Annotated in this window: 112 protein-coding genes, 3 tRNA genes and 3 rRNA genes (2 of these 118 running past the window's edge); 70 read left to right on the plus strand and 48 right to left on the minus strand. The window is 71.2% G+C overall.

Features of this window, described 5'->3' with window-relative positions; translation table 11 throughout:
* The 3 genes in view from qcrA to ctaE are tightly spaced (at most 17 nt apart) and all read right to left on the minus strand, a layout consistent with a single transcriptional unit that may run on beyond the window.
* A protein-coding gene (gene qcrA / locus E3N83_RS02345) for a cytochrome bc1 complex Rieske iron-sulfur subunit (protein WP_151081799.1) crosses the window boundary here: on the minus strand, window positions 1–442 show its 5' end (the start). It extends 683 nt beyond the left edge of the window; only the first 442 of its 1,125 coding nucleotides appear in the window; its start codon is at window positions 440–442; its stop codon lies off the left edge, out of view.
* On the minus strand, window positions 439–1,311 hold the full coding sequence (qcrC, locus tag E3N83_RS02350) for a cytochrome bc1 complex diheme cytochrome c subunit (RefSeq protein WP_151081800.1): 873 nt from the start codon (window positions 1,309–1,311) through the stop codon (window positions 439–441). The genes qcrA and qcrC overlap by 4 nt, the downstream gene beginning before the upstream one ends.
* Window positions 1,312–1,328: 17 nt before the next feature.
* Window positions 1,329–1,979 (minus strand): aa3-type cytochrome oxidase subunit III, encoded by a 651-nt coding sequence (gene ctaE / locus E3N83_RS02355; protein ID WP_151081801.1) that lies wholly within the window; start codon window positions 1,977–1,979, stop codon window positions 1,329–1,331.
* A gap of 66 nt (window positions 1,980–2,045) precedes the next feature.
* On the opposite strand from ctaE, the gene E3N83_RS02360 reads away from it, so the two are divergent.
* From E3N83_RS02360 to trpD, 3 genes are all read left to right on the plus strand, one after another.
* Window positions 2,046–3,032 (plus strand): cytochrome c oxidase assembly protein, encoded by a 987-nt coding sequence (locus E3N83_RS02360; protein ID WP_238343031.1) that lies wholly within the window; start codon window positions 2,046–2,048, stop codon window positions 3,030–3,032.
* A 70-nt stretch (window positions 3,033–3,102) separates the two neighbouring features.
* Entirely contained in the window at window positions 3,103–3,465 is a 363-nt protein-coding gene (locus tag E3N83_RS02365; protein ID WP_202879385.1) for an Rv3143 family two-component system response regulator, read from the plus strand.
* Between the two features lie 5 nt (window positions 3,466–3,470).
* Window positions 3,471–4,499, plus strand: a complete 1,029-nt coding sequence (gene trpD, locus E3N83_RS02370) for an anthranilate phosphoribosyltransferase (protein WP_151081802.1) — start codon at window positions 3,471–3,473, stop codon at window positions 4,497–4,499.
* Here trpD and E3N83_RS02375 read toward each other — a convergent pair.
* The 3 genes from E3N83_RS02375 to E3N83_RS02385 form a co-directional block, all read right to left on the minus strand.
* A complete protein-coding gene (locus E3N83_RS02375) occupies window positions 4,488–5,960 on the minus strand; it encodes a hypothetical protein (RefSeq protein WP_151081803.1) in 1,473 nt (490 codons plus the stop codon). The two genes, trpD and E3N83_RS02375, sit on opposite strands and share 12 nt — an antisense overlap.
* Window positions 5,961–5,983: 23 nt before the next feature.
* Window positions 5,984–6,844 carry a DUF3097 domain-containing protein gene (locus tag E3N83_RS02380; protein WP_151081804.1) on the minus strand — a complete coding sequence of 287 codons (861 nt, stop codon included), beginning with the start codon at window positions 6,842–6,844 and terminating at the stop codon, window positions 5,984–5,986.
* 380 nt (window positions 6,845–7,224) lie between these two features.
* A complete protein-coding gene (locus E3N83_RS02385) occupies window positions 7,225–8,076 on the minus strand; it encodes an MBL fold metallo-hydrolase (protein ID WP_191907913.1) in 852 nt (283 codons plus the stop codon).
* Between the two features lie 74 nt (window positions 8,077–8,150).
* Here E3N83_RS02385 and hrcA point away from each other — a divergent pair, with 74 nt between their 5' ends.
* From hrcA to E3N83_RS02400, 3 genes are read left to right on the plus strand one after another with little or no spacing between them, the layout of a single operon-like run.
* On the plus strand, window positions 8,151–9,170 hold the full coding sequence (gene hrcA / locus E3N83_RS02390) for a heat-inducible transcriptional repressor HrcA (RefSeq protein ID WP_151081806.1): 1,020 nt from the start codon (window positions 8,151–8,153) through the stop codon (window positions 9,168–9,170).
* A 4-nt stretch (window positions 9,171–9,174) separates the two neighbouring features.
* Window positions 9,175–10,347, plus strand: coding sequence for a molecular chaperone DnaJ (gene dnaJ / locus E3N83_RS02395; protein WP_151081807.1), 1,173 nt, complete (start codon window positions 9,175–9,177; stop codon window positions 10,345–10,347).
* Window positions 10,348–10,352: 5 nt separating this feature from the next.
* Window positions 10,353–11,093, plus strand: a complete 741-nt coding sequence (locus tag E3N83_RS02400) for a 16S rRNA (uracil(1498)-N(3))-methyltransferase (RefSeq protein WP_151081808.1) — start codon at window positions 10,353–10,355, stop codon at window positions 11,091–11,093.
* 137 nt (window positions 11,094–11,230) lie between these two features.
* On the opposite strand, the gene E3N83_RS02405 is transcribed toward E3N83_RS02400, so the two are convergent.
* Together E3N83_RS02405 and E3N83_RS02410 are read right to left on the minus strand one after the other, a co-directional pair.
* The gene (locus E3N83_RS02405) at window positions 11,231–12,283 is read right to left on the minus strand and encodes a Gmad2 immunoglobulin-like domain-containing protein (RefSeq protein ID WP_151081809.1); all 1,053 of its coding nucleotides are present in this window, start codon (window positions 12,281–12,283) and stop codon (window positions 11,231–11,233) included.
* Window positions 12,280–12,834, minus strand: coding sequence for a SigE family RNA polymerase sigma factor (locus tag E3N83_RS02410; RefSeq protein WP_238343032.1), 555 nt, complete (start codon window positions 12,832–12,834; stop codon window positions 12,280–12,282). The genes E3N83_RS02405 and E3N83_RS02410 overlap by 4 nt, the downstream gene beginning before the upstream one ends.
* 76 nt (window positions 12,835–12,910) lie before the next feature.
* Here E3N83_RS02410 and E3N83_RS02415 point away from each other — a divergent pair, with 76 nt between their 5' ends.
* The 5 genes from E3N83_RS02415 to E3N83_RS02435 all read left to right on the plus strand — a co-directional run bounded on the left by E3N83_RS02415 (window position 12,911) and on the right by E3N83_RS02435 (window position 17,265).
* Complete coding sequence (locus E3N83_RS02415; RefSeq protein ID WP_238343033.1) at window positions 12,911–13,252, plus strand: histidine triad nucleotide-binding protein; 342 nt, start codon at window positions 12,911–12,913, stop codon at window positions 13,250–13,252.
* Window positions 13,237–14,424 carry a hypothetical protein gene (locus E3N83_RS02420; protein WP_202879303.1) on the plus strand — a complete coding sequence of 396 codons (1,188 nt, stop codon included), beginning with the start codon at window positions 13,237–13,239 and terminating at the stop codon, window positions 14,422–14,424. The genes E3N83_RS02415 and E3N83_RS02420 overlap by 16 nt, the downstream gene beginning before the upstream one ends.
* Before the next feature lie 62 nt (window positions 14,425–14,486).
* Window positions 14,487–15,500: a PhoH family protein gene (locus E3N83_RS02425; protein WP_151081811.1), complete on the plus strand. Its 1,014-nt coding sequence runs from the start codon at window positions 14,487–14,489 to the stop codon at window positions 15,498–15,500.
* A gap of 14 nt (window positions 15,501–15,514) precedes the next feature.
* A complete protein-coding gene (gene ybeY / locus E3N83_RS02430) occupies window positions 15,515–15,967 on the plus strand; it encodes an rRNA maturation RNase YbeY (protein WP_151081812.1) in 453 nt (150 codons plus the stop codon).
* Window positions 15,964–17,265: a hemolysin family protein gene (locus tag E3N83_RS02435; RefSeq protein ID WP_238343034.1), complete on the plus strand. Its 1,302-nt coding sequence runs from the start codon at window positions 15,964–15,966 to the stop codon at window positions 17,263–17,265. The genes ybeY and E3N83_RS02435 overlap by 4 nt, the downstream gene beginning before the upstream one ends.
* 37 nt (window positions 17,266–17,302) lie before the next feature.
* Here the strand turns inward: E3N83_RS02435 and E3N83_RS02440 are convergent, their stop codons facing one another.
* From E3N83_RS02440 to E3N83_RS02450, 3 genes are read right to left on the minus strand one after another with little or no spacing between them, the layout of a single operon-like run.
* Window positions 17,303–18,193: an NAD-dependent epimerase/dehydratase family protein gene (locus E3N83_RS02440; protein ID WP_151081813.1), complete on the minus strand. Its 891-nt coding sequence runs from the start codon at window positions 18,191–18,193 to the stop codon at window positions 17,303–17,305.
* 21 nt (window positions 18,194–18,214) lie between these two features.
* A complete protein-coding gene (locus E3N83_RS02445; RefSeq protein ID WP_151081814.1) occupies window positions 18,215–18,640 on the minus strand; it encodes a hypothetical protein in 426 nt (141 codons plus the stop codon).
* Between the two features lie 35 nt (window positions 18,641–18,675).
* The gene (locus tag E3N83_RS02450) at window positions 18,676–18,975 is read right to left on the minus strand and encodes a virulence factor (RefSeq protein ID WP_151081815.1); all 300 of its coding nucleotides are present in this window, start codon (window positions 18,973–18,975) and stop codon (window positions 18,676–18,678) included.
* A 130-nt stretch (window positions 18,976–19,105) separates the two neighbouring features.
* Here E3N83_RS02450 and E3N83_RS02455 point away from each other — a divergent pair, with 130 nt between their 5' ends.
* A complete protein-coding gene (locus E3N83_RS02455; protein WP_151081816.1) occupies window positions 19,106–19,564 on the plus strand; it encodes an SRPBCC family protein in 459 nt (152 codons plus the stop codon).
* Window positions 19,565–19,578: 14 nt separating this feature from the next.
* Here the strand turns inward: E3N83_RS02455 and E3N83_RS02460 are convergent, their stop codons facing one another.
* Entirely contained in the window at window positions 19,579–20,628 is a 1,050-nt protein-coding gene (locus E3N83_RS02460; protein WP_151081817.1) for a threonine aldolase family protein, read from the minus strand.
* A gap of 102 nt (window positions 20,629–20,730) precedes the next feature.
* Here E3N83_RS02460 and E3N83_RS02465 point away from each other — a divergent pair, with 102 nt between their 5' ends.
* From E3N83_RS02465 to E3N83_RS02480, 4 genes are all read left to right on the plus strand, one after another.
* Window positions 20,731–21,039: a hypothetical protein gene (locus E3N83_RS02465; protein WP_151081818.1), complete on the plus strand. Its 309-nt coding sequence runs from the start codon at window positions 20,731–20,733 to the stop codon at window positions 21,037–21,039.
* Window positions 21,040–21,126: 87 nt separating this feature from the next.
* Window positions 21,127–22,161, plus strand: coding sequence for a hypothetical protein (locus E3N83_RS02470; RefSeq protein WP_202879304.1), 1,035 nt, complete (start codon window positions 21,127–21,129; stop codon window positions 22,159–22,161).
* A gap of 9 nt (window positions 22,162–22,170) precedes the next feature.
* Complete coding sequence (locus E3N83_RS02475) at window positions 22,171–22,776, plus strand: GNAT family N-acetyltransferase (protein ID WP_151081820.1); 606 nt, start codon at window positions 22,171–22,173, stop codon at window positions 22,774–22,776.
* A gap of 16 nt (window positions 22,777–22,792) precedes the next feature.
* Window positions 22,793–23,806, plus strand: coding sequence for a hypothetical protein (locus E3N83_RS02480; RefSeq protein ID WP_151081821.1), 1,014 nt, complete (start codon window positions 22,793–22,795; stop codon window positions 23,804–23,806).
* On the opposite strand, the gene E3N83_RS02485 is transcribed toward E3N83_RS02480, so the two are convergent.
* Complete coding sequence (locus E3N83_RS02485) at window positions 23,803–24,264, minus strand: hypothetical protein (RefSeq protein ID WP_151081822.1); 462 nt, start codon at window positions 24,262–24,264, stop codon at window positions 23,803–23,805. The two genes, E3N83_RS02480 and E3N83_RS02485, sit on opposite strands and share 4 nt — an antisense overlap.
* A 133-nt stretch (window positions 24,265–24,397) precedes the next feature.
* Between E3N83_RS02485 and E3N83_RS02490 the strand changes: the two genes are divergently transcribed.
* Window positions 24,398–25,090 (plus strand): CPBP family intramembrane glutamic endopeptidase, encoded by a 693-nt coding sequence (locus E3N83_RS02490; RefSeq protein ID WP_151081823.1) that lies wholly within the window; start codon window positions 24,398–24,400, stop codon window positions 25,088–25,090.
* On the opposite strand, the gene E3N83_RS02495 is transcribed toward E3N83_RS02490, so the two are convergent.
* Window positions 25,075–25,986 (minus strand): alpha/beta fold hydrolase, encoded by a 912-nt coding sequence (locus tag E3N83_RS02495; RefSeq protein WP_151081824.1) that lies wholly within the window; start codon window positions 25,984–25,986, stop codon window positions 25,075–25,077. The two genes, E3N83_RS02490 and E3N83_RS02495, sit on opposite strands and share 16 nt — an antisense overlap.
* Before the next feature lie 34 nt (window positions 25,987–26,020).
* Window positions 26,021–26,431, minus strand: coding sequence for a VOC family protein (locus E3N83_RS02500; RefSeq protein ID WP_151081825.1), 411 nt, complete (start codon window positions 26,429–26,431; stop codon window positions 26,021–26,023).
* A 115-nt stretch (window positions 26,432–26,546) separates the two neighbouring features.
* Here E3N83_RS02500 and E3N83_RS02505 point away from each other — a divergent pair, with 115 nt between their 5' ends.
* The 5 genes from E3N83_RS02505 (at window position 26,547) to E3N83_RS02525 (ending at window position 31,564) form a co-directional block, all read left to right on the plus strand.
* Window positions 26,547–27,902: an HNH endonuclease gene (locus E3N83_RS02505; protein WP_151081826.1), complete on the plus strand. Its 1,356-nt coding sequence runs from the start codon at window positions 26,547–26,549 to the stop codon at window positions 27,900–27,902.
* Between the two features lie 32 nt (window positions 27,903–27,934).
* Window positions 27,935–28,261 carry a cytidine/deoxycytidylate deaminase family protein gene (locus E3N83_RS02510; protein WP_151081827.1) on the plus strand — a complete coding sequence of 109 codons (327 nt, stop codon included), beginning with the start codon at window positions 27,935–27,937 and terminating at the stop codon, window positions 28,259–28,261.
* On the plus strand, window positions 28,258–28,773 hold the full coding sequence (locus tag E3N83_RS02515) for an SGNH/GDSL hydrolase family protein (protein ID WP_151081828.1): 516 nt from the start codon (window positions 28,258–28,260) through the stop codon (window positions 28,771–28,773). The genes E3N83_RS02510 and E3N83_RS02515 overlap by 4 nt, the downstream gene beginning before the upstream one ends.
* Window positions 28,774–28,913: 140 nt before the next feature.
* Window positions 28,914–30,275, plus strand: coding sequence for an FAD-binding oxidoreductase (locus tag E3N83_RS02520; RefSeq protein ID WP_238343035.1), 1,362 nt, complete (start codon window positions 28,914–28,916; stop codon window positions 30,273–30,275).
* Window positions 30,272–31,564, plus strand: coding sequence for a class I SAM-dependent methyltransferase (locus E3N83_RS02525; protein ID WP_151081829.1), 1,293 nt, complete (start codon window positions 30,272–30,274; stop codon window positions 31,562–31,564). The genes E3N83_RS02520 and E3N83_RS02525 overlap by 4 nt, the downstream gene beginning before the upstream one ends.
* Here the strand turns inward: E3N83_RS02525 and E3N83_RS02530 are convergent.
* Complete coding sequence (locus E3N83_RS02530) at window positions 31,561–32,598, minus strand: phosphatase PAP2 family protein (protein ID WP_151081830.1); 1,038 nt, start codon at window positions 32,596–32,598, stop codon at window positions 31,561–31,563. The genes E3N83_RS02525 and E3N83_RS02530 overlap by 4 nt on opposite strands.
* A 44-nt stretch (window positions 32,599–32,642) precedes the next feature.
* On the opposite strand from E3N83_RS02530, the gene E3N83_RS02535 reads away from it, so the two are divergent.
* Together E3N83_RS02535 and era are read left to right on the plus strand one after the other, a co-directional pair.
* The gene (locus E3N83_RS02535; RefSeq protein WP_151081831.1) at window positions 32,643–33,422 is read left to right on the plus strand and encodes a siderophore-interacting protein; all 780 of its coding nucleotides are present in this window, start codon (window positions 32,643–32,645) and stop codon (window positions 33,420–33,422) included.
* Entirely contained in the window at window positions 33,415–34,353 is a 939-nt protein-coding gene (gene era, locus E3N83_RS02540; RefSeq protein ID WP_151081832.1) for a GTPase Era, read from the plus strand. The genes E3N83_RS02535 and era overlap by 8 nt, the downstream gene beginning before the upstream one ends.
* 9 nt (window positions 34,354–34,362) lie before the next feature.
* On the opposite strand, the gene E3N83_RS02545 is transcribed toward era, so the two are convergent.
* On the minus strand, window positions 34,363–35,178 hold the full coding sequence (locus tag E3N83_RS02545) for a septum formation family protein (protein WP_191907914.1): 816 nt from the start codon (window positions 35,176–35,178) through the stop codon (window positions 34,363–34,365).
* Complete coding sequence (locus tag E3N83_RS02550; RefSeq protein WP_151081834.1) at window positions 35,175–35,969, minus strand: septum formation family protein; 795 nt, start codon at window positions 35,967–35,969, stop codon at window positions 35,175–35,177. Before E3N83_RS02550 ends, E3N83_RS02545 begins: the two co-directional genes overlap by 4 nt.
* A 91-nt stretch (window positions 35,970–36,060) precedes the next feature.
* On the opposite strand from E3N83_RS02550, the gene E3N83_RS02555 reads away from it, so the two are divergent.
* Together E3N83_RS02555 and E3N83_RS02560 are read left to right on the plus strand one after the other, a co-directional pair.
* The gene (locus E3N83_RS02555; protein WP_202879305.1) at window positions 36,061–36,627 is read left to right on the plus strand and encodes a GNAT family N-acetyltransferase; all 567 of its coding nucleotides are present in this window, start codon (window positions 36,061–36,063) and stop codon (window positions 36,625–36,627) included.
* Window positions 36,628–36,631: 4 nt separating this feature from the next.
* Entirely contained in the window at window positions 36,632–37,030 is a 399-nt protein-coding gene (locus E3N83_RS02560) for a hypothetical protein (protein WP_151081835.1), read from the plus strand.
* A gap of 9 nt (window positions 37,031–37,039) precedes the next feature.
* Here E3N83_RS02560 and E3N83_RS02565 read toward each other — a convergent pair whose 3' ends face one another.
* The gene (locus tag E3N83_RS02565) at window positions 37,040–37,924 is read right to left on the minus strand and encodes a septum formation family protein (protein WP_151081836.1); all 885 of its coding nucleotides are present in this window, start codon (window positions 37,922–37,924) and stop codon (window positions 37,040–37,042) included.
* Window positions 37,925–38,122: 198 nt separating this feature from the next.
* Between E3N83_RS02565 and E3N83_RS02570 the strand changes: the two genes are divergently transcribed.
* Window positions 38,123–38,902: a helix-turn-helix domain-containing protein gene (locus E3N83_RS02570; RefSeq protein ID WP_151081837.1), complete on the plus strand. Its 780-nt coding sequence runs from the start codon at window positions 38,123–38,125 to the stop codon at window positions 38,900–38,902.
* 5 nt (window positions 38,903–38,907) lie between these two features.
* Here E3N83_RS02570 and E3N83_RS02575 read toward each other — a convergent pair whose 3' ends face one another.
* Complete coding sequence (locus E3N83_RS02575; RefSeq protein ID WP_151081838.1) at window positions 38,908–39,894, minus strand: GlxA family transcriptional regulator; 987 nt, start codon at window positions 39,892–39,894, stop codon at window positions 38,908–38,910.
* A gap of 72 nt (window positions 39,895–39,966) precedes the next feature.
* On the opposite strand from E3N83_RS02575, the gene E3N83_RS02580 reads away from it, so the two are divergent.
* A complete protein-coding gene (locus tag E3N83_RS02580) occupies window positions 39,967–41,325 on the plus strand; it encodes an MFS transporter (protein WP_151081839.1) in 1,359 nt (452 codons plus the stop codon).
* Here E3N83_RS02580 and E3N83_RS02585 read toward each other — a convergent pair.
* Both E3N83_RS02585 and E3N83_RS20175 read right to left on the minus strand, forming a co-directional pair.
* Window positions 41,322–42,302: a GNAT family N-acetyltransferase gene (locus E3N83_RS02585; protein ID WP_151081840.1), complete on the minus strand. Its 981-nt coding sequence runs from the start codon at window positions 42,300–42,302 to the stop codon at window positions 41,322–41,324. The genes E3N83_RS02580 and E3N83_RS02585 overlap by 4 nt on opposite strands.
* Entirely contained in the window at window positions 42,299–43,060 is a 762-nt protein-coding gene (locus E3N83_RS20175) for an SAM-dependent methyltransferase (RefSeq protein ID WP_151081841.1), read from the minus strand. The genes E3N83_RS02585 and E3N83_RS20175 overlap by 4 nt, the downstream gene beginning before the upstream one ends.
* Before the next feature lie 186 nt (window positions 43,061–43,246).
* On the opposite strand from E3N83_RS20175, the gene leuA reads away from it, so the two are divergent.
* Window positions 43,247–45,010, plus strand: coding sequence for a 2-isopropylmalate synthase (gene leuA / locus E3N83_RS02595; protein WP_151081842.1), 1,764 nt, complete (start codon window positions 43,247–43,249; stop codon window positions 45,008–45,010).
* Window positions 45,011–45,014: 4 nt separating this feature from the next.
* On the opposite strand, the gene E3N83_RS02600 is transcribed toward leuA, so the two are convergent.
* The gene (locus E3N83_RS02600; RefSeq protein WP_151081843.1) at window positions 45,015–45,464 is read right to left on the minus strand and encodes a GNAT family N-acetyltransferase; all 450 of its coding nucleotides are present in this window, start codon (window positions 45,462–45,464) and stop codon (window positions 45,015–45,017) included.
* Entirely contained in the window at window positions 45,457–46,209 is a 753-nt protein-coding gene (locus E3N83_RS02605) for a GNAT family N-acetyltransferase (RefSeq protein ID WP_151081844.1), read from the minus strand. Before E3N83_RS02605 ends, E3N83_RS02600 begins: the two co-directional genes overlap by 8 nt.
* 49 nt (window positions 46,210–46,258) lie before the next feature.
* Between E3N83_RS02605 and E3N83_RS02610 the strand changes: the two genes are divergently transcribed.
* Genes E3N83_RS02610 through E3N83_RS02620 form a run of 3 tightly spaced genes read left to right on the plus strand, consistent with a single transcriptional unit; the run spans window position 46,259 to window position 48,638 of the window.
* Window positions 46,259–47,116: an alpha/beta fold hydrolase gene (locus E3N83_RS02610; protein WP_151081845.1), complete on the plus strand. Its 858-nt coding sequence runs from the start codon at window positions 46,259–46,261 to the stop codon at window positions 47,114–47,116.
* Window positions 47,117–47,148: 32 nt separating this feature from the next.
* Window positions 47,149–47,877, plus strand: a complete 729-nt coding sequence (recO, locus tag E3N83_RS02615; RefSeq protein WP_151081846.1) for a DNA repair protein RecO — start codon at window positions 47,149–47,151, stop codon at window positions 47,875–47,877.
* Complete coding sequence (locus E3N83_RS02620; RefSeq protein WP_151081847.1) at window positions 47,874–48,638, plus strand: isoprenyl transferase; 765 nt, start codon at window positions 47,874–47,876, stop codon at window positions 48,636–48,638. The genes recO and E3N83_RS02620 overlap by 4 nt, the downstream gene beginning before the upstream one ends.
* Before the next feature lie 16 nt (window positions 48,639–48,654).
* On the opposite strand, the gene E3N83_RS02625 is transcribed toward E3N83_RS02620, so the two are convergent.
* The 4 genes from E3N83_RS02625 to E3N83_RS02640 are packed head-to-tail and all read right to left on the minus strand — an operon-like array spanning window position 48,655 to window position 51,713.
* Complete coding sequence (locus E3N83_RS02625) at window positions 48,655–49,050, minus strand: Fur family transcriptional regulator (RefSeq protein WP_151081848.1); 396 nt, start codon at window positions 49,048–49,050, stop codon at window positions 48,655–48,657.
* Window positions 49,037–50,044 carry a metal ABC transporter permease gene (locus tag E3N83_RS02630; protein WP_151081849.1) on the minus strand — a complete coding sequence of 336 codons (1,008 nt, stop codon included), beginning with the start codon at window positions 50,042–50,044 and terminating at the stop codon, window positions 49,037–49,039. Before E3N83_RS02630 ends, E3N83_RS02625 begins: the two co-directional genes overlap by 14 nt.
* 2 nt (window positions 50,045–50,046) lie before the next feature.
* On the minus strand, window positions 50,047–50,841 hold the full coding sequence (locus tag E3N83_RS02635; protein ID WP_151081850.1) for a metal ABC transporter ATP-binding protein: 795 nt from the start codon (window positions 50,839–50,841) through the stop codon (window positions 50,047–50,049).
* Entirely contained in the window at window positions 50,829–51,713 is an 885-nt protein-coding gene (locus E3N83_RS02640; protein WP_191907916.1) for a metal ABC transporter substrate-binding protein, read from the minus strand. The genes E3N83_RS02635 and E3N83_RS02640 overlap by 13 nt, the downstream gene beginning before the upstream one ends.
* 126 nt (window positions 51,714–51,839) lie before the next feature.
* Between E3N83_RS02640 and E3N83_RS02645 the strand changes: the two genes are divergently transcribed.
* The 7 genes from E3N83_RS02645 to E3N83_RS02675 all read left to right on the plus strand — a co-directional run bounded on the left by E3N83_RS02645 (window position 51,840) and on the right by E3N83_RS02675 (window position 58,485).
* The gene (locus E3N83_RS02645) at window positions 51,840–52,397 is read left to right on the plus strand and encodes a hypothetical protein (RefSeq protein WP_151081852.1); all 558 of its coding nucleotides are present in this window, start codon (window positions 51,840–51,842) and stop codon (window positions 52,395–52,397) included.
* Window positions 52,398–52,418: 21 nt separating this feature from the next.
* Window positions 52,419–52,739, plus strand: a complete 321-nt coding sequence (locus E3N83_RS02650) for an antibiotic biosynthesis monooxygenase family protein (RefSeq protein WP_151081853.1) — start codon at window positions 52,419–52,421, stop codon at window positions 52,737–52,739.
* Between the two features lie 90 nt (window positions 52,740–52,829).
* On the plus strand, window positions 52,830–54,233 hold the full coding sequence (locus E3N83_RS02655; protein WP_151081854.1) for a glycine--tRNA ligase: 1,404 nt from the start codon (window positions 52,830–52,832) through the stop codon (window positions 54,231–54,233).
* A 13-nt stretch (window positions 54,234–54,246) separates the two neighbouring features.
* Window positions 54,247–54,939 carry a hypothetical protein gene (locus E3N83_RS02660; RefSeq protein WP_151081855.1) on the plus strand — a complete coding sequence of 231 codons (693 nt, stop codon included), beginning with the start codon at window positions 54,247–54,249 and terminating at the stop codon, window positions 54,937–54,939.
* Window positions 54,940–54,984: 45 nt separating this feature from the next.
* On the plus strand, window positions 54,985–56,142 hold the full coding sequence (gene dusB / locus E3N83_RS02665) for a tRNA dihydrouridine synthase DusB (protein WP_151081856.1): 1,158 nt from the start codon (window positions 54,985–54,987) through the stop codon (window positions 56,140–56,142).
* Window positions 56,143–56,291: 149 nt separating this feature from the next.
* On the plus strand, window positions 56,292–57,188 hold the full coding sequence (locus E3N83_RS02670) for a VldE C-terminal domain-containing protein (protein ID WP_238343036.1): 897 nt from the start codon (window positions 56,292–56,294) through the stop codon (window positions 57,186–57,188).
* A 40-nt stretch (window positions 57,189–57,228) separates the two neighbouring features.
* Complete coding sequence (locus E3N83_RS02675; RefSeq protein WP_151081857.1) at window positions 57,229–58,485, plus strand: deoxyguanosinetriphosphate triphosphohydrolase; 1,257 nt, start codon at window positions 57,229–57,231, stop codon at window positions 58,483–58,485.
* 9 nt (window positions 58,486–58,494) lie between these two features.
* Here the strand turns inward: E3N83_RS02675 and E3N83_RS02680 are convergent, their stop codons facing one another.
* From E3N83_RS02680 to E3N83_RS02695, 4 genes are read right to left on the minus strand one after another with little or no spacing between them, the layout of a single operon-like run.
* Window positions 58,495–58,779 carry a hypothetical protein gene (locus E3N83_RS02680; protein WP_151081858.1) on the minus strand — a complete coding sequence of 95 codons (285 nt, stop codon included), beginning with the start codon at window positions 58,777–58,779 and terminating at the stop codon, window positions 58,495–58,497.
* Window positions 58,776–59,942 (minus strand): YihY/virulence factor BrkB family protein, encoded by a 1,167-nt coding sequence (locus E3N83_RS02685; RefSeq protein WP_151081859.1) that lies wholly within the window; start codon window positions 59,940–59,942, stop codon window positions 58,776–58,778. The genes E3N83_RS02680 and E3N83_RS02685 overlap by 4 nt, the downstream gene beginning before the upstream one ends.
* The gene (locus E3N83_RS02690) at window positions 59,939–60,181 is read right to left on the minus strand and encodes a DUF3618 domain-containing protein (protein WP_151081860.1); all 243 of its coding nucleotides are present in this window, start codon (window positions 60,179–60,181) and stop codon (window positions 59,939–59,941) included. The genes E3N83_RS02685 and E3N83_RS02690 overlap by 4 nt, the downstream gene beginning before the upstream one ends.
* Window positions 60,178–60,606, minus strand: coding sequence for a phage holin family protein (locus E3N83_RS02695; RefSeq protein ID WP_151081861.1), 429 nt, complete (start codon window positions 60,604–60,606; stop codon window positions 60,178–60,180). The genes E3N83_RS02690 and E3N83_RS02695 overlap by 4 nt, the downstream gene beginning before the upstream one ends.
* A 74-nt stretch (window positions 60,607–60,680) precedes the next feature.
* Between E3N83_RS02695 and dnaG the strand changes: the two genes are divergently transcribed.
* The 4 genes from dnaG (at window position 60,681) to E3N83_RS02715 (ending at window position 64,751) form a co-directional block, all read left to right on the plus strand.
* The gene (gene dnaG / locus E3N83_RS02700) at window positions 60,681–62,573 is read left to right on the plus strand and encodes a DNA primase (RefSeq protein WP_151081862.1); all 1,893 of its coding nucleotides are present in this window, start codon (window positions 60,681–60,683) and stop codon (window positions 62,571–62,573) included.
* Entirely contained in the window at window positions 62,570–63,070 is a 501-nt protein-coding gene (locus E3N83_RS02705; RefSeq protein ID WP_151081863.1) for a hypothetical protein, read from the plus strand. The genes dnaG and E3N83_RS02705 overlap by 4 nt, the downstream gene beginning before the upstream one ends.
* A gap of 54 nt (window positions 63,071–63,124) precedes the next feature.
* Window positions 63,125–63,197, plus strand: a tRNA-Asn gene (locus E3N83_RS02710).
* 162 nt (window positions 63,198–63,359) lie between these two features.
* On the plus strand, window positions 63,360–64,751 hold the full coding sequence (locus E3N83_RS02715) for a WS/DGAT/MGAT family O-acyltransferase (RefSeq protein WP_151081864.1): 1,392 nt from the start codon (window positions 63,360–63,362) through the stop codon (window positions 64,749–64,751).
* A gap of 7 nt (window positions 64,752–64,758) precedes the next feature.
* On the opposite strand, the gene E3N83_RS02720 is transcribed toward E3N83_RS02715, so the two are convergent.
* Together E3N83_RS02720 and E3N83_RS02725 are read right to left on the minus strand one after the other, a co-directional pair.
* Window positions 64,759–65,358, minus strand: a complete 600-nt coding sequence (locus tag E3N83_RS02720) for a dihydrofolate reductase family protein (protein ID WP_151081865.1) — start codon at window positions 65,356–65,358, stop codon at window positions 64,759–64,761.
* Window positions 65,358–66,101, minus strand: coding sequence for a PIG-L deacetylase family protein (locus E3N83_RS02725; protein WP_151081866.1), 744 nt, complete (start codon window positions 66,099–66,101; stop codon window positions 65,358–65,360). The genes E3N83_RS02720 and E3N83_RS02725 overlap by 1 nt, the downstream gene beginning before the upstream one ends.
* Window positions 66,102–66,194: 93 nt before the next feature.
* Here E3N83_RS02725 and E3N83_RS02730 point away from each other — a divergent pair, with 93 nt between their 5' ends.
* Window positions 66,195–67,211, plus strand: coding sequence for an aminoglycoside phosphotransferase family protein (locus E3N83_RS02730; protein WP_191907918.1), 1,017 nt, complete (start codon window positions 66,195–66,197; stop codon window positions 67,209–67,211).
* Here E3N83_RS02730 and E3N83_RS02735 read toward each other — a convergent pair.
* Entirely contained in the window at window positions 67,202–67,384 is a 183-nt protein-coding gene (locus E3N83_RS02735; protein WP_151081868.1) for a hypothetical protein, read from the minus strand. The genes E3N83_RS02730 and E3N83_RS02735 overlap by 10 nt on opposite strands.
* Before the next feature lie 47 nt (window positions 67,385–67,431).
* Window positions 67,432–68,484, minus strand: coding sequence for a phosphatase PAP2 family protein (locus E3N83_RS02740; RefSeq protein ID WP_191907919.1), 1,053 nt, complete (start codon window positions 68,482–68,484; stop codon window positions 67,432–67,434).
* A 190-nt stretch (window positions 68,485–68,674) separates the two neighbouring features.
* Here E3N83_RS02740 and E3N83_RS02745 point away from each other — a divergent pair, with 190 nt between their 5' ends.
* From E3N83_RS02745 to E3N83_RS02765, 5 genes are all read left to right on the plus strand, one after another.
* Entirely contained in the window at window positions 68,675–70,192 is a 1,518-nt protein-coding gene (locus E3N83_RS02745) for a methylmalonyl-CoA carboxytransferase subunit 5S (protein WP_151081870.1), read from the plus strand.
* A gap of 52 nt (window positions 70,193–70,244) precedes the next feature.
* Window positions 70,245–71,783 (plus strand): acyl-CoA carboxylase subunit beta, encoded by a 1,539-nt coding sequence (locus tag E3N83_RS02750; protein WP_151084827.1) that lies wholly within the window; start codon window positions 70,245–70,247, stop codon window positions 71,781–71,783.
* Window positions 71,780–72,055, plus strand: coding sequence for a hypothetical protein (locus tag E3N83_RS02755; protein WP_151081871.1), 276 nt, complete (start codon window positions 71,780–71,782; stop codon window positions 72,053–72,055). The genes E3N83_RS02750 and E3N83_RS02755 overlap by 4 nt, the downstream gene beginning before the upstream one ends.
* A gap of 5 nt (window positions 72,056–72,060) precedes the next feature.
* Window positions 72,061–72,414, plus strand: a complete 354-nt coding sequence (locus tag E3N83_RS02760; protein ID WP_151081872.1) for an acyl-CoA carboxylase biotin carboxyl carrier protein subunit — start codon at window positions 72,061–72,063, stop codon at window positions 72,412–72,414.
* Between the two features lie 21 nt (window positions 72,415–72,435).
* Window positions 72,436–72,512 (plus strand) — tRNA-Ile (locus E3N83_RS02765).
* 35 nt (window positions 72,513–72,547) lie between these two features.
* On the opposite strand, the gene E3N83_RS02770 is transcribed toward E3N83_RS02765, so the two are convergent.
* Window positions 72,548–73,660 carry a 2-oxo acid dehydrogenase subunit E2 gene (locus tag E3N83_RS02770; protein ID WP_191907920.1) on the minus strand — a complete coding sequence of 371 codons (1,113 nt, stop codon included), beginning with the start codon at window positions 73,658–73,660 and terminating at the stop codon, window positions 72,548–72,550.
* A 458-nt stretch (window positions 73,661–74,118) separates the two neighbouring features.
* On the opposite strand from E3N83_RS02770, the gene E3N83_RS02775 reads away from it, so the two are divergent.
* The 4 genes from E3N83_RS02775 (at window position 74,119) to E3N83_RS02790 (ending at window position 79,121) form a co-directional block, all read left to right on the plus strand.
* Window positions 74,119–74,508, plus strand: coding sequence for a YchJ family protein (locus tag E3N83_RS02775; RefSeq protein WP_151081874.1), 390 nt, complete (start codon window positions 74,119–74,121; stop codon window positions 74,506–74,508).
* Between the two features lie 83 nt (window positions 74,509–74,591).
* The gene (locus E3N83_RS02780) at window positions 74,592–76,025 is read left to right on the plus strand and encodes a wax ester/triacylglycerol synthase domain-containing protein (protein WP_151081875.1); all 1,434 of its coding nucleotides are present in this window, start codon (window positions 74,592–74,594) and stop codon (window positions 76,023–76,025) included.
* Between the two features lie 17 nt (window positions 76,026–76,042).
* Window positions 76,043–78,694, plus strand: coding sequence for a bifunctional acetaldehyde-CoA/alcohol dehydrogenase (gene adhE, locus E3N83_RS02785; protein ID WP_151081876.1), 2,652 nt, complete (start codon window positions 76,043–76,045; stop codon window positions 78,692–78,694).
* Window positions 78,684–79,121 carry an SRPBCC family protein gene (locus E3N83_RS02790; RefSeq protein WP_151081877.1) on the plus strand — a complete coding sequence of 146 codons (438 nt, stop codon included), beginning with the start codon at window positions 78,684–78,686 and terminating at the stop codon, window positions 79,119–79,121. The genes adhE and E3N83_RS02790 overlap by 11 nt, the downstream gene beginning before the upstream one ends.
* A gap of 6 nt (window positions 79,122–79,127) precedes the next feature.
* Here E3N83_RS02790 and E3N83_RS02795 read toward each other — a convergent pair whose 3' ends face one another.
* On the minus strand, window positions 79,128–79,364 hold the full coding sequence (locus tag E3N83_RS02795; RefSeq protein WP_238343037.1) for a hypothetical protein: 237 nt from the start codon (window positions 79,362–79,364) through the stop codon (window positions 79,128–79,130).
* A 6-nt stretch (window positions 79,365–79,370) separates the two neighbouring features.
* The gene (locus E3N83_RS02800) at window positions 79,371–80,819 is read right to left on the minus strand and encodes a serine/threonine-protein kinase (protein ID WP_151081878.1); all 1,449 of its coding nucleotides are present in this window, start codon (window positions 80,817–80,819) and stop codon (window positions 79,371–79,373) included.
* Window positions 80,820–80,899: 80 nt separating this feature from the next.
* Here E3N83_RS02800 and E3N83_RS02805 point away from each other — a divergent pair, with 80 nt between their 5' ends.
* The 8 genes from E3N83_RS02805 (at window position 80,900) to E3N83_RS02840 (ending at window position 91,335) form a co-directional block, all read left to right on the plus strand.
* A complete protein-coding gene (locus E3N83_RS02805; RefSeq protein ID WP_151081879.1) occupies window positions 80,900–81,292 on the plus strand; it encodes a hypothetical protein in 393 nt (130 codons plus the stop codon).
* Between the two features lie 70 nt (window positions 81,293–81,362).
* A complete protein-coding gene (gene tyrS, locus E3N83_RS02810) occupies window positions 81,363–82,634 on the plus strand; it encodes a tyrosine--tRNA ligase (RefSeq protein WP_151081880.1) in 1,272 nt (423 codons plus the stop codon).
* Between the two features lies 1 nt (window position 82,635).
* Window positions 82,636–83,694 carry an alpha-hydroxy-acid oxidizing protein gene (locus E3N83_RS02815; RefSeq protein WP_151081881.1) on the plus strand — a complete coding sequence of 353 codons (1,059 nt, stop codon included), beginning with the start codon at window positions 82,636–82,638 and terminating at the stop codon, window positions 83,692–83,694.
* A gap of 356 nt (window positions 83,695–84,050) precedes the next feature.
* Window positions 84,051–85,588 (plus strand): 16S ribosomal RNA (locus E3N83_RS02820).
* Between the two features lie 576 nt (window positions 85,589–86,164).
* Window positions 86,165–89,312 (plus strand): 23S ribosomal RNA (locus E3N83_RS02825).
* A gap of 149 nt (window positions 89,313–89,461) precedes the next feature.
* Window positions 89,462–89,578: ribosomal RNA gene (gene rrf / locus E3N83_RS02830) — 5S ribosomal RNA — on the plus strand.
* The 16S, 23S and 5S rRNA genes sit together here, the layout of an rRNA operon.
* A gap of 96 nt (window positions 89,579–89,674) precedes the next feature.
* Window positions 89,675–90,655 (plus strand): tetratricopeptide repeat protein, encoded by a 981-nt coding sequence (locus tag E3N83_RS02835; protein WP_151081882.1) that lies wholly within the window; start codon window positions 89,675–89,677, stop codon window positions 90,653–90,655.
* A 155-nt stretch (window positions 90,656–90,810) separates the two neighbouring features.
* A complete protein-coding gene (locus E3N83_RS02840) occupies window positions 90,811–91,335 on the plus strand; it encodes a DUF3145 domain-containing protein (RefSeq protein ID WP_272950285.1) in 525 nt (174 codons plus the stop codon).
* A gap of 18 nt (window positions 91,336–91,353) precedes the next feature.
* On the opposite strand, the gene E3N83_RS02845 is transcribed toward E3N83_RS02840, so the two are convergent.
* The 7 genes from E3N83_RS02845 to E3N83_RS02875 form a co-directional block, all read right to left on the minus strand.
* Complete coding sequence (locus E3N83_RS02845; RefSeq protein WP_151081883.1) at window positions 91,354–91,794, minus strand: hypothetical protein; 441 nt, start codon at window positions 91,792–91,794, stop codon at window positions 91,354–91,356.
* Window positions 91,795–91,879: 85 nt separating this feature from the next.
* The gene (locus tag E3N83_RS02850) at window positions 91,880–93,301 is read right to left on the minus strand and encodes an acyl-CoA carboxylase subunit beta (RefSeq protein ID WP_151081884.1); all 1,422 of its coding nucleotides are present in this window, start codon (window positions 93,299–93,301) and stop codon (window positions 91,880–91,882) included.
* Complete coding sequence (fabF, locus tag E3N83_RS02855; protein ID WP_151081885.1) at window positions 93,301–94,539, minus strand: beta-ketoacyl-ACP synthase II; 1,239 nt, start codon at window positions 94,537–94,539, stop codon at window positions 93,301–93,303. The genes E3N83_RS02850 and fabF overlap by 1 nt, the downstream gene beginning before the upstream one ends.
* Window positions 94,540–94,595: 56 nt before the next feature.
* Complete coding sequence (locus E3N83_RS02860) at window positions 94,596–94,841, minus strand: acyl carrier protein (protein ID WP_151081886.1); 246 nt, start codon at window positions 94,839–94,841, stop codon at window positions 94,596–94,598.
* A 40-nt stretch (window positions 94,842–94,881) separates the two neighbouring features.
* Window positions 94,882–95,883 (minus strand): beta-ketoacyl-ACP synthase III, encoded by a 1,002-nt coding sequence (locus E3N83_RS02865; RefSeq protein ID WP_151081887.1) that lies wholly within the window; start codon window positions 95,881–95,883, stop codon window positions 94,882–94,884.
* Window positions 95,883–97,067 carry an acyltransferase domain-containing protein gene (locus E3N83_RS02870; protein WP_151081888.1) on the minus strand — a complete coding sequence of 395 codons (1,185 nt, stop codon included), beginning with the start codon at window positions 97,065–97,067 and terminating at the stop codon, window positions 95,883–95,885. Before E3N83_RS02870 ends, E3N83_RS02865 begins: the two co-directional genes overlap by 1 nt.
* A 79-nt stretch (window positions 97,068–97,146) precedes the next feature.
* Complete coding sequence (locus E3N83_RS02875) at window positions 97,147–98,388, minus strand: PucR family transcriptional regulator (protein ID WP_151081889.1); 1,242 nt, start codon at window positions 98,386–98,388, stop codon at window positions 97,147–97,149.
* A 147-nt stretch (window positions 98,389–98,535) separates the two neighbouring features.
* On the opposite strand from E3N83_RS02875, the gene E3N83_RS02880 reads away from it, so the two are divergent.
* Entirely contained in the window at window positions 98,536–99,489 is a 954-nt protein-coding gene (locus E3N83_RS02880) for an alpha/beta hydrolase (protein WP_151081890.1), read from the plus strand.
* 83 nt (window positions 99,490–99,572) lie between these two features.
* Here the strand turns inward: E3N83_RS02880 and aceE are convergent, their stop codons facing one another.
* A complete protein-coding gene (gene aceE / locus E3N83_RS02885; protein ID WP_151081891.1) occupies window positions 99,573–102,380 on the minus strand; it encodes a pyruvate dehydrogenase (acetyl-transferring), homodimeric type in 2,808 nt (935 codons plus the stop codon).
* 196 nt (window positions 102,381–102,576) lie between these two features.
* On the opposite strand from aceE, the gene E3N83_RS02890 reads away from it, so the two are divergent.
* The 4 genes from E3N83_RS02890 (at window position 102,577) to E3N83_RS02905 (ending at window position 105,360) form a co-directional block, all read left to right on the plus strand.
* A complete protein-coding gene (locus E3N83_RS02890; protein ID WP_151081892.1) occupies window positions 102,577–102,999 on the plus strand; it encodes a DUF3052 domain-containing protein in 423 nt (140 codons plus the stop codon).
* A complete protein-coding gene (locus E3N83_RS02895) occupies window positions 102,996–104,627 on the plus strand; it encodes an AMP-binding protein (protein ID WP_238343038.1) in 1,632 nt (543 codons plus the stop codon). The genes E3N83_RS02890 and E3N83_RS02895 overlap by 4 nt, the downstream gene beginning before the upstream one ends.
* Window positions 104,605–105,099, plus strand: coding sequence for a peroxiredoxin (locus tag E3N83_RS02900; protein WP_238343039.1), 495 nt, complete (start codon window positions 104,605–104,607; stop codon window positions 105,097–105,099). Before E3N83_RS02895 ends, E3N83_RS02900 begins: the two co-directional genes overlap by 23 nt.
* Before the next feature lie 188 nt (window positions 105,100–105,287).
* Window positions 105,288–105,360, plus strand: a tRNA-Val gene (locus E3N83_RS02905).
* A gap of 19 nt (window positions 105,361–105,379) precedes the next feature.
* On the opposite strand, the gene E3N83_RS02910 is transcribed toward E3N83_RS02905, so the two are convergent.
* Entirely contained in the window at window positions 105,380–106,252 is an 873-nt protein-coding gene (locus E3N83_RS02910; protein ID WP_151081893.1) for a ZIP family metal transporter, read from the minus strand.
* A 238-nt stretch (window positions 106,253–106,490) separates the two neighbouring features.
* Here E3N83_RS02910 and E3N83_RS02915 point away from each other — a divergent pair, with 238 nt between their 5' ends.
* The 4 genes in view from E3N83_RS02915 to E3N83_RS02930 are tightly spaced (at most 52 nt apart) and all read left to right on the plus strand, a layout consistent with a single transcriptional unit that may run on beyond the window.
* Complete coding sequence (locus E3N83_RS02915) at window positions 106,491–108,032, plus strand: AMP-binding protein (protein WP_151081894.1); 1,542 nt, start codon at window positions 106,491–106,493, stop codon at window positions 108,030–108,032.
* Between the two features lie 20 nt (window positions 108,033–108,052).
* A complete protein-coding gene (locus E3N83_RS02920) occupies window positions 108,053–109,168 on the plus strand; it encodes a Nif3-like dinuclear metal center hexameric protein (protein WP_151081895.1) in 1,116 nt (371 codons plus the stop codon).
* Between the two features lie 52 nt (window positions 109,169–109,220).
* Entirely contained in the window at window positions 109,221–109,964 is a 744-nt protein-coding gene (locus E3N83_RS02925) for a zinc ribbon domain-containing protein (protein ID WP_191907921.1), read from the plus strand.
* A gap of 3 nt (window positions 109,965–109,967) precedes the next feature.
* Window positions 109,968–111,051, plus strand: partial view of a bifunctional RNase H/acid phosphatase gene (locus E3N83_RS02930; RefSeq protein WP_238343040.1) — the 5' portion only. The gene runs 137 nt beyond the window's last position; only the first 1,084 of its 1,221 coding nucleotides appear in the window; its start codon is at window positions 109,968–109,970; its stop codon lies beyond the right edge, outside the window.

The raw sequence follows: 111,051 nt of genomic DNA on the forward strand, positions 1-111,051 counted from the left end.
CGGTCTGGAGGATGCCGACGGTGGCCTCGCGGTCCTCCTGCGGGGAGGCGGCCGGGTGGCGCATCTCCACGATCTCGTGGTCGGCCATCAGCTTGCGGGCCCACTGGATGATGCCCGCGCCCATGGCGAGCAGGGTCAGCGACAGGCACAGGCCGAGAGCGAGGTTGGAGGCGCCGAAGTGGCCGATGGTGTCGGGGTTGTCGCCCACCTGGAAGACGACGTACGAGGCGATGAAGAGGACGACGCCGAGGATCGCGAGCAGGAAGAGCCCCGCGACCTGACGCTCCGCGCGCCGCTCGGCCTTGGGGTCGACGTCGGTCGGCCGCCACTGGTGCGGAGCCAGACCGGGGTTGGGCAGCGGCTCCTCGACCCGGGCGGGGGTGTGTCCCTCGTCGGCCGTCGCGTCGCCGTGGTGGGTGACGTCAGGAAGCGTGTCGCTCATGCCTGGACCTTCGCCTTCGTCCTCGACGTGCGGGCGGTGTGGGCCGCGATCCAGGTGGCGACGCCGACGAGACCGCCGATGCCCACCAGCCACGCGGCCAGGCCCTCACTGACCGGCCCGATGCCACCGAGGCCGAATCCTCCGTAGTCGGGGCTGTCCTTGAGGGACTGGAGGTAGGCGATGATGTCGCGCTTCTCGGCCGGCGAGAGGTTGCCGTTGGAGAAGTTGTCCATCGCCTGGGGACCGGTCAGCATCGCCTCGTAGATGTACTTGGGCTCGACGCCGAGGATCTTGGGGGCGTAGCCGCCCTGCGGCATCGCACCGCCTGCGCCCTCGAAGTTGTGACAGGCCGTGCAGTTGGTCCGGAAGATTAGCCCGCCCTGGACGATCATCTCCTGGCGCGCGGCGGGCGACAGCCCGTCGAGGCTGTAGTCCTGGGTGGTGGGGATCTCCGGGCCGGGGCCGAGGGAGGCGACGTACGCCGCCATGTCCGCGATCTCCTGCGGCGTGTAGGCGACTTCCTTCTGCGGGATCTGGGCGCCGGGCTGCGCGACCGGCATCCGGCCGGTGCCGACCTGGAAGTCGACCGCGGCGGCGCCGACCCCGACCAGCGAGGGGCCGAGCTGGTTGCCGTCGAGGGTCTTCACGCCCTGGCCGCTCTGGCCGTGGCAGAAGGAGCAGCCGACCAGGAAGAGCTTGCGGCCCGAGGCGATCTGCGCCGCGCTGTTGTCGGTCTGCGCCGAGGCGGGGGAGAAGGCGGAGTAGAGGCCGCCGGTCAGCAGGAGCCCCAGCAGCAGGACGAGCAGACCCGCGACGGGGCCGCGACGGTGCCGGGAGAGTCGTCCGAGGGAGCGATCCAGGAGGCGCACAGTCTGTCCTTGAGGGGTCACTTGATGAGGTAGATGGTCGCGAACAGTCCGATCCACACCACGTCGACGAAGTGCCAGTAGTACGACACGACGATGGCGGTGACCGCCTGCTCGTGGGTGAACCGCTTGGCCAGGAAGGTGCGCCCGAGCACGAAGAGGAACGCGATCAGGCCGCCGGTGACGTGGAGGCCGTGGAAGCCGGTGGTGAGGTAGAACATCGACCCGTAGCCGGAGCTCGGGATCGTGATGCCCTCCTTGACCAGCGAGGCGTACTCGGTGGCCTGGCCACCGATGAACACCGCGCCCATGATGTAGGTCAGCACGAACCACTCGCGCAGGCCCCAGCCTTTGACCTGGAAGACCGATCCGGTGCGGCCGACCTGGCCGCGCTCGGCCGCGAAGACACCGAGCTGGCAGGTCGCCGAGGACAGCACCAGGATCGTGGTGTTGACCGAGGCGAACGGCACGTTCAGGTGCGAGGTGCTCTGCGCCCACAGGTCGGGGCTCACCGAGCGGATGGTGAAGTACGACGCGAAGAGGGCAGCAAAGAACATCAGCTCACTGGAGAGCCAGATGATCGTCCCGACGCTGACCATGCTCGGGCGGTCGTGGTGTCCGTGGAGCCGTGAGGCCGGGATCGTCGTCGAAGCTGTCGCCACGGTCGCCATTATGTCCCGAGCCTCCTCGGGTGGGCACCCCGACCCCCTCGGGGTGGACGACATATTCTCGACGTCGTGATCCCCGCCGTTCTGCTGCACGTCTCGGAGGGCCAGGACGCGCTCGCGCGCTTCACCCCGAGCCGAGTCTTCACGACGTGGGATCCGCTGTCACCGGCCGCGCTGCTGGTCGTGCTGACGGCCGCGCTCTACCTCTGGGGCGTCGTCGTGCTGCGACGACGTGGCGACTCCTGGCCCCTGGGCCGGACCATCTCGTTCGTGGTCGTCGGCATGGGCAGCGCCGCGGTGGCCACGGTGTCCGGCCTGGCGGCGTACGACGACACCCTGCTCAGCGTGCACATGGTCCAGCACATGATCCTGACCATGCTGGTGCCGCTGGCGATGGCGCTGGGAGCCCCGGTCACGCTCGCGCTGCGCACCCTGCCGAAGCGGCCGCGCCGCTGGCTGCTCGCCGTCCTGCACTCACGGGTGGCCCGGGTGCTGTCCTTCCCGCCGCTGACCTTCACCCTCTACGTGATCACGCCGTGGGCGCTCTACTTCAGCGGCTGGTACGCCGCCACCCTGCACAACGACTACCTGCACGAGATGAGCCACCTGCACCTGGTGCTCGTCGGCTCCCTGTTCTTCTGGCCGCTGATGGGTATCGACCCGCTGCCGGGCCGGATCACCTACCCCGCCCGGATGATGCTGGTCGTTCTCACCCTGCCGTTCCATGCCTTCCTCGGCATCACGATCATGACCCAGGAGCGACTGCTCGGGGGCTCGTGGTACCCGGCCCTGCACCACGGTCCGATGGCCGCCTGGCTGCCCGACCCGCACACCGACCAGCAGCTGGCCGGCGGCATCCTGTGGAGCTCGGGCGACGCGATCGGGCTGGTCTTCTTCGGAGTGCTCTTCGTGCAGTGGGTGCGGTCCTCCATGCGCGAGGCGGTCCGTGAGGACCGCCGCCTCGACCTGCTCGAGGCGCGGGAGGCGAAGCAGGTGCAGGAGCGCGCTGCCGCAGCGGGCGTGGGCCGTCCGGTCGCCGGCGATCCCGACCGGTAGCCTGCTGCTCGTGAACGACTCCCACGCGGCCGGGCCCCGCACGTTGCGGGTCCTCGTCTACAGCGACGACATGGACGTCCGCCAGCAGGTCATCCTCGCCCTGGGTCGCCGGCCGCATCCCGACCTGCCCGAGCTGACCTACGTCGAGGTCGCGACCGAGCCCGTCGTGATCGCGAACATGGACGCCGGCGGCATCGACCTGGCGATCCTCGACGGCGAGGCCGTGCCCGCCGGCGGCATGGGAATCGCCAAGCAGCTCAAGGACGAGATCTACCGCTGCCCTCCGGTCCTCGTGCTCACCGGTCGCCCCCAGGACGCCTGGCTGGCGACGTGGTCACGGGCCGAGGCGGCCGTGCCGCACCCGATCGACCCGGTCCAGCTGGCCGAGGCCGTGATCGGCCTGCTGCGCTCGCGCGTGCCCGCCACCTCCTGACCACGATGAGCCCCACCTGGCCGGAGGTCCTCGGCGCACTCGTGCAGGGTCGTGACCTCTCCACCGACCAGACCGCTTGGGCGATGGGGGAGGTCCTCGCCGGCGCCGCGACGCCGGCCCAGATCGCCGGGCTGGCGGTCTCCCTGCGCGCCAAGGGCGAGACCATCGACGAGGTCACCGGCTTCCTCGACGCGATGTACGACGTGGCGACGCCTATCGCGATCCCCGGCCGGGCACTGGACGTCGTGGGCTCCGGTGGCGACCGCTCGATGAGCGTGAACATCTCCACGATGGCCGCGATCGTGGCCGCGGGTGCGGGGGCCCGCGTGGTCAAGCACGGCAACCGGTCGGCCTCCAGCCAGGCCGGCTCGGCCGACGTGCTCGAGGCCCTCGGCATCCGGCTCGACCTGCCTCCCGACCGCGTCGCCCGGATGGCAGAGGAGGTCGGCATCACGTTCTGCTTCGCGGCGGCGTTCCACCCGGCCCTGCGCCACGCCGCCGTACCCCGGCGCGAGCTGGGCATCGCCACGACGTTCAACATCCTCGGGCCGCTGGCCAACCCGGTGAAGCCGGCCGCGCAGGCCATCGGCTGCGCCGACGCGCGGATGGCGCCGGTGATGGCCGGTGTGCTGGCGCGCCGGGGCGTCGACGCCTGGGTGTTCCGTGGGGACGACGGCCTCGACGAGCTGACCACGACCACCACGTCCCGGGCCTGGCTCGTGCACGACGGCATCGTGACGCCGTCGGTGGTCGACCCGGCGGCGCTCGGCATCGCGCCGGCCCGTCCGGAGGACCTGCGCGGTGGCGACGTCCACCACAACGCCGACGTCGTACGACGCACCATGGCCGGGGAGTCGGGGCCGGTCCGCGACGCCGTCCTGCTCAACGCCGCGGCCGCGCTGGCCGTCTACGACCACCCGGCGCTGTCGGTGGAGGAGGCCCTGCCCGAGGCCTTCCAGCGGGCCACGGCTGCGGTCGACTCCGGCGCCGCGGCGGCGCTGCTCGACCGCTGGGTCGCCGCCTCAGCCGGCTGAGGAGAAGCCCGGCGCCACCGGGCTCTCCGTGGTCACCCACGTGCGCGGCGCGCGCAGCATCACCACGGTGGGCGAGCTGTGCACCACCCGCCAGTGCTCCTGGTCGGTGAGGGCATAGGCCAGCCGCGAGTAGGTGCGGATCACCGCGACCCGGGCGCCGGTCCCGCGCAGGGACTGGTCCCAGCCGGGGTCGAGGACGAGCAGGCCGTTGTTGCGGGTGAGCTCGGCGGTGGTGAACGTGTCGCCGTACCCGTGCATCAGCAGGTCGAGCTGCGGGTATCGCCACATGTAGTAGCCACCCCAGCTCCAGTCGTCGAGCACCTTGGTGCCCGCGGGCAGCCCGCTCAGCGCCGGGTCGAGCCAGCGTGGCTCGGCGGGCAGGTCGTCGGCGGTGTGGGGGACGACGACCGCCAGCACGGCCAGGGCGAGCAGCGAGGCTGCGGCCACCGTGAGCCGCTCACCCCTCCCGGCCGGCGTACGACGTGCCAGCAGGTCCTGCACCGGCCCGGCTGCGAGGGGCACGACCATCGCGGCCGCGACCGGGACGGTCCGCAGCGAGTAGACCGCGAAGCCGCCCGCCAGCACGACGAGGAGGATCTCGGTCCAGGAGTTGTGCGACCGCTTCCACATCGCGGCCGCGGTCGATGCCAGGAGCAGCCCGACGGTCAGCGTGGAGCTGGTCGTGAAGTCGGGCGGGTCCCACTCCTCGAAGAACGAGGATCGTGAGCCGACCGCGAGCACAGCGGTGTAGAGCGCCGGGCCGACCGGGGTCAGGGCGGCGGCGACCGCCGAGGCGAGCGGGACCGCCAGCGCCTTGAGCACCAGAGGTCGCGGCGCGCGGTCGAGGGCCAGGCCGGCGACGGCGACGACGCCGATCACCAGGGCGACCGGCCACATCCCGTGCAGCATCCCCCAGAGCCAGGTGACCGCCACCAGCCACCACCGCGGGCGCCCGTCGTGACAGGTCCGGAGCCAGGCCGCGGTGACCACGACGACCAGCAGGTAGCTGAGCACCTGCGGCCGCATCGACAGGCCGGTCTGCATGCCGAAGAGCGCCAGCCCGGTCAGGGAGACGGCGACGAACGGGTTCGCCCGGCGACGTGCGGCGACGTACAGGGTCACGAAGAGGGCGATCTCCATCAACCCGGACAGCCACGCCAGCCCGGGCAGGCCGAACCACTGCTCGGTGCGTGCCATCACGATCTCGGGCAGCCACTGCGTGGGCACCCACGGGCGGGTGGCGAAGGTGCTCACGCTGCCCGGATGGCGCAGCGACCAGCCGTCGAGGAACTCCTGGCCGAAGCGGAGGTGGAAGTAGGTGTCGGTGTTGGTCAGCGGCTGTGCGCAGTTGACCACCAGTGAGACCAGCACGATGAGGAGGACCAGCACGGAGCCGACCGTCGGCGCGGCCGCCCGGGCCCGGCCGCGCAGGCCAGGGCTCGTCGCGGGCAGGGCTGGCATGAGTGGAGCCTAGGTGCAGCCGGTCACGGCTCCGTGACGAAGTCGATCAGCTCCTCGACCCGCCCGAGCAGGGCCGGCTCGCAGTCGGCGTACGACGTCACCCGCGACAGGATGTGCTGCCAGGCCCGGGCGATGTCCGCCTGGTCGCGGTGCGGCCAGCCAAGGCGCTGGCAGACGCCCTTCTTCCACTCCTCGGAGCGCGGCACCTGCGGCCAGGCCTCGAGACCGAGCCGGGCCGGCTTGACCGCGGCCCAGACGTCGACGAAGGGGTGCCCCACGATGAGCACGTCGCGGCCGGCCGGCGAGCGGCGGATCGAGTCGGCGATCCGGCTCTCCTTCGAGCCGCGGACGAGATGGTCGACCAGCACCCCGATCCGGCGCCCGGGTCCGGGGCGGAACTCCCGCAGGTGGTCGGCGAGGTCGTCGACACCCCCGAGGAACTCCACGACGACGCCCTCGACCCGCAGGTCGTCGCCCCACACCTTCTCGACCAGCTCGGCGTCGTGCCGGCCCTCGACGAAGATCCGGCTCTCGCGTGCCACCCGGGCCCGCTGCCCGGTCACCGCGACCGATCCCGAAGCGGTCCGACGCGGCCCGGGCGACTGTCCGACGGGGGCAGGTAGGGTCACCGGCGCGGTCAGGACGACGGGGCGGCCCTCCAGGAGGAAGCCGGGGCCGAGCGGGAAGGTCTTGCGGCGTTCGCGGCGGTCGGCCAGCGTGAGCACGCCGAGGTCGCGGTCGACCGACACGATCTCGCCGCACCAGCCGGTGATGACCTCCTCGACCACGAGTCCCACCGTGGCCTCCGCCGGCACCGCGCGACCGCGAGCGGGGGCGCGCCAGTCGGTGCCGAGGACGTCGTTCCCGTAGCGGTCGTTGCTCACCGCGCCACGGTAGGCGGCCGGTCGGCCCGAGCAGATCCGGACGCGCCGGGTCAGTCGGACCGCTCGGAGGACGCCTCCGACGACGACGTGTCCGAGACGTCGCCGTTCCCCGATTCCGAGGCGTCCCCCGAGGTGCCCCCCGAACCCGCGGGCCCGAAGCCCTGCGTGACGAGATCGTCAGGGACGTCCTCGTCAGCCGGCTGGGCCAAAGGGTTGTCTTCCGTCGGCTGTAGGTCCTCGGGAAGCTGCTCGTCCGGGATGCTGACGACGTCACCCTCCGCGGATGACGACGTCGGCTGGTCGGACGAACCTTGGCTCACCCGATCGTTTCTAACGGGCAGTGAGGGGGCTGTCACCACCCCCATGGGTGTGATGGCGGGTCAGGCCAGGGGCAGGGAGCGGCCGCTGGGCGGCAGCTCCGCGTAGCCACGGGTCACCGCGTTGGCGATCCGCTCGTCGCGCTCCCAGGGCCACTCGCCCTCCGCCACCGCCCGGTCCGCGGGGACGCCGCTGCCGGCCAGCATCCGCACCGTCTCGGCGATGGCGACGAGCTCGTCGCGCTGGGTGTCGACGAACTCGCGGTCGACGGGTACGCCGTGCCCGGGCACGACCACGGTGGTCGCCGTGGTCATCGCCACCACCAGGTCGAGCGAGCCGGGCCAGTCGAAGACGTAGGAGTCCAGGCCGATCCAGGGTTTGGCCGACTCCTCGACCAGGTCGCCGGCCAGCATCACGTCGACGTCGGGGACCCGGACCACGAGGTCGCCCGAGGTGTGGCCTCGTCCGGGGAACACCAGCTCGACGCTCCGGTCGCCCAGGTCGAGCACCCGGGTCGAGGAGAACGTGTGGTCGGGGATCACCAGCTCGGTGGCGACCACGTCGTCGCGATGCGGGTCGTCGGACTCGGCGAAGCGCGACTGCATGGAGGCGCCCTTGTCGGCGAGCAACGCGGCGGCGTCCTCGTGGGCGTGGATCGGCACGTCGGGCGTCTCCTCGCGGAAGGCCGCGTTCCCGAAGCTGTGGTCCCAGTGCCAGTGGGTGTTCACGACGGCCGTCACGGGTCCGGCCCCCAGCCTGCGTAGGTCGTGGAGCACGGCCCGACCCGCTGCGGTCGACCCGTGGGTGTCGACGACGACGAGGCCGCGGTCGCTGCCGATCGCGGTGACGTTGGCGTCCGCCCACTCGTAGCGCGCCACCCAGACCCGATGGGCGACCTCCTGGAAGTCCGGCACGACCGCGATCCTAGTAGTCTTGGCACTCCCGGGTGGTGAGTGCCAGCCCGGGTCTGATGGCCGCGGAGGTGACGATGCAGGACGAACGACGGCTGGCGGTGCTCCGCGCGATCGTCGAGGACTACGTCGCCACCCAGGAGCCCGTCGGCTCCAAGGCACTCGTGGAGCGGCACGGGCTCGGCGTCTCCCCGGCGACGGTCCGCAACGACATGGCCGCGCTCGAGGAGGAGGGGCTGATCACCCAGCCCCACACGAGCGCCGGCCGGGTGCCCACCGACAAGGGGTACCGCCTCTTCGTCGACCGCCTGACCACGATCAAGCCGATGAGTGCGGCCGAGAAGCGTGCGATCGCCACGATCCTGGACGGTGCGGTCGACGTGGACGACGTCGTACGCCGTTCGGTGCGGCTCCTCGCCCAGCTCACCCATCAGGTCGCGCTCGTGCAGTACCCCACGCTCTCCCGCTCGACGGTGCGCCACATCGACCTGGTCTCGCTGAGCCAGACCCGGGTGCTGGTGGTGGCGATCCTGAGCAGCGGGCGCGTGGAGCAGCGCCTCGTGGAGCTCGACCGGCCGCTGGACGACGACACGGTCGCCGACATCCGCGGCCGGGTCGCCGCCGTGGTCACCGGCCGGATCATCGCCGACGCCACCACGGCTCTGGGGGACCTGGTCCCCCCGCCCGGTGACGAAGCGGTGGCGCAGGGCCTGGTCGTCGACGCGCTGCTCGACGCCATGTCGGACCACCGCTCCTCGGAACGGGTCGCCGTCGGTGGCACCGCCAACCTGGCCCGCTTCGGCGACAGCTTCGAGGTCTCCGTCCGCCCGCTCCTCGAGGCCCTCGAGGAGCACGTCGTCCTGCTCAAGCTCCTGGGCGAGGCCCGGACCGGTGGCGCGGTGACCGTGCGGATCGGCCACGAGGGTCCTTACCAGGAGTTCGCGACCACGAGCGTCGTCGCCACCGGCTACGGGCCGGGCGAGGAGGCCGTGGGCAACCTCGGCGTGGTCGGCCCCACCCGCATGGACTACCCCGGAACGATGGCGTCGGTCCGGGCGGTCGCCCGTTACGTCTCCCGCATCCTCGACGAAGCCTGAGAACATGACTCCCGATCCAGACCTGTACGCCCTGCTCGACGTCGCCCGCGACGCCGACCCGGACACCATCAAGAAGGCCTACCGCCGGCTGGCCCGGCAGCTGCATCCCGACGTCAACCCCGACCCGGCGACGCAGGAGAAGTTCAAGGAGATCTCGCGCGCCTACGAGATCCTCAGCGACCCGCAGAAGCGGGCCGTCTACGACCGGGGCGGCGACGCCTTCGCCGGGGCCGGCGGCTTCGGCGCAGGCTTCTCCTTCACCGACATCATGGACGCCTTCTTCGGCGGCCAGGGCGGGGTCGGCGGTCAGGGCCGCGGCCCGCGCCCGCGGGTCCACCGCGGCCAGGACGCGCTGATCCGGATGGAGGTCACGCTGGCCGAGGCCGCGTTCGGGGTGTCGCGTGAGCTCAAGGTGGACACCGCGGTGGTCTGTACGACGTGCCAGGGCGAGGGCACGGCGCCGGGCACCCACCCGATCCCCTGCGAGACCTGCCGTGGCTCCGGCGAGGTGGCCCACGTCCAGCGGTCGTTCCTGGGCGAGATCCGCACGTTACGACCGTGCTCGGCCTGCCGCGGCTTCGGCACGCTGATCCCCGACCCCTGCCGGGAGTGCTCCGGCGAGGGCCGGGTCCGGGCCCGCCGTTCGCTGACCGTGAAGATCCCGGCGGGTGTCGACAACGGCACCCGCGTGCAGCTCGCCGGGCAGGGCGAGGTCGGTGCCGGCGGTGGCCCTCCCGGCGACCTCTACGTCGAGGTGGTCGTCGCGCAGCACCCGGTGTTCACCCGCGAGGGCACCACCCTGCGCTGCGAGGTGAGCGTCCCGATGACCGCCGCGGCGCTCGGCACCACGCTGACCCTGCCGACGCTCGAGGCCGACACCGAGTCCGGCGCCGGCTCGGGCGTCGAGACCACCTTTCCGCTGGAGATCCGGGCCGGCACCCAGTCCGGCAGCGAGCACACGCTGCGCGGCCGCGGGGTCCCGGGCCTGCGCGGCGGCCGGGGCGATCTCGTGGTCACGGTGGTCGTGGACACGCCGACCCGGCTGGACGGCCGTCAGGAGGAGCTGCTCCGCGAGCTGGCCGCGATCCGCGGCGAGGAGAAGCCCGACGGCAACCTCTCGCCCGGCGGTCGGCCTTCGGTCTTCGGCCGGATCCGCGACGCCTTCAAGGAACACTGACCGCGATGTCCTTACCGGTGCACTGGGTCGCGTCGCTGGACGGCGTCCGGCCCGGTGGCACGGTCCGGGTCGAGGGCGACGAGGCACATCACGCGGTGGCCGTACGCCGGCTCCGGGCAGGTGAGGGCGTCCTCCTGACCGACGGTGCGGGCCACCTGGTCAGCGGCACCGTGGTCGCGACCGGCAAGCGCGAGCTCATCGTCGAGGTGACGGACGTGACGGCCGTCCGGGCACCCGAGCCATCGCTGACGGTGGTCCAGGGCTTGCCCAAGGGCGACCGCGGCGAGCTCGCGGTCGAGGTGCTGACCGAGGTCGGGGTCTCGACGATCGTGCCGTGGGCGGCGAGCCGCTCCGTGGCGGTCTGGAAGGGGGAGCGGGCGGAGAAGTCGCTGGCGCGCTGGCGGAGCACCGCGCGCGAGGCCGCCAAGCAGTCCCGGCGGGCGTGGTTCCCCGAGGTGCGCTCCCTCGCCGGCACCGCCGAGGTGCTGGACGTCCTCGCGGCGGCCGACCTGGCCGTCGTACTCCACGAGCAGGCGACCGGTTCGCTCCCCGCGCTCGACCTGCCGACGACCGGCTCCCTCGTCGTGGTGGTCGGCCCCGAAGGTGGGCTCACCGACGAGGAGGTGGCGGCGTTCAGCGCCGCCGGCGCGCTCTCGGTGCGGCTCGGTGCCGAGGTGCTGCGCACCTCCACCGCCGGCGTGGCAGCCTGCGCCGCGCTGCTCTCGCGGACCGACCGCTGGGCCTGACCCGCGCCCGGCGGTGGGTGAGGACTGGTTCGGTGGTCCGAAACCGGTCCTGGCTCACCGCCCCTGGCTGACCCACGCCCGGCGGTGGGTGAGGACTGGTTCGGTGGCCCGAAACCGGTCCTGGGTCACCGCTCGGGCTACTTGACCTCGAGCGTGCGGGTGTCCTGGGCGGGGTTCCCCTGTCCGGACGGGTCGTCGTTCTGGGCGACGAGGGTGTACTCGCCGGGTGTGACCTTGGTCAGGTCGAGCGTGGTCTTCCAGGGGTAGAGCTGGTCCGGGCCGAAGCCGCCGATCACCGGGGTGGTGAGGTACTTCTTTCCGTTGCGCTCCAGGTAGATGACCGACGTGCCCTCGAAGGCGTTGTTCACGCCGGTCACGGTCAGCTGCCCCGACACCTGGAGGCCGTCGTTGGGGGAGGAGATGTTGACCAGCGAGCACACCTTCACGGGGTTGCCCTGGCTGAGCGGCTCGGCGGTCGGCACGCCCAGGACCTGGTCGATCGGGTTGCCGTCGAGGGTGAACTGCACGGGAAGACGCTTCTGGAAGGCCGCCTGCACGGTGTAGATCACCTGCTGGATCGCGGCCCTCGCGTCGGCGGCGGTCATCCCCGCCGGCCGGTCGTGGACGGCGGCGCTGCCCAGGGCCACGTCGATCACCCCGGAGCCCACCGTGGCGCTGCTGAGGTCACCGGCGTGCCAGGGGGTGCGGTAGTCGGGGTCGAGCGGCAGCGCGGAGAGGTCGGCGACGGCGAGGTCGGCATCACTCGAGGCGATGGCCCCGCTGTGGAACTCGCGGAACAGCACCGGCTTGCCGGTCGGGTCGTCCCCGAGGTAGTAGACGGCGTACGCCTTGGTCCCGGCCGGTGTGGAGCCCGAGGTGGTCGGCGTGGACGGCGTCGACGAGGTCGGGGGAGTCACCGACGTACTGGAGTGGTGGTTCGGACCGGGGCCGCCCAGCCCGGGGTCGTCGGCGTTGTTGCCCGAGAGGGCACCGGCAGCGAAGGCGACGCCGCCGATCACGGCCACCGCGGCGGCCACTCCGGCAACGGCGATCCAGGAGCGGGGACGAGACATGGGGACCACCTTCGGGTCGGAGCGGACGGAGTCCCGGATCTGGGCGATCCGGTCCTGGGGCTCGATGTCGGACACGGCGTCGGAGAGGAGATGCCGCAGCTGGTCGTCGTCGGTCATCGGTTCTCCTCGAGTGTGGTGCCGAGATCGGTCCGGAGCGCGGCGGCGCCCCGGGAGGCGTGGCTCTTGACCGCGCCGCGGCTGATGCCGAGGGCCTCGGCGATCTCGGTCTCGGACAGGTCCAGGTAGTAGCGCAGGGCCAGCACCTCGCGCTGCCGTGTGGGCAGCCGGCGCAGCGCGTCGAGGACGCTCGCGCGCCGGGCCGCGTCGTACGCCGGCTCGTCGGCACCGGAGGCGGCCGGCAGGGCGCCCTCGCGCTCCACGTGCCGGCGTACGACGGACAGATGCCGCAGGTGCGAGCGCGAGCGGTTGACCACGCTCTGCCGCAGGTAGGCCAGCGCCTTGTCGGGGTCGCGCAGGCGACCCCAGCGGTCGTGCACGGCCACGAAGGAGTCCTGCACGATCTCCTCGGCGGCTCCCTGGTCGCGCAGCAGCAGGACGGCGAGACGCACCAGCTGACGCCAGTGCGCGGCGTACAGCTGCTCCAGCGCCTCGTCGGCGCTCCAACCCACCCGGGCCGGGGGCATCAGCCGGGCCTCCGCATGTGCCATCACGCTAGTAGCACGCGGTGCCCACCCCCGGGGTTTACCCGCGTGGGTCCCGACTTTTCGTGACAGCATGGCCGGTATGGCCGACGACTGCGTGTTCTGCGAGATCGTCGCCGGCCGGATCCCCGCCGACGTGGTGCACGAGACCGCCACGGTCGTGGCGTTCCGCGACCTGTCGCCGCAGGCGCCGTTGCACGTGCTCGTCGTGCCCCGTGAGCACGCCGTCGACGCCGCCGAGCTGGCCGACCACCATCCCGACCGGCTGGCCGAGCTGGTCAAGGTGGCGCGGGACGTGGCCGCCGAGTCGGGGCACGAGAGCTACCGCCTCGTCTTCAACACCGGCGCGGAGGCGGGGCAGAGCGTGTTCCACACCCACCTGCACGTGCTCGCCGGACGGGTCCTGACGTGGCCACCAGGCTGAGCCTGCGCGCCGCGCTCGGCGCCACCTGTCTGCTCCTGGTGACCTCCTGCGGCAGCACGGCGCCGACGGCGGCTCCCGCGCCGTCCCCGAGCCCTCCGGCGTCGTCCGCCCCGAGCCAGCCGGTCCTGGCCGACCCGGTGGCGGCGGTCAAGCCGAAGCCCCTGCGCCCGGGGGAGACCCGGCTGGCGCTGCACATCCCGAAGGCGTTCACGCCGCACGCACCCCCCGGTGGCGGCACCGACGAGTACCGCTGCTTCCTGCTCGACCCGCACCTGACCCGCGACACCTACCTGACCGGCACCTTCGTGCGCCCCGACAACCGCAGCGTCGTGCACCACGTGATCCTCTACCGCGCCGACCCGGCCCAGGTGCCGGCCGCCCACCGGCTCGACGCCGCCGACCCCGGCGAGGGCTGGACCTGCTTCGGCGACAGCGGTCTGCCCGGGGGGTCGATCCTCGACAACGCGCCGTGGCTGGGTGCCTGGGCTCCCGGCGCCAAGGAGTCGGTCGACGCGCCGGGGTACGGCGTACCCCTCGCCAAGGGCACCCAGATCGTGATGCAGGTCCACTACAACCTGCTCGGCGGCCCCGGCCCCGACCGGTCCGCGACCCTTCTGCGGCTGGCACCTGCCGGCGCCCATCTGACCCCCCTCGAGACGATGCTGCTGCCGGCGCCGGTCGAGCTCCCCTGTCGGCCCGCCCACTCCGACAGCCCGTTGTGCAACCGCGATCTGGCGATCGCCGACGTGACCCACCGCTTCGGGCCGGTCGGCAACACCAACAACCTGCTCTACCTGGTCTGCGGTGGCACCCCGAAGCCCGCGCAGGTCACCTCCTGCACCCGCACGATCACCCAGCCGACGACGATCCGTGCCGTGGCCGGGCACATGCACCTGCTCGGCCGCTCGATCAAGGTGACCGTCAACCCGGGCACGCCGCGCGCCGAGGACGTGCTCGACATCCCGGTCTGGAACTTCGACAACCAGGGCTCCAAGCCGATCAAGCCGGTGCCCCTCGCCGTCGGCGACACCGTCAAGGTCACCTGCAGGCACGTCCAGTGGCTGCGCGACCAGCTGCCGGCCTTTGCCGGCCAGCCCGACCGCTACGTGGTCTGGGGTGAGGGCACCATGGACGAGATGTGCCTCGGGATCCTGATCGTCACGCACCCCTGAGGGTGGGCCGCTGGTCAATCGGTTGGTACGTCGTACCCGCCCGCCCGTAGCATGGTCGTCTGATGACAGAGACTCAACCCGCACAGGGCACACGGCACACCGTCGTCGTGCCCGGCAGCATCGACATGGTCAGCCTCCTCGGGCCCGGCGACGACCACCTCTCGCTGATCGAGCGCTCCTTCGACCTGACCGTCCACGTGCGCGGCAACCGGGTCACCCTCACCGGCGACCACGGCGAGGTCGCGCTGGCCGAGCGGCTGCTGGACGAGCTGGTGACCCTGATCCGCACCGGACAGGGGATCAGCACCGAGACCGTCGAACGCGTGCTCGCGATGCTCCGGACCGAGACCAGCGAGCGGCCTGCCGAGGTCCTGTCGCTGAACATCCTGTCCAACCGCGGGCGGTCGATCCGGCCCAAGACGCTGAACCAGAAGCGCTACGTCGACTCCATCGACAAGCACACGATCACCTTCGGGATCGGCCCGGCCGGCACCGGCAAGACCTACCTGGCCATGGCCAAGGCGGTGCAGGCGCTCCAGGCCAAGCAGGTCAACCGGATCATCCTGACCCGTCCGGCCGTCGAGGCCGGCGAGCGGCTCGGCTTCCTGCCGGGCACCCTCAGCGAGAAGATCGACCCCTACCTGCGGCCGCTGTACGACGCGCTGCACGACATGGTGGACCCCGACTCGATCCCCAAGCTGCTCGCGGCCGGGACCATCGAGGTGGCGCCGTTGGCGTTCATGCGCGGCCGGTCGCTCAACGACTCGTTCATCATCCTCGACGAGGCGCAGAACACCTCGCCGGAGCAGATGAAGATGTTCCTGACCCGGCTCGGCTTCGGCTCCAAGATCGTGGTCACCGGCGATGTCACCCAGGTCGACCTACCCGGCGGCACGAAGTCCGGTCTGCGGGTGGTCGAGGGGATCCTCGGCGAGATCGACGACGTGTCGTTCCAGCGCCTGACCGCCCACGACGTGGTCCGCCACAAGCTGGTCGGCCAGATCGTGGCGGCCTACGAGGAGTTCGACGCCAACGGGCCGCTCCCGGGACGGTCCACCGGCGACGACGCCCGGTGACGGACCCGAACCCGATGAGCATCGAGGTCCTCGACGAGTCCGGTTACGACCTGGACGTCAACCGGCTGGCCGCACTGAGCCGCTTCGTGATGGACCGGATGCGGGTGCACCCGCTGGCCGAGCTGTGCATCAAGGCCGTCGACGAGCAGACCATCGCCTCGCTCAACGAGCAGTGGATGGAGAAGGAGGGCCCCACCGACGTGCTCGCCTTCCCGATGGACGAGCTGCGGCCGGGGCTGGTCAACGACGAGCCCGAGGAGGGCGTGCTGGGCGACCTCGTGCTCTGCCCGTCGGTCGCCGAGCGGCAGGGTGAGGCGGCCGGGCACGGCACCGAGGCCGAGATCGAGCTGCTGACCGTGCACGGCATCCTGCACCTGCTCGGCTACGACCACGCCGAGCCCGAGGAGCACGCCGAGATGTTCGGCCTGCAGGACGAGCTGCTCGCCGCCTGGCGAGCCGATCGGTGAGCGGCCCGATCGCGGGCCCAGCGGGGCTGCTGACCGCAGCCGCCCTGATCGTCGCCGCCGGGGTCTTCTCGGCCGCCGACGCCGCTCTGGCGTCGTACTCCCGCGCTCGTGCCGAGGAGCTGGTCGGTGAGGGCGTGGCCGGCGCGCGCCGGCTGACCCACCTGCTCGACGACCGGGCGCGCTACCTCAACACCGCGCTGCTGCTGCGCCTGCTCTGCGAGACCAGCGCGGTCGTGATCGTGACCCTCGAGATCCGGCAGTGGTACGGCGGCGCCCGCTGGCCGACGATCCTGACCGCCGTCGGCGCGATGCTGGTGGTCTCGTTCGTGGTGATCGGTGTCGCGCCCCGCACGGTGGGCCGTCAGCACGCCGACCGGATCGCGCCGTACGCCGCCGGGCTGCTGACCGCCGCCAACTCCGTGCTCGGACCGATCCCGCAGCTGCTGATCCTGGTCGGCAACGCGATCACCCCGGGGCGCGGCTTCCGCAGCGGCCCGTTCTCCACCGAGACCGAGCTCCGCGAGCTGGTCGACCTGGCAGAGGCGTCGGCGGTGATCGAGTCGGGCGAGCGGGCGATGATCCACTCGGTCTTCGAGTTCGGCGACACGATCGCCCGCGAGGTGATGGTGCCGCGTGGCGACGTGGTCTACATCGAGCGCTACAAGAACCTCCGCCAGACCCTGTCCCTCTTCCTGCGCAGCGGCTTCTCGCGGGTGCCGGTGATCGACGAGAACCTCGACGACATCGTCGGATTCGCCTACCTCAAGGACGTCGTACGCCGTGACTTCGAGGCGCCCGACGTGGAGTTCACCCAGCGCGTCGACGAGGTGATGAGACCGGCGCTCTACGTGCCCGAGTCCAAGCAGGTCGACGCCCTCCTCTCCGAGATGCAGGCGACCCGGCAGCACATCGCGGTCGTCGTCGACGAGTACGGCGGCACCGCCGGCCTGGTCACCATCGAGGACCTCCTGGAGGAGATCGTCGGGGAGATCACCGACGAGTACGACGCCGAGCAGGCCGACGCGACCACGCTCGACGACGGCTCGATCCGGGTCGCCTCCCGGTACCCGATCGACGACCTCGACGAGCTGGTCGGCTTCGACGTCGAGGAGGAGGACGTCGACAGCGTCGGCGGGCTGATGGCCAAGCACCTCGGCCGGGTCCCGATCCCCGGCTCGCACGTCGAGGCGCACGGCCTCCGCTTCGTCGCCGAGGCCGCGGCCGGCCGACGCAACAAGATCGAGAGCGTGCTGATCACCCGGCTCTCCGGCGCCGAGATCGACCCCGACACGGGCTGACCGCCGCGGTCGGCGCTGCTCGCCACGCCGACGATGCTCAGGGCTGCGGCAGCACGTCGCGCCAGGAGTGCTCGGGCGCGAAGCCGAGGAGCTCACGGGCCTTGTCGATGGCGTAGAACGTCTCGTCGCGGCCCAGCTCACGGCGTACCTCCACGCCCTCGTAGAAGCGCTCGCGGAGCTCGGTCGTCGTCGCGGCGACGGACAGGTCGGCGTTCGCGACGTTGAAGACCTGGTAGCCCAGCCCGTCGGTCTCCAGGCAGCGCTGCACCATCTGACCGAGGTCCCGGGCGTCGATGTAGGCGAAGATGTTGCGCCGCCGCAGCGCGGGGTCGGCCAGGAAGGCGGGGAACAGCTCGGCGTACTCGTGCGGCTCGATCACGTTGTTGATCCGCAGCCCGTAGACGTCCGTCCCGGTGCGGGCCTGGAACGAACGCGCCGTCGCCTCGCCGGCGACCTTCGACATCGCGTAGGCGTCCTCCGGGACCGTCGGGTGGTCCTCGTCGACCGGCAGGTAGAGCGGGCGACGCTCGCCTTGCGCGAAGCAGATGCCGTAGGTCGTCTCGGAAGAGGCGAACACGATCTTGGGCACTCCCAGCCGGGTCGCGGCCTCGAGCACGTGGTAGGTGCTCAGGACGTTGGTCGCGTACGTCGCCGAGTCGGACCTGAGCAGGATCCGCGGCACCGCCGCGAAGTGCACGACGGCGTCGTACGACGGCTGCCCGGGCAGGTCCAGCTCGTCGAACGTCGCGAGCCCGGCCAGGGCCGACCAGGTCTCGCCCGCGTCGGTCAGGTCGACCCGCAGGTCGGCCACCGCGGGATGGTCCAGCGCGACCAGGTCGGCGTTGGTGACCTGGTGCCCCTGCGCGGCGAGGTACGGCGCGACGTGGCGGCCGGCCTTGCCGCTACCGCCGGTGAAGAAGATGCGCATGCCCCTCCGTACCCCCGCAGCTCAGCGGGAGTCCGGGCCGCGCCGGGCGAGCTGCCAGACCCCCGGGGTGGACCTGGTCATCAGGCCCTCGTCGATCAGGGCCACCCGCGCGCGCCGTGCGGCGTACCGCCAGCGCAGCTCGCCCTCGGGCGTCGTCTCGGTGTCGGCCGGCAGCAGCCGGTCCTCGGCCAGGATCTCCAGCTCCAGGAAGAGCTCGTCGTTCTCCAGCTCGCCCCCGGCCCGCTCGAGCACCGTGAGGATGAGCGGCTTCAGCGCCTCGGGGGGCGTCCATCGCCGCGTCACCCGGCGCTCCGGCGTCGCCGGCCGGGCGCGCGGCTTGGGCGGTGCCTTGACGACCGGCTTCGGGGGCGGCGGCGGTGGCTGACCGTGCGGACACTGGGACCTCGGCAGGTCGCACAGCTCGCAGTAGTCGTCCGATGAGTTCATCGACCCCAACCTAACCGGCCGGGGTCGGCGGGTTGCTAGGGGCGGGGGCCCAGCTCGTCCAGGTAGTGGCCCAGCCGCTCCGCCGACCACTGCTCCTCGAGCTCGGCGACCACCCGGTCACACACCTCGGCAGGGCTGCCCGGGGCAGGGGCCCAGTCGCCCCGAGTCCACCCCGCCAGGTAGTCGTCGCCGCTGGTCTCGCCGAGCCGCATCGCTGCCTCGTCGATCGCCTCCTGGAACCGCGCTGCCAGCTGGCTCTTGGTCACGTCGTCGCCGTCGCGGGCCACCACGAGGGATGGCAGCTCACGCCAGTAGGTCACCTGATACTCCGTCACCCAGCGGAGGCTAGTCGGTCGGGACGTCCAGGGGGATCCAGAGGCCGCCCCGGCAGTAGAGTGAGTCGGCTCGGACGGCCCGGTCGTCCGGGCGACAGTCGCCTCGGGGCAGGGCGGGAGTGGGGACTCCATGGCTGAGAGCATCGTGCGTTTCGAGTCGCAGGTCGTGATCCGGCGGTCGGTCGCCGACACCTTCGAACGGCTGGCCGACCTGTCGGCGTACCGCGGCTGGATGCATCGCAACGGGCTCTTCCGGCGGTGCCGGCTGACCTCCGACGGCCCGGTCCGAGCCGGCACGACGTACGTCGACGCCACCTGGATGGGCACGTTCGAGGGCGAGGTGACCGAGTTCGAGCCGTCGGAGCGGCTGGCGTTCCGGGAGACCCTGCGCCTGTTCGGCCGGCCGCTGATGCAGGCCCGACCCGCATACTCGTTCGAGGGCGACGAGACCTCCACGACCGTGCACCACGTCGCGGCCGGAAGCCTGTACGGCGCGATGCGGCTGATGAAGCCGGTCGCGGCCTGGATGGCGAAGGGGGAACGGACCCGGACCTTGAGGTCGTTGCAGCGCTCGCTCGAGTCCGGGTAGCGAGGACCGGTCGCTCAGCGCGTCGCGGCCGAGACCGCCTCGCGGAGCACCGCTGCCGCCACGACGACGTCCTCGGGCGTCGTCTGCCAGCTGGTGACCAGACGGACACTGGTCGGGCTCATCCGGTAGCAGAGCAGCCCGGCCTCGAGCGCGGCTTCGATCGCCCGCTCCGGAAGCTCGACGAAGGCCAGGTTGACGTCGACCCGCTCCTGCAGCCGCACGCCGTACGACGCCAGTGGCTGGAGCCCGGCGACCAGCTCGGCCATCCGCATGTTGGCGTGGGCGGCCAGGCGGAGCCACAGCCCGTCGGTGAGGTAGGCCGCGACCTGGGCCGACTGGAAGCGCATCTTGCTGGTGACGTGACCGGCGCGCTTGGTGCGGTAGACCAGCTCGTCGGCGATCCGGTCGTCGAACGCGACGATCGCCTCGGCGCTGAGGGCGCCGTTCTTGGTCGCGCCCAGGGAGAGCACGTCGACGCCGGCCCGCCAGGTCAGGTCCGCGGGCGAGCATCCGAGAGCGGCGACGGCGTTGGCGACCCGGGCGCCGTCGACGTGCGTGCGCAGACCGAACTCCCGGGCGGTCGCGGAAAGCTCGGCGACCTGGTCCGGCCGGTACGCCGTGCCGAGGTCGCTGGGCAGGGTCAGCGACAGCACGCTCGGCTGGCTCTCGTGGGGGTCGCCCCACCGGACCGACTCGAGCGCGGCGCGCAGGAGCTCTGGCTCGATCAGTGCGTGGGCACCGTCGACGCCCTGCATCACCGCACCGCCGCCGAACAGCGACGTCGCCCCTCCCTCGGCGGTGATGATGTGCGCCGAGCGGTGGCACAGCACCGCGCCCCACGGGGGCGTGGCGGCCGACAGGGCGAGCGCGTTCGCCGCCGTCCCGCTGGTGACCGGGAAGACCCGCGCGGTCGGGTGCTCGAAGACGGTCCGGACGACCTCCTGGAGACGAGCGGTGAGGTCGTCACCGCCGTAGGCAAGCGCCGAGCCGGCGTTGGCCGCCTGCACGGCCGCCAGGATCTCCGGGGCGACGCCGGCGGTGTTGTCGCTGCGTAGCTCGATCATGCCCCCACTGTGCCGGTCCGTGACCGCCCGCGTGGCACCGCCCACGCTTGTCGACCGGTGACCAGCCCAAGGAGCCGGCCACCTCGTGGGTACGGTCGAGCGGTGACCTCATCCTCGACGATCGACCCTGTCTTGGCTCGCCCGGGCCGCGCTTCCCGTTGGTTCCGGTCGTCCGACGGGCGGCTGACGCTGTGGCAGCTGCCCAACCCGGCCCTCTGGGTCTGGCTGGCCGCGCTGGTGCTGGGTCGGCTCGACCTGTCCGCCGCCCACGCGACGGCCGTCGACGGCGTACGCCACGGGGCCCTGATCGTGTGGGCGCTGGACGAGGTCGTGCGGGGCTCCAGCCCGTTCCGGCGGGTGCTCGGCGCGGTGGTCCTCGTCGCCCAGGTCGCCTCGCTCGTCACCGCCTGACCCGGCGCCGACCCCCGGGTCGGTCGGCAATCGGGTGGCCGGATCGGGCGATCCGGGCGAGCATGGGCCGATGGGATCGAGCCGCAGGTGAGTCTGCCGTTGCAGGGCGGCCTGGCCCCGGCAGAGGGGCTGGTCGGCGACCTCGTGGAGATCGCCTGCGACGAGTCGGGCTTCTCCGGCACCAACCTGCTGGACGCCGCGAGCCCGATGATCACGCACGCGAGCGTCGACCTGTGCGCCGAGGAGGCGGCCGAGATCATCGCCTCGCTGAGGTCCGGCTCGCGGTACTCCCTGCACGAGTTCAAGGCGGGCCAGCTCCTCCGCGACCACGACGCGGAAGGTGCCCGGGCCCGGTTCCTGACGGCGCTGGACGGCCGCGCGCACGTGCACCTGGTGGACAAGGAGTACTTCCTGGTCACCCGGATCGTCGACCTGTTCCTGGCCGAGCCGTCCTATGCGGCCGGCACCCGTCTGACCCAGGAGCAGCGAGCGGCCGCGCTCGTGCTCCACCGGGCCGGACGCCTGGCCGGTCCGGACTGGCGGGCGTTCCTCACGGCGTTCGTCGACCTGGTCCGGACCAACCGGCGCCGCGATCCGGGCCGAGGCTCGGTGGACGGGTTCTTCCACGCCCGCGACGCGTTGGCGGCACACGGGCTCGGCACGGCGGCCGAGGGAGTGCTCGATGCGCTCGACCGCGAGCAGGTGCGGGGCGTCCTCGGCAGGCTCTCCGTGGACGACCGCACCATCCCGCCGCCCCTGGAGCCGATGCTGCCGGCCCTGGCCGAGACGGTGCTGTTCTGGAGTCGTGGCCGACGGCAGGTGCTGGTGATCCACGACGAGCAGAGCGCCCTCACGGCCGACCGGCTGCGGCGCCTCCAGGGCGTGCTGCGCGACGACGCCGAGTCGTCGCCGGCCGGTGTGTCCCCGCTGGCGGGGCTGGTCGCGGTCGACTCCCGTGACGACCCGCGGGTCCAGGTCGCCGATCTGTTGGCGGGCCTGGCCCGGCGGTCCGCGGAGAGCGGGTACGACGGGCCGTTCCAGCCGTTCCTGTCCCCGACGTCGCTGCGCGACCCCGAGCAGCCTCTCGAGTTCCGGACGCACATCGTCCGGAACCCGATCTAACGTGTCCGTATGGATGCCACGACCACGACCGACTCCCTCACTATCCGGCCCCTGTCCACCGAGACCTGGCCCGCGTTCGCCGAGCTGGTCGCGCGGCACAACGGCGTGTTCGGCGGCTGCTGGTGCACGTGGTTCCACACCGAGGAGAAGGACAAGGAGCGCACCTACGAGAGCAACCGCGATCTCAAGTGCGGGCTGGTCGAGTCGGGGCGGGCCCATGCCGCCCTGGTCTTCGACGGTGACGAGGCCGTGGGTTGGGCGGAGTACGGCCCGCCCGAGGAGCTCCCGAACCTCCACCACCGCAAGGAGTACGACGCGACGCAGGTGTCACCTCCGGACTTCCGGATCACCTGCATCTTCGTGGACCGTCGCTACCGGCGGCGGGGGGTCGCGGCCCTCGCGCTGGACGGTGCCCTGGACCTGATCGCCCGAGCCGGCGGGGGAGTCGTCGAGGGTTACCCGCACGACATGTCCAAGCAGCCGGAGGGCAAGAAGATGTCGGCATCCTTCCTCTACAACGGCACCCGTCGGATGTACGAGGAGGCGGGTTTCACCTTCGACCGGCCCAAGGGACTGAAGAACTGCGTGATGACCCGCACCGTCAGCCCCGCCTGACGCCTACGATCGGCCGGTGACGGCTCCGGTTCCCAGCCCGACGTACGTGTACGTCGCCGAGGCTGACCTGGCGGACCGGCTCCGCCGCGAGGCTTCGGCGCGTCTGCGGCGGCCGCTTCCGGTGGGCATCCTGCTGGTGTTCGGCCTGGTCCTGGGGATCGTCTCCTCGCTGATCACCAACGCGGCGTCCCTTCCGACCTACCGCGGCCGGGTGCTGCTGATCGGCGTGGTCTGGGGGCTGGTGTGGGCGGCGGCTGTCGTCGTGCTCACCGCCGTTCTCGTGGTGCCGGTCTCCCGGTGGCTGATCGGGCGTCGGGTCGCCCGCGACTATCCCGAGGGCTCGGTGACCGAGGTCGAGCTGGGTGCCGAGGCCCTGGTCGTGACCCGGCCCACGGGGACCCGGACCTTCCCCTACCGCGAGATCACGCGAGTCCGGCCGATCGGGTCCTGGCTGGCGATCGTGCGCCGCGGGCGGCTCGTCGCGGACCTCCTGCCTCAGGGGGTACTACCGGAGCCCGCGGTCGATCTGATCCGTGCGCGAGCCCGTGGCGTGGCACCGACAGCGGTCGACCGGTGGGACGGCGAGCCGACCCGTCAGATGGTCGTGCCGCCCGGCTGGGCGGCCCATCTCGCGGCGGTCCACACCCGTACCTCGCTGACCAGCCGGCGGTTCCTGGTCCGGACCGCGATCGCGTCGCTGGTCTCCCTGCTCCCCGCGCTGGTGCTGGCTCCGGCATGGCTCGTCGCCGGTCCCGTGCTCGCCCTGCTCAACGCGGGCGTCACCTACGTGCAGACCCGGAGCTCCCTGTCGACGGCCCTGCCGAGCGGCTCCGTCGCTTCCACCGAGGTCCTGGCGGATCGACTCGTCTCGCGCAACGCCGGTGGGACCCGCGAGATCCCCTTCGACCAGGTGCGGTCGGCCGAGGTGCACGGCGACGTGGTGTTCCTGATGCTGGAGGGGGTCCGGGGCAGGCTGCTGATCGCCCGCGACCTGCTCCCCGATGACCTGCTGGATCGGCTGCCTCGCTAGGCCGGCATCCCTCGCCCGTCGCGCTCGACCTCGGGCCACGGCGTACTCCGCGCCCAGGCCAGCCCGGCCTCGACGGCGGCCCCGATCTCGGAAGCGGCCGCCTCGATCTCACGGTCGCCGAGGCCGTGGAGGTACGCCGTGAGCCAGCCCACCGGGTCGGCCGGCAGGTCGGCATCGAAGGTGCGGTCGCCAGGCTCGCCGTCGTGCATGTCGGGGTGCCAGTGCATCCGGTCAGCGGCGCCGGGCGCGGACTCCAGGAGGTCGATGCGGCAGATCGCGGGGTGCAGGTCGACGGCCGGCGAGACGTAGATGCTGCCATCGGCGCGCGAGGTCGCACGGCGTACCTCGATCCTCACGCCTCGCTCACGCGCGTCCGGCTGGTCGGCGACCGCCGGGTCGAGGAAGTCGATCCGGGCCACCGAGACGGCCAGCTGGTCGCTCACCCACACGGATTCCATGCCGAGACCCTGTCACGCCGGCCTCAGGGGCTCAACGGTCGGGACGTCGGCCCTGGTCTGAGCCGTCGTTGGGCCCTGGGCCGCCGCCTCGACCTGCGATGTGCTGGTGACGGACCCCAGGAGGCTGCCGACCATGCTCGCCACCCCGCGCATCACCCGGGCCTCGGACGGGCGAGCCGCGGCGCCGCGCTGGTGGACCTGGCTCGCGGCGGTCGAGGTGGCCCTCGCCGTGGCCGCCGTGGTGCTGGACGTCCTGATCCCGTCCCTCGTGCTCGTGCTGCTGGCTGTGGTCTCGCTCGGGGTCCGCCACCAGGGGCCCGGCACCCTGGGCCTGCGCAGGTCCCGCTCACCGGGCCTGGTCCCCAAGATGTTCGGGATCGCCGCCGGCTGGTCACTCGTCCAGCTCGGGCTGACCATGCCTGTGGCCAACCACCTCTCCGGGCACCGGCAGGATCTCAGCCAGTTCGCAGACGTGCACGGCGACCTCGTGCTGCTCTCGGTCTACCTGCTGCTGAGCTGGACCCTGGCCGCCTTCGTCGAGGAGCTTGCGTTCCGTGGCTTCCTCCTGAGCCGGATCCGCGAGGTCCTCGGCTCCTCCAGGGCTTCGCTGGTCACCGCCGTCCTGCTCACGTCGGTCCTGTTCGGAGTGCTGCACAGCGAGCAGGGCGTGATCGGCGTCGTCCTGGTCAGCCTGGACGCGATCGTGCTCGCCGTGGTCCGGATCCACTTCGACACCCTGTGGGCGGCGGTGCTCGTCCACGGCTTCGACAACACGCTGGGCTTCGTGACCTTCTTCCTCGTCGGGCCGGTCTACGGCTTGTGGTGAGCGGCCGTCTCGTCGTCTCGGAGGGTCCCGGCCGTGTGCCGGAGCAGCGCCGGGACGACGAGGTCCCACGTCGACGGCGGCGGCACCTCGTGGCCGACGCCGTCGAGCACGAGCAGGGTGGCAGCCGGGATGGCCGCGGCGAGGGCGCGTCCGTGGGGGAGCGGGAACAGCGGGTCCTCTGACCCGTGGAGCACCAGGGTCGGGGTGGTGATCCGGCGGACGTCGAGGGGCTCGTCCGCGTCGTCCGCATCGTCGTCTGCGCCGACGACGAGCCAGTGGTTGCCGGCGGCGGCCGGGTCGGAGCTGCGCGCGTGCACGGTCGTGGCCACAGCCCGGACGCGCGGCTCGTCGAAGGGAAGGGTGCCGGTGAAGGCCCGGCTGCCGGCCACCACCCAGTCGGCGTAGGACTCGGGGTCGGACCAGTCGGGCTCGGGGGGCGGAGTCTCGAAGGAGGCGCTCGCCCGGGCGGTCGGGCCGGGAAGCGACCGCGAGTCGACGCCGGCCGTGGCACTGGTGGAGACCAGGGTCAAGCTGGCCAGGAGCTCCGGGTGCCGTAGCGCGATCAGCTGGCCGATGCCGCCGCCCAGGGAGATCCCGACGAGGTGCACCGGGCCCCTTCCGAGTGCCTCGATCAGCGCTGCGCAGTCGCGGCCCAGCTGCCAGCCGTCGTACGACGGGTGGCCGGGCGTCCCGGTCGTCGACCTCCCCGTGTCGCGGTGGTCGTAGCGGACGACGTACCGCCCACCGCCGGCCAGCCGCTCGCAGAGCTCGGTGTCCCACCAGTCCATCGACGCCGCGGCACCCGAGACCAGGAGGAGCGTGGGTCGGTCGGGGTCTCCGAAGGTCTCGACGCAGAGCTCCACGTCGCCGACCTCCACGAGCTGCTGTGCGTTCATGGCGGCACCGTGCCAGGGGTCACCGACACTCGCCCTACTCGTCGCCCCCGAGTGGCTCGAGCTCCTCGAACAACGTCAGCTGGAGGCCGGCAGGACCGTCGAGTCGGGCGTTGAGGGATCGCCACGGCGTCTCGGTGGGCGGGGCGATCACGGTCGCCCCGGTGTCGGCGAGGACGGTGGTCTCGCGGACGACGTCGTCCACCTCGAACGCGATCCGGATGTGCGGGCTGACGTCGCGACCCACCTCGACGTCGTCGATCATCCGCACCTGCTCGGCGTTCGCGATCTCGAGGGTGGCCCGGCCGGCATCGAGGATGGTCACCTCGGCACCGCCGGCCCCGGTGAAGGCGGCTTGCTCGGGCAGACCGAGGGCGTCGCGGTAGAACGCGACGGCCTGCTCGTAGTCCTCGGCTCGTACGACGACCCGCAGCTGTCGAACGGTCATGGTGGTGCTCCTCGTGACGTGTTCTCTCCGGTTTCCAGCGTCGCGCTCGTGCGGCCTGTGGACAGGTCGCTGATCGGCGGCCGGACTGTCGGTGGTCGTGTCTAGCGTGCAGGACATGAGGAAGGACTCGGGGGTCCCAGCGGCCGGAGGGCGCGCCGCCGGCCGCGCGTCGTCCGGGTCCGGGGTCGGCTCGTGGGTCGACGTCCTGTCCGAGCTGGAGGCCGGGGCGCTGGACGAGCCGTCCGCGCTCGACCTGATCACGACGCTGGAGCGGCTGAAGCGCGCCGCCTCGGCCGCGCAGGCGAGGCTGGGTGTCCGGGTCGAGCAGCTGGCGAGGCGGCGGCAGCGTGCGGAGGGTCTCCCGGCAGATCGACTGGGCGCGGGCGTCGCGACGCAGGTCGCGCTCGCGCGTCGGGAGAGCCCGCACCGCGGCAGCCGTCACCTCGGCCTGGGCAGGGCACTGGTGTTCGAGCTGCCGCGGACGCTCGAGGCGATGTGTCGTGGCGACGTGAGCGAGTGGCAGGCGACACTGGTGGCCCGCGAGACCGCTGGCCTCGATCCGGACACACGCCGGGCTGTCGACGAACGCATCGCCGATCGGCTCCCGGGCTGGGGAGACGCCCAGACCGCCCGCGAGGTCCGCCGACTGTCCTACGCCGCCGACCCCGGGGCTGCGGCCGCCGGCCGGGCGAAGGCGGCCTCCGAGCGCCGGGTCACGTTGCGGCCCGCTCCCGACAGCATGTGCCTCCTGACCGCCCTGATCCCGGCGGTGCAGGGAGTCGCGACCTATGCCGCCCTGGTCCGCGAGTCCGACCGGGCCCGGGCAGGCGGGGACGACCGCGGCAAGGGCCAGGTGATGGCCGACACCCTCGTCACCCGGGTCACCGGCCAGTCCGCCGCGCCCGACGTCCCGGTCGAGGTCGAGCTGGTGATGCCGGCCGACACCCTGCTCGGCGACGGACACACACCCGCCCATCTCGTGGGCTACGGACCGCTGCCCGCCGCCCACGCCAGGGGACTGCTCCGCGACTCCCGGGCGGAGGCGTGGGTGCGGCGGCTGTTCGTGCGGCCGGAAGGCGGCCAGCTCGTGGCGATGGACAGCCGCCGTCGCCGCTTCTCCGGTCAGCTACGGCATCTCGTCGTCCTGCGTGACCAGTTCTGCCGGATGCCGTGGTGCGACGCGCCGATCCGGCACGCTGACCATCCCGTGCCGCGTCGGTCGCACGGGCCGACCCGGAGCGACAACGCGCAGGGCCTGTGCGAGGCGTGCAACTACACCAAGGAGGCGCCGGGTTGGCGCTCCGAGGTGGCCGCGACCGAGCCCCGGCACCTCGTAGCGGTCACGACCCCGACCGGCCACCGCTACACGAGCGCGGCGCCCGATCCGCCGGGCCAGGGGCCGGTGGTTCCACCGCCGGTGTGGCGGCTCGAGCAGCCCGGCGTCTGGTCGATTCTCGCCCGGGCGGGTTGATGGCCGCCGGCACTCACCTAGGCTCGGTCGACATGAGCTCCCTGTCCGCCGAGGACCAGAAGCTGGTGACCCTGGCCCGGGCCACCATGGCCCGCACCCGGGCCGCCGAGGGCGCGGCGGTGCGCGACCTCGACGGGCGTACCTACGCCGGCGCGTCGGTCGACCTGCCGTCGCTGACCCTCACGGCCCTCGAGGTCTGCGTCGCCATGGCCGTGTCGTCGGGGGCCCAGGGGCTGGAGGCGGCGGTCCGGCTGGGCGACGACACCGAGCCGGACCTGCGAGCGGTCCGCGAGCTCGGCGGAGACGGCGTCGTCGTCCACCTCGGTGATGCTCGCGGCCAGGTCACGGGCACCGCGTGACGACGTACCTCCTCGGCGACAGCCACCTCGCCCACCTCGGTCCGACCGCACCGGCTCTGGGAGCCGGCGTCGTCAACCTCGCCGTTGGCGGTGCTGTCGCCCAGGACCTCGGCTGCCAGGTCCACGCCGTCTCGCTGCCCGACGACGCGACCGTCGTCGTCTCCGTCGGCACCAACGACGCCGATCCGGCGCGCGGGCTGCCCCTGGACGCCTTCGGTGCGGTGGTCGACGCGTTCCTCGCGGCCCGGCCCGGGCGCCGCTGGGTGTACGTCGCCTCACCGGGCTGCGCGGGCGACATCGACGAGTCGTGGACAGCGACGGGGATGGCGCGCTACTCCGCCCGCGCGGCCGCTGCCTTCGACGCGGCCGGGGGAGTCGTGATCGACACCCCGACCCTCCTGAGCCCTCTGGGCCGGCACGCGTTCGACGAGGACCGGCTGCACCTCTCGCCGCAGGGTTACGACGCCCTGCTCGCGGCCCTGGCGTCCAGCCTGGGCACGACTCGCCCCTGACCCGGCTGGGTCATTGCGCAGCTCTCGGGATCTCCGATACGCATGATGCGGGGATCTAACCGGACCCCGGCTCCGTTCCCGCGCGAAGCAGAGTAAGTTGGTGTCCCGTGTTGACCGGTGAGCGGCTCCATGAGGAGGCGGTGGCCCGCCTCCGAGCGTCGTACGACGCCATTCCCGCGGGTCAGCCCGTCCGGCTGGCCAAGCAGACCTCCAACCTGTTCCGGCCCCGCAGCGCGACCGGCGTGCCCGGGCTGGACGTCTCCGGGCTCGGCGGCGTGATCTCGATCGACGCCGACGCGCGGACCGCGGACGTGCAGGGGATGTGCACCTACGAGCACCTCGTCGACGAGACGCTCCTGCACGGCCTGATCCCCTACGTCGTGCCCCAGCTGCGCACGATCACGCTCGGTGGGGCGGTGAGTGGCCTGGGCATCGAGTCGACCAGCTTCCGCAACGGCCTGCCCCACGAGTCGGTCGTCGAGATGGACATCTTCACCGGCGCCGGTGACGTGGTCACGACGCGCCCGGGCGAGGAGCTGTTCGAGACGTTCCCCAACTCCTACGGCTCGCTCGGCTACGCCACCAGGCTGCGGATCAAGCTCGAGCAGGTGCCGCCGTACGTCGCGCTGCGGCACGTCCGGTTGGACGACGCGAGCCTGCTCGCCAAGACGATCAGCGACATCGTCGAGCACCGTGAGTACGCCGGTCGGCGCGTCGACGGCCTCGACGGCACGGCGTTCGCCCCGGGGGAGTACTACCTGACGCTCGCCGAGTGGACGCAGACTCCTGGTCTCGACTCCGCTCGACCAACGGGAAGCTCCGCTCGACCCGCGACGCCCTCCGACTACGCCGGGCAGCAGATCTACTACCGCTCGATCCAGGAGCGGGAGACCGACCTCCTGACCATCCACGACTACCTCTGGCGCTGGGACACCGACTGGTTCTGGTGCTCGCGGGCCTTCGGAGCCCAGCATCCGCTGCTGCGTCGGGTCTGGCCGCGGAAGTACAAGCGCTCCGACGTCTACTACCGCATGGTCGGGCTCGACCACCGCCTGCACATCGGCGCCTGGCTCGACCGGCGCAAGGGCAACCCCGAGGGCGAGCGGGTCGTGCAGGACGTGGAGATCCCGGTCGAGCGGCTGCCGGAGTTCCTCGACTGGTTCGACGCCGAGGTGGGCATGCGACCGGTCTGGCTGTGCCCGCTGATCGCGAGCCAGAAGTGGCCGACCTACCCCCTGGCGCCCGGCGAGATCTACGTCAACGTCGGGTTCTGGGGCAACGTTCCGGTCGGCCCGGACGCACCCGACGCACCGCGCAACCGCGCGATCGAGGCCAAGGTCCACGAGCTCGGCGGCCACAAGTCGCTCTACTCCGAGGCCTTCTACGACCGCGAGACCTTCGACGAGCTGTACGACGGTCCGCACCTGGCCCGGGTGAAGGCCACGTACGACCCGCAGCAGCGGTTGACCACCCTCTACGACAAGGCGGTGAAGAGACGATGACCACCATCCCGATCGCGGAAGCGTTCGACCAGCTCCTCAAGGAGCCCCTGCCCCTACGGATCACGGCGTACGACGGCAGCGCGAGCGGGCCCGAAGACGCGCCGTACTCCTTCCACGTGCGCAACGAGCGCGGTCTGGCCTACCTGATGACCGCACCCGGCGACCTCGGCCTCGGGCGTGCCTACGTCACCGGTGACCTCGAGGTCACCGGCGTCCACCCGGGCGACCCCTACGACGCGCTGGTGATGCTGCAGAAGGGTCTGAAGTTCCGCCGGCCCTCGGCCCCGGAGCTGGTCAGGCTGCTGACCGGTCTCGGCCTGTCGCACCTCAAGCCCCCGCCGCCGCCGAAGGAGGAGCACCTGCCCCGCTGGCGCCGGGTGCTCGAGGGGATGCGGCACTCCCGCACCCGCGACTCCGAGGCGATCCACCACCACTACGACGTCTCGAACGCCTTCTACGAGCTGGTCCTGGGCCCGTCGATGACCTACACCTGCGCCGTCTACCCGAACGACGACGCGAGCCTCGAGCAGGCGCAGGAGTACAAGTACGACCTGATCGCCCGCAAGCTCGACCTCAAGCCGGGCATGCGCCTGCTCGACGTGGGCTGCGGCTGGGGCGGGATGGTCCGCCACGCCGCGCAGCACTACGGCGTGAAGGTGCTGGGGGTGACGCTGTCGCGCGAGCAGGCCACCTGGGCGCAGGAGAAGATCAAGGAGATGGGTCTCGACCATCTCGCCGAGGTCCGGCACAGCGACTACCGCGACGTCACCGAGACCGGCTTCGACGCGGTCAGCTCGATCGGGCTGACCGAGCACATCGGGGTGAAGAACTACCCGTCCTACTTCGGGTTCCTGCACGACCGCCTCCGTGACGAGGGCCGGCTGCTCAACCACTGCATCACCCGCCCGCACAACCGCAAGGAGGAGACCGGCGCCTTCATCGACCGCTACGTCTTCCCCGACGGCGAGCTGACCGGCTCAGGCCGGATCATCACCGACGTGCAGAACGCGGGCCTCGAGGTCATGCACGAGGAGAACTTCCGCCGCCACTACGCCAAGACGCTGGCCGGCTGGTGCAAGAACCTCGCGGACAACTGGGACGCGTGCGTCGCCGAGGTCGGCGAGGGCACGGCCCGGGTGTGGGGTCTCTACATGGCCGGGTCGCGGCTGGCCTTCGAGCGCAACGAGATCCAGCTCCACCACGTGCTGGCCACGAAGACGACGGCGGACGGTCGCGACGGCTTCCCGCTGCGACCGAGCTTCGAGCACGACGCCGGCAACCGCGGCTAGCCGGGCTGGATCGAGACCCGGAGCCGTCGGCGTCGGAGCAGGCGCCAGGCGGCGATGATCACCAGGGCGTAGGCGGCACCGGCGAGCTCGTCGACGACGTAGTGCTCGCCGCCGTACAGCAGCGCGAAGCCCATGGCCAGGGGATAGCAGGCGAGGAGGGCCTTCTGCCACCACGTCCGGCCCCACCAGAAGAAGCCCGCGGCGAGGGTGGCGTAGGCGGTGTGCAGCGAGGGCATGGCGGCGACCGGGTTCACGAGGTACTGGCCCTGGCTGACCATCCCGCCGACCATGTGCAGCCCGATCAGGTCGAAGCCCTCGGTGGTGTAGCGCCCGACGAAGCCGCCGGGGAACACGCCGCCGTCCTGGGCCAGCCACGGCGGGGCCATCGGGTAGAGGAAGTACGTCGTCACCCCGGCCACCGCCAGTGCGATCACCATCCGCATCCAGATCAGGAAACGCGCCCGGTTGCGGATCCAGAGCACCACCGCGACCGTCGGCATCACCAGGAAGTGGCTGACGTAGACCAGGCTGACCAGCAGGCCGTACCACGGCACGGCGGTGCCCGGGTGGAAGTGCTCCTGCACCCAGGTGGTCGGCATCGTCCCGCCACCGAGCCACTGGTCGAACCGGATCGGGAACATCACGTGCAGTGGCAGGCCGAGCTTGTTCGAGACGTCATGGATCGGGTAGGCCCGGTGGGCGATCTGCTGCGCCGTGTACGGCGCGGCGTACCCGCGGCTGTAGTCGTAGGCCAGCAGCACCGCCTCGAACGGCAGCCAGTCGACCATCATCTGCCACCAGGCGGACCACCCGCGACCGAGCACCGCGATGGTCAGGAAGGCCAGCACGCCGCCGTAGATGCCGAGCCGGTCGGTCGGCACTCCCTGGAAGACGACGAAGAGCAGCAGGCCCACGGCGTACGCCGCGAAGGCCGCCCAGCGCACGTGGCGCCAGCGCCAGCCGGTCGAGCGCATCCGCTCCGGCCCACGGACGCGCTCCAGCGAGGTCTCGCTGGGGACATCGGTGAGCGCCACCCGGCGATGCTAACCGGCTCTGCCTCGAGCACTAGCCTTGACGCGTGAGCACCAGGGCGCAGCGGTACGACGCGACGGTGCTGCACCGCGAGCAGATCTCCCCGCACCTGGTCCGGCTGACCCTGTCCGCACCCGGCCTGGAGAGCACCGGGGTGCCCGACGAGTGGGTCGGTCTGGTGGTGCCCGGCCAGTTCCAGGTGCGCTACTACACCGCCCGGGCCCTGACCGGCGACGTGATCGTGCTCGACGTCGTGGTCCACGACCACGGCCTGGTGACGAGCTGGGCCAGTGGTGACTGCCTGGGCGACCGGGTGGTGCTGACCGGCGCCCAGACCTCGTTCGCACTGCCCGACGACGCGGAGTGGCTGCTGCTGGTAGGTGACCTGACCGCGATGCCGGCGATGGCCCGGATCGCCGAGGCGGTCCCGCAGTGGTCGACCGGGGTCGAGAGCATCCGGATCTGGGCCGAGGTCCCCGACGACCTCGCCGGCTACCTGCCCGCCGATGCAGACGTCACCTGGCTGTCGCCACCCGCGCCTGGGCAGTCGCGCCTGGCCGAGGTGGTCGAGTCGATCGAGTGGCCCGAGGGTCAGGGCTACTTCTGGATGGCCGGCGAGTCGGCCCAGATGCGGGCGATCCGCAAGCACCTGATGCGCGAGCGGCGCCTGCCCAGCTCGGCGTACGACGTGATGGGCTACTGGCGAGCGGTCAGCGCGCGGCAGCCGCGTGCGGTCGACCCGGAGCCGATCTGGCGGGCGGGCAAGGCCGCGGGGCACAGCGACGAGCAGATCTGGGCGGCGTACGACGAGGCCCGCGGTGGCTGACTACAGCGAGCACGGCGCGGGCTTCCGCAGCGGCTTCGCGTCGTTCGTGGGCCGGCCGAACGCGGGCAAGTCGACCCTGACCAACGCGATGGTGGGCACCAAGATCGTGATCACCTCCGACAAGCCGCAGACCACCCGGACGGTCGTGCGCGGCATCGTCAACCGCGAGGACGCCCAGCTGATCCTGGTCGACACCCCCGGACTGCACCGGCCGCGCACCCTGCTCGGCGAGCGGCTCAACGACCTCGTGCACGCGACCTGGGCCGAGGTCGACGTGGTCGCGGTCTGCTTCCCCGCCGACGAGAAGATCGGCCCGGGCGACCGGTTCCTGGTCAGCGAGCTGGCCAAGGTACGCAACACCACCCGGATCGCGGTCGCCACCAAGACCGACCTGGCCGACGGCGAGCGGATCGGCCAGCACCTGCTCGACATCGCCGAGCTCGGCCACGAGACCGGCACCGAGTGGGCCGAGATCGTGCCGGTCTCGGCCGTGTCGGGCGATCAGGTGGGCCTGCTCGCCGACCTGCTGGTGGGGCTGCTGCCCGAGGGCCCGCAGCTCTACCCGGACGGCGACCTCACCGACGCCCCCGAAGAGGTCCTCGTCGCCGAGCTGATCCGCGAGGCGGCCCTGGACGGCGTGCGCGACGAGCTCCCGCACTCGATCGCGGTCGTGGTCGAGGAGATGGGCCTGCGCGAGGGTCGCTCGGAGGACCGGCCGCTGCTCGACATCCACGCCAACCTCTTCGTGGAGCGGTCGTCGCAGAAGGGGATCGTGATCGGCCACCAGGGTGCTCGGCTCAAGCACGTCGGCACCGTGGCCCGCAAGCAGATCGAGGCCCTGCTCGGCACCCCGGTCTACCTCGACCTGCACGTCAAGATCGCCAAGGACTGGCAGCGCGACCCCAAGCAGCTGCGACGCCTCGGCTTCTGACCCGTCGGGTCAGCTCGGCGCCCAGCACACGCCGTAGGTCTGCCCCGAGCGCCACTGCTGAGGGGTCGGCCATTGGTAGGACCAGCGGAAGTTGAGGGGATCGGCGGCCACCGCGTGGGCGGCGTCCTGGCAGGGCGTCTGGCCGGCGGCCTTCACCTGGTCGGTGCCGGGGTAGGAGCCGGCCGCGAAGTCCACGGTGCGCAGCGCTCGCCAGGTGTGGGGCGAGGAGCAGATCCGCTGCTGGAAGCCGGCCGTGCCGGGCTCCGCGGTGCCGCAGAGTGCGAAGCGCTGACGCGTCGTGTCGCTGTCGAGCGCGCCGGCGATCGGACCGGTGAGCGGCGCGAGGTCCTGGTCGCCGCGGATCGCGATCGCCTCGCAGCGGAACCAGCGGGCGCCCGCCTGCGCCTGCTCGAGGGTGGGGGTGAACCACACGGTGCGGAGCAGGCTGAGCCGGCGGTCGTCCACGCTGCCGCCCACGAACGACGCGAAGCGGCGCGGGCAGGCGGTCGAGACGAGGTGGTGGACCGCGGGCCCGTCGACCGGCTGGTCCGGGGGGAGCCTGCCGACGAAGAAGGTCACCGCGGTGTGCGGCCCGGTGCAGGGCGCCGGCTTGAGGTCGCTGGTCGGTGCCAGCGCGTCGGTGTAGCCCAGCCGGTAGCAGGCGTGCGCCGGCGGGGGCGGCGGAGGAGGAGCGGGGCTGACCACGGTCGCCGACGACGTGGGCGACTGCAGGGGTGTGGCCGCGACCTGGGGTGTCGACGAGCCGGAGGAGGACGAGCAGCCGGCCAGCACGAGGCCGGCCAGCACCCCCGCGAGGAGCCTCACGACGTCATCCTCGCCCAGCACACCGAGCGCCGGTTGCCGGACTGCCACTCCGCCTCGTGGAACCACGAGTAGCCGAAGTCGTAGTCCACCGGGTAGTCGAGGAACGCGCCCACGGACTTCGAGCAGAAGTCGCGGGTCCGGCTCTGGACCACCCGGTCGCCGGGATAGGAGTCGCCCGGCTGGCCGACCACGATCGTGGTCACCGCGCGCCAGTCGTGCTGGTCGCTGCACGGCACCTTGACCGAGCCGCTGACCGTGGCGCCCTGCGCGCAGACCATCCACGCGTCGGCGGGGCGGCCCAGGAGCAGGCCCTTGGCCTGGGTCGGCAGGTCGACGTACGCACGGGTCTGGTCGCCGCCTCCGATCACGTCGCAGCGGTACCACCGGGCTCCGGCGTCCCACGCCTGCTGGCTCGGCCGGAACCACGCCCAGCTGAGGATGGTGCGCATCGCCAGGCTCACGTCGGCACCGGTGAACCGGATGAACTGGTCGGAACAGGTGCGGTAGGCCCAGGCGGCGAGCCCCGGGTCGTCGTACGCCGTCGCCGCGAAGCGACCCGGCAGCGCGCCGGCGGCGAAGGTCTCGGCGGTGTGCTTGTCGCTGCACGGGACGGCGGCGGTGGCGTTGCTGGGCTGGGCGACCTCGGTCGGGGTGAGCAGCCGGCAGACGCCGACGTCCGGCGCGACCGTGGAGTCGGCCTTCGGGTCGCGGCCGCCGGACCCGCCGAAGCAGCCGGTCAGGAGCAGCGCAGCGCTCAGCAGGGGGATGGCCAGGCGCGGGGCGTGCAGCACTGAGAACCCCCTGACGGTCGGCGACACGATGGCCGCGATGCTACCGACTGTCGCGAGGTGGCCGAGGCGGAGCGTGGCCTAGCATCGGCGCGTGCTGGAGGTGCGGGCGGCGACGCGCGAGGACCGGGACGACGTCGTCCGGGTGATGGCGTCGGCCTTCGACGACGACCCGGTGACCCGGTGGCTGGTCCCGGAGGGTCGTTCGCTCGTCCCGCTCTTCCGGGCCCACCTCGGGACCGCGAACGCCCACGCGCAGAGCGTCGACGTGGCCGTGGCCGACGGGGTGGCGGTGGGTGCGGCGATCTGGCAGGAGCCCGGCTACCGGGTCAGCACGTGGCGCCAGCTGGCCGCGATCCCGGCCTACGCGCGTGCCCTGGGCCGGCACCTGGGGCGCGGCGCGACCGTGGAGTCGGTGATGCACCGGGCCCGGCCGCACGAGGAGTTCTGGTACCTCGCCGGCGTCGGTGCGGTGCGACGTGGCGAGGGCATCGGCTCCGCGATGCTGCGGCACCGGCTCGACCGGGTTGCGGGGCCGGCGTACCTCGAGAGCAGCAAACAGGAGAACATCTCCCTCTACGAACGCTTCGGGTTCGAGCAGCGCGACCCGATCCGGGTGCCCGGTGGACCCGAGCTCTGGCCGATGTGGCGGAAGGGATGACGGGGTGAAGAGCGTCGACTGGGAGACGCTGCGGCTCTTCCTGCACGTGCTGGCCGCGACCGTGTGGGTGGGCGGTCAGCTGGTGCTGGCCGCCCTGGTCCCCGCGCTGCGGAGCGCCGGCCAGGGCGTGACCGCCACCGCCGCCCGGGCGTTCAACCGGGTGGCCTGGCCGGCCTTCGGCGTCCTCGTCGTGACCGGCGTGTGGAACGTGGTCGCGGTGGACGACACCTCGGACGCCTTCCAGCACACCCTGATGCTCAAGTACGTGCTGGTACTGGCCTCCGGTGTCACCGCGCTGGTCCACCAGCGCGCCTCGTCACGCGCGACGATGGCGGTCTTCGGCGCCCTCACCGGGCTGTGCGCCCTGGGTGCGCTGTTCGTCGGGGTGCTGCTCGCGCAGTAGCTGCCGCCGTCAGCCGACGACGGGTGGGAGATCCTTGCCGTCCGTCCTCCAGAACCAGCACGCGCCCTGGAGCTCCGGGGGCTTCTGCTGGTTCGCCCAGTCGGCCCGGGTCGGCCAGTGGCTGTGCACGGTGAGCGCGTGAGCATCGGGCCGCTGCGCCACCGCGTGCCGGCACGCCGCGTCTCCTCGCCGGTTGTGGTCCGTGCCCCCGCTGGGGTACCGGTCGCCGATCAGGTGCAGGGTCACGACGTGGAAGGCGGCTTCGACCGGATGCGGCTTCGTGCAGTCGACCAGGGCGAACGACGGCGCCAGGTGGTTCGTGCACAGGTGCCAGCTCGCGAGCCGGTTGCCGACGGCCTGGCTCCGCAACGACGTGCTGGTCACGGCGTACGGCCCGTGGTCGTAGGGGGTGCCGAGACCGGTGAGCACGACGAGGTCACAGAGGACGATGGGCTTCCCGGCGCTGCTGCGGGCCGGGACCGGCACGAGGGTGATCCGGCTCATCGGTCGCTGGGTCAGGTGCAGGTAGTTGCCCACGTCCGGGCCGCACTCGCCGTAGTAGGCCTGCAGGGTGGCCTGGTCGGGGACCCCCGCGCTGCCGTAGATCGGTCGCACCGACGCCGTCTCGGCGTTGTGCCTCCGCGAGCAGGGCACGCTCGTCGACGTGTCGAACGCCGTGCCCGCGAGCGCCTTCCTGGACACCAGGCGGCACTGCCCGGTGTGCGGGCCCGACCGTCCGCTCCCGACGCGGGTTCGCGTCGAGGTCGTCGGGGGCGTCGGGAGCCTTCCCTGCGAGGCGGAGGACGTGCTGCCCCCGCAGGCCGATGCCGAGCCGAGCACCAGCACCGCTACCCCCACGGCGGGTAGGACCCGGAACCCCGTGTGTCTTCTCATCGCGACCCCGCTCCCCGTTCAGCGGGCGCGGACGGACGCGCCCGCTCGAAGTCTGCCTGCGCGCCCGGGCGGCCCGCCATACGCGCAGGTGCGTATTGCCGCCGGCCGACGAGGTGTCGGGCCAGCCCCTCACGAGGTAACTTCTCGACTCGACGAGCTCGTCGGACGTGGCCGACGGGCAGTCGAGAGGCGATGCGCATGCGAGACCGGGACTCCCTCGACGCCCTTCGAGCGGCCCAGGTGCTGGGCCGGCAGCCGACCGTCGGCCGGTTCATCGACGCGACCATGGAGTTGCTGCAGAGCGAGCTCGGCGACGGACTGGTGACCTTCAACGAGCTGAACCTCGCGGAGGGGACCGCGACCGTCTCCCTGCGGCCGTACCTCGAGCACCACAAGGGTGCGGTCGCCGAGCTCAAGGACAACCTGGCCGAGCACCCGATGCTCAGCTGGTACACCAGCCAGCCGGACTGGTCACCGGTGCGGATCAGCGACCTGATCGACCCGCAGAGCCTGCGGGCGTCCCGGATCTATGAGGAGGTCCTGGTCCCGGTGGGGGGACAGCACGCGGTGCTGATATCGGTGACCGAGCCGCTGTCGGACACGTGGCTGTACTTCATGGCGAACCGCGCCGAGCGTGACTTCGACGACGACGAGCTGGAGTTCGCCCGACGGCTCCAGCCGGTGCTGGTCGCGCTGTACACGAGTCTGGCCGGCGACCAGTCGTCCGCGGGCAGAGCGCAGGTGCCGGTGACCCGGCGCGAGCTCACCGTGCTTCGCCTGGTGGCGGCCGGGCACACCGCGGACCGGATCTCGCACGAGCTCTCGATCAGCCGGGCCACGGTGCGCAAGCACCTGGAGAACCTCTACCGCAAGCTCGGTACGACCGACCGGCTCGGAGCCGTCATCCAGGCCCGCGACCTGGGGCTGCTGCGGGAGGACGAGGTCTCCCGGGCCTTCCACTGGGACGTGTGGGCCTGAGGTCGTCAGGCGGTCGACCGGTCCGGCAGGCCCCGGAAGGTCCGCCGGTAGGCGCTGGGCGAGACGCCGGCGTGGGTGCGCAGGTGGGCCCGCAGGGAGGCTGCGGTGCCGAGCCCGGCCTGGTCGGCGACATCGTCGATCGGCAGGTCCGTGGCCTCGAGCAGGCGCTGGGCGTGCCGCACCCGCTGCTGGATCAGCCACGCGCCCGGCGAGACCCCGGTCTCCTCACGGAAGCGGCGCGCGAAGGTGCGCAGGCTCATCCCGGCCTGCCGGGCCAGCGCGGGCACGTCGGCGTCGAGGCGTTCCAGGGCCCAGGCACGGGCACCCGCGGTGGACTCGCCGGCGGGGGAGGGGACGTGGCGCTCGATGTACTGCGCCTGCCCGCCGTCGCGCCAGGGGGGTACGACGCAGTGCCGGGCCACGCGGTTGGCCACTTCGCTCCCGTGGTCGGCGCGCAGCAGGTGCAGGCAGAGGTCGACGCCGGCGCTCAGCCCGGCGCTGGTCAGCACGTCGCCGTCGTCGGTGAACAGCACGTCGGCGTCGACCTGGACCTCGGGATACAGCGCGGCCAGGTGGTCGGCGTACTCCCAGTGCGTGGTCGCCCGGCGGCCGTCGAGCAGCCCGGCGGACGCCAGCACGAACGCGCCGGTGCAGATCGAGACCAGCCGCGTGCCGGGCCGGATCGTGGCCAGCGCGGTCGCCAGATAAGCCGGGATCGTCCCGTCGGTGCGCGGCCCCGGGATCTGCGTGCCGGGAACGACGACGGTGTCGGCCGTGCGCAGGGCGGACGCGTCGTGCTGGGGGGTGATCGCGTAGCCGGACGAGGTGACCACCGGCGCGCCGTCGAGGCTGGCCATGGTCACGTCGTAGAGGAGGCGTCCGTCGGCGTCCTTCGCCTCGCCGAGGAGCTGGGCCGGGATCACCGCGTCGTAGCCGATCAGCGGCGCGAGGAGCAGGACGACGACACGGTGCGGGCGGCGGGCTGACGACATGGCATGATTCTTGCAGATATTGGCAATTCTGCCACTGGCTGAGCGCGCCGGATCTCGGTCAGGATGGTCGGCATGACACGTGGTCTCGACTCCGCTCGACCACCGGAGGGCTCCGCTCGACCACCGGAAGGCTCCGCTCGACCACCGGAGGGCTCCGGCCTGCACTGGGCCTGGGTGGTCGCACCGGTCACCTTCGTCACGCTGGTCGGCTCGGCGGCGTTCCGCTCGGTGCCGGGCGTGCTGATGGACCCGCTGCACATGGAGTTCGGCTGGTCGCACGCCACCATCGGGCTCGCGGTCTCGGTGAACATGATGCTGTTCGGCCTGATCTCGCCCTTCGCGGCGGCGCTGATGGACCGGTTCGGGATCCGGCCGGTGGTCACCTTCGCGCTGGTGATGGTGGCGCTGGGCAGCGGGCTGACGGTGTTCATGACCGCCGCGTGGCAGCTGGTGCTCTGCTGGGGCGTGCTGGTCGGCGTGGGAGCCGGCTCGATGTCCATGGCCTTCATCGCCACCGTGGTGAACCGCTGGTTCGTCGCCCGACGCGGTCTCGTGGCCGGCGTCCTCACCGCCGGCAACGCCACCGGGCAGCTGGTCTTCCTGCCGCTGGTCGCCTGGCTGGCGACCCACCACGGCTGGCGGTCAGCCGCGCTGACGACCGCGGCGGCCGCGCTCGCCGTCGTACCGCTGATCGTCCTGCTGATGCGCAACCATCCGGCCGACCTCGGCCTGCGGGCGTACGGCGCCACCGACGCCGACCCCGGGCCGCCCCCGCACCAGCCGGTCGGGTCGTCCGCCGGGCGGGCTCTCCAGGTGCTCGGCACGGCGGCGCGCCAGCCGACCTTCTGGCTGCTGGCCGGTGGCTTCGCGATCTGCGGGGCCACCACGAACGGGCTGATCGCCACCCACTTCATCCCCGCCGCGATGGACCACGGGATGCCACCGACCACCGCCGCGAGCCTGCTCGCCGTGGTCGGGATCTTCGACGTCGCCGGGACCATCGCGTCGGGCTGGTTCACCGACCGGATCGACCCGCGGATGCTGCTGCTGGCCTACTACGTGCTCCGCGGCGTCGGGCTGCTCGCGCTGCCGTCGCTGCTCTCGCCGCACACCACGCCGTCGACCTGGGTGTTCATCATCTTCTACGGCCTGGACTGGGTGGCGACCGTGCCGCCGACGGTGATGCTGTGCCGTGACCGGTTCGGGGCCGCCGACGGTTCCATCGTCTTCGCGTGGGTCTTCGCCTCGCACCAGGTCGGCGCCGCCTTCGCGGCCTACGGCGCCGGGGTGATCCGCGACCGCACCGGCTCCTACGACCTGGCGTTCTACCTCGCCGCCGGGCTGTGCGTCGTCGCCGCGTTCCTGTCGGTCAGCATCAGACGGGTGCCGTCGCCCACCATCGCCGACGAGCCAGCGCTGGCTCCGGTCTAGGCGGACGCGGAGCGGTCCTTGCGGAACGCGATCGTCTCGGCGACCACCCAGCAGCCCAGGGCGTCGTTGATGGCGATCATCGGGGCGTTGCCGGCGGCGTTCCAGGTGTCGACGAACTCCACCTCCGGGCGCTCGTCTCGCAGCCACGCGAGCATCGCCAGCTTCATCCGCAGGCCGAGCCGGTGGCCGCGGTGCGCGGGGAGGACCGACGTGTCCTCCTGCGCCGCGATCGCGGGGCGGAGGTCATGGGTGCAGGTGATGGTCAGGCCGGCCGCCTCACCGGTCGCCCGGTGCCGGGCCACGATGGTGTACGGCGTCTGCCTCTGGCCGGCCAGCCAGCGCTCGACGCTGCGGATCCGCTCAGGCGGGTAGGCCTCGAACTCGCCACCTTCCGGCGCGTCGTTGATGGCCTCCCGGAGGACCTGCATCTCGGGGAGCAGGTGGTCGGGGCACCCGCCGACGATCCGCTCCAGGTCGTAGGCCGCGGCGGAGCGCTCGGCCTCGGCCACCAGGGCGGCGGACGGGGCCTCCCGCAGGGAGAGACGTCGTACCTCGTGGGAGCCCTGGCGCGTGTAGCCCAGCCGGGGCACCGCCTGCTCACCCGCGGTCCCGGACCAGGCGGGCGCCCGCAGCCTCGGCCGGTCGGTGCCCGCCTCGGCGGCCTCCATCAGTGCCCGCCCGGTCCCCCGCCGCTGGTGGTCGGGGTGGACCGCGCCGAGGATCTTGGCTCCGTCGCGGTTCTCGTAGAGGTTGAGGGTCAGCCCGGCGTAGCCGACCACGCGTCCGTCGAGCCGGGCCAGCCAGATCCCCTCCAGCGGGCCCTCGGTGCCGTAGTCGCGACACTCGTAGAGGAAGGTCTCGGCGGTGTGCCGGCGCCGGACGGTCTGCTCGAGGGCGGCGTTGTCGATCTCGGCGAGCTCCCCGGCCAGGGCCAGGTCCAGGCCGTCGACACCGATCCGGTCGAGCTCGACGGTCACAGGGCCACGAGCCGGAGGTAGGCCAGGCCGAGGACGCCGCGGTAGCCCTGGAAGTACGCCGCGCGCTGGCGTGCCGCGAGGCCGCGGACCTCGTCGGCGTCCGGGTGGTCATCGGGGTGGTCGAGCAGCCACCGGGCGTAGCCGGCGGTGAAGCCGCCCTCGAACTCGTCCCACTCGTCCAGCGTGGCCTCGCCGGCCCCGAGGACCGCGAAGCCGTGGTCGGTGGCCAGCCGGGTGAGAGTGCCCAGGTCGACGTACTCGTCGTGGCGTCCGGCCAGGGGTGCCGTCGCGGCCGCCGTCGGCGGGCGCGACCAGATGCCCTCGCCGTAGACCAGCCGGCCGCCTCGGGGCAGCAGGCTCCGCAGCGCGGTGAGTGCGGCGACGTAGTCGAGCGGTCCGGCGGTCTCGACCGGGTCACCCCAGACCTGCGACGCGCCGATGCAGATCACCGCGTCGGCCGGCTCGGTCATGGCCCGGATGTCCGCGGACTCGAAGCCCACCCGGTCCGCCAGCCCCCGGGCCGACGCGAGCTCCCGGCCGTGGGCCAGTGCGGACTCGTCCTGGTCCACGCCCCGGCCCCGCGTGCTCGGCACACGGTCGACCACCCGCAGCAGCAGCTCGCCCCACCCGCAGCCGAGGTCGAGCACCGTCGAGGGCGCACCGGCGGCCAGGAAGTCGACCAGCACCCCGGCCCGCTGCTCGGAGAGGGGAGCCAGGAAGGCGAGGTCGTCGTGCACCGGCGGCAGGTCGAGGCTCATCGGCCCCAGTCTCGTCGTACGACGTGGGGCGGCGCGACCCCTTTCCCGGCTGCTACCGTTGAGGCGTCATGAAGCGCAGCCTGCTCCTCCTTCGCTGCCGCAGCGGGGCCTGAACAGCCGGTCCTCCTCGCTGCGGAGTGTGTGCTGCGCGCCGGTGCCCGCCCCGCTCCTACGCATCGAGGAACCATGACCCTGCAACACGACGGCTTCGTCAACACGCAGCAGCCGAGCCCCATGCCCTACCAGCGCTACCGCGCGTTCGAGCCGATCGACCTGCCCGACCGCACGTGGCCGAGCCGCCAGATCACGCAGGCACCGCGCTGGCTCTCCACCGACCTCCGCGACGGCAACCAGGCGCTGATCGACCCGATGAGCCCGGCCCGCAAGCTGCGGATGTTCGAGCTGCTGGTCTCCATGGGCTACAAGGAGATCGAGGTCGGCTTCCCGAGCGCCAGTGAGACCGACTTCGCGTTCGTCCGGCAGCTGATCGAGCAGGACCGGGTGCCGCAGGACGTCACCATCTCGGTGCTCACCCAGGCTCGTGAGGACCTGATCGAGCGGACCGTGCACTCGCTGGTCGGCGTCCACCACGCCAACATCCACCTCTACAACGCGCTCGCCCCCCTGTTCCGCCGCGTCGTGTTCCGGGCCAGCACCGACGAGATCAAGGACATCGCGGTGCGGGGCACCGAGCTGGTGATGAAGCACTCCGAGAGCATCCTGGGCCAGACCGTCATCGGCTACGAGTACAGCCCGGAGATCTTCACCGGGACCGAGCTGCCCTTCAGCGTCGAGGTCTGTGAGGCGGTCAGCGACGTCTGGCAGCCGGACGACGGCCGCGAGATCATCCTCAACCTGCCGGCCACGGTCGAGATGGCGACGCCCAACGTGTACGCCGACCAGATCGAGTGGTTCTCCCGCCAGCTGACCCGGCGCGAGTTCACCACGATCAGCCTGCACCCCCACAACGACCGGGGCACGGCGGTCGCGGCGACCGAGCTGGCCGTGATGGCCGGCGCCGACCGGGTCGAGGGCTGCCTGTTCGGCCACGGTGAGCGCACCGGCAACGTCTGCCTGGTCACCCTCGGCATGAACCTGTTCAGTCAGGGCGTCGACCCTCAGATCGACTTCGCGGTGGGCGGGAGCATCGACGAGATCCGCCGCACCGTGGAGTGGTGCACCCAGCTGCCCGTGCACCCGCGCCACCCCTACGCCGGCGACCTGGTCTACACGGCGTTCTCCGGCTCACACCAGGACGCGATCAAGAAGGGCCTCGAGGACCTCGACCGCCAGGCGAGCGAGACGGGCCGTCCGGTCGGCGAGCTGCCCTGGGAGGCGCCGTACCTCCCGATCGACCCGAAGGACGTCGGCCGCAGCTACGAGGCGGTCATCCGGGTCAACAGCCAGTCCGGCAAGGGCGGTGTCGCCTACGTGCTCAAGGCCGAGCACAAGCTGGACCTGCCGCGGCGCGCCCAGATCGAGTTCAGCCGCGTGATCCAGGAGCGCACCGACACCGAGGGCGGCGAGATCAGCCCGGCCGAGATCTGGGACGTGTTCCGGGCCGAGTACCTCACCCGCGAGGCCCCGCTGAGGCTCAACGCCGTGCACACGTCGTCGGCCGCCGGCGAGAAGGACCAGCTCAACGTCAACGTGTACGTCGACGGCGCGCTGCAGGAGCTCTCCGGCGAGGGGAACGGGCCGATCGCGGCGTTCGTCGACGCGATCAACGGGCTCGCCGTCCCGGGCCGCGAGAACGGCTTCGACGTGCGGGTGCTCGACTACGCCGAGCACGCTCTCAGCTCCGGCGGCGACGCCATCGCCGCGGCGTACGTCGAGTGCGCGGTGACCGACGCGACCGGCGAGACCGAGGTGCTGTGGGGCGTCGGGCTCGACGCCAACATCGTCACGGCATCGCTGAAGGCCGTGATCAGCGCGGTCAACCGCGCCTGACGGGTCAGGGGCGCCGCACCATCCGCTCCATCTGCTGGGCCGAGCCGGCGCGCAGCGGCTCGAGGTCGCCGGTGCCGACGAAGCCGTAGCGCTCGTAGACCCTGCGCGCGCCTCGGTTGGTGGTGTTGACGTGCAGCTCGGCGGTGACGTCGGGCGCGATCAGCGCGTCGAGGATCCGGCGCGCGTGTCCCCGGCCGCGGTGGCCGGGCTCGGTCCACATGCCCCAGACGTGGTGCTCCCCGTGCCCGTCGAACAGCCCCCCGACGGCGACCGGGTCGGGATCGGTCACGACGTACACCGGGCCGGCCAGACGCTGCCGCCAGTCGGCCTCGCCGAACCCCTGCTCGCGCTCGAGGGTGGAGCCGAACGCGTCGGGCGAGTCGGCCAGCGCCCTCAGCCGGATCTCCCGGAACAGCTCCCAGTCGTCGGGGCCGACCCGGCGCACCTCACTCATCGTCGACGCCCAGGATGCAGGCGGTGCCGACGTCGACGAAGCCGATCCGGCGGTAGATGCTCGCCGCCGCGTCGTTGTAGGCGCTGAGGAAGACGGTGCGGACACCGGCCTCCCGACAGGCCCGCACCAGCGCCCGGGTGATCGCGGTGCCGACGCCGGCGGTGCGATGAGCCGGGGGGACGCCGATCCCCATCAGCTCGGCGGTCTCGCCGCGAGGTGCGGCGGAGCCGCCGCCGACCAGCGTGCCGTCGGCGTCGTACGCCGCGACCTCGATCAGGCGGCCGTCCGCGATCAGCTCACGTCGTTTGCCCACGGGCTGCTCGGCCACGTCGTCCTCACCAGCGAACGCGGCGTGCACCGCACCCACGGCCAGGCCCAGGTCTGCGTCGTCGAACGGGAGCACCCGGGTCCGCTCGGGTGCGGTGACCTCCGCGTCGCGGGGGAGGGCCAGCAGCGGGTAGGACCCGGTCTGGTGGCCGGCCGCCCGCACCGCCGGCAGGAGGGAGGGAGTGACCTGGTCGACCCACTCGATGGCCCGCTGCCGCCCCAGCTCGACCTGACGGGCCAGCACCCGTCGGACGTCCTCGGAGGTGAACTCGTGCTCGCTGCCGCGGCGCGGCCGGGCGTAGAAGTCCCACCCGGTGCCCTCCTCGGCGAGGAACAGCGTGAACGGCCCGACCTCCTCGGTGGTGGCCGCGGCGCGCGGAACGGTGTCGTAGTAGGCCTCGATCTCGTCCAGTCTCACCGTGCCAGCGTCCCAAGGCGGGCCCGACGTTGCGACTAGATTTCACCGCATGTTGGTCTCCGAGCGGGTCGGACAGCTCTTCTTCGACAGCGGTGCCGGCCAGGAACGCCTCGAGTACACCGAGTACGGCGCCGGCCCGCACTGGGTGGTGCTGCTGCACGGGCAGCTGATGCCGCGCCGGATGCATCAGCCGCTGGCCCGGGCGCTGGCCGCCGAGGGGCTGCACGTGGTGACCCTCGACCTGCTCGGGCACGGCCGTTCCGACCGGCCCGCCGACCCGCTGGTCTACTCGATGACGGCGTTCGCCGAGCAGGTCGTGGCGCTGCTCGACCACCTCGGCGCCGAACGCGCCGTGATCGGTGGTACGTCGTTGGGCGCCAACGTCTCCCTCGAGGTCGCCGCCACCACGCCGGACCGGGTCCAGGGCCTGATCATCGAGATGCCGGTGCTCGACAACGCCCTCGAGGCGGGGATCGTGGCGTTCGTGCCGGTGATGTTCGCCGCCCGCTTCGCGCCGTTCACGGTGAACGGCCTGCGGATGCTGACCCGGCCCGTGCCGCGCGGGCTGGTGCCGTTCTGGGCCGGGATCGCGCTCGACACCCTGGACCAGCGGGCAGACTCCGTGGCCGCGATCCTGCACGGGATCATCTTCGGGCGGATCGCCCCGTCGTCTCGGCAGCGGCGCCGGATCACCGCCCCGGCGCTGATCGTGGGCCACACCGCCGACCCGATCCATCCCTTCGCCGACTCGCGGATGCTGGCGCGCGAGCTGGCCGGCGCGGAGTTCGTCCAGGCCCGCAGCATCCTGGAGTGGCGGCTCCGGCCGGAGCGGCTCGACGCGACGGCCGCGGAGTTCGCCCTCCGCTGCTGGCAGACACCCGGCCGCAATCGCCGGACCGGGTCCTAGGGCGTTCGCCTCCGGCCCGGCAGAATGGCGAGGTGCCTCTCTATCGCGACGAGGCGATCGTGCTGCGCACCCACAAGCTGGGCGAGGCCGACCGCATCATCACCCTGCTGACCCGTCAGCACGGGCGGGTGCGTGCCGTGGCCAAGGGGGTGCGGAAGACGACCTCCCGCTGGGGCTCTCGGCTCGAGCCGTTCACCCACGTCGACCTCCAGCTCGCCGAGGGCCGCAACCTCGACATCATCACCCAGGCGGACACCCTCGACGCGTTCCCGGCCCGGCTGGGTGACCACTACGACCGCTACACCGCCGGGACGGTGATGCTCGAGACCGCCGAGCGGCTGGTCTCGGAGGAGAAGCAGCCGTCGCTGCAGCAGTTCCTGCTGCTCGTCGGCGGGCTGCGCGCGATGACCGGCGGCGAGCGAACGCCGGCCCAGGTGCTCGACTCCTACCTGCTCCGCTCGCTGGCGGTGGCCGGCTACGCCCCGTCGTTCACCCACTGCGCCCGCTGCGGCGACCCCGGCCCGCACCGCTGGTTCTCGCCGTCCGCGGGAGGTGCGCTGTGCCCCGACTGCCGGGTGCCGGGAGCCGCGTCGCCGTCCGCGGGGACCCTCGAGGTGATGGGTGCGCTGCTGGCCGGCGACTGGCCCGCCGTGGCCGTGGCCGACACCCGGCACCTGCGTGAGGCGTCCGGGCTGGTCCGGGCGTTCCTGCACTGGCACCTCGAGCGCGGGCTCCGGTCGCTGGAGTACGTCGAGCGATGAGGCGCGCCGTACGCCCGCCGGACCCGCACCCGTCCGGCGCCCGGCCTCCGCAGATCCCGCAGGTGCTGGTGCCGCGGCACGTCGCGATCACCATGGACGGCAACGGCCGCTGGGCCAAGGCGCGCGGGCTGCCGCGGACCCAGGGCCACGAGCGGGGCGAGGCGGCGCTGTTCGACGTCGTCGAGGGGGCCATCGAGATCGGCGTGAAGGCGATCAGCGCCTATGCCTTCTCCACCGAGAACTGGAAGCGGTCGCCCGAGGAGGTGCGCTTCCTGATGGGCTTCAACCGCGACGTGATCCGGCGGCGCCGCGACGAGATGCACGAGCTCGGGGTGCGGGTCCGCTGGTCCGGTCGGGCACCGCGGCTCTGGAAGTCGGTGATCCGCGAGCTCCAGGTCGCCGAGGAGCTGACCGCAGGGAACGACGTGCTGACCCTCAACATGTGCGTGAACTACGGCGGCCGGGCCGAGCTGGCCGACACCGCCCGGTCGATCGCCCGCGAGGTCGCGGCCGGGCGTCTTGACCCCGACAAGGTCGACGAGAAGACGTTCGCGCGGCACCTCTACGTTCCCGAGCTGGGAGACGCCGACATGCTGTGGCGGACGTCGGGGGAGAACCGGCTCTCCAACTACATGCTGTGGCAGGCGGCGTACGCCGAGCTGGTGTTCACCGACATCCTCTGGCCCGACGTCGACCGGCTGGCGCTCTGGGACGCGATCGAGATCTACGCGCGGCGCGACCGCCGCTTCGGCAGCGCCTGACGGCTGGCCCCTCCGATCACCCCGCGCACGCCGCGCAGGTGCCGACGATCTCGAGGGTGTGGGCGAGGTCGGAGAAACCGTGCTCGCTGGCGATGGCCGACGTCCAGCGCTCGACGGCCGGCCCCTCGACCTCGACCGTGGCGCCGCAGGAGCGGCAGACGAGGTGATGGTGGTGGGTCTCCGAGCAGCGCCGGTAGATCGCCTCGCCGTCCTCGCGCCGCAGCGTGTCGACCAGGCCGTGCTCGGCGTACAGCGCCAGGGTGCGGTAGACCGTGGCCAGCCCGACCCCGGACCCGGCCGTGGCGAGGATCTCGTGCACCTGCTGGGCGGAGCGGAAGTCGTCGACGGCGCCGAGCGCTTCCAGCACGGCCTGTCGCTGCGGGGTGCTGCGCGGGGGCTCAGTGCTCGTCATAGTGCGGGCCCTCTCCGGTGACGTGTACGGCGTGCCGGTGGCCGTCGTGGACGTAGTCGACGTGGTCGTCGTGCTCGACCGCCACGTGGCCGCAGTCGGGGCCGTGCTCGTGGGGGTGGAGGTCGGGGGTCCGGTGCTCCTCGGGCACGCCGGCCGCGAACGGCGCCGTCAGCCGTGCCCGCCGCCGCAGCCACACGCCCAGCGGCCAGGTGACGGCGAAGCCGAACAGCGAGAGCAGCACGATGGTCGGGCCGGGGGAGACCGAGGCCTGCGACGGCGCGAACGCTGCGATCACCAGGCCGCCCAGGGCGGCTCCCATGCCGAGCAGCATCCCCGCTGCGAGCGTGGTCCGGAACGACCGGGTGACCTGCTGCGCGGTCGCGACCGGCACCACCATCAGCGCCGAGACCAGGAGCAGGCCGACCGTCCGCATCGCGACGGTCACGCTGACCGCCGCGAGCACCGCGACCAGGATGTTGTAGACGCGCACGTTGAGCCCGGCGACCCGCGCGAAGTCCTGGTCCTGGGAGACCGCGAACAGCTGCGGAGCCAGCCCCAGGCAGACCCCGACGACGACCAGGGCCAGCGCGATCGTGATCCAGACGTCGCCGGTGGAGATCGTGGTGATCGAGCCGAAGAGGTACTGCTGGAGCGTGGCCGCGCTCTGGCCGGCGAGCCCCGTGAGCAGCACCCCTCCGGCGAGGCCGCCGTAGAACATCAGGGCCAGCGCCACGTCGCCGTTGGCGTGTCCGCGTTCGCGGATGATCTCGATCAGCACCGCGCCGACCGTGCACACCCCGATCGCGGTCCAGGTGGGCGAGGCGCCGGTGAGCAGCCCGAGCGCGACGCCGGTCACGGCGACGTGGCCGATCCCGTCGCCCATCAGGGCCAGGCGTCGTTGCACGAGATAGGTGCCGACGGCGGGCGCGGCGAGTCCGGTGAAGAGGGCGGCGACCAGGGCCCGCTGCATGAAGGCCAGGGTGAAGATGTCCATGGTCAGGAGCTCCTGTCCAGCGGCGCGGAGACGTGGGGCACGTGGTCGTGCCGGTCGGTGGCCGGGTGGTGGTGCGAGTGCGACTCCCCGAACTGCGCGGAGTGCACCTCGTGGTCGCCCAGCGGCGCGCCGTCGTGGGCGATCCGACCGTCGCGCATCACCACGGCCCGCTCGACCAGCGGCGCCATCGGCCCGAGCTCGTGGGCGACCAGCACGATCGTCGCTCCGTTGCCCGACAGCACCTCGAGGGCATCCGCGAGCGCCTGCTGGTTGGGCAGGTCCACCCCGGCGGTCGGCTCGTCGAGGAAGAACAGGTCGGGCTCCCCGGCCAGGGCCCGCGCGATCAGCGCCCGCTGCTGCTGGCCGCCGGAGAGGCTGGAGATCCGGTCGCGCGCCTTCTCCTCGAGCCCGACCACCTCGATCGCCCGGTCGACGGCGGCCCGGTCGGCCCGTGACAGCGGCCGGAGCAGGCGTCGGTGGGTGAGCCGGCCGGAGGCCACGACCTCCCACACCGAGGCCGGCACGCCGCTCTCGGCACTCGCGCGCTGGGGGACGAAGCCGACCCGCGACCACGCGTCGTACTCCGCGATGGGGGTGCCGAAGAGCCGGAGCCGGCCGCCGCTCAGCGGCAGCAGACCGACCAGCGCCCGCACCAGCGTGGACTTCCCGGAGCCGTTGGCGCCCATCAGGGCCACGAACTGGCCCGGCTCGACGGTCAGGTCGATGCCGCGCAGGATCGGGCGGCCGCCGATCGTGACCGAGCCGTTGCCGAGCTCGATCGGGTTCACGTCGTACATCCGTTCGCCTCCTCCAGGGCCGCGAGGTTGCGGCGCATCAGGGTCAGGTAGGTCTGTCCGGCGGTGGCGTCGCTGAGGCCCTCGATCGGGTCGAGCACCTCGCTGCGCACGTCCATGTCGTGGGCGAGGGCGTCGGCCGCCGCCGGGCTCGCGAGCGTCTCGGAGAACACGGTGGTGATCCCGTCGTCGCGGATCAGCTGCTGGAGGCGGGCGAGGTCGGCCGGGGCGGGCTCGGCGCCGGGGGCGAGCCCCGTGATCGCGGCCACGGAGATGCCGTAGCGCGAGAGGTAGCCGAACGCGTCGTGGCTGGTCACCACCGTGTGCCGGGCGCAGTGCGCCAACCCGGTCCGGTAGTCGCGGTCCAGGGCGGCCAGCCGTCGCTGCAGGGCCGCCGCCCTCGCGTCGTACGACGTGGCGCGGGCTGGGTCGATCCGGTCGAGGGCGCGCGCGACGGCGCCGGCGACGGCCGACAGCTTCAGCGGGTCCTGCCAGAAGTGCGGGTCGACCTGCCCGGGGTCGGAGACGAAGTCCTGGAGCCCGGCCACCGGTCCGACGTCGAGCGTCGTGCCCTCGGCGTCGTTGTCGACGCCCTGGTCGACCGCCGGCTGGAAGCCGCGTTCGTAGACGACCAGGTCGGCCCGGGCCAGGTCGACGGTCTGCGCGAAGGTCAGCTCGACGTCGTGGGGCTCCATGCCCGGGTGGGTGAGGTCGGTGAGGTCGGCGCCCGGTGCGATCTGGGAGACGACCCAGGCCAAGGGGTAGAAGCTGGCCGCCACGCTGACCCGGCCGTCCGCGTCGTGACCGGCCGGGCCGCAGCCGCTCGCCACCCCCGCGACCAGTGCGGAAACCAGGAGGACGCGAAGCCGGAGCATGAGAATGATTCTCATTCAGGTGAGAATGATTGTCAATCCACTCCACTGCGAGACCGACCCTGCGATATCGCTCCGCCCGGCGGCCGATGGTGGGAGCATCCTGGCTGGGGGAGAAGGAGAGACGAGATGTCCCAGTCCCCCCAGCCCCGGCTGGCTGCCGACGAGTCCATCAGCGCGACGTTCATGCGGGCCATGCTCGCCCCGGTGGTCCCCCTGGGCCTCCTCGTGACCGGCGTCGTTGCCGGGGTGGCCCCCTGGATCTTCTTCCTGCTGATCGTGCTGCTGCTCGCCGTGGCCGGCCTGGCGATGATGACCGCGCTCTCGCCCGGTCTCGCCGTCTTCGGCAACCGGCTCGAGGTGACCGGCGAGCCCGACGTGCACCACGGCCTGGGCGGCGTGGTCAACCTCGCGGCCCTCAACAACGTGAAGTCCGTGTCCTCGCTCGGCGGCCGGGTGTCGACCACCGGGCCGTCGGTCTTCCGCTCCCGGATCCTGCTCGAGGACGCCTACGGCGGACGGGCCCTGTTCCCGGCCTGGGGATGGTCTCCGAAGAAGTCACTGCAGACCGTGCTCCGCGAGGCGGCCCTCGACACCGGCGCCGACATCGACGAGATGTCCTACTGGCGCCTGGGGTTCCGCAACAACGAGTACGTCAAGGTCAGCCCACTGCGCCGCTTCCTCTGAACGCCGCCTACCCTCGGCAGGGTGATCGTGGTGAACCGCTTCCGGGTGCCCGAGGCGGAGGCCGAGACCTTCCGTGGGGAGCTCGCCGCCGCCCTCGACCCGCTGGCCCGGCAGCGCGGCCACGTCTCCGGCCGGATCGGCCACAACGTCGACGACCCCGAGCTGTGGGTGCTGGTGACCGAGTGGGACAGCGTCGGCTCCTACCGCCGAGCCCTCTCGTCGTACGACGTGAAGCTGGGCGCGGTGCCGACCCTGAGCCGCGCCATCGACGAGCCGGGCGCCTACGAGAGCGCCGAGCCGGGCACCGAGTTGAACCGCACCGCGACCAGGTCGTTAGGCTGACCCTTCACCGAAACCGACCGGCAGCCAGCCGGTTCGAGACGGTCGCCGCTGTGCCTGCGACCTCCTCACTGTGCGAGAAATGGAGCATTCGTGGCCAAGCCGCCTCCGTCCGTGATCGACCAGGTCGTCTCCCTGTGCAAGCGGCGGGGCTTCGTCTACCCGTGCGGGGAGATCTACGGCGGCACGAAGAGCGCCTGGGACTACGGCCCGCTCGGGGTCGAGCTCAAGGAGAACATCAAGCGCCAGTGGTGGCGCTCCATGGTGATCACCCGTGACGACGTCGTGGGTCTGGACTCCAGCATCATCCTGCCGACGAAGACCTGGGAGGCCAGCGGCCACCTCAAGACGTTCACCGACCCGCTGGTCGAGTGCCAGGCCTGCCACAAGCGCTTCCGGGAGGACCACCTCCAGGAGGACTACGCCGCCCGTAAGGACATCTCCGATCCCGACACGGTCGACATCAACGCCTCGGTGGCCTGCCCCAACTGCGGCACTCGCAACGCCTGGACCGAGCCGCGTCACTTCAACATGATGCTCAAGACCTATCTCGGCGTGATCGAGGACGAGTCGGGGCTGCACTACCTGCGGCCGGAGACGGCCCAGGGCATCTTCCTGAACTTCGCGAACATCGTGACCAGCAGCCGGATGAAGCCGCCGTTCGGCATCGCCCAGATGGGCAAGAGCTTCCGCAACGAGATCACGCCGGGCAACTTCATCTTCCGGACCCGCGAGTTCGAGCAGATGGAGATGGAGTTCTTCGTCAAGCCGGGCGAGGACGAGGAGTGGCACCAGTACTGGATCGACCACCGCACCCGGTGGTTCACCGACCTCGGGATCAACCCCGACAACCTGCGGCACTTCGAGCACCCGCAGGAGAAGCTCAGCCACTACGCCAAGCGGACCGTCGACATCGAGTACCGCTTCGGCTTCTCCGGGCGTGAGTTCGAGGAGCTCGAGGGCATCGCCAACCGCACCGACTACGACCTGACCCAGCACTCCGAGGCCTCGGGCCAGGACCTCTCCTACTTCGACCAGGGTGCCAACGAGCGCTACATGCCCTACGTCATCGAGCCCGCGCTCGGCCCCAACCGCGCGATGATGGCGTTCCTGATCGACGGCTACACCGAGGACGAGGCGCCCAACACCAAGGGTGGTGTCGACAAGCGGGTCGTGCTGAAGCTCGACCCGAGGCTCGCCCCGGTCAAGGTCGCCGTGCTGCCGCTGAGCCGCAACCCCGACCTTTCCCCCAAGGCCCGCGACCTGGCCGCCGAGCTCCGCGGGCACGGCTGGAACGTCGACTTCGACGACTCCGGGGCCATCGGGCGGCGGTATCGCCGCCAGGACGAGATCGGTACGCCGTACTGCGTCACCGTCGACTTCGACACGCTGGACGACCACGCGGTGACGGTGCGCGAGCGCGACAGCATGTCGCAGGAGCGGATCTCGCTCGACCAGGTCAGCGGCTGGTTCGCCCAGCGCCTGCTGGGTTGCTGACACAATGTCCCGCGTGACCGGCCGACTCCTTCCAAGGCCCGCGGCGGCCCTCCTCGCCTGTGTCGCCCTCCTGCTCACCGGCTGCTCGGGGTCCGGCTCGTCGAGCCCCCAGACGGGGCCCGGCAGCAGCGGCGGCAGCCCGGCGTCGAGCCAGACGGGCGGCGGCCCGACCGGCACCGGCTCCTCGCTCCCGGCTCCGAAGGGGATCACCGTGACGCCCCCGGGCACCTCGCTGAAGGTCGGGCAGGCCGCCACGGTGGCCTGGCAGCCGAACCAGAAGACGGTCGGGGCGATCAAGATGGCCGTGACCTCGCAGGAGCAGGTCCCGATCAGCACTTTCCGCGACTTCCGGCTCGACCGCGCCACCCGCCGCTCGACGGCGTACTTCGTCCACGTCTCGGTGAAGAACCTCGGCCGCAGCGACCTGAGCCACGTGCCGGTCCCGCTCTACCTGCTCGACCACCAGCACACGCTGCTCCAGGCCTCGACGTTCCAGGCGAAGTTCCCCGCCTGCCCCAGCCGGCCGCTGCCGGCGAAGTTCAAGCGCGGCAGCCACACCACGGTCTGCCTGGTCTACTTCGTGCCGAAGCACGGGAAGCTCGTGGCAATGAGCTTCCGTCCCTCGGAGAGCTACGACGCGATCACCTGGCACGGAGCGGTCCACCGGCCGAAGTCCCACCACCAGCACCAGGTCGGCAAGGGCTGAGCCCACCGGTTTGGCCGGCGCCTCCCGGCGCCGGACAATCGAGCCATGTCTCCGCTCGTCCTCGGCTCGGTCACGGTGCCCACACCGGTCGTGCTCGCGCCGATGGCCGGCATCACCAACGCCGCCTACCGCCGGCTCTGCCTGGAGCAGATGGCGTCGCAGGGGACCTCCGGCCTGTTCGTGTGCGAGATGATCACCTCCCGCGGCCTCGTGGAGCGGGACTCGACGACGCTGAAGATGCTGGTCTTCGACGAGCTCGAGACCACCCGCTCGGTCCAGCTCTACGGCACCGACCCGTCGTACGTCGGCAAGGCCACCGAGATCCTCTGCGCGGAGTACGGCGTGGCGCACGTCGACCTCAACTTCGGATGTCCGGTCCCCAAGGTGACCCGCAAGGGGGGCGGGGGAGCCCTGCCCTGGAAGCGCGGGCTGCTGGCCGACATCCTGACCGCAGCGGTGGCGGCCGCGGCGCCGTACGACGTGCCGGTCACCATGAAGACCCGCAAGGGCCTCGACGACGACCACCTGACCTACCTCGACGCGGGCCGGATCGCCGAGGACTCCGGCATCGCTGCGATCGCGCTGCACGGCCGCACGGTGGCCCAGTCCTACAGCGGTGAGGCCGACTGGGACGCGATCGCCCGCCTCGTCGGCCAGGTCGGCATCCCGGTCCTCGGCAACGGCGACATCTGGGAGGCCGGGGACGCGCTGCAGATGGTGGAGCAGACCGGAGCCGCGGGCGTCGTGGTCGGCCGCGGCTGCCTGGGCCGGCCCTGGCTGTTCCGTGACCTGGCCGCCGCTTTCGCCGATCCCGGTGGCCGCGCCGAGGCGAGGCCCACCCTGCCCACCCTCGGGGAGGTGCGGACCGTGATGCGCCGCCACGCCGAGCTGCTCAGCGAGCACCTCGGCGAGGAGCGGGGCTGCAAGGAGTTCCGCAAGCACGTGTCGTGGTACCTCAAGGGGTTCCGCGCCGGCGGCCCGCTGCGGCACTCGCTGGCCCTGGTCGACTCGCTGGCCGGGCTCGACGCGCTGCTGGCCGAGCTGGATCCCGACGAGGCCTTCCCGGTCGCCGAGCTCGGCACGCCGCGCGGGCGGCAAGGCTCGCCGCGCAGCCGGGTCGTGCTGCCGGAGGGCTGGCTCGACGACACCGACGGGTCCACCCTGCGGCTCACCGAGGACGCGAACGAGACCACCGGAGGGTGACCACCCCCACCCCACCGGGAGGTGCCCCGGATTGAGACGGCCCGCTCGGGGTGTGCTTGACTCGGGCGTCGTGTCCGAATCGTGACCTCCTCTCGGGCGGGGGTCATCCGGGCCGAGACCCCCGTCAGCAACAGCAAAGGATCAGCGCTGTGGCCACCTCACGCCACAAGCGGGAGCCCAATGCCCGCAGGTTCGCTGCCCTCACCGGCAAGCGCGCCATCCACCTCGCCGTAGGGGCGGCCGTCGTGGCCACGGTTCCCGCGGTCGGCCTCGGCATCCTCGCCAGTGACCCCGCAGCCAAGGCGCTGGTCGCCCACGGCGCGACCCCCCTGTCCCTGTCGTCCTCCGAGCAGACCGTGCGCGAGGCACCGATCTCCCGCACCCTCGACCGCGCCGGCCTGCGCCGGCCGACCACCGCCGTCGGAGCCGCGGCGGGCCGCAAGGCCACCGCCCGGGCCGTGGCCGGCGCCCACACGCAGCAGTGGACCACCACCGACCTCAACCTCTGGTCCGCAGCGGCCGCAGGCGCGCAGCAGGTCGGCGAGATCGGCACCGGGCACCGCGTGCTGGTCACCGGCCGCACGGCGGCCGGGCGCGTCGAGGTGGTCGTCGACGGCAGGTCGCGCTGGGTGACCGCCGGCTACCTGTCCGACAGCAAGCCGGCTCCGGGCATCGCCGCGGCCGCCGGCCTGTCGATGGCACCGTGCCCGAACTCCGCGGTCGAGTACCGCCTCACCCCGGGGGCGGTCTACGTCTACCGGTCGGTCTGCCACGCCTTCCCCCAGATCACGACGTACGGCGGCTGGGCGGCGCGCGGCGAGCACGCCAGCGGCAAGGCGATCGACATCATGACCAGCGACAAGGCGCTGGGGGACGCGATCGCCGCATTCCTGCAGGCGCACGCCTCGGAGCTGAACCTCTACGACGTCATCTGGTGGGACCGGATCTGGACGCCGGTGCGGGCCTCGGAAGGCTGGCGCTTCTACGGCGACCACGGCTCCCCGACGGCCAACCACATGGACCACGTGCACGTCTCGGTCAACTAGCGCGACACCGGCCGGCCCGGCCTCGCTAGGGTCGCCCCCGATGCCTGAGTACGACGATGCCGCCACCGAACGCTGGGTCGACGAGCCGCCCAAGCGGGTTCCCGCGCCCGAGCGCACCCCGTTCGAGCGCGACCGGGCCCGAGTGGTGCACGCCGCGGCCAGCCGGCGGCTCGCCGCGAAGACGCAGGTGGTCGGACCTCAGTCCGACGACTTCGTTCGCAACCGGCTGACCCACAGCCTCGAGGTCGCGCAGGTGGCGCGTGACCTCGCCCGGGCGCTGGGCTGCGAGCCCGATCTGGTCGAGACCGCCGCCCTGGCCCACGACCTCGGCCACCCGCCGTTCGGGCACAACGGCGAGCGGGTGCTGGCCGAGGCGGCCGCGGAGTGCGGCGGCTTCGAGGGGAACGCCCAGACGCTGCGCCTGCTGACCCGGCTCGAGGCCAAGACGTTCTCCGTGGACGGCCGCTCCGTCGGGCTGAACCTGACCCGGGCCACGCTCGACGCGTGCACCAAGTACCCCTGGCTGATCGCCGACGCCGAGCTGCCGACCGGGGTGCACGCGGACGGCTCGCCGCGGGTGGTCCGCAAGTTCGGGGTCTACGACGACGACTGGCCGGTCTTCGACTGGATGCGGTCGGGGGTCGAGGGACGCCGCCAGTGCGTCGAGGCCCAGGTCATGGATCTCGCCGACGACGTCGCCTACTCGGTGCACGACGTCGAGGACGGCATCGTCGCCGGCCGGATCGACCTCACCACCCTCGACGTCGCCGCCGTCGAGGAGGCGGTGCGCGGCTGGTACCTCCCCGACGCCTCGGCCGACGCGCTGGCGGTCGGGCTGGCCGGGCTCCGCTCGGTCGGCTCGTGGCCGGTCCGGCCGTACGACGGGAGCCGGCGTGGGCTGGCCGCGCTGAAGAACCTCACCAGCGACCTGATCGGGCGCTTCTGTGCCTCCGCGCAGGCGGCGACGTTCGCGTCGTACCCCGGTCCGCTGCTGCGGCACCGGGCCGACCTGGTCGTCCCCGAGGAGTCACTGGTCGAGATGGCGATCCTGAAGGGGATCGCAGCGCACTACGTGATGCAGGCCGACGACCGGGTCCGGGCGATGGCCCGCCAGCGCGAGCTCCTTGCCGAGCTCGTCGAGGCGCTCGTGGCCGCCGGCCCGTCGGTGCTCGAGCGGCCGTTCGCCGACGACTGGGCGACCGCCACGGACGACGCGAGCCGCCGACGGGTGCTGATCGACCAGGTGGCCGCGCTGACCGATGCCAGCGCGGCCGCCTGGCACGACCGCCTCGTCTAGTGCCTCAGGTCAGGGCAGGTCGCCCTGGGGGCCGGCCATGTAGCTCGGCTCGGGCGAGCTGTCCGAGCCGGTGACCTTGTCCTTCGCCGCGCCGGCCGCGCTGGACACCTTGTCCGCGACTACCGGCGCCTGCTGGCGGGCGGTGTCGACGGCCTGCTGGGCCTTCTCCTGGACCCGAGGGTCGTTCTTCACCTTGTTCGCCGTACCGACGATCTGGTCGTAGCGCTCACGGCCCGCCCGGGCCCCGAGCACGTAGCCCACTCCCGCAGCGGCCAGCAACAACAGCTTCCTCATGACGTCTTCTCCTTGGTGGTGGTGGTGGTGGTGGTGTCGCGGTGCCGGCCGTCGGTTGCGTCGATCACCGTCTCGTCCTGGTCGTTCTCGACCGGGTCGTTCGACCCGTCGGCTGCCCGCTCCCGGATCAGGCGGCCACGCTCGATGTCCTTGGCTTCCTTCTTCTGCGCCTTGCGGATGCCCCGGGTGTCGCGCGGCGGGAGCTGGAGGTCCTTCTCGGCCGGCATCCCGGCCTGGAGCTGGCGACCCCGCTCGAGCTCGGAGTCGATCTCGGCCCCGAGCAGGAGGGCGAGGTTGGTGATCCAGATCCAGAGCAGCCCGACGACCACGCCGGCGAGGGAGCCGTAGGTCCGGTTGTAGCTGCCGAACGTCGCCACGTAGAACGCGAACGCCACGGACGCCAGCACCCAGATCACGATCGCGACGCTCGCGCCGATCGAGAGCCAGCGGAACTTCGGCTGCTTCACGTTGGGGGTCGCGTAGTAGAGCATCGCGACGACGAGCATGACGACGACGACGATGACCGGCCACTTCGCGATGTTCCAGACCAGCAGCGCCTGCGAGCCGAGGCCGATCTGGTTGCCGATCGAGGTGGCCAGGGGGCCGGAGACGATCAGCATCACCAGCACGACGGCCACCAGCAGGATCGCCAGCAGGGTGACCAGCAGCATCACCGGGCGCAGCTTCCAGAACGGCCGACCCTCGTCGATCTCGTAGATCCGATTCATCGCCCGGCCGAACGCGCTGACGTAGCCGGACGCCGACCAGAGCGCCCCGAGGATCCCGAGGACCAGCGCCAGGCCGGCGCCCTGGGAACGGGCGATCTGCTCCAGCGACGGCTGGATCGTGTCGAGCGTGCTGGAGGAGACCAGGGGCTGGAGCACCTGGAGCACGGTGTCGACGCTGCTCTGGGCCTGGCCGACCACCCCCAGCAGCGACACCAGGGCGATGGCAGCGGGGAACAGCGCGAGAACGGAGTAGTAGGTCAGCGCGGCGGCGAGGTCCGTGCACTGGTCGTCGCCGAACTCGCGTCGCGTCTTGCGCAGCACGTAGAACCACGACCGCCGGTGCAGGTCACCGGGGGAGTCGGGCTTGCGGGGGTCGTCGGGGTCGGGAGCCTGCTCCCGGGCGTCGACGTTCTGCTGGGCTCGGGTCTCGGTCATCGACGTCGCCACCAGACGATCCCGGCGACCAGGGCCACCACGGCGACGGCTCCGGCGACGATCTCGGGCCGCGGCTTGCCGCTGCTGGTCGTGACCCGGTCCTGGACGCGGGCCGCCCGCTCGCGGGCCTGCGCCTTGACGTCGAGCTTGTGGCTCAGCTGGTCCACGGTGTCGGCCAGGTGGTCGCGCTGGCGCTGGATGTCGGCCTCGATCTCGGCCGTCGTACGCGTGTCGCTCATGAACGTGCTCCCTTCACCACGGCGATGTCCTCCTTGACGCCCTCGATCGCCTGCTCGGGGGCAGGAGGCGTCGCCTGCTGCACCTCGCGCTTGCCCACCAGAGCGATCGCCCCGGCCGCCACGAACAGCACGGCGCCCACGACCAGCGCGGAGAGCCAGTCGGGCAGGGCGTGGGCCAGCGCGAGAACGGCGGTGGCGACCACGCAGGCCAGACCGAAGAGGGCCAGCAGCCCCGCCGCACTGAACATCCCGATGCCGATCCCGGCACGCTTGCCCTTCTCGGTCATCTCGGCCTGGGCCAGGCGCAGCTCGGAGCGGATCAGCTCGGGCACCTGCTGGGTGAGGTCGTGCACGAGGGCGCCCAGGGTCGGGTCGCCGGAGGGTCCTGAGGGGGAACCGGAGGCTCCCGAGGTCGTGGTGCTCATCCACGGCCCGTACCCATCGTCCGTCGGGGATAACCACCCCGGAGGGTGTCGGGGTCTCGCCGTACACTCCGACCGTGGCCGGACGAATTCGCGAGGAAGACATCGCGGAGGTGCGGGAGAAGGCCAAGCTCGAGGAGGTCGTCTCCGACTACGTCACGCTCCGCCCCGCCGGGGGAGGCTCGCTCAAGGGGCTGTGCCCCTTCCACGACGAGAAGTCCCCGTCGTTCAACGTGCGGCCCGACCGGGGCTGGCACTGCTTCGGTTGCGGCGAGGGGGGAGACGTCATCTCCTTCCTGATGAAGATCGACGGGCTGGCGTTCGGCGAGGTGGTCGAGCGCCTCGCCGACAAGTACGGCGTGACCCTGCGCCGCGAGGACGGCGACGGTCGCGACGACCGGCCGCGCGGGCCGCAGCGGCAGCGTCTGGTCCTGGCCAACAAGCTCGCGCAGGAGTTCTACGCCGACGCTCTCGGCACCCCCGACGCCGTGGTGGCGCGCACCTTCCTGACCGAGCGCGGCTTCGACCAGGCGGCCGCGGAGCACTTCGGGGTCGGCTTCGCCCCGCGGGACGGTGAGGCGCTGCTGCGGCACCTGCGACAGAAGGGGTTCACCGACGAGGAGTCGGTCGCGGCCGGCCTGGTCGCGATCGGCCGCTCGTCGTACGACCGGTTCCGGGGCCGCCTGCTGTGGCCGATCCGCGACTCCAGCGGCGACACCATCGGCTTCGGCGCACGCCGGATCTTCGACGACGACCGGATCGAGGCGAAGTACCTCAACACCCCCGAGACCGCCCTCTACAAGAAGAGCCAGGTCCTGTACGGCATCGACCTGGCCCGTCGCGAGATGGCCCGCACCTCCCAGGCGGTCGTGGTGGAGGGCTACACCGACGTGATGGCCTGCCACCTGTCGGGGGTCGGCACGGCCGTCGCCACCTGCGGTACGGCGTTCGGCGACGACCACGCGCGGGTGCTGCGCCGCTTCCTCAACGACCACTCGGAGTTCCCCGGCGAGGTGATCTTCACCTTCGACGGCGACGCCGCCGGGCAGAAGGCCGCGCTGCGCGCCTTCGGGGGCGACCAGAACTTCGTCTCCCAGACCTATGTCGCCGTCGAGCCGTCGGGGCTCGACCCCTGCGACCTGCGGATCCAGCAGGGGGACGCCGCGGTCCGCGAGCTCGTGGCCCGTCGCCAGCCGCTGTATCGCTTCGTGCTCGGCAACGTCGTGAAGAAGTACGACCTCGACCGGGCCGAGGGCCGGGTGGGGGCCGTGCGCGAGGCGGCGGCACTGGTGCACAGCAGCCGCGACACCGCCGTCGTCGCGAGCTCGTTCGCGCGCGAGATCGCCTCGCTGACGGGCATGGACCCCGCCGACGTCCAGGTCGAGGTCCGCCGGGCCGCGGCCCGACCCTCGTCCGCGCCGTCGGCACCCACGCGGGCACCCGGAGCCGCGCCGCCACCCGCGGCCGGGCCCCAGCAGCCCCGACAGCCGCTGCCCGACCTCCGCGACCCGCGGTTCGCCCTCGAGCGCGAGACCCTCAAGCTCGTGGTGCAGGAGCCGGTCGCGGTCGGCCGCACCGCCCGCGACGTCGGCGCCAACGACTTCACCCACCCGACCTACCGCGCGGTCTGGGAGCTGGTCGAGCAGGCAGGTGGCCCGGCCACGGCGCAGGCCGGCTGGGCGGCCCGGCTGCGCGACCTAACCACGGACCCGGCGGTGGCCGCCGCGGTCTCCGCGCTCGCGGTCGAGCCGCTGCTGAGCCGGACCGGGGCCGATGACGCGTTCGTGGCCGCCAACGTCTACCGCCTCCAGGAGCTCACCGCCCAGCGCCGGATCACCGAGCTCAAGTCGCGGCTGCAGCGGACCAACCCGGTCGAGCAGGCCACCGACTACAACAAGATGTTCGGCGAGCTGGTCGCCCTGGAGCAGCACCGTCGCCAGCTGCGCGACCTCGCCGTGGGCGCCACGTGAGGTCCCTGCGCCGCCAGCGCCCACCCCTCGTCGTTCCACCGGGGGAGCGAGCCCTGGCCTGGGCTCCGGTCGAGGGTGGGTCGTGGGTGCTGGGCACCCGGGACGCGCTCTACCTGGACTCCACCCGCTTGCCCTGGGAGCAGGTCGAGGCCGCCACCTGGGACGTCGACCGCTCGCTCCTGCGGGTCAGCGAGGTCGGCAGCTGGGGTGAGCCCCGCGTCGAGCACGCGCTGACCCTGCTGGAGTCCGGACGAGACGCCGACCGCCTGCTCCAGCTGGTCCGCGAGCGGGTGACCGCAAGCGTGGTGATCTCACGTCACGTGCCGATCGACGGGCGTCGGGGTGTGCGGGTGGTGGCCCGCCGGGCACCCTCCGGCCGCTCGCCCGTGCACTGGGTCTACGAGTACGACGCGGGCGTCGACCCCGACGACCCGTTCGTCCAGACGGCCGCGGCCCAGGCCCTCGACGCCGCGCGTGACGACCTGGGACTCGCCTGAGTCCCGATTCGCGGGCCGGTGGGCTCCTTGCTAATCTGTGCGGGCTCCGAACGATCCCCTGTAGCTCAACTGGCAGAGCATTCGGCTGTTAACCGGAGGGTTGTTGGTTCGAGTCCAACCGGGGGAGCGACAAGACCGGGTCGGCCGTCAGGCCGCCCGGTTTTCGCTTGTCCGGGCGTCGCCGGTCATCGCCTTGGTCCCGCCTCCGGGTGACCTCCGACCCGGGCCGGGTGCGACCCGCAGGCGCCAGAGTGGGCAGCAGGGCACCGTGCCGGCCAGGAGGTGTGGGATGGAGCGACTGACCCCGTTGGCTGCGGCCTTCCTCGAGGCCGAGGACGCCGACGGCGCGGCCTCGCTGGCGATCGGCTCGTTCGCGATCTTCGAAGGACCGGCTCCCGACTTCGACGCCTTCGTGTCGGCGATCGCCGGGCGGCTGCCGCTGATCCCGAGGTACCGCCAGAAGCTGCGCCGGGTCCCGCTGGACCTGGCCGCACCCGCGTGGGTCGACGACCCCGACTTCGACCTGCGCTGGCACGTGCGCAACACCGCGCTGCCCGCCCCCGGCGGTCCACCGGAGATCGGCCGGCTGATGAGCAGGGTGATGACCCGGCGGATGGACCGGAGCCGCCCGCTCTGGGAGTACTGGTTCTGCGAGGGCCTCGAGGGCGGCCGCTGGGCCCTGCTGTCCAAGATCCACCACTGCATGGTCGACGGGGTCTCCGGCACCGACCTCTACCGCCTCGTCCTGGACGCCACGCCCGAGCCCGGCACGGCCGTCGCCGACGACTGGCGGCCCGAGCGCCCTCGGCACACCCTGGTCTTCACCGCGCAGGCGGCCCGGCACCTCGCCGGTGCGCCGCTCGACGCCGGTCGTGCCGTGGCGCACGCCCTGGCGACGCCTCGGCAGCTGGTCCGCACCACCCGGCAGACGGCTCGTGGTGCCCTCGCCCTGACCGGCGCGGTCCTTCCCGTCCACCGCACCACGCTGACCGGGCCGCTCTCCGGCAGCCGTCGCTACGCGTGGACCGACGTCTCGCTGGACGACGTCCGCACCGTCCGCAAGGCTTACGGCGTCACCGTGAACGACGTCGCGCTGGCCGCCGTGACCGGCGGCTTCCGGCGGCTCCTCCTGGCGCGGGGCGAGACCCCGGACGCCCATGCCCTGCGCTCACTGGTGCCGGTCTCGACCCGGGAGGTGGGCACCGAGTCCATCCCCGACAACCGGGTCTCCCTGATGCTGCCCTACCTGCCGGTCGACCTCGACGCCCCGGCGGACCGGCTCGCCGCGGTGCGCCGCCGGGTGGGCACCCTGCGCCACCTCCACGAGCCCGAGGCCGGCACCAGCTTCACCACGGCCGCGGAGTACGGCGCCTTCCCGTCGGTCTCCCTGGCGATGCGCACCGTCTTCCACCTGCCCCAGCGCCAGATCGCGACAGTCACCACCAACGTGCCGGGTCCACGCCGGACGCTCTACGCCCTCGGCCGCCCAGCCGTCGCGATGCTGCCCTACGTCCCGATCGCCGACCGGGTGCGGATCGGGGTCGCGATGTTCTCCTACCGCGACACCCTCAGCTTCGGGATCACCGGGGACTACGACACCGTGCCCGACCTCCAGGTCCTCGCCGACGGCATCGGCGAGTCGATGGCCGAGCTGCTCCGTGAGGCCGCCCGGGCGGGTTGAGGGCCGCTCAGCGTCCCTGCCGCCGCAGGGTCATGTGGGTGACCAGTGGGGTCGCCCGGCTCGACACCACGGTCAGCTCGAGCCCGTCCAGGCCGCGGAACGGTGCCTCGCCGCGGCCGAGCACGACCGGGGCGACGTGGAGGCGGAGCTCGTCGATGTGACCGGCCGCAAGGTACTGGTTGATCGTCGAGGCGCCGCCGCAGACCGAGACGTGGCGGTCTCCGGCCGCCTCCTGCGCGAGCCGCAGGGCCTCCTCGATGCCGTCGGTCACGAAGTGGAACGTCGTGCCGCCCTCCATCTCGAGCGGCGCACGCGGGTAGTGGGTCAGCACGAAGACCGGCGCGTGGTACGGCGGGTCCTCGCCCCACCAGCCGCGCCAGTCGAGGTCCCACTCGCCCCGCACCGGGCCGAACATGTTGCGCCCCATCACGTAGGCGCCCGCCGAGACCATCGCCTCGGCCTCGGCCGCGTTGTCCTTCTCGGCCTCGCCGAAGTGCCAGCGGTGCAGGGCCTCGCCACCGACACCGAGCGGGTGCTCGACGTCCTGGTCGGGGCCGGCCATGAAGCCGTCCAGCGAGATCGCCGGGTCGGTGGTCACCTTCCCCATCAGCCGCCCCAGCCCATCGGGAAGACCTCGAACGACGCGCCGAAGGCCACTCCGAGCCGCTGCCCGGTCTGACGCCCGAAGCCCTCGAGGAACTCGCGCGGGTCCCAGTTCTCCCAGCCCAGGCCGTCGATGTAGGCCGCGTGCGCCGTCAGCGAGGCCACGCCGGCGTCGAAGGTGTCGGTGGTGTCGACGCCGTGCTCGGCCAGCGGCGAGCCGCCGGCCCAGACGGCGGTCACGCCGCCCCAGGGCTCCAGGCCGTCCACGAGCTGCTCGGGGAAGACCCACCGGTTGCCGGCGTCGCGCACCGCGTCGAGCACGGCCCGTCCGGTGGCGATGTGGTCGGCCTGGTTGAGGTTGCGGCCGCCGAAGGTCTCGTGGAAGTTGCCGGTCAGCACGATCTCGGGCCGGTGCCGGCGGACGACGTGGGCGAGCTCGCGCCGCAACGGCACGCCGTACTCCAGGATGCCGTCGGGCTGGTGCAGGAACTCCACGACGTCGACGCCGACCACCCGGGCGGACTCGACCTGCTCGGCCTCGCGGACCCGTCGGCACTCGTCGGGCGCCAGGGAGTCGATCCCGGCCTCCCCGGAGGTGACCATGCAGTAGACGACCTCCTTGCCCTGGCCGGTCCAGCGGGCCACGGCGGCGGCGGAGCCGAACTCCATGTCGTCGGGATGCGCGACGATCGCGAGCGCGCGGGTCCAGTCCTCGGGCAACGGCTCCAGTGGCGGTGGCAGGTCCATGGGATGAGCATGCCCCAATTCGGTTGGCCGCACAGGTGCGGACCGGGTTGGGTGAGGGCATGCCCGCGATCTCCCGGCTCGACCCGCCTGCCGATGCCTGAGTGGTACGACGTCCTCCCGCCGCGCGACGTCTCGCTGTCGTCGCGCTGGACGACCGCCGAGTTCCGCGACGAGCTCCGGGCCTGGTGCGAGCGGCACGTGGGGCCGGTGACCGCGATGGAGCAGCACAAGCTGCGTGGCTGGGCGACGGTCTGGCGGGTGACCACTGGTTCCGGCTCGTGGTTCGCCAAGCAGAACTGTCCCAGCCAGCTCTTCGAGCAGCCGCTGATGGCGCTGCTCGCGCGCCTCGCCCCGGACCGCGTGGTGCCGGTGCAGGCGGAGGGAGACGGCTTCCTGCTGACGCCCGACCAGGGTCCGGTGTTCCACGACACCGCCGGCGACGACCTGGCGAGCTGGGAGCGGCTGGCCCGCGACGCCGCGCTGCTCCAGCGCGAGCTGGTTCCCCACCTCGACGAGCTGGCCGCGGCCGGGGTCACGACGTTGTCACCCCGTGAGGGACCTGAGTACGTCGCGGCCCGGGTCGAGCAGTACGCGCAGCTCCCCGAGGGCGACCCGCGGCGGCTCGCGCCCGACGTGGCCGAGCGGCTCCGCGACCACCTTCCCGTCGTACGACGCTGGGCCGAGCGGGTGGCCGGGCTCGGGTTGCCGCTGACCCTCAACCACAACGACCTGCACGGGAACAACGTGTTCGACGTCGACGGCCGGCTGCTCTTCTTCGACTTCGGCGACGCGCTGGTCACCGAGCCGCTCGGGATCCTCCTGATCCCGCTGAACATCCTCGCCGAGCGGCTCCGGGCCGACGGTGACGACGACCGGCTGTGGCGCGTGGCGGACGCGGCGCTCGAGGTCTGGACGGACCTGCGGCCCGCCGCCGAGCTACGGGCCGCACTGCCCGCCGCGCTCCAGCTCGGCCGACTGGGCCGGGTGGAGTCGTGGGTCAGGTGCCAGCCGTCCCTGTCCGAGGACGAGCTGGACGAGTGGGGCCCGGTCGCGGCCGCCTGGCTCGGCACCCTGGTGGAGCAGCCACCGGTCGGAAGCGTTCAGCAGTAGGCCGAGGGCTTCAGCCCGGCGTAGTAGAGCGGCCCGCCCACCACCGTCAGGGCGGCCGTGCCGACGTGGCTGCAGGTGCGGGTGTAGCCGCTGTCGAAGAAGCCGCGATCGTCTGCTGCGCTCGCCCCGAACAGGAACCAGATGATCACGAAGAACATGGCGAAGTTCTTCATTTCCAACCTCCGCGAGTGACGCGCGTACCGCCCGAACTACACGGATTCTAGGGGCCCGCGGTGTCCGTCGGGACGGTTCTGAAGGATCCGAACACGGTGACCTTCCCGAGCTGGACCGCGACCCAGGCGATCGCGAGCCCGGCGACGTCGTCGACCGCGAAGTGCCAGCCCAGGTAGACGGTCGCCAGCAGCGTCCCGGCCAGGAACAGCCCGGCCACCCAGGAGACCAGCCGCAGGCCGTAGTAGCGCGCCATCAGGAAGATCAGGCAGGTCAGCGCGCAGTGCAGGCTGGCGAACGCCGAGATCTGGGCGAACGCGTCGGACGCGTGCGGGTGGGCGAGCAGGTGGTCGCGCTGGGCGACGTAGGACTCCTGCGTCGACTGGATGGAGGTCCGGGTGAGACCGGCGAACTCGGCAGGTGCGGCGTGGAACGGCCCGAGCGACGGGATCAGGTAGTAGGAGCCGAGCCCCAGGATCCAGGCCCACATGGCCGCGGTGAGGAACACGAACGCCTGTCGCACGGTCGGGGTGAAGGCGAGTGCCGCGACGAGCGCGATCGTGACCAGCCACGAGAACGACTCGTAGAGGTCGGTGAGCAGACGGGCGGCGAGGTCCTGTCCGAGCAGGTCGTGGAGCAGCACGGCCGGGCTGTGCCCGAGGAAGAGGTCCCGGTCCCAGCCCAGCAGCATCGCGTCGCGCGGGGTGTTGAAGACGTCCCAGCTCTTCAGGTTGCGGTAGCAGAGGTAGACCACGAAGTAGGCGACCAGGCCGGCCAGGATCATCACGACGCGGTACGGCGTCCACCGGTGGCGCAGGGTCGACCACAGGCCGACGCCGTCCCGGCGTCGGCGCAGCCAGCGCACCACGACGTCGATCACGACGGCCGCCAGCAGCAGCTCGGCGGTGTCGAGGAGCTTGCCCCGGAAGAGCTTGCCGTGCGGGTCCTTGAACGGGATGTCGACCTGGCGTGAGCGGGCCCAGGCGATGATCGCGAAGACCGCGACGAGGGCCAGGACCCGCAGCATCCAGGCCCACCTCGAGCCCGGCTCGGTGCGCCGAGCTGGGAGCTCGGTGCGGTCGTCCGCCGTCGTCGTTCCCATGGATCCTTCCCGAAGCCCGTGGTCGGGCGATCTCCCGGAGCGAGCGGAGTCGAGATCCCGCCCGACGGACATTCAACCCCGTGGCCGGTGATCGGGCGAAGTCGAGGGACCGTCGACTCCGGACGACCGCCACGGGCATCCGGGACCTCTGTCCCTCCGATTTGCATCGTGCATACGACATGGTGGACCCATGACGGGGACAACTGCCGGGACGGCCACGCGCGAGATCGGGGTCACCGAGCTGGTGCTGCGGGACGCCCACCAGAGCCTGATGGCCACCCGGATGGCGCTGGAGGACATGGTCGAGGCCTGCGCCGACATCGACGCCGCGGGCTACTGGTCGGTGGAGTGCTGGGGCGGGGCGACCTACGACGCCTGCATCCGCTTCCTCAACGAAGACCCCTGGGAGCGGCTGCGCACCTTTCGTGAGCTGATGCCGAACAGCAGGCTCCAGATGCTGCTGCGCGGGCAGAACCTGCTGGGCTACCGGCACTACGAGGACGGCGTCGTCAACCGCTTCGTGGAGAAGTCGGCCGAGAACGGCATGGACGTCTACCGGGTCTTCGACGCCCTGAACGACGTCCGCAACGTGCGCCAGGCCATCGCCGCCGTACGACGCGTGGACAAGCACGCGCAGGGCACCATCTGCTACACCGAGAGCCCGCTGCACACCGTCGAGGGCTACGTGCAGATGGCCCGCGACCTGATGGACCTCGGCTGCGACTCCCTGTGCATCAAGGACATGGCGGCGCTGCTCAAGCCGCAGCCCGCCTACGACATCGTCAAGGCGATCAAGGACGACCTCGGGCCCGAGACCCGGATCCATCTGCACTGCCACTCCACGACCGGGGTGACCCTGGTCAGCCTGATGAAGGCGATCGAGGCGGGCGCGGACGTCGTGGACACGTCGATCTCCTCGCTCTCGCTGGGCCCGGGCCACAACCCCACCGAGTCGCTGGTGGAGATGCTGCGCGGCACGCCGTACAGCACCAACCTCGACGACGACCGGCTGCTCAGCATCAAGGACCACTTCGCGACGGTCCGGCCGAAGTACACCCAGTTCATGTCGGCCATCACCGGGGTGGAGACCGAGATCTTCAAGAGCCAGATCCCCGGCGGGATGATCTCGAACATGGAGAGCCAGCTGCGCCAGCAGGGTGCGGGTGACCGACTCCGCGAGGTGCTGCTGGAGGTGCCGCGGGTGCGTGCGGTCGCCGGCTACCCGCCGCTGGTGACGCCGTCCAGCCAGATCGTCGGCACCCAGGCCGTGTTCAACGTGCTGATGGGTCCCTACAAGGTGCTCACCGCGGAGTTCGCCGACCTGATGCTCGGCTACTACGGCGCCACCCTGGGCGAGCGCGACGCCACGATCGTCGAAGCCTCGCGGGTCCAGACCGGCAAGGAGGCGATCGACGTCCGACCCGCCGACCTGATCCCGCCCGAGTGGGACCGGCTGGTCTCCGAGGCCACCGCCCTCGAGGGCTGCGACGGGACCGACGAGGACGTGCTCACCTACGCGATGTTCCCCGGTGTCGCCCCGAAGTTCTTCACCGAACGCCCCGACGGGCCGAAGAACGTCGGCAAGGACCCCGCCGAGGTCGCCGCGGACAAGCTGGCCACGTCGTCGGGCGGCCCCGTCAAGGGCCCGATCCGCTACTCGGTGAACCTCGGTGGCCGCGCCCATGCAGTGACCGTCGAAAGAGCGTGAGGACGTCGTGAGCAAGACCCCCGGCAAGGCCAAGGACAAGCACGGCCCCACGATGGAGGCGCGCACCGCCGAGATGCTCGAACGGCGCGCCGAGATCGAGAAGGGCGGTGGTGAGGCCCGGCTGGAGAAGCAGCACGCCCAGGGCAAGCTGACCGCCCGCGAGCGGATCACCGCGCTGCTCGACCCCGGCACCTTCGAGGAGACCGGGATGTTCGCCCGGCACCAGTCGACCTACTTCGGTCTCGACACCGCCGACTACCCCGCCGACGGCGTGGTCACCGGTGAGGGCGCGGTCCTCGGCCGCCCCGTCCACGTGGCGAGCCAGGACTTCACGGTCGCCGGCGGGAGCGCGGGGGAGATCCACTCGAACAAGGTGGCGGCGACGATGCGGGCCAGCCTCGGGACCGGTACGCCGTTCGTCTTCATCAACGACTCCGGGGGGGCCCGCGTCCAGGAGGGCATCGGCTCGCTCGCGGGCTACGGGCGGGTCTTCTACAACAACGTGCTGCTCTCCGGCGTCGTCCCCCAGATCTCGATCATCGCCGGACCCTGCGCGGGGGGCGCGGCGTACTCCCCGGCGCTGACCGACTTCGTGATCCAGACCCGCCTGGCCCACATGTTCATCACCGGGCCCGGCGTGATCGCGCAGGTGACCGGCGAGCAGGTCACCTCCGACGAGCTCGGTGGTGCCGACGCCCACATGGCGATGTCCGGGGTCAACCACTTCGTGGCCGACGACGACGAGCAGGCGATCCTGATCGCCAAGAAGCTGCTCACCTTCCTGCCCCAGAACAACTCCGAGGACCCGCCGATCGTCGACCCCGACTACATCGTCGAGCCCGACCCCGAGCTGGCGGCGGTCATCCCGGCGTCCGACAAGAAGGGGTACGACGTCCGCGAGGTCATCCTGCTCCTGGTCGACCACCAGGACTTCCTGGAGGTGCAGGCGGGGTACGCCGGCAACATCGTCGTGGGCTTCGGCCGGATCACCGGCCGGACGGTCGGTGTCGTCGCCAACCAGCCGATGGTGCTCTCCGGGGTGCTCGACATCAACTCCTCCGACAAGGGGTCGTCGTTCGTGCGCTTCTGCAACGCGTTCAACATCCCGCTGCTGACGCTGGTCGACGTACCAGGCTTCCTGCCCGGCGTCGAGCAGGAGCACAACGGGATCATCCGGCACGGCGCGAAGCTGCTCTACGCCTACTCCGCAGCGACCGTCCCGAAGATCACCGTCGTGCTCCGCAAGGCCTACGGCGGCGCCTACGTCGCCATGTGCTCGAAGGACCTCGGCGCTGACAAGGTGCTCGCCTGGCCGACGGCCGAGATCGCGGTGATGGGCGCCGAGGGTGCGGCCGAGATCGTCTTCCGCCGTGAGATCGCGGCCGCGGAGGATCCAGAGCTGCGCCGCAAGGAGCTCGTCGAGGAGTACCGCTCGACGTTCTCCACGCCGTACGTCGCCGCGGCGCGCGGGCTGGTCGACGACATCATCGACCCGGCCCGCACCCGTGAGCACGTGTCCCGGGCGCTCGAGCTGCTGGTCACCAAGCGCACGATCCGGCCGGCCAAGAAGCACGGGCTGGGCCCGACATGAGCCCGGAACCACCGGTCGAGCAGACGGTCGCCGAGCTGCTCGAGACGGTCCGGGCGCTCACCGACCGGGTCGCCCACCTGGAGTCCGCGCTCTCGGAGCAGAAGGCGGCCGGGGTCCCCGAGGAGGTCGTGATCGCGATCTCGGCCGCTGTGGCGGCGTACCTCGGGCACCGGGCGAAGATCAAGCAGATGCACTACCGCACCGGCGCCTCCTGGGCGCAGCAGGGACGTGCGGTTGTCCAGGGACGCCACGACACACAGCCCTCGAGGTAGAGACGATGCAGCTCAGAGTCACAGTCAACGGCGTCGAGTACGAGGTCGAGGTCGAGGTCGAGGAGGAGCCGAAGCCCACCCTCGGCGCGATCTTCATGACCGGCGGCAGCTTCACACCCACCCACGTCCAGACCGTCGGTCCGTCGACCAACGGGGTCCAGGCACCGCTGTCCGGCACCGTCGCCCGGGTGCTGGTCGAGGAGGGCCAGAGCATCGAGTCCGGTGATGTCGTCGTCGTGCTCGAGGCGATGAAGATGGAGACCGAGATCACCGCCCCCCGCAGCGGCTGCGTGGCGGCCGTCCTGGTCACCGCCGGCACCGCCGTCACCGGCGGACAGGTGCTCATCGAGCTGGACTGACCCGGCGGCTAGGCTCCGGCCGGGGCGGTAGCTCAGTCGGTCAGAGCAGAGGACTCATAATCCTTGGGTCGTGGGTTCGAGCCCCACCCGCCCCACCAGCCGCGGGGCTCGTGATCGGCCGACCTTCCCGGACCTATGTCAGGAACTGGAGAGGTTGCTCGAGCAGCCGGGAGAGCTCGGCGAACCAGCGGGCGGCCGTCGCGAGATCGACTTGGCCCGCGTCACAGGTCAGCGTCGCCGCCAGCACCTGCGCCGGGACCAGGACGTCGCCCTCGACGACGGCCCGGCGATGCACGTCGCCGAGCACCAGGACGGCGGGATGTGCCTCGGTCGCATCCAGAGCGCCCTCGGCGACGCCGTCGTCGGCCAGGTCGATCACCAGGACGGCCGCCGTCTCGGATCCGTCCGTGACTCCGCGCCCGTGGGCGAGGCGGCCGTCGAGGTCGGCGATGGTCGAGGTCACCGACGATGCGGTCATCAGGTTGGCGACGTGCACGACGGGTGCGACGGTGCCGGACGGTGTCCGCCGCTGCAGGGCGACCTCGGCGATCGTCGAGGTCTCGGGGCGCAGCGGCACCCGTCGGCAGGTGACAGCCACGGCCTTGACGATCAGTCCGATCAGCGAGACCCCGTCGACGGCCTCGACCACGGACAGCAGCGGCTCGGCGCGGACCACCATGCGCAGCCGAGCCTGGGAGACGCCGGCAGGCGCGGCGGCCGCGGCGGGATGCTCGGGCCGCACCCCGGTCACCAGCGCATCCGCGAGGACGTCCACCCAGCCCGCGAGCGAGGTGACGGCGGCGGCGTCCTCGACCGGTCGCGCGGAGTCGGGCGCGACCGAGTCGGACGCCGCGTGGCCTCCTCGCGGCGCCTCGTCCGCCGGCCAGGCGGTCGTGGTCAACGGGTCGGTGGCGGCGATGGCGCGCAGGTGCGCTCCGGCGGCCTGCGCCTGGGGCGCGACCGCCAGGCCCAGGCGCAGCATCAACTGCTCGACGTCCTCGATCACCTCACCCGGTTCAGCGAGCAGGGCCAGGGCGCTGCCCGCAGCCACGTGCTGACCCGGAGTGACCAGGGACCTGACCAGGACCCCGGGCTGGTTGACCTCGATGTTCACGAAGGACGTGTCGGTCTCCACCGTCGCGATGCTCTGGTCGCCGGCGAAGTCGCCGGACTCGTCGACCAGCCAGGCGACCAGCCTCGCCGAGCCGGGGTCCGACACGTCGGGCATCCGCAACACGCGCGCCATGGCGTCCCCCATTGCTCTCCGGTATGGCGTCGGTCCGGCTGCCCCCCAAGGCCCCCGCTCGTGTCGCCGATCGCACCGTAGCCCAGCAGCGAGCACCCCGTCATGCACCAAAATGACCACGTGGCGGCGTTTCTTCCGGGCCGGTGATCGGCCGGAGATCCGCGACGCGTCGGCGCGAGCCCCACCCGCCCCACCAGCCCCGGCGACGGGGCGACACCGCTGCGGACACAGCGATGCCCGCCGGAGTCTCGGGTCTCCGGCGGGCATCGGTTGCGCCGCGCTTCCAGAGACCGCAAGCGATCCCTTACCACGACGCAGGGGGAACTGTATGCGACGGATCCCGCTGACGCCAGCCATTCTGCGTGTCGATTTCGACGTCTGGGTCACACCAACGCAACGGATCCCGTTCACAGCAGTCCGTTCCGCCTCCGGGCCCGCGTGATGGCACAGTGCTGGACATGTGGAGCGACCAGCGCCCGTCGCTGTGCCCGTGCGGCAGCGGCACGTCGTACGACGCCTGCTGCGGCCGCCTGCACCGCGGCGCGCCAGCCACGACCGCCGAGGAGCTGATGCGCTCCCGTTACGCGGCGTTCGCGGTCGGCGACGCCGACCATCTGTTCCGCACCTGGCATCCCCGGACCAGACCCCACGATGTGACCCTCCCCTCCGACCGCACCTGGACAGGTCTGGTCGTCCTGGCCACCGAGGCCGGCGGGCCCGACGACGACTCCGGTGTCGTGGAGTTCGAGGCCCACTACGTCACGGCGGGGCGGCCCGGCGTCCAGCACGAGGTCAGCCGGTTCGAGCGTCGTCGCCGGCTGTGGGTCTACGTCGGAGGTGCGACCTAGGGCACCCCCTCCGGGGGACCTTCGACTCCACCGCCCCGGCGTCCCGCGCTCCTAGCGTGAGGGCGAGTGGAGGGCTGCTTCCGATGACCGAGTACATGCGCAACACCGACGCGTTCGCCCTGGGGATGGAGGATGACGCCCGACTGCGCTCGACCGTCGTCACCATCCTGACGCTGGACCGCTCCCCGGACTGGGACGTCCTGGTCGACCGGCTCGAGCGGGTGGCCCGGCTGATGCCGATGTTCCGCCAGCGCGTCGTCCCGTCGACGCCGCCGGCGCCTCCGCGCTGGGTCTACGACCCGGACTTCGACCTCCGCTTCCACCTCCGCCGCGTCGTCGCTCCCGAGCCGGGGACCTTCGAGACCGTGCTCGAGATGGCCCGCAACGCCGAGATGGGGGAGTTCGACCACTCCCGGCCGATGTGGACCGCGACCCTGGTCGAGGGCCTGGCCGACGGCGGTGCCGCGATCGTGGTGAAGATGCACCACTCGCTCGCCGACGGCATCGGCGGGATGCAGATCGCGTCGCTGGTCTTCGACTTCCAGGCGGAGCCCGCCGATCTCGGCCCGCTGCCGCCGGTGCCCAGCGCCACGGCCGCGCTGCCGCTCGACGGCGTACGCCGCTCCCTGGAGTACGACGTGGGGCTGACCCGCAAGCTGGTCCGCACCGCCACGCTGGGGAGCACGAAGCTCGTCGTGGGCGGGGTCCGGCACCCGCGGGCCACCCTGGCCTCGGTGTGGTCCACGGCCACCTCGGTCTACCGCACCGTCCGACCGATCAACCACACCGCGTCGCCGATCATGCAGGACCGCCGGCTGATCCGTGAGCTCGGCGTCCACGAGGTGCCGCTCAGCGCGCTGAAGCTGGCCGGCCGCAACGCGGGCGGCAGCCTGAACGACGCGTTCCTGGCCGCGGTGACCGGTGGGCTGCGGCGCTACCACGAGCGGCACGGCGCCGCGGTGGACGAGCTCATGGTCACCATGCCGATCAGCATCCGGATGCCCGGCGACGCCGAGGGCGGGAACCGGATCACCCTGATGAGGATCGCGCTGCCCGTCGGGGTGAGCGACCCCCGCAAGCGGATCGCCGAGATCCACGAGCGCGCACTCTCGGCCCGCAACGAGCCGTCCCTCAAGCTCACCCAGGACATCGCGGCCGGCCTCAACCTGCTGCCGCGGTGGTACATCGGGGCGATCCTCCGTCACGTCGACTTCCTGGCCAGCAACGTGCCCGGTGCACCGGTGCCGGTCTGGGTCGGTGGCGCCGCCGTCACCATGCAGTACGCGTTCGGCCCGACGATCGGAGCCGGCATCAACGTCACGCTGATCACCTACCAGGACACCTGCGCGCTCGGCATCAACGCCGACAGCGGCGCCGTCCCGGACCTGGCGGTCTTCCAGGAGTGCCTCGTCGAGGGCTTCGAGGAGGTCCTCGCCCTCGGTCTGGAGCCCGCTCCCGCACCTCCGGCGCCGCCGCGCAAGAAGCGGCCGGTCCGGACCCCCACGCCCATCGCCTGACCGACCGGAGCACCGCCATGACCGACACCCGGACGGCTCCCGCCGTCGTCACCCCCACGGAGCCGACCGCCGCGCCCGACGTCGTCGTGCCCGCCCTCACCGACGAACGGTTGCACGACATCGACGGCCTGGTCGAGCGTGCGCACCGAGCCGTCGAGGCCTTCCGGGCCCTCGACCAGCAGCAGGTCGACGCCATCGTCTCCGCCATGGTCCGCGCCGGGATCCGGGCGGCCGGCGAGCTCGCCGGGCTCGCCATCGAGGAGACCGGCTTCGGGGTCTTCGAGGACAAGGTGGTGAAGAACTACGTCGCCACCGAGTTCCTCTCCGACTACCTGCACGACAAGCGCTCGGTCGGTGTGATCGAGGAGGACGTCGAGCACGACATCGTCCGTGTCGCCGAGCCGATCGGCGTGGTGCTCGCGATCACGCCGGTCACCAACCCCACGTCCACCGTGCTCTACAAGGCGATCGTCGCCGCGAAGACCCGCAACGCGGTGATCTTCCGGCCCTCGCCGTACGCCGTACGCTCCTGCGCGCGCAGCGTCGAGATCCTCCGCGAGGCGGCCGAGGCCGCCGGGATGCCGGCCGGTGCGCTCCAGGTGATCCCCGACCTCGAGCACGAGGTGACCCACTACCTCTTCAAGCACCCGCAGGTCGACTTCATCTGGGTCACCGGGGGCCCGAAGATCGTCGCCCTCGCCAACGCCGCCGGCAAGCCCGGTCTCAGTGTCGGCCCGGGGAACGCCCCGATCTACGTCCACCGCACCGCCGACCTGAAGGGCGCTGTCGTCGACATCCTGATCTCCAAGACCTTCGACGCCTCCGTGATCTGCCCGGCCGAGCAGACCTGCATCGTCGACGATCAGGTGTACGACGAGCTGCTCGCCGAGTTCGAACGGATGGGCGCCCACGTGCTCACCACCGACCAGGTCGACGCCCTGGTCGAGTTCGCGTTCGGCTGCGGCGACCGGGTCAACATGGCGGCGCTCGGCCAGCAGGCCCCCGAGCTGGCCAGCCGTGCGGGCTTCACGGTGGCGCCGGAGACCAAGATCCTGCTGGCGCCCCTGCCGTCGGACCTCGAGGAGCTGGGGCGGCACCCGCTGGTCCAGGAGAAGCTGATGCCCGTGCTCGGGCTGGTCCGCTCCGGCAGCGTCGAGCACGGCGTGGCGGCCGCGGTGCTGGTCACCGAGCACGGCGGCCTCGGTCACACCTCGGCCGTCTACGCCAACGACCAGGCCGTCGTCGACGCCTACGCCGCGGCGGTCCGCACCGGGCGGATCCTGGTCAACGCACCCACCGCGGTCGGTGCCCTGGGCGGGATCTACAACAGCCTGACCCCGACGTTCTCCCTCGGCTGCGGCACCTGGGGCGGCTCGACCACGACCGAGAACGTCAACTACCAGCAGCTGCTCAACATCAAGACGGTCTCGCACCGACGGACCCCGTCGCAGTGGTTCCGGGTGCCGTCCACGACGTTCTTCAACGCCGGCGCCCTCGACAACCTGCGCGACCTCGACTGCGAGGTGGTGGTCGTGGTCACCGACGCGCTCACCGACGCCCGCGGCGTGGTCGACCAGGTCCGGGCCAAGCTCCCCACCCGCCACGTCCACGTCTTCGCCGAGGTGGAGCCGGAGCCCGACGAGGCGGTGATCCTGCGTGGCGTGGCCCTGCTCGACCGGACCCGTCCCGACACGGTGATCGCGGTCGGCGGTGGCTCGGTGCTCGACGCGGCCAAGGCGATGAGGCTCTTCCACGAGCATCCCGAGCGCACCCTCGACGAGCTGACGCTGCCCTTCCTCGACCCGCGCAAGCGGATGGCCGACTTCCCACAGACCCCGCACACGGTGCGCCTCGTGGCGGTCCCGACCACGTCCGGCACCGGCTCGGAAGTGTCCCCGGCCGCCGTGGTGACCGTGGGGGAGCGCAAGCAGACCCTGGTCGACTACTCCCTGGTGCCCGACATGGCGATCGTCGACCCGGTGCTGACCCTGTCGATGCCGAGGTCGCTCACGGTCGACAGCGGCATCGACGCCCTGACCCACGCGCTGGAGGCCGTGGTGTCGATCTTCGCCTCGCCGTACACCGACGCGTTCTGCGTGCAGGCGGCCCGGCTGATCTTCGAGGCCCTCCCGAAGGTGTACGACGACCCCGACGACCTCGCGGCCCGGACCGACATGGCCAACGCGGCCACCCTGGCCGGGCTGGCCTTCTCCAACGCGTTCGTCGGCACCAACCATGCGCTCGCCCACGCCACGGGCGCCCGCTTCGGCATCGCGCACGGGCGGGCCAACGGGATCTTCCTGCCGCACCTGCTGCGCTACAACGCGGGACTGCCCAGCAAGTTCATGCCGGCCCCCGGTTACTCGGCGTACGTCGCCCCCGACAAGTACGCGACGCTCGGCCGGGTGGTCTTCGGCGGTCGCAGCGCCGAGGAGAGCCGCCGTCGGCTGTTCAGCGGGGTCGAGGACCTGCTCGACCGGCTGGGGATGCCTCGGACCCTCCGGGCCGCCGGTGTCGACGAGGACGAGTTCCTGGCCGCCCTGCCGGCTCTGGCGATGACGGCGTTCGAGGACCTCAGCAACCGCACCAACCCGCGGATGCCACTGGTCCGCGAGATCACCGACCTGCTCTCGGTCGGCTACTACGGAGGGAGTCCCGATGCCCACTGACAACGCGGTCCAGACGATCGAGGTGAAGGCGCCGTTCGCCGAGGTGCTGGCGACCATCCGGGACATCGAGAGCCAGGTCGAGTGGATCCCCGAGATCCTGGAGGCCGAGGTGCTCGAGGTCTACGAGGACGACGACCTGGCGGCCACCGCGCGGTTCAAGGCGTCGGCGACGGTCGGCACCGACCAGTACACGCTGTCCTACGAGCACGCCGACGACGGCCTGAGCTGGACGATGGTCTCGGGCCGGATGCAGACCGGCCAGGAGGGGGTCTACCGCCTGGTCGAGCTGGCGCCGGACGTCACCGAGGTCACCTACGACCTCACCATCCATCACAACCTGCCGCTGCCGGGCTTCCTGCGGAACCGCGTGATCAAGGGGCTCGTCGAGAGCACCCTCAGCGGGCTCAAGGAGCGGCTCGAGGCGTGACCGGCCCTACTTCGAGGGCTGAGGGGTGTGACAGGTGATCTTGGGGTTGGCGCCGACGTAGTTCAGCGGGCCGGCGACGATGGTGAGCGCCGTGTCGCCGAAGCTCTTGCAGCTGACGTCCTTGTTGCTGCCGAAGTAGCCGCGCTGGGCGGCGGCAGCAACGCCGATCACGAGCCAGACCACGATGACGATGCCGATCAGGTTGCGCATGTCGGTCGACGTACCCCGCCGCGGCAGGATCATGCCCCGTCAGGACTCCCCGTCGATGAGGTACGACGACCCGCTCTTCACCAGGTGCAGGGTGGGGTGGTCGGTGCTGTGCGTGCCGTTCGTCTTCACGTAGGCGATGTCGTAGGACACCGTCATCGAGGCGGGGTCCGCCACGATGTTGCTCGGCGTGGCCGACGAGATCGTCCTCCAGAACCCGTGGTACCCACCGTAGTGGCCACTCTGCGCCTGGAAGGCCGGCGTCAGCATCGCGTACGTCGCGTGGTCGTCCGAGGTCACGGTCGCGAAGTAGTGGGTGATGAAGGCGGTCATCGCAGCGGCCGACGCGGCGTTGCCCGAGGACGAACTCGACGGGTTGGTCGGACTCGACGCCGTCGAGCCGCCACCGGCGCCCGGGTGCTTCCCGCCGTTCCCGGAGTTCGAGGTCAGGGCAGCGACGGCGATCACCACAACAGCGACCAGCGCCACGACGGCGGCGACCCACGGCCACACCGGCCCGCGCCGCCGATCGCGACCGGCGGGCGGTGGAGCCCGGGTCGGGGCGGGTGCAGCCGGACCCACGACGAGGGCCGGGTCGGCGACGATCGGCGGCACGGCCATCGGCTGCTCGGGAGTCGCGTCCAGGACCCTCGTGGAGTCGAGGTCTGCCACGTCCAGCGGGGCGGGGTGGACCGCCACGTCGCGGCCCTGCGCCAGGAAGTCCCGCACCTGCGCCATGCTCCAGCGATCGGCCGGCTCGCGGGTCATGGTGTGCTCGAGCACCGGCGCCAGCCACCCGGCCTCGGCCAGCCGCGGCGGTTCCTCGTGCACGATCCGGTAGAGCGCGCCCATCAGGTTCTCGCGCGTGTCGTACGGCGGGTGGCCGGCCAGGGCGTGGAAGAGCGAGGCGCCGAGCGACCACACGTCGGAGGCCTCCGTGGCGGTCGCTCCGGACGCGACCTCGGGGGCCAGGTAGGCGGGGGACCCGGTGACCAGCCCGGTCTGGGTCAGCGAGGCGTCCGCCTCGGCCCGGGCGATCCCGAAGTCGGAGAGCTTCACGTCGCCGCCCGGGGTGACCAGCATGTTGGACGGCTTCACGTCGCGGTGCACGATCCCGACCGCGTGGGCGGCGGCCAGGGCGTCGGCGGCCTGCCGCACCAGCACGGCGGCCTCGTCCGGCGCCAGTGCGCCGTCCCGGCTGATCAACGCCGCGAGGGTGACCCCCTCGACGTACTCCATGACCAGCCAGTGGTCGTCGCCGTCGTCGACGAGGTCGTAGACCGCGACCACGTGGGGGTGGTTCAGCCGCGCCGCCAGCCGGGCCTCACGCTCGGCGCGCTCGAGGTCGGGCGAGCTCGCACCGGGGACCATCCCGATCCGCTTGAGTGCGACGTCGCGGCCGAGGACGTCGTCACGTCCGAGCCACACGGCGCCCATCCCGCCGCGGCCGATCTCCCGGCCGCGGGAGTACCTCCCAGCGATCAAGTCCACGTCCTCCTCGGTGCGCCAGCCTAGGCGAAGTACCCTGGCCGCCCTTCAAGATGCGGGGCCCGTGACGACGAGGAGGGCTCGTGGCCACCTGGCGCGACGTCGAGGACCTGGTCGCGTCGATGCCGGACGCCACGCTCGGCGAGGCCCACGAGGGGTCGCCGGCGTGGTACGCCGGCCGGCACCAGTTCGCGCGGCGCCGCGACGTCGACGGCCACGCGGTGGTGCAGCTCTGGAGCGGTGACCTGGACCTGGGCCGACAGCTCGCGCCGCGCTCCGGCACCTTCGTCCGGCTCGACACCTTCGAGTTCCGGGTCAGCGTCTGGGTGCGTCTGGACCGGATCGGGCGGCGGGAGCTCGCCGAGCTCCTCCTGGACTCCTACCGCGTCCGTGGGGGAGCACGCCGCGCGGCGCGGGTCGACCAGGCGCGCTACTTCGGCGGACCAGGACCGGCCGACGACGCGGCCGGGCCGTGAACCCGGTGGAGGGCACCCCGACGGATGCGGCAGGCTGGACCCGACACCTCCCGAGACGGAAAGGTCCGGCGTGACTCGCCAAGCCCCAGATCCGACCCTGCTGGACGACCTCGAGTGGCGCGGCCTGATCGCCCACTCGACCGACCTCGACGCTCTGCGCGAGGCACTCACGGCCGGCAGCGTGCGCTTCTACGTGGGCTTCGACCCGACCGCACCGAGCCTGCACATGGGCAACCTGCTGCAGCTGACCACCGCACGCCGGCTCCAGGACGCCGGCCACACGCCGTACCTCCTGGTGGGCGGCGCCACCGGTATGATCGGTGACCCCAAGGAGTCCGGCGAGCGCACCCTGAACTCCCTCGACACCGTCAAGGACTGGAGCGAGCGGGTACGCCGTCAGGTGACGCCGTTCGTCAGCTTCGAGGGGACCAACGCGGCGACGGTGGTCAACAACTACGACTGGACCGCCAGCCTGTCGACCATCGACTTCCTGCGCGACATCGGCAAGCACTTCCCGGTGAACCGGATGCTCGGGCGCGACACCGTGAAGCGGCGCCTCGAGTCGGGCATCAGCTACACCGAGTTCAGCTACGTGCTGCTCCAGTCCATGGACTTCCTCAGCCTCTACCGCGAGCACGGCGTGACGCTCCAGCACGGCGGTGAGGACCAGTGGGGCAACATCACCGGCGGCGTGGAGCTGATCCGGCGCGCCGACGCGGGCAAGGCGCACGCGTTCGTGACGCCGCTGGTGACCAAGCCCGACGGGACCAAGTACGGCAAGACCGAGGGTGACGCCCTGTGGCTCGACCCGCAGATGATGTCGCCGTACACCTTCCACCAGTGGTGGCTCAACGTCGACGACTCCCAGGTCAGCCAGATGCTGCGACTGTTCACCTTCCTCTCGCGGGCCGAGATCGAGGGGATCGAGGCCGAGATGACGGAGAAGCCCTGGCTGCGATCGGGGCAGCGGACGCTGGCCGACGAGGTCACCACGCTCGTGCACGGACAGGCCGAGACCGACAGCGCGAAGGCGGCGGCCGCCGCCCTGTTCGGTGGTGGAGACCTCCACGCGCTCAGCCCGGCCACGCTCGCGGCGGCGCTGCGCGGCGCGGGCGCCACCGCCGTGCCGGCGCTGGTCCCGGTGGTCGACCTGCTCGTGGAGACCGGGCTCGCCAAGAGCCGCGGTGAGGCCAGACGCACGATCACCGAGGGCGGCGCCTACCTCAACAACGTCCGCGTCGAGGACCCCGAGGCGGAGCCACGTCCCGACGACCTGATCGGCGGGACCTGGCTGGTGCTGCGGCGGGGCAAGAAGAGCTTCGCGGGCGTCGAGGTCGGCTGAGATGGAGCTCGAGCCGTCGCAGCCGACCTCGGCCCGCTGGCTCGACTCCCTGCCCGAGCAGGCCCGGCGACACCTGCCTCCGGCCGTCTGGGCCTACGTCCACGCCGGTGCCCGTGAGGGGACGAGCACGGCGGAGGCCACCGCGGCGTGGCGCGACGTCCGGTTCCGCACCCGCGTCCTGCGTGACGGGGGTGAGCCCGACCTGGGCACCCGGATCCTGGGCCACGGGTTCACCTCTCCACTGGGGGTCGCGCCGACCGCGATGCAGCCGGTGGTCCACGCCCAGGGCGAGCGCGGCATGGCCCGTGGCGCGGAGGCCGCGGGCTGCCTGCACGTCGTCTCCTCGAACGCCGGTACGCCGTTCGCCGACCTGGGGGCCCGGCACTGGTGGCTCCAGGCCTACCTGCCACCGGACCGGGAGGACTTCCTGCCGGTCGCCGTGGCCGCAGCCGCGGCCGGGGCCACCGCCCTCGTGCTCACCGTCGACACGCCGTACCCGGGGACCAAGTACGCCGCCGACGAGGCGGACTGGACGGGCATCGACCTCAGCTGGTGGCGCGTCAACTACCCCCGCCGCGACCCCGAGGGCGCGCTCTGGAAGGCGGTCACGGCCGACGACGTGGGCTGGCTGGGGGAGAGCACCGGACTGCCGGTGGTCGTCAAGGGCGTGCTCCGTGGCGACGACGCGCTGCGCGCCGTCGAGGCCGGCGCGGCCGCGGTCTACGTGTCGAACCACGGCGGCCGCCAGCTCGACCGCAGCGTCAGCACGGCGCGGGCTCTCCCCGAGGTGATCGAGGCGGTGGGGGACCGCACCGAGGTCTACGTCGACGGCGGGGTCCGGAGCGGGCTCGACGCCCTGGCCGCGCTGGCCCTCGGCGCCCGGGCGGTGTTCCTGGGACGCCCCGCGCTCCAGGCCCTGGCGGTGGACGGCGCCCGCGGGGTCGAGCGGCTGCTGTCCGAGCTGTCCGCCGAGCTCGCCGACGCCCTCGCCCTGGCCGGCTGCCGACGACCCGAGGAGGCCCCCGACCTGTTGCCGGCGGCGGGAACCGCAGGCCGCTGACCTGCGACGATGCGGCTGTGGTCCGGGTCACGCGGAGCCGATTTGCACGGTTGCACCGCAGCCCATACTGTTCTCTCCGTCGCCAGGGAGCGGCGGGAGGCAAGACCAGTCGGTCGGGCTTCCGGCCCCGAGGTGACACCCAGCCCTCAGTCGAAGCCCTTCATCGGGTGGAGTTGCTGTGCGTCTGATTTTTGAGAACTCAACAGTGTGTTTGTCGATGAATTGGTTTGTATGAATTCTCCGTTGCCATGGCTCTTTGGGGTTGTGGTGGAGGTTCTTTTTGAGTTGACGAACGATGATTCTTGGCGATTGTTTGCTAGTTGATCGTTTTTTGGCTTGGACAAGTTTTCTGTTTTTCTATGGAGAGTTTGATCCTGGCTCAGGACGAACGCTGGCGGCGTGCTTAACACATGCAAGTCGAGCGGAAAGGCCCTTTTGGGGGTACTCGAGCGGCGAACGGGTGAGTAACACGTGAGTAATCTGCCCCTCACTCTGGGATAACTGCCTGAAAGGGTGGCTAATACCGGATATTCTCCTTGCACCGCATGGTGTGGGGTGGGAAGATTTTTTGGTGGGGGATGTGCTCGCGGCCTATCAGCTTGTTGGTGGGGTAATGGCCTACCAAGGCTTTGACGGGTAGCCGGCCTGAGAGGGTGACCGGCCACACTGGGACTGAGACACGGCCCAGACTCCTACGGGAGGCAGCAGTGGGGAATATTGGACAATGGGCGGAAGCCTGATCCAGCAACGCCGCGTGAGGGATGACGGCCTTCGGGTTGTAAACCTCTTTCAGCACAGACGAAGCGCCCTGTCGGGTGGTGACGGTATGTGCAGAAGAAGCACCGGCCAACTACGTGCCAGCAGCCGCGGTAATACGTAGGGTGCGAGCGTTGTCCGGAATTATTGGGCGTAAAGGGCTCGTAGGCGGTTTGTCGCGTCGGGAGTGAAATCCATTGGCTTAACTGGTGGCTTGCTTTCGATACGGGCAGACTGGAGGTATGCAGGGGAGAACGGAATTCCTGGTGTAGCGGTGAAATGCGCAGATATCAGGAGGAACACCGGTGGCGAAGGCGGTTCTCTGGGCATGTCCTGACGCTGAGGAGCGAAAGTGTGGGGAGCGAACAGGATTAGATACCCTGGTAGTCCACACCGTAAACGTTGGGCGCTAGGTGTGGGATCCATTCCACGGGTTCCGTGCCGCAGCTAACGCATTAAGCGCCCCGCCTGGGGAGTACGGCCGCAAGGCTAAAACTCAAAGGAATTGACGGGGGCCCGCACAAGCGGCGGAGCATGCGGATTAATTCGATGCAACGCGAAGAACCTTACCTGGGTTTGACATACGCCGGAAAGCTCCAGAGATGGAGCCCCTTTTAGTCGGTGTACAGGTGGTGCATGGCTGTCGTCAGCTCGTGTCGTGAGATGTTGGGTTAAGTCCCGCAACGAGCGCAACCCTCGTTCTATGTTGCCAGCATGCCCTTCGGGGTGATGGGGACTCATAGGAGACTGCCGGGGTCAACTCGGAGGAAGGTGGGGATGACGTCAAGTCATCATGCCCCTTATGTCCAGGGCTTCACGCATGCTACAATGGCCGGTACAAAGGGCTGCGATCCCGTGAGGGGGAGCGAATCCCAAAAAGCCGGTCTCAGTTCGGATTGGGGTCTGCAACTCGACCCCATGAAGTCGGAGTCGCTAGTAATCGCAGATCAGCAACGCTGCGGTGAATACGTTCCCGGGCCTTGTACACACCGCCCGTCACGTCACGAAAGTCGGCAACACCCGAAGCCCATGGCCCAACCACCTTGTGTGGGGGGAGTGGTCGAAGGTGGGGCTGGCGATTGGGACGAAGTCGTAACAAGGTAGCCGTACCGGAAGGTGCGGCTGGATCACCTCCTTTCTAAGGAGCACGCACCCAGCACGGCATCCGTGCCTCCCGCGTCCGCGGGGGTCTGGTGGTGTCGGCGACATGGTGGTGTTCACTAGTGGAATCATCGACATCTCCCCGCCCGGTATGCCGGGTCCGGGCCTGCTGCTCCTAGGTGAGCAGTGTGGTTCTGGTCTGGTGGGTGGGGGCACACTGTTGGGGTTCTGAGGAATCAGACCCGGATCCGTCCCGGCCGTGCCGGCGTCCAGCTCCTGCCTGTGGTGGGGGGTGGGGGTCGTCGGTGGGGGTGGTGGGGTGTGGTTGCTTGGTTCCCGGCCTGCGCGGGCTCCTCCGGTACGGGGGGGTGGTGTGTGGGTGTGGGGTTGTTGTTTGAGATCTGGATAGTGGACGCGAGCATCAAATTCTTTTGTAGTTGTGTCGAGTGTGCATCACCAGCCTGGTGTGCCCGCTGCTGATCTGTTGTTTCCATGTGGTGCCGTCGTGGTCTGGTTGCTGTGCCCTGTAGGTGGGGGTGTGGTGGTCGGGGTGGGGCGGTTTTTGTGCGTGGTGGGGCGGGTTGGTGTGGGTGGGTTGGGTTGGTGGTGTGTGTGACAAGCTGTGAAGGGCACATGGTGGATGCCTTGGCATCAAGAGCCGATGAAGGACGTAGGAGCCTGCGATAAGCCCTGGGGAGTTGGCAACCGAGCGTTGATCCGGGGGTGTCCGAATGGGGAAACCCAGCTGGAGTCATGTCCAGTTACCCGCGCCTGAATGAAATAGGGCGTGTGGAGGGAACGTGGGGAAGTGAAACATCTCAGTACCCACAGGAAGAGAAAACAATAGTGATTCCGTGAGTAGTGGCGAGCGAAAGCGGATCAGGCTAAACCGTTTCAGTGTGATACCTGGCAGGGGTTGCTGGAGCGGGGTTGTGGGGCGTGTTTGTTACCGGGCTGCTGGCCGGTTGCGAAGTGATCAAGGTGTGGTGAAGTTGAAGTCCATTGGAAAGTGGCACCGTAGAGGGTGATAGTCCCGTAGGTGTAAGCCGCACTCTTCGTGAGCACGTACCCAAGTAACACGGAACTCGTGAAATTCCGTGTGAATCTGGCGGGACCACCCGTCAAGCCTAAATACTTCTTGATGACCGATAGCGGACAAGTACCGTGAGGGAAAGGTGAAAAGTACCCCTGGCGGGGAGTGAAATAGTACCTGAAACCGTGTGCCTACAATCCGTCAGAGCCTGGCATCCCTTCGGGGGTGGGTGGGTGATGGCGTGCCTTTTGAAGAATGAGCCTGCGAGTTTGTGTTGTGTTGCGAGGTTAACCCGTGTGGGGGAGCCGTAGCGAAAGCGAGTCCGAAGAGGGCGGTTCAGTAGCACGATCAAGACCCGAAGCGAAGTGATCTATCCATGGGCAGGTTGAAGCGTCGGTAAGACGACGTGGAGGACCGAACCCACTTCAGTTGAAAATGGAGGGGATGACCTGTGGATAGGGGTGAAAGGCCAATCAAACTTCGTGATAGCTGGTTCTCCCCGAAATGCATTTAGGTGCAGCGTTGCGTGTTTCTTGCCGGAGGTAGAGCACTGGATAGCCGATGGGCCCGACCAGGTTACTGACGTTAGCCAAACTCCGAATGCCGGTAAGTCAGAGCGCAGCAGTGAGACTGCGGGGGATAAGCTCCGTAGTCGAGAGGGAAACAGCCCAGACCATCAGCTAAGGCCCCTAAGCGGTGACTAAGTGGAAAAGGATGTGGAGTCGCAGTGACAACCAGGAGGTTGGCTTGGAAGCAGCCACCCTTGAAAGAGTGCGTAATAGCTCACTGGTCAAGTGATTCCGCGCCGACAATGTAGCGGGGCTCAAGTCATCCGCCGAAGCTATGGCATTCACGCGTTGACCAAGCCGCCGGCTTGTCCGGTTGGTTCAGGTGTGTGGATGGGTAGGGGAGCGTCGTGCCGCCAGTGAAGTCCCGGAGTGATCCAGGGGTGGAGGCGGCACGAGTGAGAATGCAGGCATGAGTAGCGAATGAGGAGTGAGAAACTCCTCCGCCGAATGATCAAGGGTTCCAGGGTCAAGCTAATCTGCCCTGGGTAAGTCGGGACCTAAGGCGAGGCCGACAGGCGTAGTCGATGGACAACGGGTTGATATTCCCGTACCGGCAACATGGCGCCCCTGACGAACCCGGTGATGCTAACCATCCGAAACTTCGCTGACCAGACCCTTCGGGGCGCGGCGGCGGAGCAGAGCGTGGGACCCGAACCGGTAGTAGTCAAGCGATGGGGTGACGCAGGAAGGTAGCCCAACCGTGGCGATGGTAGACCACGGGCAAGGACGTAGCACGGGCGGTAGGCAAATCCGCCGCCCTCACTTCAATGTGACGTGTGAGATCTGACGCGGAGCCATCAGTGGTGAAGTGGGTGATCCTATGCTGCCAAGAAAAACCTCTAGCGAGCCATGCGCCGCCCGTACCCCAAACCGACTCAGGTGATCAGGTAGAGAATACCAAGGCGATCGAGCAAACCATGGTTAAGGAACTCGGCAAAATGCCCCCGTAACTTCGGGAGAAGGGGGACCCGGAGCGTCAACCCACTAGCTGGGGGAAGCGTGAAGGGTCGCAGAGACCAGGCCCAAGCGACTGTTTACTAAAAACACAGGTCCGTGCGAAGTCGCAAGACGATGTATACGGACTGACTCCTGCCCGGTGCTGGAAGGTTAAGGGGACGGGTCAACCACTTCGGTGGTGAAGCCTCGAACTTAAGCCCCAGTAAACGGCGGTGGTAACTATAACCATCCTAAGGTAGCGAAATTCCTTGTCGGGTAAGTTCCGACCTGCACGAATGGAGTAACGACTTGGGCGCTGTCTCAACCATGGACTCGGCGAAATTGCACTACGAGTAAAGATGCTCGTTACGCGCGGCAGGACGGAAAGACCCCGGGACCTTTACTATAGTTTGGTATTGGTGTTTGGTACGGCTTGTGTAGGATAGGTGGGAGACTGTGAAACCCCCACGCCAGTGGGAGTGGAGTCAACGTTGAAATACCACTCTGGTCGTATTAGATGTCTAACCTAGGCCCATGATCTGGGCCAGGGACAGTGCCTGATGGGTAGTTTAACTGGGGCGGTTGCCTCCTAAAATGTAACGGAGGCGCTCAAAGGTTCCCTCAGCCTGGTTGGCAATCAGGTGACGAGTGTAAGTGCACAAGGGAGCTTGACTGTGAGACAGACATGTCGAGCAGGGACGAAAGTCGGAACTAGTGATCCGGCACCACCATGTGGATGGGGTGTCGCTCAACGGATAAAAGGTACCCCGGGGATAACAGGCTGATCTTCCCCAAGAGTCCATATCGACGGGATGGTTTGGCACCTCGATGTCGGCTCGTCGCATCCTGGGGCTGGAGTAGGTCCCAAGGGTTGGGCTGTTCGCCCATTAAAGCGGCACGCGAGCTGGGTTTAGAACGTCGTGAGACAGTTCGGTCCCTATCCGCCGCGCGCGCAGGAAACTTGAGAAAAGCTGTCCCTAGTACGAGAGGACCGGGATGGACGAACCTCTGGTGTGCCAGTTGTCCCGCCAGGGGCACCGCTGGTTAGCTACGTCCGGACGTGATAACCGCTGAACGCATCTAAGCGGGAAGCACATTTCAAGATAAGGTTTCCCACCCACAAGATGGGGTAAGGCCACCCGCAGAACACGGGATTGATAGGCCGGAGGTGTACAGCAGCAATGCCCAGCCGACCGGTACTAATAGGCCGAGGGCTTGTCACCCACACCCCCAACACACCAAAGAACTTGTGCCCGCGTCCACTACCAGAATCTGAACCAACAAACCCAACCCCCAAACACCCACACCAACACGTGTGTGAAACCCCGGGGGACAGGGACATGGGAAAACAACACCATAAGGTTCACCACGTTACGGCGGCCATAGCGACAGGGAAACACCCGGACCCATCCCGAACCCGGAAGTTAAGCCAGCCAGCGCCAATGGTACTGCAACCGACAGGCTGTGGGAGAGTAGGACGCCGCCGAACAATCTTCGCCGATGGGGGCCATCTTCGGATGGCCCCCATCGCTATCGTGGGGCAGGTTCGGTGCCCCGCCACCGGTCAACAACCCGAGGAGTAGCCGTGGCAGACGGTCGTCGTGACAGCAACGACGGCAACGCCCGTGGGAGGTCCGGTTCTTCGGGCCGACCCGCTCCGCGTTCGTCGGAGGGCCGTCCCAGTCGCGGCCGACCCTCGTCGGAGCGCGGCTCCGGGCGTTCGTCCGGTCGTCCGGACCGGACCGACCGCAACGGCCGCCCCGACCGTGCCGGCACCGACGGGCGGCGTACCTCGTCGTCGTCCGCTCGCCCGGCGCGCAAGGGCGACTGGTCCCGGCCCGCGGCCGACCAGGGCGACCGGACCGAGCAGCAGGAGCGGTACGACGGACCGCCGCTGCCCGAGGAGATCACCGGGCGCGAGCTGGACCGCTCGATCAGCGGCCAGCTCAAGGGTCTTCCGGACAAGCTGGCCCTGCGGGTGGCCCGCCACCTGGCGGCGGCCGGCCTGCTGATCGACTCCGACCCGGAGACCGCCTACCAGCACACCCTGGCCGCCCGGGCCCGGGCCTCGCGGCTCGCCGTGGTGCGCGAAGCGGTGGGCGAGGCGGCCTACGCCTCGGGGCACTACACCGAGGCGCTCGCGGAGCTGCGCGCAGCCAAGCGGATGAACGGTGCGACCGACTACCTGCCGATCATGGCGGACTGCCACCGTGCCCTGGGGCAGCCCGAGCAGGCCCTGAAGCTGGCCAAGAGCCCGTCGGTGGCCCGCTTCCGTCCGGAGGCCAAGGCGGAGATGACCCTGGTCGAGGCGGGCGCCCGTCGCGACATGGGCCAGCTCGACGCGGCGCTGCGCACGCTGGAGCTCGCACCGCTGCAGTCCAAGAGCCGCGAGCCGTGGGTCGTCCGCCTGCGCTACGCCTACGCGGACACCCTCGAGGCGGCCGGCCGCGACACCGACGCACTGGCGTGGTTCCACCGGACCCACGCGATCGACGCCCACGACCTCACCGATGCCGCGGACCGTGCCGACGCGATCGAGAAGCGCCAGGACGCACCGAACGACTGAGCGTGACCCGGCACCGGCCGCGCCACTGGCGTTTGGCGGTCTCATCGGTCACAATGACTCCACAACTACACACCTGTCACACCAGGTAGATCTTTCATCGCGCAGAGCCCGCTGGGGAAGGCGTCGCTCCGATGCCGCTGATGAAGGAGAACCCGGTGACCGCACACATCACCAGCCGCCCCGCTGCGACGACGCGGGGCGTGTTGTTCGTGCACTCCTCGCCCTCGGCGCTGTGCCCGCATCTCGAGTGGGCGGTTGCCGGGGTGCTGGGTGCCGCCGTCGACCTCGAGTGGGCACCGCAGCCCGCCCAGGCGGGCACCTACCGGGCCGAGCTCTCCTTCGCCGGTGAGCCCGGGACCGCCGCTGCGATCGCGTCGGCGCTGCGAGGGTGGAACCACCTGCGCTTCGAGATCACCGAGGACCCGACGGCGCAGTCCGAGGGAGCACGCTTCTCCTACACCCCGGACCTCGGCGTCTTCCACGCCGTCACCGGCCTGCACGGCGACATCATGATCCCCGAGGACCGGCTCAAGGCCGCGGTGGTCAAGGCCGCCGTCGGCGAGACCACGCTGCTCGGCGAGATCGACAAGCTCCTCGGCAAGCCCTGGGACGACGAGCTGGAGACCTTCCGGCACGCCGGCGAGGGAGCCCCGGTGCGCTGGCTGCACCACGTGGTCTGAGCGCGGCGACGGCCGCGGTCAGCGACGCGACAGCCTGAAGTGGGCCGGCTCGAACCACCGGGTGTGCTGGACGGGAGGGTCGGTGGGGAGCTGGCCCGGCGTGTACCACCGCAGCCGGGCCGTGATCGTGAACCGGCCGGGGACCACCGTGGGGCGGCACACGGCGAACGCGGCGCGACCCGACGCGGGGTCCGCGTCGGCGTAGAGGTCGCCCGCCCCCCGCGGCCTGCCCCGCGGGTCGTAGAGCCACGTCTCGAGGGTCCAGTCCGGGGAGCCCGGCTTCACGACGTAGTGGTAGTGATGCGGGTGGCAGCCGGGGCGTAGGACGCCGTCGCGGGACCGGAGGTGGCCGTAGGCCGTCGTCCAGGCCGCTGCGGCCCCGGAGCCCATCAGGAGTAGCGCGAGCGCGAGCACGACGAGGCCCGACATCCTGCGGCCGGGGGCGTTCGTCCGGTCCACCTGTCGCGGTCACCTCCTCGCGAGTACGAGAGGACCAACGACCGCGCCCGGTGTGGGTTACGTCACCGGGCGCGCCCGCGCCGCGTCAGAGCGGGATGTTGCCGTGCTGACCGCGGCGCACGCCGACGGCCTGCACCGCGTCGTAGATCGCGCGGGCCAGGGCGGTGCGGGTCTGCGCCGGCTCGACGATCTCGTCGACCACGCCGATCTCCACGGCCTTCTCCACCCCACCGGCCTGCCGCTCGTGCTCGGCAGCGAGCTCGGCCTCGACCTGGGGACGGATCTCGGGTGAGACCTCGGCCAGCTTGCGCCGGTGCAGCACCCTGATCGCCGCCACGGCCCCCATCACCGCCACCTCGGCGCCCGGCCACGCGAACACCTTGGTCGCTCCCAGGGAGCGGGCGTTCATCGCGATGTAGGCGCCGCCGTAGGTCTTCCGCGTCACCAGGGTCACCCTGGGTACGACGCACTCGCCGAAGGCGTGCAGGAGCTTGGCGCCACGGCGTACGACGCCGTCCCACTCCTGCCCGACGCCCGGCAGGTAGCCGGGCACGTCCACGAGCACGATCAGCGGGACGCCGAGGGCGTCGCACAGCCGGACGAAGCGCGAGGCCTTCTCCGCCGACAGGGAGTCCAGGCAGCCGCCCAGCCGCAGCGGGTTGTTGGCCACCACGCCGACGGTGCGGCCGCCGAGGCGCCCGAGGGCGGTGACGATGTTGGGCGCCCAGCGCTCGTGGAGCTCCTGCATGGTGTCGTCGTCGAGGACCGCTGCGACCAGCGGGTGCACGTCGTAGGCACGCTTCTTGGACTCCGGCAGCATCCGAGAGAGGTCGCGGTCCTCGACCAGGTCGAGGTCCAGCTGGCCCTGCGAGCCGAACAACGAGGCGACCGTGCGGGCGCGCTCGAGTGCCTCGGCCTCGCTGTCGGTGAGGATGTGGACCACGCCGGAGCGTCGCCCGTGCGGCTCGGGTCCGCCGAGGCGCAGCATGTCGACGTCCTCACCGGTCACTGAGCGGACCACGTCGGGCCCGGTCACGAAGATCCGGCCCTCGGGTCCGAGGATCACCACGTCGGTCAGGGCCGGGCCGTACGCCGCGCCACCGGCGGCCGGGCCGAGCACGACCGAGATCTGCGGGATCTTGCCCGAGGCCTGGGTCATCGCCTGGAAGATCCGGCCGACCGCGTGCAGCGACAGCACGCCCTCGGCGAGCCGGGCGCCCCCGGAGTGCCACAGGCCGATGATCGGGGTGCCCTCGGTCATCGCCCGGTGGTAGGCGTCGACGACCACTCGGCAGCCGACGTCGCCCATCGCGCCGCCCATGACCGTGGCGTCGGAGCAGAACGCGACGACGCGCCGGCCCTTGACCCGGCCGACCGCGGCGAGCATCCCGGAGTCGTCCTCGGGAGTGATCAGCCGCAGGGTGCCTTCGTCCAGCAGCGCGGTGAGCCGGTGCAGCGGGTGGCGGGGGTCCTCGGTGCGCGGTGGCTTGGTCGCGGTGGCGGTCATCAGACCGACCCGAAGGCGACGGCGACGTTGGCCCCGCCGAACCCGAAGGAGTTGTTCAGGGCGGCGATGTCGCCCGACGGCAGGTCGCGGGCGGTGGTCGGGATGTCGAGCTCCACCTGAGGGTCCTTGTCGTCCAGGTTGATCGTGGGAGGACTGACCCGGTGGTGCAGGGCCAGCACGGTCGCGATCGCCTCGAGGGCGCCGGCGCCACCGAGCAGGTGGCCGGTCATCGACTTGGTGCTGGTGACCACGACCTGGTCGGCGTGCGAGCCGAGGGTCGCGTGGATCATCAGGCCCTCGGCGATGTCGCCCTGCGGGGTCGACGTCGCGTGCGCGTTGATGTGGGCGATGTCCGAGGCGGAGATCCCGGCCTCGTGCAGCGCCCGCACGATCGCCCGGGCCCCACCGCGTCCGGCCGGATCGGGCTGGGCGATGTCGTGGGAGTCGGCGGTGATGCCGGCGCCGAGCACGGTGGCGTAGATCCTGGCGCCGCGCGCCAGAGCATGCTCCTCCGACTCCAGCACCAGGACGCCGGCTCCCTCGCCGAGCACGAACCCGTCGCGGGCGAGGTCCCAGGGCCGGGAGACCGTGGTCGGGTCGCCGTCGTTCTTCGACAGCGCCATCATGTTGGCGAACGCCGCCATCGGCAGCGGGTGGATCGCCGCCTCGGTGCCGCCGGCCAGGACGATGTCGGCGCGGCCGAGCCGGATCTGGTCCAGGGCCAGGGAGATGGCCTCGTTGCCCGAGGCGCACGCCGAGACCGGGGTGTTCACGGCGGCCCGCGCGCCGACGTACAGGCTGATGTTCGCGGCCGGGGCGTTGGGCATCAGCATGGGTACGGCGAGTGGTGAGACCCGGCGCGGACCCTTCTCGAGCAGGGTGTCGTAGTTGGCGAGCAGGGTGGTGACCCCGCCGATGCCCGAGGCCATGGCGACGCCGAGCATGTCGTTGTCGATCTCGGCGCCCTCGAGCCCGGAGTCGGCCCAGGCCTCCATGGCCGCCACCATCGCGAACTGGGAGGAGCGGTCGAGCCGGCGGGCCTTGACCCGCTCCAGCACGTCACCGGGCTCGACGGCGATCCGGCCGGCGATCTTGACCGGCATCCCCTCGACCCAGGCATCGTCGAGGTGACGGACGCCGGACTGGCCCTTGATCAGGGCGTCCCAGGTGGACGACACGTCGCCACCGACCGGGGAGGTCGTCCCCAGGCCGGTGACGACGACACGCTTGACAGACATGGTGGGTCCTCGCGAGTGGTGGGCGGACACGGTGGGTGGACCGGCGGCTGCCGGTCTCAGCCCTGGGCGTTCTCGATGAAGGAGACGGCGTCGCCGACGGTCTTGAGGTTCTTCACCTCGTCGTCGGGGATGGACACGCCGAACTTCTCCTCGGCGGCCACGACGACCTCGACCATGGACAGCGAGTCGACGTCGAGGTCGTCGACGAACGACTTGTCGAGCTGGACGTCCTCGACGGGGATTCCCGCGACCTCGTTGACGATCTCGGCGAGGTCGGCGCGGATCTCTTCGGTGGTGGCCATGGCCGGGTGGTTCCTTTCGGTTGGGTGAGGTGGAACGTCGTCACGGGACGGTGATGACCTGGGCGGCATACGCCAGGCCGGCACCGAACGCGATCAGCAGCGCGATGTCCCCGCTGCGGGCCTGGTCCTCGACCATCATCCGGTCGAGGGCCAGGGGAATGGAGGCCGCCGAGGTGTTGCCCTGCTCGGCGATGTCGCGGGCGATCCTCACCCGCTCGGGGAGCTTCATGGCGCGGGCCATGGCGTCGATGATCCGCATGTTGGCCTGGTGCGGCACGAACACGTCGAGGTCGTCGACGGTCAGCCCGGACAGCTCCAGCGTCTGCTGCCCGACCTTGGCCATGGTGAAGGAGGCCCACCGGAAGACCGGGTTGCCGAGCATCATCAGGTTGGGCATCTCGGACTTCCCGGCGGCGATCACGTCGCGCCAGTCCTCCTTCTGCCGGATCAGGTCGTACTGCTCACCGTCCGAGCCCCAGACGACCGGGCCGATGCCCGGCTTGTCGCTGGGTCCGACGACGGCCGCGCCGGCGCCGTCGGCGAAGATGAACGCCGTACCGCGGTCGGTGGTGTCGGTGATGTCGGACAGCCGCTCCACCCCGATCACCAGGACGTGCCCGGCGCCGCCACCGCGGACCATCTGGTCGGCGAGCGCCAGACCGTGGCAGAAGCCGGCACACGCCGCCGAGATGTCGAAGGCGGCAGCCTGGTCGGTGCCGAGCTCGTAGGCGATCGCCGGGGCGATCGCCGGGGTCTGGAGCATGTGGGAGACGGTCGCGACGATCACGCAGTCGATCTGCGCCGCGGAGATGCCGGCGCGCTCGATGGCGCTGCGCGAGGCGGCCACCGACATCATCTGCACGGTCTCCTCGGGCGTGGCGAAGCGGCGCTGCTTGATCCCCGATCGCTGCTGGATCCACTCGTCGCTGGAGTCGATGGCGTCGACGATGTCGGCGTTGGGCACGATCCGCGACGGGCGGTAGCTGCCGACGCCGAGCACCGCGGAGTACGCCGCTCCGGCGACCGGGACGATCGTGGCCATCAGGCGGCTCCCTCGGGGTGGAGCCGGACCAGGGGCTGACCGGGGGAGACCAGGTCGCCGTCCTCGACCAGCCACTCGACGACCTGGCCGCCGTGCGGTGCGTGGATGGCGGCCCGGTCGCGCGAGCTGGCGACGTCTCCGAGGGTGGCCCCGGGGGCGAGGATGCCGACCTCGGCGGCCTCGGCGTCGCGGTGGAAGGTGCCCTTCATCGGGGAGACGACCATCATCCAGGTGGGCGTGGTCTCGATCATCGAGGCCTCGCCGTGCTTGGCGCAGAACGCGCGGGCGTCGTCCAGCTGGTCGGGGGTCTTCAGGGCGAAGGTCTCCACACCGGGAAGCGCGCGCTTCGCGATGCCGACCAGGGTGCCGGCGGGAGGCATCTCGAGGATCCCGGTGACTCCCAGGTCGCTCATCGTCTCCATGCAGAGGTCCCACCGCACGGGGCGGGCGATCTGCCCGACGATCCGGGCGATCACCTCGCGGCCGTCGTGCACGATCTGGCCGTCCCGGTTGGAGATCACCGGGGTGCGGGGGTCGTGGGTCGAGACCGAACGGGCCAGGGTGGCCATCCGGCCGACCGCCTGCGCCATGTGCTCGGTGTGGAACGCTCCGGCGACGCTGAGCGGGATCAGCCGCGCCTTGGCGGGAGGCTCGTCGGCCAGGGCCTGGAGCTGCTCGAGGGTGCCGGCCGCGACGATCTGCCCGGGCCCGTTGTCGTTGGCGGCGGTGAGGCCCTGGGCCGCCAGCGCGGCCAGCACCTCGTCGCGGTCGCCGCCCAGGACCGCGGTCATGCCGGTCGGGGTGACCGCGGAGGCCTCGGCCATCGCGTTGCCGCGCTCGCGGACCAGGACCATCGCCTGCTCGGCGGTGATCGCCCGGGCGCCGGCGGCGGCCGCGATCTCCCCGACGCTGTGGCCGGCCACGGCCCCGATCTGGCTGAACGCGTCGGCCGGGTGGGGGAAGAGCTCGAGGGCGGCGATCAGCCCGGTCGCCACGAGCAGTGGCTGCGCGATCCTGGTGTCGCGGATGGTCTCGGCGTCGGCCTCGGTGCCGTAGTGGGCCAGGTCGAGGTCGGCCACGGTCGAGAGCCACTCGAACCGCGAGGCGAAGGTGGTGTCCTCGAGCCAGGGTGTGAGGAAGCCGGGAGTCTGGGCTCCCTGACCGGGGGCGACGATGACGAGCACCCCTCCAGCCTTGCGGGTCGACCGGCCGGGTGGCTCCTCCGGCGCGCACGAAACTCGCCCGCGGCTCTTTGTAGGGTTCCTACAAAGAGGCTGGGTCCGAGGGGGCGGGCTCCGCCACCCCCCGCGGGGACTGCCGACCCAGCACGAGCGCCAGCTGCAGGGTCAGGGCGTCGCGCGGGTCCGTGGCGGCGAGCCCGGTCAGCTCGGAGGCCTGCCGGAGGCGGTAGCGCACCGTGTTCGGGTGCACGAAGAGCGCCCGCGCGGCGGCCTCGAGCGACTGCCCCTGCTGGAAGTACGCCGTCAGGGTGTCGATCAGCGTGCCCTTGTGCCCACCGGCCTGCCGCAGGGGCAGGTAGACCTCCTCCACGAGGTGGCGCCGGGCGTGGCCGTCGCCGGCGAGCACCCGCTCGGGCAAGAGGTCGTCGGTGGCCACGGGTCGCGGTGCGTCGGGCCAGCCGGTCGCCGCCCGCAGCCCGGAGAGCGCGGCGCGGGCCGAGGTGTGGCCACTGCTGAGGTCGTCGGCTCGCGGGCCGACCACGACCGGACCGTCGCCGAAGAACCGGACCACCGCGCTGGCAGCCTTGTCGGGGTCCTCGACGCCACCGAGGATCACCACGAGTCGGTCGCCCTGGATGGCGCAGAGCGCGTCCAACCCTTTGCCCCGGGCGGCACGGCGTACCTCCTCGAACAGGTCCGGCGAGCGGGGGGAGGGTACGGCGCCCAGCACCACCGCCACGCCCTCGCTCTGGGCCCAGCCCAACGCACTCGCCCGAGACTGCACCGCCTCGTCGGCCTCGGCCCGCAGCACGGAGTCCACGACGAGTGCCTCCAGCCGGGCGTCCCAGGCGCCGCGGGCCTCAGCCGCGCGGGCGTAGACCTCGGCGGTGGCGAAGGCGACCTCGCGGGCGTAGCGGAGCACCGCGGCGTGGACGGCGGGAGCGTCGGCCGGGTCGACGACCTCGTCGACGTGGGACTCCACGACCTCGATCCCGAGCCGCACCAGGTCCACCGTCTGGCCCAAGGTGATCACCCCGGTCAGGGTGCGGGGGGCCGCCCCGAACACGGCCGCGGCGGTGTCGCCGGGGAACGCGTCGTCGTCGTCGAGCCGGAACCAGTCGACGAACCCCCTCATGCCGGCCTGGAGGATCTGGCCGACCCAGGCGCGGCTCTCGGCGCTCAGGTCGGCGAACCACGGCATGTCGGTGAGCATCCGTGACATGGCGGCGCTGCTGAGCGACCCGGTGGCCCGGCCCAGCGCCAGGGCCGCGCGTTCCCGCGACCCGCCACCGGGGGTCGGGAGCGCTTGGACGCGGGCGGGCATGTCTCGACCCTAGTGAGCGCGACGGCCGGTGTCATCGCCGGATCAACCGGGCGTGAAATCCCTTGTGGATACAGGGTTTCCGGCTTACGTACGGTGGGTACGTCTGGTTGAATCTCGCAGGACCCCGACCAGGAGGCTCACTGCCCCATGAGGCGCCAGCACCGCGTGCAGCACGTGACGATCCACGGCCACCGTCGCGCCTACGTCAAGGCGGGGTCCGGGCCGGCTCTCCTCCTCCTGCACGGCCTCGGCTGCGACCACACCACCTGGCTGCCGGTGATCGACACCCTGTCGCGCCGCTACACCGTGATCGCACCCGACCTGCTGGGTCACGGTGCGTCCGACAAGCCGCGCGCCGACTACAGCGTCGGAGGTTTCGCGAACGGGATGCGCGACCTGCTCACCGTGCTCGGCGTCGACAAGGCCACGGTGGTCGGGCACAGCTTCGGCGGGGGAGTGGCGATGCAGTTCGCCTACCAGTTCCCCGAGCGCACCGAGCGCCTGGTGCTGGTCGGCTCCGGCGGCCTCGGGCCCGAGGTGTCCCCGGCGATCCGTGCGATCACCACGACCGGCTTCTACCAGGTGATGGGCCTGCTCACGCTGCCCGGTGTGCGCCAGGTCGGTACGGCGGGCCTGCGTGCGCTGGCGCGGACCGGCCTCAAGGAGTTCCGCGACTTCGACGAGGTCGCGGGGATCTACGAGTCGTTCCGCGACCCCGCCGGGAGGGCGGCGATCCGGCACGTGGTCCGGGCGGTCGTCGACTGGCAGGGCCAGATCGTGACCATGGCCGACCGGGCCTACCTCACCCAGGCGATGCCGATGTGCGTGATCTGGGGCGAGGACGACCGGGTGATCCCGGTCAGCCACGCGGCGCACGCGGCCGAGCTGGCACCGGCAGCGCGGGTCGAGCTGATCCCCAACGCGGGACACTTCCCCCACAAGGACCACCCGCAGCGGTTCGTGAAGATCCTCGACGACTTCATCGCCAGCACCCGCCCGGCGTCGTACTCCCGGGCGCGCTGGCGTCGGCTGCTCGAGCACGGCGCCGATGCGCCCGCGCCGCTCGCCGCGGTGGTGGAGCTCGAGGTCCCGAGCGCCTGACCTGGCTCGGAGCCGTCAGTCCTGGGCCGGTACCGCGTCCTGCACGAACGAGGAGCGCCACCTGCCGGACTGCCTGATCTCACTCAGGCGTCGCCGCCCTCCTGCTTGACGCCCGACACCGCGGTGGGGTCGTCGATCCGGTAGTGGTCGAGCGCCTTCTGCACCGTCTCGCGACCGATCCGCCCCTCGGAGGCGAGCGTCGCGAGCGCCTGGCAGACGACCGACTCGGCGTCGATCTTGAAGAAGCGACGAGCCGCGGGGCGCGTGTCGGCGAAGCCGAACCCGTCGGCACCGAGGGCGGCGAAGCCCTGCGGCACCCAGCGGGCCAGCTGCTGGGGCACCGCGCGCATGTAGTCACTGACCGCGACGACCGGGCCGGTGGCCTCCCGCAGCTTGCCGGTGAGGTACGGCGTGCGCGGCTCCTCGAGCGGATGCATGAGGTTCCACTCCTCGGTGGCCAGCGCCTCGCGGGACAGCTCGTTCCACGAGGTGACCGACCAGAGGTCGGCGGCCACGCCCCAGTCGTCGGCCAGCAGCTGCTGGGCGCGCTGGATCCACGGCACGCCGACGCCGCTGGCGAGCAGCTGCACCCGAGGTGCGTCCTCGGGGAGGCCACCGGGCGCCTCCGCCAGCCGGTACAGGCCGCGCAGGAGCCCCTCGACGTCGAGGTCATCGGGCTGGGCCGGCATCGAGATCGGCTCGTTGTAGACGGTCAGGTAGTAGATGACGTCCTCGCCGTGCGGGTGCTCGTCGGAGACGCCGTACATCCGCCGCATGCCGTCCTGCACGATGTGGGCGACCTCGTAGGCGAATGCGGGGTCGTAGTGCACGACCGCCGGGTTGGTCAGCGCCAGCAGCGGGGAGTGGCCGTCCGCATGCTGGAGACCCTCGCCGGTCAACGTCGTCCGGCCCGCCGTCGCGCCGATCAGGAAGCCGCGGGCGAGCTGGTCGGCCATCGCCCAGATCGAGTCGGCGGTGCGCTGGAACCCGAACATCGAGTAGAAGATGTAGAACGGGATCATCGGCTCGCCGTGCGTGGAGTACGACGATCCGGCGGCGGTCGCCGACGCGACGCAGCCCGCCTCGGAGATGCCCTCGTGCAGCATCTGCCCCTGCGGCGACTCCTTCCACGCGAGCAGCAGCTTGCGGTCGACAGACTCGTAGAGCTGGCCGGCCGGGTTGTAGATCTTGGCCGAGCTGAACATCGAGTCCATGCCGAAGGTGCGGTACTCGTCGGGCGCGATCGGCACGATCCGCCTGCCGATCTCGGGATCCTTCATCAGGTCCTTGAGCAGCCGGACGAACGCCATCGTGGTGGCGATCTTCTGCTTGCCCGAGCCCTGCTTGAGCTCGTCGTACGTCGTGTCGCCCGGCAGCGTGACCGACACCGGGTTCACCCGCCGCATGGGGACGCCGCCACCGAGCGCCTTGCGCCGGTCGCGGAGATACTCGAGCACCTCCGAGCCCTCGCCCGGGTGGTAGAACGGCGCCGAGCCGTCGAACTCGTAGTGCTCGTCGATCTCCTGGTCGGAGATCGGCAGCTCGAGCCGGTCCCGGAACGCCTTCAGCGTCGGGGCGTTGAGCTTCTTCATCTGGTGGGTGGCGTTCTTGCCCTCGAGGGCGTCGATCGTCCAGCCCTTGACGGTGTGGGCCAGGATCACGGTCGGCTGGCCGACGTGCTTGGCCGCCGCGTCGAAGGCGGCGTACACCTTGCGGTAGTCGTGCCCGCCGCGCGGCAGCAGCTCGATCTCGGTGTCGGACATCCCCTCGACCATCTTGCGCAGCCGGGCGTCGGCCCCGAAGAAGTGCTCGCGGATGTAGGCGCCCGACTCCACCGAGTAGGTCTGGAACTGGCCGTCGGGGGTGCGGTTCATCTGGTTGACGAGGGCACCGTCCACGTCCTGGGCGAGCAGGGGGTCCCACTCGCGGCCCCAGACCACCTTGATCACGTTCCAGCCGGCTCCGCGGAAGTAGGACTCCAGCTCCTGGATGATCTTGCCGTCGCCGCGGACCGGGCCGTCGAGCTGCTGGAGGTTGCAGTTGATCACGAAGGTGAGGTTGTCGAGCTCCTCGCGCGCGGCCAGCCCGATCGCTCCCAGCGACTCGGGCTCGCCCATCTCGCCGTCACCGAGGAAGGCGTAGACCCGCTGGTCGCTGGTGTCCTTGATGCCGCGGTTATGGAGGTAGCGGTTGAACCGGGCCTGGTAGATCGAGTTGAGGGCGGCCAGCCCCATCGAGACCGTCGGGAACTCCCAGAAGTCCGGCATCAGCCGGGGGTGGGGGTACGACGACAGGCCCTGGCCCGGGCCGTGCTGGACCTCCTGGCGGAAGCGCATCAGCTGCTCCGCGCTGAGCCGCTTCATCAGGTACGCGCGGGCGTAGATGCCCGGCGAGGCGTGGCCCTGGATGAACAGCTGGTCGCCGCCGCCGGGGTGGTCCTTGCCGCGGAAGAAGTGGTTGTAGCCGACCTCGTAGAGGCTGGCGGCCGAGGCGTACGTCGCGATGTGACCGCCGACCTCGAGACCCTTGCGGTTGGCCGACGACACCATCACCGCGGCGTTCCACCGGATCAGCCGGCGGACCTTCTTCTCCAGCTGCTCGTCGCCGGGGAACCACGGCTCGCGCTGGGTCGGGATGGTGTTGATGAAGTCGGTGCTGCGCAGGGCCGGGACGCCCACCTGCTTCTCGCGCGCCCGCTCCAGCAGCCGCAGCATGATGTAGCGCGCGCGTTCGCGACCGTGGGTGGAGGTGAGGTCGTCGAAGGAGTCGAGCCACTCCCGGGTCTCTTCGGGGTCGATGTCGGGGAGCTGGGTCGGCAGCCCCTCGTGGATCACCGCCCGGACCGGGGTGGTCTCGGCCGAGCTCTCGTCGGGGGGAGATGTCTGACTCACCCTGTCATCGTCGCACGCGTCGTACGACGGGAAAATCTACCCACCGGTAGGCCCGTCCCTCGGAATGGGTTGCGCGGCGGCAGCGAGTCCGGTGGACTACGTTCACCACGTCGGGAGTGAGCCTCGCTCCTGCGCCGAAGTCTGGAGGAGTCCTGTGTGTCCCACCGCTGGTGGCGGTTCCACGAACGCTGAGCCCATGGTCGGGACGACACCCGGCGCTGCGGCGGGTCCCGCCGCGCGAATGGGCCTGACCGGCGGCATGGTGGTCCAGGAGCTCGGCTGGGACTCCGACTCCGACGACGAGCTGCGCGTCGCCATCGAGGACGCGATCGACTCCGACATGGTCGACGGCGACTACGGCAACGTCGTCGACGCCGTGGTGCTCTGGTGGCGCGACGAGGACGGCGACCTGGTCGACGGTCTGGTGGACTCCCTGACCGACCTCGTCGGCGGAGGCGCGATCTGGCTGCTCACGCCCAAGGTGGGACGGCCCAACTCGGTCGACCCCGCCGACATCACCGAGGCCGCACCCATCGCCGGCCTGGCACTCACGACGACCGCGGCGGTCAGCAAGGACTGGACCGCCACCCGGCTGGTCACGCCGAAGACCCCGGCGTGATCGGGCTGCCGATCCATCCCGTCGTCCGCCGAACCTGGGGCGCCGCCTCCTCGGTCGGGACCGGCGCCCGCGTCCTCGGCGGCGCCGGCATCATCCGGGCCTACCCGCCGTCGGTGCTGGCCGGCATCGGCAAGGTGCTCCGGACGTGGGGCACCGGCCCCGCCGGCGGCTTCATCGCGATGGCGCTGCGCGACCCCGACCGGGTCGGGCTGATCGACGAGCGCGGCTCGCTCACCTTCGACCAGATGCACCGGCGCACCAACGCGCTGGCCCGGGCGCTGGCCGAGCGCGGTGTGGGCGAGGGTGACAGCGTCGCGGTGATGTGCCGTAACCACCGCGGCTTCGTCGACGCGTGCGTGGCCACCGCCAAGCTCGGTGCCGACATCCTGCTGCTCAACACCGCCTTCGCCGGCCCGCAGCTGGCCGACGTGCTCGACCGCGAGGGTCCGACCGTGGTGATCCACGACGAGGAGTTCACCGACCTCCTCTCCGGCGCCACCATCGAGACCCGGATCCTGGGCTGGGTCGACGACGACTCCGGCGAGGAGTCCATGGAGGCGCTGATCCCGTCGTACGACGACAGCGACCTCGACCCGCCGGAGCGCCACGCGCGGATCGTGATCCTCACCTCCGGCACCACCGGGACGCCCAAGGGCGCGCCGCGCAGCGAGGCCGGCATCGGGGCTGCGGTCTCGCTGCTGTCACGCCTCCCGCTCAAGTACGGCTGGCGCACCCACATCGCGGCTCCGCTCTTCCACACCTGGGGCTTCGCCCACCTGGCGCTGTCGATGCTGCTCGGCTCGACCGTGGTGCTGCGCCGCAAGTTCGACCCCGAGGGCTGCCTGCAGGCCGTCGCCGACGAGCGCTGCGACTCGTTGGTCGTGATCCCGGTGATGCTCCAGCGGATCCTCAAGCTGCCTCAGCAGACCCTCGACAGCTACTCGCTGCCGACCCTGAAGGTGACCGCGGCGTCGGGCTCGTCGCTGGCCGGCGACCTGGCTCTGGAGTGGATGGACGACTTCGGCGACAACCTCTACAACATCTACGGCTCGACCGAGGTGGCCTACGCCTCGATCGCCACGCCCGAGGACCTGCGCGCCGCCCCGACCTCCGCCGGGAAGCCGCCCTGGGCGACGGTCGTGAAGATCCTCGACGAGCACGGCCACGAGGTGCCGCAGGGACAGCCGGGCCGGATCTTCGTCGGCAACGGCATGCTCTTCGAGGGCTACACGGGGGGCGAGACCAAGGAGGTCATCGACGGGCTGATGTCGTCGGGCGACGTCGGCCGCTTCGACGAGAACGGCCGCCTCTACGTCGAGGGCCGGGACGACGAGATGATCGTCTCCGGGGGAGAGAACGTCTTCCCCAAGGAGATCGAGGACTGCCTCTCGCGTCACGAGGGCGTCGTCGAGGTCGCCGCGATCGGCGTCGACGACGACAGCTTCGGCACTCGGCTGAAGGCGTTCGTGGTCGCCGGGGACCCCCGTCCGAGCGAGGACGAGCTCAAGGACTGGGTCAAGCAGAACCTCGCCCGCTACAAGGTCCCGCGCGAGATCGTCTTCCTCGATGAGCTCCCTCGCAACGCGACTGGCAAGATCTTGAAGCGTGAGCTCGCTGAACACGACTGAGTCCCGCCCCGCCGGCCCCGCGGTGGGGAGCCCGGCCCCCGACTTCTGCCTGCGCGACCAGTTCGGGCAGGACGTCCGGCTGTCGTCGTACGCCGGTCAGAAGTCGGTCGCCCTGGTGTTCTTCCCGTGGGCGTTCTCCAACGTCTGCACCGGCGAGATGGCCGGCATCCGGGACCGCCTGGCCGACTTCATGACCTTCGGCAGCGAGGTGCTGGCGATCTCGTGCGACCCGACGTTCTCGCTCCGGGTCTTCTCCGACGCCGACGGGCTGAACTTCCCGCTGCTCAGTGACTTCTGGCCGCACGGTGCGGTGGCCTCGGCGTACGGCGTCTTCGACGACGAGCGGGGAGTCGCGACGCGCTCGTCGTTCATCGTCGACAAGGCGGGGATCGTGCGCTGGTCGGTGCACAACCAGATGCCGGACGAGCGCGATCTCGACGAGCACGTGGCCCAGTTGCACCACCTGGACTAGACCAGTTGGGTCATTTTCAACCAAATCGTCACGCAGGTGTGGATCTGTCAGGCCCGGCTCGGTAGCATTCTTCTTGTTGAGCCGCTGGTGACCCGAGACGCCAGCGGCTCGACTCTATTTTCACCGCAGTGGCGTCGTCGCTTTCGCCCCGCCGTCCACGCTCCCGTAGTCTGTGCCCGCCTTTGTCAGGGCGCATAGCTCAGCTGGTAGAGCGCCTCCCTTACAAGGAGGATGTCAGGGGTTCGAGTCCCTTTGCGCCCACCGCCGGACGAGGTCCGGATCAGACGCCGGCCGCGGTCACGATCGCGTCGGTGAGGAACCCGGCGAGCAGCCCGAGCAGCACGCCGAGGTAGATCAGGTCCTTGCGGGTGCTCCGCCCGGCGATCGCCAGCAGCTGCACGATCACGTAGACGATCGAGCCCGCCGCGAGGGTCAGGAAGATCACCGACAGCGGCTCGCTGGTGAACGTGTGACCGATCGCGGTGCCGACGAAGGTCGGGCCACCGCCGATCGCCGCCAGCAGCAGCAGGAGGCCCCAGGTGGGGCGGGAGGCCGGGTCGGACTCGGTGTCGGCGGCCAGCGGCGCGACGATCCCGAAGCCCTCGGTCGCGTTGTGGAGGGCGAAGCCGATCACCAGCAGGGTGGCCAGCCCGATCTCGCTGCTCGCGGCGGCCTGGCCGATGGCGAGCCCCTCGGCGAAGTTGTGCAGCCCGATCCCGACCGCGATCAGCAGTGCCAGCTGCTTGCCCGACGACCAGCTGCTGATCCCCCGCGGGGCCAGCTCCTGGCTGGCCATCGCGCCCGGGCCGATCGACTGCCGGCTGCGGGCGCGGCGGACCGAGCGCCCCATCCAGGCTTCGTACTGCTGGAGGCCGAGCAGCCCGACCGTCAGGCCGACGGCGAACAGCACGCCGTACCCCAGCGCCGAGCCGAGGCCCGAGCCGGTGGCGTGGTGGGCGGCCAGGCTCGCGTCGATCGGCTCCCAGGCGGCCGAGAGCACGTCCCACACCAGGAACACCAGGATCCCGACGGCCAGGGCGTTCAGGGTGACGCGCAGGGCCTCGCTCGGCCGCCGCATGCGACCCAGCGGCATGCCGATCAGGATCGTCCCGCCCGCGATCAGGCCGAGGAGGAGAGTCTTGGCGATGCCCACGGTGGTGCCTGCCTTCGCTTCGGTGTCGGTGGCGACTTACTTAGGTAAGGCTAACCTCGTGTGGTGGTGGATGTCGAGTCGGGGCCGGTCGGCACGGCCGGTGTGGACGGCCGAGCTGCCCCCGTGGGCCGGCGGTCGTCGGACCGGAGATCGAGCCCGACGGGCGGCGTTGGCCGGCGACGGGGAGGCCTGCATTCGACCAACCATCGGCCAGCGTTTCAGGGCTAATCTGCGGGGCATGATCGTGCCGTTCAGCGTGATGGACTTCCTGTACCGCGCCGTGGCCGTGTACGGCGACCGCGTGGGCATCGTGGACGAGCCGGAGCAGCCGGCGGAGTCGCTCGGCGACGTGAGCTATGCCCGGGTCGCCGAGCTGGCCGCGGCGATGGCCGCCCGGCACGACCGGATGGGGCTCGAGGTGGGCGACCGGGTCGCCTTCGTCTCCCACAACAGTGCTCGCCTGTTCACGGCGTTCTTCGGGGTCTGTGGCTACGGCCGGGTGCTCGTGCCGGTGAACTTCCGGCTCTCCTTCGACGAGGTCCAGTACATCGTCGAGCACTCGGGCTCGCGGGTGGTCTACGTCGACCCCGAGCTGAAGGGCGCCCTCGCCGGGCTCCAGGCCGAGCACGTCTTCGTGCTCGGGGAGGACGACGACCTGTTCGCCGCCGGTGACGGCGACCGCGCCGAGCCACGGCTCTGGGAGCCGGACGAGAACGCCACGGCGACGATCAACTACACGTCGGGCACCACCGCTCGTCCCAAGGGCGTGCAGATCACCCACCGCAACATCTGGACCAACGCCCTGACCTTCGCCCTCCACGCCGGGGTCACCGACCGCGACGTCTACCTCCACACGCTGCCGATGTTCCACGCCAACGGCTGGGGCATGCCGTTCGCGATGACCGGCTGCGGGGTGACCCAGGTGGCACTGCGCAAGGTCGACGGGGGCGAGATCCTGCGCCGCGTGGAGAAGTACGGCGTCACTGTGATGTGCGCGGCCCCCGCGGTGGTGGCGGCGGTGCTCGAGGCGGCCCTCGACTGGGAGGGTGAGATCCCCGGTCGCGACCGGACCCGGATCATCGTGGCCGGCGCACCGCCGCCGACCCGGACCGTCGCCCGGGTCGAGGCGGAGCTGGGCTGGGAGTTCATCCAGATCTACGGGCTGACCGAGACCTCGCCCCTGCTGACGATCAACCGCAGCCGCTCGGAGTGGGACGACCTCGAGCCGGAGGAGCGCGCCCAGCGGCTGGTCCGGGCAGGGTCGCCCGCGATCGGGGTCACCCTCGACGTGGACGAGAACGGCGAGGTGCTGGCGCGCTCCAACGTGATCCTCGAGGGCTACTGGGCACAGCCGGAGGAGTCCGCGACGGCCCTGCGCGGCGGCTGGTTCCACACCGGCGACGGCGGCGTGATCGGGGACGACGGCTACCTGTCGATCCAGGACCGCAAGAAGGACGTGATCATCACCGGCGGCGAGAATGTCAGCTCGATCGAGGTCGAGGACGCCATCTTCAGCCATCCCGACGTCGCCGAGGTCGCCGTGATCGGCGTACCCGACGACAAGTGGGGCGAGACGATCAAGGCCCTCGTGGTCAAGGCCGAGGGCTCGGAGCTGACCGAGCAGGAGCTGATCGACTACGTGAAGTCCCGGCTCGCCCGCTACAAGGCCCCGTCGTCGGTCGAGTTCCGCGAGATGCTCGACCGGACCGCGACCGGCAAGCTCCAGAAGTTCAAGCTGCGTGCGCAGTACTGGGAGGGGCGCGACCGCCAGGTCAACTGACCCGCCGCTAGTCTCGCCGCATGCCCCGCCTGGCCGATGTCGTCGAGCTCGTGCACGGCTGGTACCCGCCCGGCACGGCAGCCGACTGGGACGCCGTGGGCCTGGCCGCGGGCGACCCGGAGGCCGTCGTACGACGGGTGGTGCTGGCCGTGGACCCGGTCCTGCCGGTGGCGCGTGAGGCGGCGGCCTGGGGCGCCGACCTGCTGCTCACCCACCATCCGCTGTTCCTGCGCGGCGTGCACGGTGTCTCCGAGACGACGCCCAAGGGGCGAACCCTGGCGGAGCTGACCAGGGCTGGCTGCGGGCTGCTGACCGCCCACACCAACGCCGACCACGGCAACCCCGGGGTCTCCGACGCGATCGCCCGGGCCTTCGGGGTGCGCGACGTCCGCCCGGTGGCGCCGACCGGGCCGGCTCTCGACAAGATCGTCGTCTACGTCCCCGACACCCATGCCGAGCAGGTCCGGGTCGCGATCGCGGAAGCAGGCGCCGGGCGGATCGGCGACTACGACTCGTGCTCCTGGACGATCGTCGGCGAAGGGCGGTTCCGACCGCTGCCGGGCGCGCACCCGGTGATCGGCACCGTCGGCGACCTCGAGCTGGTGGCGGAGGCGCGGGTGGAGGCGGTCCTGCCGCGCTCGCGTCGCACCGACGTGGTGCGCGCCATGCTCGACGTGCATCCCTATGAGGAGGTCGCCTACGACATCGTGGAGCTGGCCGACCCCGGCACCGCCGACACCGGAGCCGGCCGGATCGGTGACGTCGACCCGGTCCCGCTCGGTGACTTCGCAGCTCAGGTCGCCTCGGCGCTGCCGGCGACGGCGCGCGGGGTGCTGGTCGGCGGTGACCTCGACCGCGTCGTACGACGGGTGGCCGTCAACGGGGGAGCGGGTGACTCGCTCCTCCCGCAGGTGCTGGCCGGCGACGCCGACGTCTATGTGACCAGCGACCTGCGGCACCACCTGTCGAGCGAGTTCCTGGAGCAGGGCGGACCCGCTCTGGTCGACGTGTCGCACTGGGCCGCGGAGTGGACCTGGCTGCCCGAGCTGGCCACCAGACTGCAGGACGAGCTGGGGGATACGGTGGAGGTCCGGGTGAGCACCCTGTGCACCGACGTGTGGCAGGCCCGCAGGTGATCCCCGTGCCCACCCACCACCAGCCCAGCACGACCCCCCCAGAGGAGCCCGAGTGAAGGCCGACCCGTTCGCGCAGCTGAAGCTGCTCGACGTCCAGGAGCTCGACGCGCGCACCGACCTGCTGCGCCACCAGCTGCGGACCCTGCCCGAGCTCGCCGAGATCGACCAGCTGACCGCGGCGCGGCGCGACCTCGACGACCAGGCGCGCGACGCCCGGATCGCCGTGGACGACCTGACCGTCGAGCAGAAGAAGGTCGACGCCGACGTCGAGCAGGTGAAGACCCGTCGCGAGCGCGACCAGCAGCGCATGGACCAGGGCCTGGTCAGCAACCCCAAGGACCTCCAGCGGATGCAGCAGGAGATGGAGTCCCTGCAACGCCGGATCACCTCCCTGGAGGACGACGAGCTCGAGGTGATGGAGCGGCTCGAGGAGGCCCAGCGCACCCTCGACGAGCTCACCGCCCGGCTCACCGAGACCGATGCGCGGCTGGCGGTCCTGGCGGCTGCCCGCGACGAGAAGGCCGCCGCGCTGGAGGAGTCGCTCGGTGAGGTGGCCCGGCAGCGCGAGCCGATGGTGACCGACCTGCCCGGCGACCTGCTGGCGCTCTACGACCGGCTGCGCGAGGCCAAGGGCGGCGTGGGTGCCGCGATCCTGCGGGCCCGGCGCTGCGAGGGCTGCAACCTCGACATCGACAACGCGGAGCTCGCCCAGATCCGCTCGGCGCCCTCGGACACCGTGATCCGGTGCGAGGAGTGCAGCCGGATCCTGGTGCGCACCTCCGAGAGCGGCCTGTAGGCCTTGGCCGACATCGTCAGACGGGCCGTGCTCGAGGCCGACGGTGGCTCACGCGGCAACCCCGGCCCCGCGGCGTACGGCGCGCTGGTCAAGGACGCCGACACCGGCCGGGTGCTCGCCGAGGAGGGCACCGCCATCGGGGTGGCGAGCAACAACGTCGCCGAGTACCGCGGCCTGATCGCCGCCCTCCGCCTGGCCGCGGAGGTCGCGCCCGAGGCCGACGTCGAGGTCCGGATGGACTCCAAGCTCGTGGTCGAGCAGATGAGCGGTCGTTGGAAGATCAAGCACCCCGACATGCGGCCGCTGGCCATGGAGGCCAACCGCCTCGTCACGGCCCGGCCCGGTGCCACGTCGTACACCTGGGTGCCGCGCGCTCTCAACCAGCACGCCGACCGGCTGGCCAACGAGGCCCTGGACGGGCTGCGGTCGGGCGTCACGATCCACGACCCCGACCTCGTCGACGAGCCGGACTCGCTGCTCGAGGACCTCGAGAGCCCCGCCGGTGAGGTGGACAGCTCGACCGGCGGCAGCTTCCGGGGCTGGTCGCCACCCGGCGGACCCGTCACCACCCTGGTGCTGGTCCGGCACGGTGCGACCGTGCACACCGCGGCCAAGCGCTTCTCCGGCGGGCTGGCCAGCAGCAACCCGGGTCTCAGCGAGGAGGGTCGGGCGCAGGTGCGCGAGGTGGCCGACTGGCTGGCTCCCTTGGGCGCCGCGATCGAGGCCGTCGTGGCCTCCCCGGTCCGTCGTACCGTCGAGTCGGCGCAGATCCTCGCCGCCCGGCTCGACCTGCCGCTGGTCGAGGAGCCGGGCTTCGCCGAGATGGAGTTCGGCTCCTGGGACGGCCTGACCTTCGCCGAGGTGCAGGAGCGCCAGCCCGACGACCTCGCGGCCTGGCTCGGGTCCCTCGACATCTCCCCCGGTGGGGGAGGGGAGACCTTCCACGAGGTCGAGGCGCGGGTCCTGGCCGGCCTGGCGAGGGTCCTGGAGCGCTATGCCGGGAAGACCGTTGCGGTGGTCAGCCACGTGACCCCGATCAAGACCTTGGTCGCCCACGCGGTGGACGCGCCGCTGACGTCGTTGTTCC

Source organism: Nocardioides cynanchi (assembly GCF_008761635.1).
Classification (GTDB): domain Bacteria; phylum Actinomycetota; class Actinomycetes; order Propionibacteriales; family Nocardioidaceae; genus Nocardioides; species Nocardioides cynanchi.

Excerpts from the sequence above, each read along its gene's own strand:
- E3N83_RS02485 (WP_151081822.1), bottom strand. The coding sequence starts at position 24,264 with ATGGAATCCGTGTGGGTGAGCGACCAGCTGGCCGTCTCGGTGGCCCGG.
- E3N83_RS02775 (WP_151081874.1), top strand. The coding sequence starts at position 74,119 with ATGTGGAGCGACCAGCGCCCGTCGCTGTGCCCGTGCGGCAGCGGCACG.
- E3N83_RS02600 (WP_151081843.1), bottom strand. The coding sequence starts at position 45,464 with ATGAGTGAGGTGCGCCGGGTCGGCCCCGACGACTGGGAGCTGTTCCGG.
- hrcA (WP_151081806.1), top strand. The coding sequence starts at position 8,151 with ATGCAGGACGAACGACGGCTGGCGGTGCTCCGCGCGATCGTCGAGGAC.
- E3N83_RS02915 (WP_151081894.1), top strand. The coding sequence starts at position 106,491 with ATGATCGTGCCGTTCAGCGTGATGGACTTCCTGTACCGCGCCGTGGCC.
- E3N83_RS20175 (WP_151081841.1), bottom strand. The coding sequence starts at position 43,060 with ATGAGCCTCGACCTGCCGCCGGTGCACGACGACCTCGCCTTCCTGGCT.
- E3N83_RS02460 (WP_151081817.1), bottom strand. The coding sequence starts at position 20,628 with ATGATCGAGCTACGCAGCGACAACACCGCCGGCGTCGCCCCGGAGATC.
- E3N83_RS02625 (WP_151081848.1), bottom strand. The coding sequence starts at position 49,050 with ATGACGAGCACTGAGCCCCCGCGCAGCACCCCGCAGCGACAGGCCGTG.
- trpD (WP_151081802.1), top strand. The coding sequence starts at position 3,471 with ATGAGCCCCACCTGGCCGGAGGTCCTCGGCGCACTCGTGCAGGGTCGT.
- E3N83_RS02640 (WP_191907916.1), bottom strand. The coding sequence starts at position 51,713 with ATGCTCCGGCTTCGCGTCCTCCTGGTTTCCGCACTGGTCGCGGGGGTG.
- E3N83_RS02750 (WP_151084827.1), top strand. The coding sequence starts at position 70,245 with ATGGAGGCGCGCACCGCCGAGATGCTCGAACGGCGCGCCGAGATCGAG.
- E3N83_RS02630 (WP_151081849.1), bottom strand. The coding sequence starts at position 50,044 with ATGGACATCTTCACCCTGGCCTTCATGCAGCGGGCCCTGGTCGCCGCC.
- E3N83_RS02890 (WP_151081892.1), top strand. The coding sequence starts at position 102,577 with ATGGTCGGGACGACACCCGGCGCTGCGGCGGGTCCCGCCGCGCGAATG.
- E3N83_RS02645 (WP_151081852.1), top strand. The coding sequence starts at position 51,840 with ATGTCCCAGTCCCCCCAGCCCCGGCTGGCTGCCGACGAGTCCATCAGC.
- E3N83_RS02880 (WP_151081890.1), top strand. The coding sequence starts at position 98,536 with ATGAGGCGCCAGCACCGCGTGCAGCACGTGACGATCCACGGCCACCGT.
- E3N83_RS02675 (WP_151081857.1), top strand. The coding sequence starts at position 57,229 with ATGCCTGAGTACGACGATGCCGCCACCGAACGCTGGGTCGACGAGCCG.
- E3N83_RS02680 (WP_151081858.1), bottom strand. The coding sequence starts at position 58,779 with ATGAGGAAGCTGTTGTTGCTGGCCGCTGCGGGAGTGGGCTACGTGCTC.
- ctaE (WP_151081801.1), bottom strand. The coding sequence starts at position 1,979 with ATGGCGACCGTGGCGACAGCTTCGACGACGATCCCGGCCTCACGGCTC.
- E3N83_RS02490 (WP_151081823.1), top strand. The coding sequence starts at position 24,398 with ATGCTCGCCACCCCGCGCATCACCCGGGCCTCGGACGGGCGAGCCGCG.
- E3N83_RS02735 (WP_151081868.1), bottom strand. The coding sequence starts at position 67,384 with ATGAAGAACTTCGCCATGTTCTTCGTGATCATCTGGTTCCTGTTCGGG.
- E3N83_RS02410 (WP_238343032.1), bottom strand. The coding sequence starts at position 12,834 with ATGGCACATGCGGAGGCCCGGCTGATGCCCCCGGCCCGGGTGGGTTGG.
- E3N83_RS02440 (WP_151081813.1), bottom strand. The coding sequence starts at position 18,193 with ATGCGCATCTTCTTCACCGGCGGTAGCGGCAAGGCCGGCCGCCACGTC.
- E3N83_RS02635 (WP_151081850.1), bottom strand. The coding sequence starts at position 50,841 with ATGTACGACGTGAACCCGATCGAGCTCGGCAACGGCTCGGTCACGATC.
- E3N83_RS02455 (WP_151081816.1), top strand. The coding sequence starts at position 19,106 with ATGGCTGAGAGCATCGTGCGTTTCGAGTCGCAGGTCGTGATCCGGCGG.
- E3N83_RS02865 (WP_151081887.1), bottom strand. The coding sequence starts at position 95,883 with ATGGCCACGATCGTCCCGGTCGCCGGAGCGGCGTACTCCGCGGTGCTC.
- ybeY (WP_151081812.1), top strand. The coding sequence starts at position 15,515 with ATGAGCATCGAGGTCCTCGACGAGTCCGGTTACGACCTGGACGTCAAC.
- E3N83_RS02695 (WP_151081861.1), bottom strand. The coding sequence starts at position 60,606 with ATGAGCACCACGACCTCGGGAGCCTCCGGTTCCCCCTCAGGACCCTCC.
- E3N83_RS02415 (WP_238343033.1), top strand. The coding sequence starts at position 12,911 with ATGGCCGACGACTGCGTGTTCTGCGAGATCGTCGCCGGCCGGATCCCC.
- E3N83_RS02850 (WP_151081884.1), bottom strand. The coding sequence starts at position 93,301 with ATGACCGCCACCGCGACCAAGCCACCGCGCACCGAGGACCCCCGCCAC.
- E3N83_RS02365 (WP_202879385.1), top strand. The coding sequence starts at position 3,103 with ATGGACGTCCGCCAGCAGGTCATCCTCGCCCTGGGTCGCCGGCCGCAT.
- E3N83_RS02405 (WP_151081809.1), bottom strand. The coding sequence starts at position 12,283 with ATGACCGACGACGACCAGCTGCGGCATCTCCTCTCCGACGCCGTGTCC.
- E3N83_RS02690 (WP_151081860.1), bottom strand. The coding sequence starts at position 60,181 with ATGAGCGACACGCGTACGACGGCCGAGATCGAGGCCGACATCCAGCGC.
- E3N83_RS02760 (WP_151081872.1), top strand. The coding sequence starts at position 72,061 with ATGCAGCTCAGAGTCACAGTCAACGGCGTCGAGTACGAGGTCGAGGTC.
- E3N83_RS02620 (WP_151081847.1), top strand. The coding sequence starts at position 47,874 with ATGAGGCGCGCCGTACGCCCGCCGGACCCGCACCCGTCCGGCGCCCGG.
- E3N83_RS02510 (WP_151081827.1), top strand. The coding sequence starts at position 27,935 with ATGAGCTCCCTGTCCGCCGAGGACCAGAAGCTGGTGACCCTGGCCCGG.
- dusB (WP_151081856.1), top strand. The coding sequence starts at position 54,985 with ATGTCTCCGCTCGTCCTCGGCTCGGTCACGGTGCCCACACCGGTCGTG.
- E3N83_RS02475 (WP_151081820.1), top strand. The coding sequence starts at position 22,171 with ATGGATGCCACGACCACGACCGACTCCCTCACTATCCGGCCCCTGTCC.
- E3N83_RS02565 (WP_151081836.1), bottom strand. The coding sequence starts at position 37,924 with ATGAGAAGACACACGGGGTTCCGGGTCCTACCCGCCGTGGGGGTAGCG.
- E3N83_RS02425 (WP_151081811.1), top strand. The coding sequence starts at position 14,487 with ATGACAGAGACTCAACCCGCACAGGGCACACGGCACACCGTCGTCGTG.
- E3N83_RS02525 (WP_151081829.1), top strand. The coding sequence starts at position 30,272 with ATGACCACCATCCCGATCGCGGAAGCGTTCGACCAGCTCCTCAAGGAG.
- E3N83_RS02875 (WP_151081889.1), bottom strand. The coding sequence starts at position 98,388 with ATGCCCGCCCGCGTCCAAGCGCTCCCGACCCCCGGTGGCGGGTCGCGG.
- E3N83_RS02575 (WP_151081838.1), bottom strand. The coding sequence starts at position 39,894 with ATGTCGTCAGCCCGCCGCCCGCACCGTGTCGTCGTCCTGCTCCTCGCG.
- adhE (WP_151081876.1), top strand. The coding sequence starts at position 76,043 with ATGACCGACACCCGGACGGCTCCCGCCGTCGTCACCCCCACGGAGCCG.
- E3N83_RS02715 (WP_151081864.1), top strand. The coding sequence starts at position 63,360 with ATGGAGCGACTGACCCCGTTGGCTGCGGCCTTCCTCGAGGCCGAGGAC.
- E3N83_RS02920 (WP_151081895.1), top strand. The coding sequence starts at position 108,053 with ATGCCCCGCCTGGCCGATGTCGTCGAGCTCGTGCACGGCTGGTACCCG.
- E3N83_RS02860 (WP_151081886.1), bottom strand. The coding sequence starts at position 94,841 with ATGGCCACCACCGAAGAGATCCGCGCCGACCTCGCCGAGATCGTCAAC.
- E3N83_RS02400 (WP_151081808.1), top strand. The coding sequence starts at position 10,353 with ATGTCCTTACCGGTGCACTGGGTCGCGTCGCTGGACGGCGTCCGGCCC.
- E3N83_RS02685 (WP_151081859.1), bottom strand. The coding sequence starts at position 59,942 with ATGACCGAGACCCGAGCCCAGCAGAACGTCGACGCCCGGGAGCAGGCT.
- leuA (WP_151081842.1), top strand. The coding sequence starts at position 43,247 with ATGACCCTGCAACACGACGGCTTCGTCAACACGCAGCAGCCGAGCCCC.
- dnaJ (WP_151081807.1), top strand. The coding sequence starts at position 9,175 with ATGACTCCCGATCCAGACCTGTACGCCCTGCTCGACGTCGCCCGCGAC.
- E3N83_RS02375 (WP_151081803.1), bottom strand. The coding sequence starts at position 5,960 with ATGCCAGCCCTGCCCGCGACGAGCCCTGGCCTGCGCGGCCGGGCCCGG.
- E3N83_RS02730 (WP_191907918.1), top strand. The coding sequence starts at position 66,195 with ATGCCTGAGTGGTACGACGTCCTCCCGCCGCGCGACGTCTCGCTGTCG.
- E3N83_RS02505 (WP_151081826.1), top strand. The coding sequence starts at position 26,547 with ATGAGGAAGGACTCGGGGGTCCCAGCGGCCGGAGGGCGCGCCGCCGGC.
- E3N83_RS02795 (WP_238343037.1), bottom strand. The coding sequence starts at position 79,364 with ATGATCCTGCCGCGGCGGGGTACGTCGACCGACATGCGCAACCTGATC.
- E3N83_RS02445 (WP_151081814.1), bottom strand. The coding sequence starts at position 18,640 with ATGAACTCATCGGACGACTACTGCGAGCTGTGCGACCTGCCGAGGTCC.
- E3N83_RS02745 (WP_151081870.1), top strand. The coding sequence starts at position 68,675 with ATGACGGGGACAACTGCCGGGACGGCCACGCGCGAGATCGGGGTCACC.
- E3N83_RS02755 (WP_151081871.1), top strand. The coding sequence starts at position 71,780 with ATGAGCCCGGAACCACCGGTCGAGCAGACGGTCGCCGAGCTGCTCGAG.
- E3N83_RS02815 (WP_151081881.1), top strand. The coding sequence starts at position 82,636 with ATGGAGCTCGAGCCGTCGCAGCCGACCTCGGCCCGCTGGCTCGACTCC.
- E3N83_RS02570 (WP_151081837.1), top strand. The coding sequence starts at position 38,123 with ATGCGAGACCGGGACTCCCTCGACGCCCTTCGAGCGGCCCAGGTGCTG.
- E3N83_RS02495 (WP_151081824.1), bottom strand. The coding sequence starts at position 25,986 with ATGAACGCACAGCAGCTCGTGGAGGTCGGCGACGTGGAGCTCTGCGTC.
- E3N83_RS02720 (WP_151081865.1), bottom strand. The coding sequence starts at position 65,358 with ATGGGGAAGGTGACCACCGACCCGGCGATCTCGCTGGACGGCTTCATG.
- E3N83_RS02770 (WP_191907920.1), bottom strand. The coding sequence starts at position 73,660 with ATGGCGCGCGTGTTGCGGATGCCCGACGTGTCGGACCCCGGCTCGGCG.
- E3N83_RS02580 (WP_151081839.1), top strand. The coding sequence starts at position 39,967 with ATGACACGTGGTCTCGACTCCGCTCGACCACCGGAGGGCTCCGCTCGA.
- E3N83_RS02780 (WP_151081875.1), top strand. The coding sequence starts at position 74,592 with ATGACCGAGTACATGCGCAACACCGACGCGTTCGCCCTGGGGATGGAG.
- fabF (WP_151081885.1), bottom strand. The coding sequence starts at position 94,539 with ATGTCTGTCAAGCGTGTCGTCGTCACCGGCCTGGGGACGACCTCCCCG.
- E3N83_RS02500 (WP_151081825.1), bottom strand. The coding sequence starts at position 26,431 with ATGACCGTTCGACAGCTGCGGGTCGTCGTACGAGCCGAGGACTACGAG.
- E3N83_RS02610 (WP_151081845.1), top strand. The coding sequence starts at position 46,259 with ATGTTGGTCTCCGAGCGGGTCGGACAGCTCTTCTTCGACAGCGGTGCC.
- E3N83_RS02740 (WP_191907919.1), bottom strand. The coding sequence starts at position 68,484 with ATGGGAACGACGACGGCGGACGACCGCACCGAGCTCCCAGCTCGGCGC.
- E3N83_RS02790 (WP_151081877.1), top strand. The coding sequence starts at position 78,684 with ATGCCCACTGACAACGCGGTCCAGACGATCGAGGTGAAGGCGCCGTTC.
- E3N83_RS02725 (WP_151081866.1), bottom strand. The coding sequence starts at position 66,101 with ATGGACCTGCCACCGCCACTGGAGCCGTTGCCCGAGGACTGGACCCGC.